Origin of the sequence: Natrialba taiwanensis DSM 12281, assembly GCF_000337595.1 — an archaeon.
Lineage (GTDB): Archaea > Halobacteriota > Halobacteria > Halobacteriales > Natrialbaceae > Natrialba > Natrialba taiwanensis.
Map to the genome: position 1 here is coordinate 1 of NZ_AOIL01000001.1, position 115,343 is coordinate 115,343.

At 61.2% G+C, this 115,343-nt stretch carries 87 protein-coding genes and 4 pseudogenes (1 of these 91 running past the window's edge); 41 read left to right on the forward strand and 50 right to left on the reverse strand.

Annotation, left to right across the window (positions count from 1 at the left end):
• The 3 genes and pseudogenes from C484_RS00005 to C484_RS00015 form a co-directional block, all read left to right on the forward strand.
• Window positions 1–255, forward strand: a pseudogene (locus C484_RS00005) (IS1595 family transposase); the annotation flags it as partial.
• 118 nt (window positions 256–373) lie between these two features.
• The gene (locus C484_RS00010; RefSeq protein WP_006823923.1) at window positions 374–1,933 is read left to right on the forward strand and encodes a DEAD/DEAH box helicase; all 1,560 of its coding nucleotides are present in this window, start codon (window positions 374–376) and stop codon (window positions 1,931–1,933) included.
• Between the two features lie 20 nt (window positions 1,934–1,953).
• Window positions 1,954–2,736 carry a hypothetical protein gene (locus C484_RS00015; RefSeq protein WP_006823924.1) on the forward strand — a complete coding sequence of 261 codons (783 nt, stop codon included), beginning with the start codon at window positions 1,954–1,956 and terminating at the stop codon, window positions 2,734–2,736.
• Between the two features lie 107 nt (window positions 2,737–2,843).
• Here C484_RS00015 and C484_RS00020 read toward each other — a convergent pair whose 3' ends face one another.
• Window positions 2,844–3,281, reverse strand: a complete 438-nt coding sequence (locus C484_RS00020; protein WP_006823925.1) for a hypothetical protein — start codon at window positions 3,279–3,281, stop codon at window positions 2,844–2,846.
• A 339-nt stretch (window positions 3,282–3,620) separates the two neighbouring features.
• The gene (locus tag C484_RS00030; protein ID WP_006823927.1) at window positions 3,621–4,271 is read right to left on the reverse strand and encodes an SCO family protein; all 651 of its coding nucleotides are present in this window, start codon (window positions 4,269–4,271) and stop codon (window positions 3,621–3,623) included.
• A gap of 342 nt (window positions 4,272–4,613) precedes the next feature.
• Between C484_RS00030 and C484_RS24800 the strand changes: the two are divergent.
• Window positions 4,614–4,959: pseudogene (locus C484_RS24800) on the forward strand (transposase); the annotation flags it as partial.
• A gap of 1,029 nt (window positions 4,960–5,988) precedes the next feature.
• On the opposite strand, the gene C484_RS00045 reads toward C484_RS24800, so the two are convergent.
• Window positions 5,989–9,021, reverse strand: coding sequence for an MMPL family transporter (locus C484_RS00045; protein WP_006823928.1), 3,033 nt, complete (start codon window positions 9,019–9,021; stop codon window positions 5,989–5,991).
• Window positions 9,022–9,624: 603 nt separating this feature from the next.
• On the opposite strand from C484_RS00045, the gene C484_RS00050 reads away from it, so the two are divergent.
• A complete protein-coding gene (locus tag C484_RS00050; RefSeq protein ID WP_006823929.1) occupies window positions 9,625–10,236 on the forward strand; it encodes a TetR/AcrR family transcriptional regulator in 612 nt (203 codons plus the stop codon).
• Between the two features lie 79 nt (window positions 10,237–10,315).
• Here the strand turns inward: C484_RS00050 and C484_RS00055 are convergent, their stop codons facing one another.
• Entirely contained in the window at window positions 10,316–11,548 is a 1,233-nt protein-coding gene (locus tag C484_RS00055; RefSeq protein ID WP_006823930.1) for a cation:proton antiporter, read from the reverse strand.
• A gap of 276 nt (window positions 11,549–11,824) precedes the next feature.
• Here C484_RS00055 and C484_RS00060 point away from each other — a divergent pair, with 276 nt between their 5' ends.
• The gene (locus tag C484_RS00060) at window positions 11,825–12,094 is read left to right on the forward strand and encodes a hypothetical protein (protein ID WP_049914920.1); all 270 of its coding nucleotides are present in this window, start codon (window positions 11,825–11,827) and stop codon (window positions 12,092–12,094) included.
• A 131-nt stretch (window positions 12,095–12,225) separates the two neighbouring features.
• Here the strand turns inward: C484_RS00060 and C484_RS00065 are convergent, their stop codons facing one another.
• Together C484_RS00065 and C484_RS00070 are read right to left on the reverse strand one after the other, a co-directional pair.
• Complete coding sequence (locus C484_RS00065) at window positions 12,226–13,821, reverse strand: Coenzyme F420 hydrogenase/dehydrogenase, beta subunit C-terminal domain (RefSeq protein WP_049914930.1); 1,596 nt, start codon at window positions 13,819–13,821, stop codon at window positions 12,226–12,228.
• Complete coding sequence (locus C484_RS00070) at window positions 13,814–15,520, reverse strand: nitrite/sulfite reductase (protein ID WP_006823933.1); 1,707 nt, start codon at window positions 15,518–15,520, stop codon at window positions 13,814–13,816. Before C484_RS00070 ends, C484_RS00065 begins: the two co-directional genes overlap by 8 nt.
• 357 nt (window positions 15,521–15,877) lie before the next feature.
• Between C484_RS00070 and C484_RS00075 the strand changes: the two genes are divergently transcribed.
• Complete coding sequence (locus C484_RS00075; RefSeq protein ID WP_006823934.1) at window positions 15,878–17,035, forward strand: MFS transporter; 1,158 nt, start codon at window positions 15,878–15,880, stop codon at window positions 17,033–17,035.
• A 66-nt stretch (window positions 17,036–17,101) separates the two neighbouring features.
• Here the strand turns inward: C484_RS00075 and C484_RS00080 are convergent, their stop codons facing one another.
• On the reverse strand, window positions 17,102–19,837 hold the full coding sequence (locus C484_RS00080; protein ID WP_049914921.1) for a heavy metal translocating P-type ATPase: 2,736 nt from the start codon (window positions 19,835–19,837) through the stop codon (window positions 17,102–17,104).
• A gap of 87 nt (window positions 19,838–19,924) precedes the next feature.
• Window positions 19,925–20,512 carry an AsnC family transcriptional regulator gene (locus C484_RS00085; protein ID WP_006823936.1) on the reverse strand — a complete coding sequence of 196 codons (588 nt, stop codon included), beginning with the start codon at window positions 20,510–20,512 and terminating at the stop codon, window positions 19,925–19,927.
• Window positions 20,513–20,781: 269 nt separating this feature from the next.
• Between C484_RS00085 and C484_RS00090 the strand changes: the two genes are divergently transcribed.
• Window positions 20,782–21,579, forward strand: a complete 798-nt coding sequence (locus C484_RS00090; protein WP_006823937.1) for a ZIP family metal transporter — start codon at window positions 20,782–20,784, stop codon at window positions 21,577–21,579.
• On the opposite strand, the gene C484_RS24030 is transcribed toward C484_RS00090, so the two are convergent.
• Both C484_RS24030 and C484_RS24035 read right to left on the reverse strand, forming a co-directional pair.
• Window positions 21,572–21,922: a PDZ domain-containing protein gene (locus tag C484_RS24030; protein ID WP_275040101.1), complete on the reverse strand. Its 351-nt coding sequence runs from the start codon at window positions 21,920–21,922 to the stop codon at window positions 21,572–21,574. The genes C484_RS00090 and C484_RS24030 overlap by 8 nt on opposite strands.
• 87 nt (window positions 21,923–22,009) lie before the next feature.
• Window positions 22,010–22,678 (reverse strand): annotated as a pseudogene (locus C484_RS24035) (S1C family serine protease); the annotation flags it as partial.
• 1,351 nt (window positions 22,679–24,029) lie between these two features.
• Here C484_RS24035 and C484_RS00100 point away from each other — a divergent pair.
• Together C484_RS00100 and C484_RS00105 are read left to right on the forward strand one after the other, a co-directional pair.
• The gene (locus C484_RS00100; RefSeq protein ID WP_006823938.1) at window positions 24,030–26,654 is read left to right on the forward strand and encodes a glycosyl hydrolase; all 2,625 of its coding nucleotides are present in this window, start codon (window positions 24,030–24,032) and stop codon (window positions 26,652–26,654) included.
• Window positions 26,655–26,759: 105 nt separating this feature from the next.
• Window positions 26,760–27,896, forward strand: coding sequence for a TrmB family transcriptional regulator (locus C484_RS00105; protein WP_006823939.1), 1,137 nt, complete (start codon window positions 26,760–26,762; stop codon window positions 27,894–27,896).
• A 102-nt stretch (window positions 27,897–27,998) separates the two neighbouring features.
• Here the strand turns inward: C484_RS00105 and C484_RS00110 are convergent, their stop codons facing one another.
• On the reverse strand, window positions 27,999–28,358 hold the full coding sequence (locus C484_RS00110) for a carbohydrate-binding domain-containing protein (protein WP_006823940.1): 360 nt from the start codon (window positions 28,356–28,358) through the stop codon (window positions 27,999–28,001).
• A 231-nt stretch (window positions 28,359–28,589) separates the two neighbouring features.
• On the opposite strand from C484_RS00110, the gene C484_RS00115 reads away from it, so the two are divergent.
• Both C484_RS00115 and C484_RS00120 read left to right on the forward strand, forming a co-directional pair.
• Entirely contained in the window at window positions 28,590–28,829 is a 240-nt protein-coding gene (locus C484_RS00115; RefSeq protein ID WP_006823941.1) for a hypothetical protein, read from the forward strand.
• A gap of 278 nt (window positions 28,830–29,107) precedes the next feature.
• Window positions 29,108–30,961 (forward strand): malectin domain-containing carbohydrate-binding protein, encoded by a 1,854-nt coding sequence (locus C484_RS00120; protein ID WP_006823942.1) that lies wholly within the window; start codon window positions 29,108–29,110, stop codon window positions 30,959–30,961.
• Between the two features lie 165 nt (window positions 30,962–31,126).
• Here the strand turns inward: C484_RS00120 and C484_RS00125 are convergent, their stop codons facing one another.
• Window positions 31,127–31,888, reverse strand: a complete 762-nt coding sequence (locus C484_RS00125) for an ABC transporter ATP-binding protein (protein WP_338041822.1) — start codon at window positions 31,886–31,888, stop codon at window positions 31,127–31,129.
• A gap of 193 nt (window positions 31,889–32,081) precedes the next feature.
• Between C484_RS00125 and C484_RS00130 the strand changes: the two genes are divergently transcribed.
• Window positions 32,082–34,307, forward strand: coding sequence for a glycoside hydrolase family 3 N-terminal domain-containing protein (locus C484_RS00130; RefSeq protein WP_006823944.1), 2,226 nt, complete (start codon window positions 32,082–32,084; stop codon window positions 34,305–34,307).
• A 1,540-nt stretch (window positions 34,308–35,847) separates the two neighbouring features.
• Here C484_RS00130 and C484_RS00135 read toward each other — a convergent pair.
• From C484_RS00135 to C484_RS00145, 3 genes are all read right to left on the reverse strand, one after another.
• Window positions 35,848–36,387 carry a metal-dependent hydrolase gene (locus C484_RS00135; RefSeq protein WP_006823945.1) on the reverse strand — a complete coding sequence of 180 codons (540 nt, stop codon included), beginning with the start codon at window positions 36,385–36,387 and terminating at the stop codon, window positions 35,848–35,850.
• Window positions 36,388–36,465: 78 nt separating this feature from the next.
• A complete protein-coding gene (locus C484_RS00140; RefSeq protein WP_006823946.1) occupies window positions 36,466–37,884 on the reverse strand; it encodes an aryl-sulfate sulfotransferase in 1,419 nt (472 codons plus the stop codon).
• Between the two features lie 98 nt (window positions 37,885–37,982).
• Complete coding sequence (locus C484_RS00145) at window positions 37,983–39,101, reverse strand: CNNM domain-containing protein (protein WP_006823947.1); 1,119 nt, start codon at window positions 39,099–39,101, stop codon at window positions 37,983–37,985.
• 295 nt (window positions 39,102–39,396) lie between these two features.
• On the opposite strand from C484_RS00145, the gene C484_RS00150 reads away from it, so the two are divergent.
• The 6 genes from C484_RS00150 to C484_RS00175 all read left to right on the forward strand — a co-directional run bounded on the left by C484_RS00150 (window position 39,397) and on the right by C484_RS00175 (window position 48,581).
• A complete protein-coding gene (locus tag C484_RS00150; protein WP_006823948.1) occupies window positions 39,397–40,911 on the forward strand; it encodes a dihydrolipoyl dehydrogenase in 1,515 nt (504 codons plus the stop codon).
• Between the two features lie 188 nt (window positions 40,912–41,099).
• Window positions 41,100–42,278, forward strand: a complete 1,179-nt coding sequence (locus C484_RS00155; protein ID WP_006823949.1) for a M24 family metallopeptidase — start codon at window positions 41,100–41,102, stop codon at window positions 42,276–42,278.
• A gap of 380 nt (window positions 42,279–42,658) precedes the next feature.
• Window positions 42,659–44,899, forward strand: coding sequence for a hypothetical protein (locus C484_RS00160; protein ID WP_006823950.1), 2,241 nt, complete (start codon window positions 42,659–42,661; stop codon window positions 44,897–44,899).
• Window positions 44,900–45,530: 631 nt separating this feature from the next.
• The gene (locus tag C484_RS00165; RefSeq protein ID WP_006823951.1) at window positions 45,531–46,331 is read left to right on the forward strand and encodes a helix-turn-helix transcriptional regulator; all 801 of its coding nucleotides are present in this window, start codon (window positions 45,531–45,533) and stop codon (window positions 46,329–46,331) included.
• A 223-nt stretch (window positions 46,332–46,554) separates the two neighbouring features.
• Complete coding sequence (locus tag C484_RS00170; RefSeq protein ID WP_239640881.1) at window positions 46,555–47,304, forward strand: SDR family oxidoreductase; 750 nt, start codon at window positions 46,555–46,557, stop codon at window positions 47,302–47,304.
• A 131-nt stretch (window positions 47,305–47,435) separates the two neighbouring features.
• Window positions 47,436–48,581: a low temperature requirement protein A gene (locus C484_RS00175; RefSeq protein WP_204366362.1), complete on the forward strand. Its 1,146-nt coding sequence runs from the start codon at window positions 47,436–47,438 to the stop codon at window positions 48,579–48,581.
• Between the two features lie 117 nt (window positions 48,582–48,698).
• Here C484_RS00175 and C484_RS00180 read toward each other — a convergent pair whose 3' ends face one another.
• The gene (locus C484_RS00180; protein ID WP_049914931.1) at window positions 48,699–49,679 is read right to left on the reverse strand and encodes an NAD(P)-dependent oxidoreductase; all 981 of its coding nucleotides are present in this window, start codon (window positions 49,677–49,679) and stop codon (window positions 48,699–48,701) included.
• A 144-nt stretch (window positions 49,680–49,823) separates the two neighbouring features.
• Here C484_RS00180 and C484_RS00185 point away from each other — a divergent pair, with 144 nt between their 5' ends.
• On the forward strand, window positions 49,824–51,161 hold the full coding sequence (locus tag C484_RS00185; protein ID WP_006823955.1) for an amidohydrolase: 1,338 nt from the start codon (window positions 49,824–49,826) through the stop codon (window positions 51,159–51,161).
• Window positions 51,158–52,444, forward strand: coding sequence for a threonine ammonia-lyase (locus C484_RS00190; RefSeq protein WP_006823956.1), 1,287 nt, complete (start codon window positions 51,158–51,160; stop codon window positions 52,442–52,444). The genes C484_RS00185 and C484_RS00190 overlap by 4 nt, the downstream gene beginning before the upstream one ends.
• Window positions 52,445–52,467: 23 nt before the next feature.
• Here the strand turns inward: C484_RS00190 and C484_RS00195 are convergent, their stop codons facing one another.
• Complete coding sequence (locus C484_RS00195; RefSeq protein WP_006823957.1) at window positions 52,468–53,112, reverse strand: helix-turn-helix domain-containing protein; 645 nt, start codon at window positions 53,110–53,112, stop codon at window positions 52,468–52,470.
• Window positions 53,113–53,195: 83 nt separating this feature from the next.
• Here C484_RS00195 and hutU point away from each other — a divergent pair, with 83 nt between their 5' ends.
• The 5 genes from hutU (at window position 53,196) to arcD (ending at window position 60,331) form a co-directional block, all read left to right on the forward strand.
• Window positions 53,196–54,941 (forward strand): urocanate hydratase, encoded by a 1,746-nt coding sequence (gene hutU / locus C484_RS00200; RefSeq protein WP_006823958.1) that lies wholly within the window; start codon window positions 53,196–53,198, stop codon window positions 54,939–54,941.
• On the forward strand, window positions 54,938–55,852 hold the full coding sequence (gene hutG, locus C484_RS00205) for a formimidoylglutamase (RefSeq protein ID WP_006823959.1): 915 nt from the start codon (window positions 54,938–54,940) through the stop codon (window positions 55,850–55,852). The genes hutU and hutG overlap by 4 nt, the downstream gene beginning before the upstream one ends.
• A complete protein-coding gene (gene hutI, locus C484_RS00210) occupies window positions 55,849–57,090 on the forward strand; it encodes an imidazolonepropionase (protein WP_049914923.1) in 1,242 nt (413 codons plus the stop codon). Before hutG ends, hutI begins: the two co-directional genes overlap by 4 nt.
• A complete protein-coding gene (gene hutH, locus C484_RS00215) occupies window positions 57,083–58,657 on the forward strand; it encodes a histidine ammonia-lyase (RefSeq protein WP_006823961.1) in 1,575 nt (524 codons plus the stop codon). Before hutI ends, hutH begins: the two co-directional genes overlap by 8 nt.
• 198 nt (window positions 58,658–58,855) lie before the next feature.
• Window positions 58,856–60,331 (forward strand): arginine/ornithine antiporter ArcD, encoded by a 1,476-nt coding sequence (gene arcD, locus C484_RS00220; RefSeq protein WP_006823962.1) that lies wholly within the window; start codon window positions 58,856–58,858, stop codon window positions 60,329–60,331.
• Between the two features lie 108 nt (window positions 60,332–60,439).
• Here arcD and C484_RS00225 read toward each other — a convergent pair whose 3' ends face one another.
• The 4 genes from C484_RS00225 to C484_RS00240 form a co-directional block, all read right to left on the reverse strand.
• Window positions 60,440–61,816 carry an aminotransferase class III-fold pyridoxal phosphate-dependent enzyme gene (locus tag C484_RS00225; protein WP_049914924.1) on the reverse strand — a complete coding sequence of 459 codons (1,377 nt, stop codon included), beginning with the start codon at window positions 61,814–61,816 and terminating at the stop codon, window positions 60,440–60,442.
• Between the two features lie 153 nt (window positions 61,817–61,969).
• Window positions 61,970–63,613 carry a BCCT family transporter gene (locus C484_RS00230; RefSeq protein WP_006823964.1) on the reverse strand — a complete coding sequence of 548 codons (1,644 nt, stop codon included), beginning with the start codon at window positions 63,611–63,613 and terminating at the stop codon, window positions 61,970–61,972.
• Between the two features lie 457 nt (window positions 63,614–64,070).
• Window positions 64,071–64,718, reverse strand: coding sequence for a hypothetical protein (locus C484_RS00235; RefSeq protein WP_006823965.1), 648 nt, complete (start codon window positions 64,716–64,718; stop codon window positions 64,071–64,073).
• 319 nt (window positions 64,719–65,037) lie between these two features.
• Complete coding sequence (locus C484_RS00240; protein ID WP_006823966.1) at window positions 65,038–66,324, reverse strand: amidohydrolase; 1,287 nt, start codon at window positions 66,322–66,324, stop codon at window positions 65,038–65,040.
• A 235-nt stretch (window positions 66,325–66,559) separates the two neighbouring features.
• On the opposite strand from C484_RS00240, the gene C484_RS00245 reads away from it, so the two are divergent.
• Window positions 66,560–67,756, forward strand: coding sequence for an AI-2E family transporter (locus C484_RS00245; protein ID WP_006823967.1), 1,197 nt, complete (start codon window positions 66,560–66,562; stop codon window positions 67,754–67,756).
• 91 nt (window positions 67,757–67,847) lie between these two features.
• Here the strand turns inward: C484_RS00245 and C484_RS00250 are convergent, their stop codons facing one another.
• The 3 genes from C484_RS00250 to C484_RS00260 form a co-directional block, all read right to left on the reverse strand.
• Window positions 67,848–68,237, reverse strand: a complete 390-nt coding sequence (locus C484_RS00250) for a Rid family detoxifying hydrolase (RefSeq protein WP_006823968.1) — start codon at window positions 68,235–68,237, stop codon at window positions 67,848–67,850.
• A gap of 24 nt (window positions 68,238–68,261) precedes the next feature.
• Entirely contained in the window at window positions 68,262–69,644 is a 1,383-nt protein-coding gene (locus C484_RS00255; RefSeq protein ID WP_006823969.1) for an aspartate aminotransferase family protein, read from the reverse strand.
• 129 nt (window positions 69,645–69,773) lie between these two features.
• A complete protein-coding gene (locus C484_RS00260) occupies window positions 69,774–70,526 on the reverse strand; it encodes a helix-turn-helix domain-containing protein (protein ID WP_006823970.1) in 753 nt (250 codons plus the stop codon).
• A 203-nt stretch (window positions 70,527–70,729) separates the two neighbouring features.
• Between C484_RS00260 and C484_RS00265 the strand changes: the two genes are divergently transcribed.
• Window positions 70,730–71,191 carry a hypothetical protein gene (locus C484_RS00265; protein ID WP_239640882.1) on the forward strand — a complete coding sequence of 154 codons (462 nt, stop codon included), beginning with the start codon at window positions 70,730–70,732 and terminating at the stop codon, window positions 71,189–71,191.
• 411 nt (window positions 71,192–71,602) lie between these two features.
• Here C484_RS00265 and C484_RS00275 read toward each other — a convergent pair whose 3' ends face one another.
• From C484_RS00275 to C484_RS00290, 4 genes are all read right to left on the reverse strand, one after another.
• Entirely contained in the window at window positions 71,603–72,997 is a 1,395-nt protein-coding gene (locus C484_RS00275; RefSeq protein WP_006823973.1) for an SLC13 family permease, read from the reverse strand.
• Between the two features lie 147 nt (window positions 72,998–73,144).
• Window positions 73,145–74,482, reverse strand: a complete 1,338-nt coding sequence (locus C484_RS00280; protein WP_049914932.1) for a CoA-binding protein — start codon at window positions 74,480–74,482, stop codon at window positions 73,145–73,147.
• 112 nt (window positions 74,483–74,594) lie between these two features.
• Window positions 74,595–75,152: a hypothetical protein gene (locus tag C484_RS00285; RefSeq protein ID WP_049914933.1), complete on the reverse strand. Its 558-nt coding sequence runs from the start codon at window positions 75,150–75,152 to the stop codon at window positions 74,595–74,597.
• 156 nt (window positions 75,153–75,308) lie between these two features.
• Window positions 75,309–78,431 (reverse strand): FAD-binding and (Fe-S)-binding domain-containing protein, encoded by a 3,123-nt coding sequence (locus tag C484_RS00290; RefSeq protein WP_006823976.1) that lies wholly within the window; start codon window positions 78,429–78,431, stop codon window positions 75,309–75,311.
• 350 nt (window positions 78,432–78,781) lie between these two features.
• On the opposite strand from C484_RS00290, the pseudogene C484_RS24810 reads away from it, so the two are divergent.
• Window positions 78,782–79,259: pseudogene (locus C484_RS24810) on the forward strand (universal stress protein).
• A gap of 165 nt (window positions 79,260–79,424) precedes the next feature.
• On the opposite strand, the gene C484_RS00300 reads toward C484_RS24810, so the two are convergent.
• Complete coding sequence (locus C484_RS00300) at window positions 79,425–80,885, reverse strand: YjiH family protein (protein WP_006823978.1); 1,461 nt, start codon at window positions 80,883–80,885, stop codon at window positions 79,425–79,427.
• Between the two features lie 579 nt (window positions 80,886–81,464).
• Here C484_RS00300 and C484_RS00305 point away from each other — a divergent pair.
• Window positions 81,465–82,694: an FAD-dependent monooxygenase gene (locus C484_RS00305; RefSeq protein ID WP_083867252.1), complete on the forward strand. Its 1,230-nt coding sequence runs from the start codon at window positions 81,465–81,467 to the stop codon at window positions 82,692–82,694.
• Between the two features lie 96 nt (window positions 82,695–82,790).
• Here the strand turns inward: C484_RS00305 and C484_RS00310 are convergent, their stop codons facing one another.
• The 4 genes from C484_RS00310 to C484_RS00325 all read right to left on the reverse strand — a co-directional run bounded on the left by C484_RS00310 (window position 82,791) and on the right by C484_RS00325 (window position 86,378).
• Window positions 82,791–83,114: a hypothetical protein gene (locus tag C484_RS00310; protein ID WP_006823980.1), complete on the reverse strand. Its 324-nt coding sequence runs from the start codon at window positions 83,112–83,114 to the stop codon at window positions 82,791–82,793.
• 156 nt (window positions 83,115–83,270) lie between these two features.
• Window positions 83,271–84,770 (reverse strand): aldehyde dehydrogenase family protein, encoded by a 1,500-nt coding sequence (locus tag C484_RS00315; RefSeq protein WP_049914925.1) that lies wholly within the window; start codon window positions 84,768–84,770, stop codon window positions 83,271–83,273.
• 222 nt (window positions 84,771–84,992) lie between these two features.
• Window positions 84,993–85,178 (reverse strand): hypothetical protein, encoded by a 186-nt coding sequence (locus C484_RS00320; protein WP_006823982.1) that lies wholly within the window; start codon window positions 85,176–85,178, stop codon window positions 84,993–84,995.
• A gap of 120 nt (window positions 85,179–85,298) precedes the next feature.
• The gene (locus C484_RS00325; protein WP_006823983.1) at window positions 85,299–86,378 is read right to left on the reverse strand and encodes a cupin domain-containing protein; all 1,080 of its coding nucleotides are present in this window, start codon (window positions 86,376–86,378) and stop codon (window positions 85,299–85,301) included.
• 166 nt (window positions 86,379–86,544) lie between these two features.
• Between C484_RS00325 and C484_RS00330 the strand changes: the two genes are divergently transcribed.
• Window positions 86,545–87,420 carry a fumarylacetoacetate hydrolase family protein gene (locus tag C484_RS00330; protein ID WP_006823984.1) on the forward strand — a complete coding sequence of 292 codons (876 nt, stop codon included), beginning with the start codon at window positions 86,545–86,547 and terminating at the stop codon, window positions 87,418–87,420.
• A gap of 73 nt (window positions 87,421–87,493) precedes the next feature.
• On the opposite strand, the gene C484_RS00335 is transcribed toward C484_RS00330, so the two are convergent.
• From C484_RS00335 to C484_RS00350, 4 genes are all read right to left on the reverse strand, one after another.
• Window positions 87,494–88,249, reverse strand: a complete 756-nt coding sequence (locus tag C484_RS00335; RefSeq protein ID WP_006823985.1) for an acetate--CoA ligase family protein — start codon at window positions 88,247–88,249, stop codon at window positions 87,494–87,496.
• On the reverse strand, window positions 88,246–89,634 hold the full coding sequence (locus C484_RS00340) for a CoA-binding protein (RefSeq protein ID WP_006823986.1): 1,389 nt from the start codon (window positions 89,632–89,634) through the stop codon (window positions 88,246–88,248). Before C484_RS00340 ends, C484_RS00335 begins: the two co-directional genes overlap by 4 nt.
• Window positions 89,635–89,802: 168 nt before the next feature.
• Window positions 89,803–90,429, reverse strand: coding sequence for an MBL fold metallo-hydrolase (locus C484_RS00345; protein ID WP_006823987.1), 627 nt, complete (start codon window positions 90,427–90,429; stop codon window positions 89,803–89,805).
• Between the two features lie 94 nt (window positions 90,430–90,523).
• The gene (locus C484_RS00350) at window positions 90,524–92,074 is read right to left on the reverse strand and encodes a class I adenylate-forming enzyme family protein (RefSeq protein ID WP_006823988.1); all 1,551 of its coding nucleotides are present in this window, start codon (window positions 92,072–92,074) and stop codon (window positions 90,524–90,526) included.
• A 178-nt stretch (window positions 92,075–92,252) separates the two neighbouring features.
• Between C484_RS00350 and C484_RS00355 the strand changes: the two genes are divergently transcribed.
• Window positions 92,253–93,116, forward strand: a complete 864-nt coding sequence (locus tag C484_RS00355; RefSeq protein ID WP_239640884.1) for a UbiA family prenyltransferase — start codon at window positions 92,253–92,255, stop codon at window positions 93,114–93,116.
• A gap of 36 nt (window positions 93,117–93,152) precedes the next feature.
• On the opposite strand, the gene C484_RS00360 is transcribed toward C484_RS00355, so the two are convergent.
• Window positions 93,153–93,920, reverse strand: a complete 768-nt coding sequence (locus tag C484_RS00360; protein ID WP_006823990.1) for an IclR family transcriptional regulator — start codon at window positions 93,918–93,920, stop codon at window positions 93,153–93,155.
• Between the two features lie 438 nt (window positions 93,921–94,358).
• On the opposite strand from C484_RS00360, the gene C484_RS00365 reads away from it, so the two are divergent.
• Both C484_RS00365 and C484_RS00370 read left to right on the forward strand, forming a co-directional pair.
• Window positions 94,359–95,198 (forward strand): branched-chain amino acid ABC transporter permease, encoded by an 840-nt coding sequence (locus tag C484_RS00365; RefSeq protein WP_006823991.1) that lies wholly within the window; start codon window positions 94,359–94,361, stop codon window positions 95,196–95,198.
• Between the two features lie 33 nt (window positions 95,199–95,231).
• On the forward strand, window positions 95,232–96,260 hold the full coding sequence (locus C484_RS00370; protein ID WP_006823992.1) for a branched-chain amino acid ABC transporter permease: 1,029 nt from the start codon (window positions 95,232–95,234) through the stop codon (window positions 96,258–96,260).
• Window positions 96,261–96,454: 194 nt separating this feature from the next.
• On the opposite strand, the gene C484_RS00375 is transcribed toward C484_RS00370, so the two are convergent.
• From C484_RS00375 to C484_RS00390, 4 genes are all read right to left on the reverse strand, one after another.
• Entirely contained in the window at window positions 96,455–97,669 is a 1,215-nt protein-coding gene (locus C484_RS00375) for an ABC transporter substrate-binding protein (RefSeq protein WP_049914926.1), read from the reverse strand.
• Between the two features lie 128 nt (window positions 97,670–97,797).
• Entirely contained in the window at window positions 97,798–98,502 is a 705-nt protein-coding gene (locus C484_RS00380) for an ABC transporter ATP-binding protein (RefSeq protein ID WP_006823994.1), read from the reverse strand.
• Entirely contained in the window at window positions 98,499–99,218 is a 720-nt protein-coding gene (locus C484_RS00385) for an ABC transporter ATP-binding protein (protein WP_049914934.1), read from the reverse strand. The genes C484_RS00380 and C484_RS00385 overlap by 4 nt, the downstream gene beginning before the upstream one ends.
• Before the next feature lie 231 nt (window positions 99,219–99,449).
• Complete coding sequence (locus C484_RS00390; protein ID WP_006823996.1) at window positions 99,450–99,851, reverse strand: acyl-CoA thioesterase; 402 nt, start codon at window positions 99,849–99,851, stop codon at window positions 99,450–99,452.
• A 222-nt stretch (window positions 99,852–100,073) separates the two neighbouring features.
• On the opposite strand from C484_RS00390, the gene C484_RS00395 reads away from it, so the two are divergent.
• Window positions 100,074–100,274: a DUF3237 family protein gene (locus C484_RS00395; RefSeq protein WP_239640885.1), complete on the forward strand. Its 201-nt coding sequence runs from the start codon at window positions 100,074–100,076 to the stop codon at window positions 100,272–100,274.
• Window positions 100,275–100,481: 207 nt separating this feature from the next.
• Here C484_RS00395 and C484_RS00400 read toward each other — a convergent pair whose 3' ends face one another.
• The 4 genes from C484_RS00400 to C484_RS00415 are packed head-to-tail and all read right to left on the reverse strand — an operon-like array spanning window position 100,482 to window position 103,928.
• Window positions 100,482–101,261: an ABC transporter permease gene (locus C484_RS00400; RefSeq protein WP_006823999.1), complete on the reverse strand. Its 780-nt coding sequence runs from the start codon at window positions 101,259–101,261 to the stop codon at window positions 100,482–100,484.
• Window positions 101,252–102,052 (reverse strand): ABC transporter permease, encoded by an 801-nt coding sequence (locus C484_RS00405; protein WP_006824000.1) that lies wholly within the window; start codon window positions 102,050–102,052, stop codon window positions 101,252–101,254. The genes C484_RS00400 and C484_RS00405 overlap by 10 nt, the downstream gene beginning before the upstream one ends.
• A 4-nt stretch (window positions 102,053–102,056) precedes the next feature.
• Window positions 102,057–102,902 (reverse strand): ABC transporter ATP-binding protein, encoded by an 846-nt coding sequence (locus tag C484_RS00410; protein WP_006824001.1) that lies wholly within the window; start codon window positions 102,900–102,902, stop codon window positions 102,057–102,059.
• An 18-nt stretch (window positions 102,903–102,920) separates the two neighbouring features.
• Window positions 102,921–103,928 (reverse strand): ABC transporter substrate-binding protein, encoded by a 1,008-nt coding sequence (locus tag C484_RS00415; protein WP_006824002.1) that lies wholly within the window; start codon window positions 103,926–103,928, stop codon window positions 102,921–102,923.
• A gap of 241 nt (window positions 103,929–104,169) precedes the next feature.
• On the opposite strand from C484_RS00415, the gene C484_RS00420 reads away from it, so the two are divergent.
• Together C484_RS00420 and C484_RS00425 are read left to right on the forward strand one after the other, a co-directional pair.
• On the forward strand, window positions 104,170–105,327 hold the full coding sequence (locus tag C484_RS00420) for a thiamine pyrophosphate-dependent dehydrogenase E1 component subunit alpha (protein WP_006824003.1): 1,158 nt from the start codon (window positions 104,170–104,172) through the stop codon (window positions 105,325–105,327).
• Window positions 105,328–105,331: 4 nt separating this feature from the next.
• Window positions 105,332–106,300: an alpha-ketoacid dehydrogenase subunit beta gene (locus tag C484_RS00425; RefSeq protein ID WP_006824004.1), complete on the forward strand. Its 969-nt coding sequence runs from the start codon at window positions 105,332–105,334 to the stop codon at window positions 106,298–106,300.
• Here the strand turns inward: C484_RS00425 and C484_RS21830 are convergent.
• Window positions 106,278–106,490, reverse strand: coding sequence for a biotin/lipoyl-containing protein (locus C484_RS21830; RefSeq protein WP_394295287.1), 213 nt, complete (start codon window positions 106,488–106,490; stop codon window positions 106,278–106,280). The genes C484_RS00425 and C484_RS21830 overlap by 23 nt on opposite strands.
• Window positions 106,491–106,612: 122 nt before the next feature.
• Between C484_RS21830 and C484_RS00430 the strand changes: the two genes are divergently transcribed.
• The 4 genes from C484_RS00430 (at window position 106,613) to C484_RS00445 (ending at window position 111,922) form a co-directional block, all read left to right on the forward strand.
• Window positions 106,613–107,383: an IclR family transcriptional regulator gene (locus C484_RS00430; protein ID WP_006824005.1), complete on the forward strand. Its 771-nt coding sequence runs from the start codon at window positions 106,613–106,615 to the stop codon at window positions 107,381–107,383.
• A gap of 411 nt (window positions 107,384–107,794) precedes the next feature.
• Complete coding sequence (locus C484_RS00435) at window positions 107,795–109,129, forward strand: methyl-accepting chemotaxis protein (RefSeq protein ID WP_006824006.1); 1,335 nt, start codon at window positions 107,795–107,797, stop codon at window positions 109,127–109,129.
• A 303-nt stretch (window positions 109,130–109,432) separates the two neighbouring features.
• On the forward strand, window positions 109,433–111,073 hold the full coding sequence (locus C484_RS00440; protein WP_006824007.1) for a long-chain-fatty-acid--CoA ligase: 1,641 nt from the start codon (window positions 109,433–109,435) through the stop codon (window positions 111,071–111,073).
• A gap of 84 nt (window positions 111,074–111,157) precedes the next feature.
• Window positions 111,158–111,922, forward strand: a complete 765-nt coding sequence (locus C484_RS00445; protein ID WP_083867253.1) for an IclR family transcriptional regulator — start codon at window positions 111,158–111,160, stop codon at window positions 111,920–111,922.
• A 44-nt stretch (window positions 111,923–111,966) separates the two neighbouring features.
• Here the strand turns inward: C484_RS00445 and C484_RS00450 are convergent, their stop codons facing one another.
• The 3 genes from C484_RS00450 to C484_RS00460 form a co-directional block, all read right to left on the reverse strand.
• Window positions 111,967–113,157 carry an MFS transporter gene (locus C484_RS00450; protein ID WP_006824009.1) on the reverse strand — a complete coding sequence of 397 codons (1,191 nt, stop codon included), beginning with the start codon at window positions 113,155–113,157 and terminating at the stop codon, window positions 111,967–111,969.
• Window positions 113,158–113,359: 202 nt separating this feature from the next.
• A complete protein-coding gene (locus C484_RS00455) occupies window positions 113,360–115,009 on the reverse strand; it encodes a long-chain fatty acid--CoA ligase (RefSeq protein WP_006824010.1) in 1,650 nt (549 codons plus the stop codon).
• A gap of 85 nt (window positions 115,010–115,094) precedes the next feature.
• On the reverse strand, window positions 115,095–115,343 hold the 3' end of the coding sequence (locus C484_RS00460; RefSeq protein ID WP_006824011.1) for an acyl-CoA dehydrogenase family protein. Its footprint extends 948 nt past the window's final position; 249 of the gene's 1,197 nt are visible here — the last part of the coding sequence; its start codon lies beyond the right edge, outside the window — the gene reads right to left on this strand; it ends in the stop codon at window positions 115,095–115,097.

Sequence of the window (115,343 nt, forward strand, 5' to 3'; positions counted from 1 at the left end):
TCGCTCACTGTCTACACTGACGGCTTTCGAGCGTACGAACCACTGGAAGAGGACGACGCATTCGACCGCGAATACGTCGTCCACGGGGACGGCGAATACGTCGATGGTGACGTTCACGTCAACACCTGTGAGAGCCACCGAGGCATCTCCAAGGACAAACTCACACCGTATCTTCGTGCGTTTCAGCTACGTCGTCGTGTCTACCGAAAACCGGGGAAAGAAGCGCTGGAAACCATTCTCGAAACTGCACTCTGACTCACCAACAATCTACGCCACAAGAGCGTTCGGATAAACCCTCACTTGGGAACCACCTCCCTCCGGAGGTAGAAATGCAACTATTTAATAAACTAATACTTGTATTCGTTGAATAGTAATGCCGCCGGTTCCGGATAATATCGCGCAACCTGATCAAGACCTCATCCAAGAACTCCTCGACCAGAAATCACCCGAGTTCACTGACCTCACCGTCACTCAGTACGAAGCCTTCGAAGACGGTGTTCTCAACGATGGCAATCACTTACTGGTTGCAGAGACGGGGAACGGGAAGACGTTCGTTGCTGAAGCAGTCACCAAGAAAGCCTTACAAGACGGCGATAACGTCGCGTACCTCGTCCCGTCGGTAGCCCTCGTTGGCGAAAAACACGCTACTGTGTCCGCATGGACGCCGGAGAGCGTCACCGTGAACAAAGGCCACGGGTACACCGAAGCCGACGTCGTCGTAGCGACGTTTGAATCGTTCTTCGAAGCCGTGGTTCGTGGGTATGCCGATCGATTCGACACGGTCATCCTCGACGACTTCCACGAAATCTACAGTTCCCAACGCGGGCCCAATATCGAGAAAGGGATTAGTGCCGCCATCAACGGCGACATGGAAATTCTCGGCATCTCAGCCACCGTTGGGAACCCGCACACGATCGCTCGCTGGTTAGATGCCGACCTCACCATCAGCAGCGAAGATCGCGCAGTACCCATCGAGGAACGACCGATCGAAAAGACGGACGAGAAGTACGCACGGCAAATCGCGCAGCTCATCCAGGACCACCGCGAGAAAGGTCCGTTCTTAGTGTTCAACGACACGACCCGTAACGCAGAGGCCCGCGCACGCGGAGTAGCTGACGAACTCACCTTCGACATAGGCAACGACATCGACTTCCGCGCCAAAGTCAACGAGGCCATCAAGACCGAACTCACGGACACCCATGAAACCCTCATTGAACTTCTGAATAACGGCGTCGCGTACCATCACTCTCGGTTGGAGCGGGGCGTGAAAGACCTCATCGAGGAATACACCGAGAAGGGCGTCATCAAGTGTGTATTCTGCACGACCACCCTGAGTTACGGGTTCGACTCACCCGTCCAGTCAGTCATCGTGGCCGACCTGAAACGGAACTGGGAAGGCGGATTCATCGGGGTCTACGAATACGTTCAATGGATCGGACGAGCTGGCCGCGACGCTGACGAGTACGACCAAGCGTACGCCTTCCTGATGTACAATGACGAGGAAGCATTCGAGAAGTTCCAGTTCGACACGCGCGTCGAAGAGAAAGACATTGAAGATGTTACGTCGCACCTGTCTAGGCAGATCGCGCTTCGCTGGCTGGTTCTAGAGCTCGTCAACTACGGCTGGGAGACTGACACAGAAGTCATCCAGTTCATCCGGTCAACGCTATTCTGGTCGGAAAGCGTCGAACAGGTCCCGGATTACATCCGCGATGATGTCGGTGAACAGCCCGGTGAGGACATCAGGGACGAGATCAAAACGATGCTTAGTGGCTCACGAACCACGGGCTACTGCACAAGCCGATCGGGCAGCCGCAAACCGATGACACGCGGTACACGGCGACCGACCTCGGAAGCGCACTCGTTGAGTACGAACACAGCAATTGGTTCGACAACAGCGTCGAAGGCGTTCTGCAACTCACAGAGTGGTTGAACGAACAAGGGCAGGACCTCATGCCAGAAACGCTGGTGCAACGACTGGCGGAAGAATACTACCATTGTGACGAGGTCATGGTGATGGACGATGAGGGTGGACTCAATGAGAAAATGGATCTACACAACTTGGATGGGAGTGAAGGGACGACCGCGGTCCTCATTTGCTGGTTCTGGTGTGCAGGCATCTCCATCACCGATATCGAGGACGCCCTGGGTACTGATGACCTGTCGAGCCTCGCCAACACCGCGTCCAACATCAGCACGGCGCTTGAAAGCGTCCAGCTACTGTACGAGCCGTACGAGATGCCGGTGGAACCGGAATGGCTGGAACTGTTCGCCGCACAAGTCGCCGAAGGCGTTCCCGGACCGGATATGTACCTCATCGACAACGTGGAGTACTTCGGCCGGGCGCTGTACAACAACCTGAAGGACCAACTGAACCGTTCCGGTGGATCGGACGCGTCGTGGGATCCTGACAGCGAGCACTTTGCGGTGGAACGCCTGTCGAAACTGTTGGCGGATACCGAAGAGGAGCTCTTGTTCCGTGATACGGTCAAAGGAACGTCCGGGATCGGGGATATCATCAGTCGGAACCTACTGGAAAGCATGAGGGAATGGGACCCCGAAGAGAACGATCGGATTGAAGTGCCGTTTGCCGAGTCCGCACGGCAACGCCCTGACGGTGACAGTCTAATTCGATACCACGACCTCTCCGATGAGACCGATACTGGGAGTGACACCGGGACTGACGACGAAGACCGCGGACAGCCGGTCCAGTCAACGACGCTTGACGACTTCTAATACACTCACCTATCATAGTAACCCAGTGACGACTGGGCCGCCGGACAGAGTAGAGAAACTACGGCCGCCAAAGGACTACAGTCATGAAAATCACATCCCGCACCGTTCTACTCTGCTTCAGTTAGTGATATGTCCCACCCCTCGTGTTCTTCATCATTCATGAATTCAAAGTGGTTTTGTGCTTGCTCGTACGTGTCGAATCCCCTGAACTGGAAGAATGGGGCATCACATACTGGGCAAGTAGGAGCATCATCGTGACGAACGGTGGATGAGGCCCCATCGGACGACACTTCTTCACCTTTTGTAGCTTCGATCGCCCGAGAAACGTAATCAACATCTCCTGGCTCAAACTGCTTTGGAATTTGGTTTATCAACGCGATCGCCCAGTTGGCTGCTTCAGTTGCTGTGGTAACCTCACCAGGAGGATCGAGCAGGGCTTCAACACCACCACCGAACCTATCACCCCATTGTAGAACATGAGTGTAGATGTACTCAGCATCGATATCTTCACCCAGATCAGCAGGGTCAAATTTTGAGACTCGCATCTCTACATCAGGGTGCTTGTTTGGTAGGTTCCTGTGGGAGATTCCTCGTCAGAACCGTATCGGCACTCCCATTCGTCAGGCAGGTCAATGGTTACGCTTGTCATCGGTTTCCACGCCGCTAACCGACGCTTCTTCTGGGCTTCTCTCGATGGATCATCGACAGCGTCTGGGCGGAAGTCAGTCTGCCAGTCGATCGTATTGAAGCCCGTCGTCTCCATCTAATCGACCGACTCGACTGGAGTAATGAAGAAGTGGTCGATCGAACTCACACTGATCAGCTCAGATAAATCTCGGATCGATCTGCTCAATACCGTCATCGAGCGGCAGCTCAGATATAGATCAGGATTCGCGGTCGCGTAGTGTCGATAAATCGTCGTTAATATCCCGTCTGGACACTCGTGGCGACTCAGGATTCTGTTGTGCTTGGAGTTTATAGGCCCGTTCGACGACTCCTTTCTTGTTAGCGAGCAAGATCAAGCCCGTATGCGTGAACATATATGTATCCATGTTCTCTGGATTCGTCTTGCTAAAAGACACGCCGTACTGTTCCTGAACGACTTCTTTGGCACGATCCTCACCCTCAGGTCGCAAGAAATACCAGTTGCCGGTATCCATTTCGATGCGGTGCTTATCGGCCCACTGTCTGAAGGCGCCAGCGTCGTCTCTGGCGGGATCGAACGTCGTCTCGACAAACGACACCTGATCGCCGAATCCTTCTTCCCGTGCGAAATCTTGTGCCTGCGCCACGATACTGGTCAGACGTGGGCACATCGTGTTGCAGGTCGTGAAGGCGAACGTCAGCAGGAGGTCTGTCTCGAAGTCATCAGGAACTGAAACCTGTTGACCGTCCCGCAACGGTGCTGGCACCGTCACAGACGGGAGCGCATCGCCATGCGTCGGAAACGGAAGATTTGACGGATCATCGACTCTCTCCCACTCTTTTGCGTCCAGATGCGTATTTTCGCCTGATCTACCGTCACCGCCGAACATACTCGTGCAACCGCTCAATCCGACTGCGATGCCAGAACCGAACGACGTAAGCAGTGTCCGTCTGTCCATTGATACTGGTCATTGCAGTCTCAGACTAAAACACCATCTGGTACAGTCTTCGTACGGCATCGTCTGAATTGCTTTCGTCATCGCACGTAGATAGGGTTCATCCGCGCTAAGGACAATAGTGTTCAGTTCGCATATCTACTGAACAGTGGGTTCAATCCAATTTGGAGTGGAAGAAAGGCACGTATCAGAATCCAAACTTCGAGATCCTGGAAGACAGCAACGTCAGAGATAATCGCTTGGTTCCTAATGGTTCTTAACGTCCTGGGAGATTACTACTTCCAGTGGGCGACCATCCAGATCGTCGGCCTTGACGTCTCGCTCGTCCTCGACGCGATCCCCGTCCGCCGGGGGATGCCGCGTGACGAGATTGTCGACGAACTGCTCGGCGGCGCGCTCGATATCGTGCCGGACCTGGACCTCGTGATGATGGACCGCGAGTTCGACGTCGACGAAGTCCGCGAGTCCTGTGAGAAACACGGCATTCACTACCTCATGCCCGGTCAGAAGAACGCCAGCGAGCGCGCTACGTGTACGCGGCTCCGGCAGGCCGGGAAGCGCGTTCACGTCGAGACTCAGCAGACCATCACCGGTCCCGACCGGAAGCGTGTGTACCTGCCGGCGCGGAACACGGATGTCTTCGAGAAGACTGGCGACGACCCCGAAGACGACGAAGATGAGTTAGACTCGGCGCAGGACCTTGTTCACGTCGATCGTGTGTTGATGGATCGAGCGTTCGACAGTCAGCATATCCTCGAAGGAATCGATCAACGCGGCCTCGGATATGTTGTTCCAAAGCGGATGCACACGAGTGAACGAGCTCAAGCAAAGCGTCTACTTCAGTGGGATCAAGATCGCTACGTTACGGATCGAAAACTGCACTTAGGGCAGAACGAATGGCATGAGACAACCCTAATCTACAGAACGAGAAAACGCTGAGAGTAACGATTACACACAGTACAGTGTTTTCATAACGAACCGCCGCCCAGGAGCGGTTCACTTTTATGATTCGCGGTGGGGGATCGAGAGCGGCTACAAGAGCATTAAGCGGTTCATGGCAGCGACGACGTCGAAGAACTTCGGGCTGCGGTTCTTCTACTTCGCGTTCGCGTGTCTGTTGTATTCGATCTGGCGAGCAGTTGATTTGCTCGTGCAGGTANTGAATACGAGCACACACCGCTTGTGACGGCTGAGAACACGCTCACGCTGTTGAAGAATGAGACGGGAATCGGGTGAAAAGTCACTCTACCCGCACGAAAGAGCTGTTTCTGAGTGGTGACACTGGAGGAGGTCTCGGAAAATCGCCGAACCTACTCTTTGGTTAACAGGAATTAGCGGCTGAGGGGGAGTCTGAAAGATCGTTGATAGACTGATTTGTCCGAATTCACCCACAACAAGCCTGCTAAACGGTCTATAGTCTCATCTTCCAACTTGTCCTGTAGTTACGACTGACAGCATCTGTGCATGACCTGTGTTCTCTCCTCTCCGAAATGAAATATACTGGCTAACGTAGCTTCTCTTCGGAGATCGAATACCCATCGATTACGCTCAGAAGATCCATAAGCAACGACCGATCCTCCGGGAAAAGCTCGCTACCACCATCCAACCGACTGTTGGGGCTTAGCTAAAGACCAATGAGGCCCGAGTTCAGTTACTCTTCGGGACGGTCCTGGATCGCTTGCCCGCCGTCGCTGGCTGCGGGACCGCCTGACCGGCTCGGAGCGTCGAAGGAGACGTCCGGACCGAGGTACTTCGTCCAGACGACGAGCAGGCTCGGGAGCACGAGCACGCTCGCGAGGAACGCGTAGATGATCGTCAGTCCGGTGATAATCCCGAACTGCTGCAGCGGTGGCAGGATGGCGAACGCGAGGACGCCGAAGCCGCCGACGGTCGTCGCCGCGCTGCCAAGCAGTGCGCCACCTGTTCCGGTGACCGTCCGGGACATCGCTTCCCAGACGGAGCCGGTTCGTTTCAGTTCGAGGCTGTACCGCTCGCTCATGTGGATACTGTAGGCGACGCCGAGCCCGACGGTGAGACTCGTGATCATCCCCGTCATGACGTTGAACGGGATGCCCAGCAGGTACATCGTTCCGAGAATCCACGAGACGCTGAAAACGACCGGAAGCAGCGTTACTGCGCCGAGCGTCGCGCTTCCTTCCGTGATCCGGTAGGCGATCATCAGGAACGCGAAGACGGCGACGAGCGTGATCAGTAGGCTCTCGATGACCGTGTCCATCAACTGCCCCTGAACGATGTCGAACAGGATCGTCTGGCCGGTTGCCGTCGCCTCGATCCCGTTTGCGTTCCCGTCGATGCCGTCTGCGATGGATCGCATCTCGGTCGTGACGTCGCTCATGGCCGCGGTCCCGCTCGTCGAGATGACCATCCGAACGGCCTCGTAGTCGCCGTCATCGGTCTGGTGGATGACGCCGGCCGCTTCGTCGGGAGCGACCTCGAACAGTTCGTCGTACACCTGTTCGATGTTCCGGTCGGGAATCCCGTCATCGTCACTATCGGCTGCGGCAAACGTCGCGTTGAACGACTCGTTCTCGGCGGCGACCTGCTGCATCGTCCCGAGCGGGCTCTGGATGTTGGCCTCACCACTCGAGAGGGTGGCGGCGACCTCGCTGTCTGCAGTCTCGTTCTCGGCGTCCGAGAGCTGCTGTAACGTCTCCGGATCGGTTACGTTCCCCTCGACGAGGATCTGCGCTTGTGAGTCCTCCCGAACGAAGTTTTCGTTGACGAACTCGAGATTCTCCTTCATCGAGTACTCGCCAGGCTCGAGCGGTCCGGGAAGGTTGTTCGTCCACTCCGGTGGGTCCTCCGCGATGAAGTCCTCCTGATTGAAGCTGGTATCGACCTGCGTCGCGCCGTATGCACCGCCTGCACTCACGAGGACTGCGATCAGGATGATGACGATCGGTATCCGTCGTGCCGCCGTCGAACCGGTGGATAAGACCTGGCTAAACCGGCCGCCACCCGTCCCGAACGCGCGCTTTTTCCGATCGAATCCACGGTTTTCGAGAAATCCGTCGAGTTCAACTTTGAGTGCCGGAATCAAGACGCCGAAGACGAGCAGGGCGGCCGTGATACCGACCGCGCTCACGATCCCAAAGTCTTGAATCGGCGGGACCGGACTCGTGAGATTCGAGAGGAAGCCGATCGCTGTTGTCGCGGTCACCAACACGAGTGCAATGCCGACGCCGGCCAGTGCCACTCGCATCGAGCCGCGGGCGTCATCGTCGCCGTACGCACCACCGCTCTGACGCTGTTCGCGGTGGCGCATGAAGATGTGGATCGCGTAGTCTATCGAGAGCCCGATGAGCAGGACCGGAACGGCGATGAACATCTGGTTGAAGTCGATACCGGCCCAGCCCATGAAGCCGAACGTCCAGATGAGGACGGCGGCGATGCCGACTAGCCCGAGGAGGATATCCAAGAGATCGCGGTAGGCGACGATCAGCGCGACGACGACGAACAGCAAGGCGAGCGGCCCGACGATCGCGAGGCTATCGCCCATCGAATTGTTGATCTCTTCGCCCATGATTCCGCCGCCGAAGACGATAACGTCCGATGTGTCACCGTCGGCGCCGTCGTTCGCCAGGGATTGCATCGCGAGTTGTGCGTCGACGAGTTCATCGGATGCCATCCCGCCTTGACCGCCATCCCCGCCGTCGGTCTGGTGAGTAACCAACAGCATCGTCGCGTTCGCACTCGTCGAACCTGCGTCGTAGCTCGTCGGCATGAACGCCAACCCGTTCATCTGCTCGGATGAATTCTCGCTCAGTACGGTTTCGAGCGTCTGCTCGTACGCCGTGGCGTTCATCGCATCGATCGCGTCGATCTGTTCTTGCAGCGTGGGCGAGGTGGCGTTCTCCAGGGCTGCTTGTTGTGCCTCTAGTTGGCTGCCGAGTTCAGTCAGCCGCTCGCTCTGTGATTCGAGATCCGTGCTGCGCTGTTCGAGCGCCGTGTACTCGTCAGCGAGGACGCCCTGGGTGCCGCGTTGGTACGCCGTTTCGATCTGGGACTCGTTGTCGGCGGTCCGAAGGAGCTGTGCCGACTCATTGAACGTTGCGTACTGCGTCTCGTCGAGTTCAACCGACGAGTTTGCACGGACGGTTTCGAACTGCGCTCGCGGCGATGCCGACTGGTCTGTACGAAGCGTCTCGAGGGCCGCCCGGAGATCCCGTTGCGTCGCGTTCAGCTCGCCCCGTCGTTGTTCCAGCGCAGCGCGTTCCTCCTGAACGGTTCCGTTCAACTGCTCGAACTCCGCGGCCGTCGCCTCGAGTTCGCGCTGTTGGTCGCTGGTGAGAGACGAAATCGCGACGAGATTCGCCACGCCAACCGTGGGTTGCTCGTCGGCGAGGGTCCGGTTGATCGTCTCGTTCTCCCGGAACGACTGTTGCAGTCGGAGCGTCTCGAGCAGCGACTCTTGAGTGAGCGTGTTGTCCCCTTTGACGATCACTTGCGCTGTCGTCGTATTGTTCGCACCAGTCGAGAAGTTCTCCTCGATGTAGTTCAGCTTCTCCGATTCTGCAGTGTCACTCTGGAACTGATCGAGCGAGGACGACTGTTCGATCATTCCAGCACCGGCACCCGTGACCACCGTGAGCACGAGCATGAGGGCGATCACGGCCCGACTGTGGCTCGTGACCATCGCCGCGAAGCGATCGAGCCAGCTCATCTGCCGAATCGGCCTCCGTGCGCTCTTTCGCTCTCTCCCTTCCTCGGGCTATCTGTCGGGTGGTCGTGACACTGAGGGCACGAGACACCGCTCGCCCGTTGCCGGTTCTGCACCAGCATCATTCTCCATCACGCTGGCGAGGTGTGACCGCGTACCGGCGGTGCCTGAGACCGGTTCGTAACGGGTTCGACGCCGCTCTCTGCACCGAATCCGCAGCATCCACGACGCCCCCCGTCGGGTTGCTCGTTTCGATCGCTACTCGCTGTTTCTCGCTCATATACTGACTGAATATTCAATCAACTCCCATCAATCTTCTCACTTCGTCTTAGCATACTACCGGTTACCGTGTCGAACAGTTACTGTATCGTCCTCATTCATGATTGACCATTCAATCAATATTTATATGGAGGGCTACGAGACACTATCTAGAATGGGTGCTATTACAGGAGTAAACCGGAATCAGTACAACTCCGGTGTTCCGAACGAACGGCTCTATCGGGGCGGGTCTCTATCGTCTATTCGTTCAGAAGATGATTGTGCCGTGTTCCGACAGGATGACACCGGCGACGGGTCGGGTAACCGCGTCACTGCTATCCGCCACCGATGACGCAACTACCCTCGTTCCTCGACGAGCCTGATGACACTCGCGGGGCCATCATGAAGGCCACGTACGATGCCCTCTGTAAGCACGGCTACAGCGATCTCACAATCCAACGGATCGGAAACGAGTTCCCGAAGAGTAAATCGCTGTTGTACCACCACTACGATAGCAAAGACGACCTTCTCCTCGACTTTCTCGAGTTCATGCTGGCTGAACTCGAGGGACAGATGCCGGCGTACCGAGACCGGAGTGCTGACGAACATATTGCAGACATTATCGATCGAACGTTTGCGTTCGGGAGTACCGAAAATAATCCTCACTTCACGCAGGCGCTTCTCGAACTTCGCACACAGGCCGCTCACGACGAAGCCTATCGCGAGTATTTCACTCGAAGCGATCGATTCGTCCGAAAACACGTCGCACACACGATTCAGTCGGGTATCGAACAGGGTGTCTTTCAGGAGGTCGATCCGCAGGAAACAGCAGCACTCTTTCAGATCGTGTTCGTCGGCACAATGACACAGCGCGTCACCAGCGATGACGACGACGTGTTGAGAGCGGGTCGTGCCATGTTCGATCAGTGTCTTCGGGCGCGTCTTCTCCGTCCGGAGTGACGAGCGTGGTCGGATCGCCAGCGTCCGCTCAGGGCCTGTGCTCGTCGAACGCGTCTCGGGTGAGGTGAGAGGATAGCGGCTAACTCGGTTCTTCGGCGTCAACATAGACGAGTTCGTCAGCGCTCTCGAGCAGTCGTACTCCCCAGGTGACGGTAATCGGGACCAACGCGGTCGTGAAGATTGCGATGAAGACCAGGATCGAGAACAACTGCGAATCGATTACGCCGGCCGAAAGTGCGACCGACGCGATGATGATCTCGACGGTTCCGCGGCCGTTCATTCCGAACCCGACGACGAGCCCTTCTCGCGAGGTGAGCAGTGTTGGCAGTGCAAAGAGCCACGAACCGATTATTTTGCCGAGGAATGCGATGGCGACGAGGACGACGAGAATCCCGAACGAGTCGAAGAAGACGTCGAAGGTGATGTCGAAGCCGACGATCACGAAAAACACCGGGGCGAAAAACCCCATCGCGAGATCGTAGATGACCGTATGTATGTGCTCGTACAGAGACGGCTCGACGTCCGATTGACGGAGGAACATGCCGGCGACGAACCCGCCGATAATCATGTGGAGATCCGCGAGAGTCGCTAATTGAGCGAACAGGAGAGAAACGAGCAGTGCGAACATGAAGGCGGTCGTTTTATCGACGAATCCGTACCGTTCGCGGCGGTTCTCGATGTACGCCCAGGCGAGCGGGAGGAACCGATAGCCGAGGACGATCGTAACCACGAAAAAGCCCAGCGCTTTCGCCACGATCACACTGATTTCCAGCAGGTTGAGTGTGCCTGCCGTGACGTAGCTATCGACGGCGGCAAAGGCGATGAGGACGCCGACATCGGAGGCGAGTGCGCCCCCGAGGAGGACGTTCGCGATACGGGTATCGAGTAGCTCGAGATCGGCGAGAATTCGGGACTTCGTTGCGAGCGAGGTTGCAGCCATCGCAAGGCCCAGGAATAGTGCTGCTCCGGTCGATACTCCCAGCCAGATACCTGCGCCGTATCCGAATCCGAACGGAATCACGAACGCCCCGAACGCGATCAACAGTGATTGTGGCCCCAGCCTGAACAACTCCCGAAGATCGACCTCCATCCCGACGTACACCATCAGGAGAAACACGCCGAGTTCGGAGAGGACATCCAGAAGGTTCGATGGTTGTAACAGCCCGAGAAGCGGCGGGCCGAAGACGATTCCGGCGAACAACTCGCCCATCATCGTCGGGTAGCCGATTCGTTCGGCTATCCCACCAAATATCCAGGCGACTGTAAGCACGAGTAAGAGCCCGAGAACATCGATGCTAACGGTTTCGACCATTATCCGTCTCTCCGTTCGATCGACTGGGGAGCACGTAATCGACACCGTTCGGGAGCGCCAGTCATATCCAATCCATTACTTTCGAACACTTCAGGTATTTCTCCCGACACCACAGCGACTCTTGTTTCTGTCGGCGTTTCTACGGTGGACTCGAGTACGTTGTTGGGTAGTTGGGTCGGTACGGATCACTCCTCTCCGACGCTACGACTCTATTACTGTAGCCGCTGTGGCGCATTCAGGCCGTTCATTTAGGCACTCATCTCGGATAGAACGCCTATGGCATCCATACCAGATATCGAGATGGTGGACACGGAAGACGAATACATTCACGTCCGCTTTCGCGACCCCGATCGATACGACGAGATTCGAACACCTGACTGGGCGGATAATCCAGCAGAGTCCGTTTCCGAGGGAAGTGAGGTGCGAACCGGGAACGTCGAAGGAGAGGACGACTGGGAAGTCACGAGTGTCTTGATCAAGAAATCCGTTGGCGAGGAGAAAGCCAAAGAACAGGCCCGCGAAATTGTCGAGAAGATCGAGTCGTAAACGCTGCTGTTTGCCGTATCTAAGGAATCGTCACAGCAGACCGTCTGAGGCGGTGCAGGTCGGCCGGACAACGTCGGAGAGTGACTCCCAAAATATTCGGACGGCGCTGACGATGAGGGGATTCCGCTGCGTCAGTGGTCGGCTTCGTGAGGGTTGAGTTCCGTTCCGTAGTTCTCGACATGGTCGGTGTAGTCGATGAAGCGCGGCGCGTCCGGGTCGAACGGCCGTTCCAGCGCCTCAAACGCGTTCTTTTTATCCCACGACTGGAGTCCGCCGACTGCTGAGCGGTCTTCGAGGTCGTGATAGTCAAGGTCGGGCGCTGCGTGCTGCCACGCGTCGAGACCGTGCTCGGTGCGGACGATAACGCTCGAATACTCGTCCGAACTCCCGACCGAGCCGACCGTCACATCGGCGGCGTACCCGGTGAAATCCGCGCACTCGTCGCACCCCTTCAGCGCGGCCCCGTGGAAGTTCTCGATGTCCTCCGCGAGGAGCTGTTCCCCGTCCTCGTCGTAGACATACATGTTTCCGTCGAGCACGTCGAGTTTGCCGATTTCGTCGGGGCTGATGTCGCGTTTCGCTTCTAATTGCTCGCCGATGAGTCTCTGATAGTTGAAGTTCTTCGTACACATCAGGGCGATCGTGTACTCGACACCGCGCACGCCCGCGTTCTGGGACTGATACTCCCACTCGAAGTCCTGGAGGGCGCGCACACCCTCGATTTCACACGGCGTCCCGACGAGCGCGAGCGAGAGATCCTCGTGATCCTTGTCCGGAAGTTTGTGCTCCCACTGGGCGAGATCCAAGTTCCCGAGCGCCATCGTCTGGTTGTAGAAACTTCCCGCGTTGTCGATGACTTCCTCGGGAGTGGTGGCGAGGAAGCTCTCTGCCTTCCACGCCTCTTCGTCGCTCTCGGTGGCGATGAGCGCGCCGTCGATCTCGCCAGCTTCGAGCAGGTGGATCAGCAGCGAGGAAACTACGCCGCCGTCCTGTGCGCCCTCACGCCAGTTCGCTTCGACACGTGCGGAAAACTCCGTGATCGGGTCACCAGCGCCCGAGACGTTGTCCTCCCCGCCGGTGATCTTCCACTGGCGCTCGTAGCGCAGCCCGCCGCGTGGACAGAAGTCCCAGCAAAGCGAACAGCCGGTGCACATCTTGACGAGTTCCGGCAGGCCGTCGTCGCCGATACCGATGGAATCGGAGGGACACGCGGCGACGCAGGTGCCACACTGAATGCACCGGCCCTCGTCGATGACTGCCGTATCGAGTTCCATGAACCACGTCTTGTCGTCGGGCGTCTCGATGTCGTTCATCTCCGAACGGATCGAATACCCCGGTGTATCGACGGCCGCCCCATCGGGAACGTTGACGCGCTCGTCCGGCGACCCCCCGCGTTCCACGTCTTGACTCACGCCGTCGGCGGGCTGAGTGAACTCGATATCGCCGAGGCTGCCGTTCTCGTCGACGTTCGCCGCCGATGCACCACCGTCAGCGATGGCCCACCGGTCACTCGCCATGCCGTCCGACCCGCGTGCACCGCAGGTACACTGCCCGTCAGTGCAGCGGTCGTCACCATCTGTGGCATCGGCCTCGTTTGTGGTGTGCCCGGTCTGCCGACTCGCGTGGTGGTTATCGCTCCCGCTGACCGGCGGACCGCTCGTGCCATCGTCGCTCGTGTCGGGGACTCCCGGAAGCGGCCGGTCGCTCCCGTTCTCTCGCTCAGTCATCGGCGGCGACACCTCCGGAAACGTTCGCATCAGCCCGTTGCATGACCGTCTGAAGCCGGTCGTTGTCGACGCGTCGGCACCACTCATAGAAGCGCTCGCCGTCGTGGCGTTCGTCGGTGTAGGCCGCGAACAACCGCTCGAGAGCCGGAATGACGGCGTCGGCTGGGACGGCAGTCTCGACCCAGTCGATGAACTCGTTGTCGACGCCCAGCGAACCGCCGAGACCGACGTCCATGCCCTCGACGATGGTATCTCCTTCTTCGTTAGTGCTGTTCTCGTCGTCGCCGACCTGGACGGTCTCACCGCGGAACCCGATATCCGCGATCTGGGGCTGGGCGCACGAGGCCGAACAGCCCGACATGTGCATCCGCACCACGTCGAGGTCGTCGGGGATGTCGATACGGCCGTCGAGTTCACGTGCCCACCGCTTGACGCGCTTTTTCGTCTCGATGATGCCGTAGTTGCAGAACTCGCTGCCGGTGCAGCCCACCGCGCCGCGTGAGAACGGTCCGGGGTCGGGCTGGTACTCCGCGGCGAACGGTTCGGCGAGCAGGTCGTCGACGTTCTCTTCGGGAATGTGGGTGATGAGGAAGTTCTGGTCGGTCGCCAGCCGAATCGTGGTGTCGTCCGTGCCGTACTTTTTGGCTGCGCGGGCGACCTCGACCAACTCGTCGCCCCCCATTCGGCCCGCGACGACGTTGAATCCGACATAGCGGAGGCCGTCGTCGCGCTGCTCGTGGACACCGACGTGGTCGCCGGTGTACCCTTCGGTGAGGTCCTCGCCGCGCGACCGGAGGGGGACGGTAGCGCGGTCCCGAATCGCCCGCTCGAAGTTTTCGGGACCCATCTCCTCCACGAGGTAGCGCATCCGACAGACGCCGCGGTTGTGCCGGTCGCCGACCTCCTTGAACACCTGAGCGACGGCACGACAGAACTCGACTGCGTCTTCCGGGCGGACGAACACGTCGAGGGGTGAGGCCATCCGGGGGCCGTCCGAGAGCCCGCCGCCGATGCGGGCGTGGAAGCCGTAGTAGGGTTCGCCGTCGATTTCTTTTCTGGCGGGTGTGAGGCCCACGTCGTTGATCTGGGATTGGGCGCAATCCTCTCGACACCCCGTGATCGTTAGTTTGAATTTTCGTGGGAGGTTCGCGTACTCCCGATTTTCGGTGAAGAAATCGGATACCGCATCGATAACCGGTTGCGCGTCGAAGACCTCGTGGTGGTCGAGACCCGCCGCTGGACATCCCAAGACATTGCGTGCGGAATCGCCACACCCCTGAACCGTCGTCAGTCCGACTTCATCGTACATCTCCCAGATTTCGGGTACGTCCTCGAGTTCTATCCAGTGCATCTGGAAGTCCTGTCGCGTGGTGATGTCCACGAACGCGTCGCCCCAGAGGTCATTCTGCTGTGCGCCGCCGAACTCTTCGGGTGCGGTGGCGTATTCGTCAGCAACCTTGCCCACGACCGCAGCCTGCTCGGGTCGCAGCGCTCCGCCGGGGACCTTCGTGCGGACCATGAAGTAGCCGCGTTGCTTGCCGTGGCTGTACATCCCGGCCCATTTGAGGCGCTCCCACTCGCCGTCGCCGGCGCGGTCTTCGATCTCGTCGAACGAGAGACTCTCGTTCGCATACTCCTTGACGTCCTCGATAACGTCGAGCGGGTGTTTTTCTTGTTTCCAGCGTTCGACTGTATTCATTGGTGTCTCATCTCGTCGATAGTTATCGGTGAATTCCTGAGAACGACTTTCCCAGCGAACTAGCATGAGATATAGAGGCGTGAGTGTGATTGTCTCTCGGGTTACGGCGAGACCTGACGATACTCGGCGATTGCGGTTGAAATTGCTGCTGACTACGAGACAAGGACAGCCCTCACGTTCGCTACTGTGTGGTGCTTGCCGATTTCCCGGCCGAATATGGCCGTCTTCACCCCCGCAGGCATCACTCACATCGTTCGTCGTGTGTCCGATACTACCGTCCCTCTGTAGGTCTCTTCCGAACTGGCTGAGAAATTCCGGTTTCGGAACCCTTGAGAATCACCGTTAGAAATACACTCTATGGCTCGCTCTCGGCTCTTTGCCTCTCTCTGCGGACTTGTCTTTCTCGTCAATCTCGCCAGAATCATCTTCGCCCCACTTCTGGACGTTTTTATCACCGAGTTCCCGATCGGGGAGGCAACTGCTGGGCTCATCGTGACGCTCGCGTGGGTCGGCAGCGCGTCACTCCGCCTTCCGACGGGGTGGCTTCTCACGAAGGTGCCGAGACACTACGTCGTAATCGCGTCCGGTGCGATTCTTGCGGTCTCCGCCACGATCGCTGCGACGGCGACGACGCTTCCGCATCTCATGGTTGGTGCGTTCTTCATGGGGATGGCTTCCGGCGTGTATTTCGTCTCGGCGAATCCGCTTTTGAGCGAGTTGTATCCGGAGCGCATCGGCCGTGTCATGGGCGTCCACGGGGCCGCCAATCAGCTCGCCGCGGTGATCGCTGCGCCGTTCGTCGCGCTGACGCTGCTTGTCGACTGGCGGCTCTCGTTGTGGGCCATTGCCGTCGGCGCTGCGGTGATCACGGTCTACACGTGGATCGCCGCGAGTCGAACCGAGATGCCGGGCGCGGGACAGGCCGACCGCAATTTCGTCGCTGGCGCGCTTTCAGAGTGGCGGATCATCGTGACGGCACTGGCTATCGTCGGGCTGGCCGTCTTCGTCTGGCAGGGAGTGTTCAACTTCTACGAACTGTACATGCAGTCGAAGGGGCTTTCCGATCGAGCGGCGGGGGCAATGCTCACGATCGTCTTCGCCGCCGGCGTTCCGGCGTTTTACTTCGGCGGCGATCTGGCCGACCGCCTCCCACACGTCCCGTATCTGCTCGGTATCGTCGGGACGTTTTCCGCGACGCTGCTCGTATTGACGCGACTCGAGAGTCTCCCCGCGCTCGTCGTGGGTTCCGCGTTCATCGGCCTCGTCGTCCACATGTTGTACCCGGCCGTCGACACGTACCTTCTCGATACGCTCCCGGACTCGACGCGGGGGAGCGCCTACGCCGTGTTCAGTTCAATCTGGATGTTCTCGCAGGCGCTCGGCTCGTCGGCCCTGGGCATCCTCCTCGAACGAGGCTACGCCTACGATACGGTGTTCAGCGGCGCTGCGCTCTTTCTCGGCGCAACGATTCTCGTTCTCGTCCTCTTAGAGCGGACGGACCGACTCCCGAGTTAACGCGGCTTTCATTTCCTGCACTCGGCCCCTGTACCCGGCTCCTGCACTCGACTCTCGAGTTCGGAATCAGCGCCGAACTCTTCCGAGCAGTTCGTAGTCGTGATCGGGGGTATACCGCCGGAACAGCAGGCTGTTCGACAGCACGGACACACTGGAGAACGCCATCGCCGCCGCAGCCAGAACCGGTTGCAACAATCCAAGAGAGGCCAGCGGAATGAGCGTTGTGTTGTAGCCGAGCGCCCACACGAGGTTCTGTTTGATCTTCTGGATCGTTGCATCGGAGATGCGAATCGCCTTTACGACGTCGAGTGGGTCGTCGCGCATCAGCGTCACGTCGGCGGCCTCGATGGCGACATCAGTCCCGGAGCCGATAGCCGTCCCGACGTGGGCGACGGCCAAGGCTGGAGCGTCGTTGACCCCGTCGCCGACCATCATCGCCTGCCGGCCGTCGGCTTGAATCGCCGCGACCGCGTCGGACTTGTCCTCGGGGAGCACCTCGGCCCGAACGTTCTCCGGTTTGATCCCGACCCGTTCGGCGACCGACCGAGCGGTCCGCTCGTTGTCGCCGGTGATCATCATCACCTCGGTCCCGCGCTCGGAGAGTTCAGTGACTGCCGCTCTCGCACTGTCTTTGACGGTGTCGGCATCGGCGACGACGCCGACGAGTTCACCGTCGTTGTCGGTGTCGCTGCCATCGTTGTTCTCAGGTTTGCCATCGCCGGTTCCGGCCGGCATGCGAGCGACGAGCATCGCGGTCTTGCCCTCGTTCTCGAGCCGCTCCATCGTCTCGACGGCCGACGAGGGGTCGATGCCGTTGTTTCGCAGGAGGGTGCGGTTGCCGACGAGTACCTCGTCGGAACCGACGGTTGCGCGAACGCCCTGCCCCGGGACGTTCTCGAACGCGTCGGGTTCTGCGAGTTCGAGGCCGCGTTCGTTCGCCCCCTCGACGATAGCTTGGGCGAGCGGGTGTTCGCTGCCGCGTTCGGCTGTCGCCGCGAGCCGGAGCACGTCGTCTTCGGTGAGTCGGTCCTCGCCCGCTACCCGATCCGCCGACGGGGCGTTCGGGTCGCTCTCCTCGCTTGCTTCGTTTGCGTTACTCGTCTCGCTTGCGAGACCGCCGTCGACCGCCGCCTCGCCGCCGTCCGTCACAGAACGACTCTCCCCGTCGAGCGCGATGACATCGGTCAACTCCATCTCGCCCTCGGTGAGCGTTCCCGTCTTGTCGAAGACGACCGTATCGACGTCTTTCGTCCGTTCGAGGATATCACCGCCCGTGAACAGGACGCCGTTTTTCGCCCCGATAGTCGTCCCGACCATCGTCGCCGCGGGCGTCGCAAGCCCGAGCGCACAGGGGCAGGCGATGAGCACTGACGATGCGAACACGACGATCGCGAACTCGAAGACCGAGACGCTTCCACCAGCCGGTGCCGGTCCGCCGGCGACCTGGCTCCACAGCGGGAGCCAGTCGACGACCCCTGCCAGCATTTCGGGGAACAGGAACCAGACGAACCCCCAGAACAGGGCGTTCGCGATGACCGTCGGGACGAAGTACGCCGAGATCCTGTCGGCGAGATTCTGAATGTCCGGCTGGCGGGACTGGGCTTCCTTGACCGTCTGGACGATCTGCTGGAGCGCCGTCTCGTCGCCGACTTTCGTCGCCTCAACGACGAGCACCCCGTTCTCGTTGATCGTCGAGCCGACAACCTCGTCGCCGGCTTCCTTCTCGACGGGGACCGACTCGCCGGTCACCATCGACTCGTCGACCGCCGACTGCCCGTCGACGACCACGCCGTCAGTCGGAACCTTCTCGCCCGGACGGATCTTCATCCGGTCGCCGACCGTCACCGCGTCGAGCGGCACCTCGGACTCCTCGCCGTTCTCGTCGACGACCGTCGCCGTCTCGGCTTCCAGTTCCAGCAGCGCCCGGAGCGCGTCGCTGGCCTGGCCCTTCGAACGAGCCTCGAGATAGTTCCCGAGCGTGATGAACACCAGGATCAACGCCGCGGTGTCGAAGTACAGACTCCCGGCTAACAGCCCGAGCAGGACGACGACGCTGTACACGTACGCCGTCGACGACCCCAGCGCGATCAGCACGTCCATGTTCGCCCGTCGATTCTTCACGAGCGCCGTGTACGAGTTCTCGTAGAACTCCCGCCCGAGCACGATCTGTACCGGCGTCGCGAGCAGGAACTCGATCCACCCGAACTCGACGCCGAACACCTCGTTCGGGAGCACCCCGCCGCCGAGCAGGAACTTCTCGGCGATGAAAAAGAGCAGCGGTGCCGAGAGCACGGCTCCGAAGAGGGTCAACTGGAGTTGACGTTGTATCTCCGCCTGTCGCGCGTCGTCGCGGCGTTCCTGATCCGACTGCTCCCCGTCATCGTCGCGGACGGGCGTGTATCCAGCTTCGTCGATTGCATCGTAGAGCGCCCCTCTGGATACGTCCGCCGGATTGAACTCGACTTGCGCCTCGTCGGTTGCGTAATTCGCCTCCGCGCTGATCACGCCGGGAACGGCTTCAAGCGCGTCCTCGTTGGTGGCGGCGCAGTTCGCACACGTCATGTCCGAAATCCCGATCGAAGCGGTCGCACGCTCGGCGTGGTAGCCGGCGTCGTCGATCGCGTCGTATAGCGCGCCGAGCGATACCGCGTCGGGATTGTATTCGACGGTTCCTTCGTCGGTGGCGAAGTTGATGTTCGCCGCCGAGACCCCGTCGAGTTCTTCCAGGGCGTCGGTGATCGCCTGCGAGCAGTTCGCACAGCTCATGCCCTGGATTTCGAGGTGCATAGTTCGAGTGTCCATTATCAGACTAGACGGGTGCCGTACTTACCCGCTTTTCTGATAGCAATCCAAAGGTGATACCTAGAGATTCTTTGGAATCCTAAGCAGCTAGACGCCCTCCTCGAGCCGGTCATAGCGCTCTACGAACTGGCTTCGACAGGACGGACAACAGAAGTGATACACCTGCTCGTCGATTCGAGTCGATTCCCCCTCGCTATCGACGGTGTTGCCACACTCTGCGCACGTAAGCGCGAACTCGGTTCCACCGTGGGAGGGATGCCATTCGGCGGCGTCGATCAACGTCACTGTGTAGTCAACATCGTGGCCGTCGAACAGGTCATCGAGCCATCGTCGGACGTTTTGAACCTGTGCGCGGGCGTAAAACCAGAGTTCACCGTCGGCGGTGACGAACACGTGTTCGACCGCGTCGGCTTCGCCAACCCGAGCTTTGCAGTCCTCGACGTCACCGCTGGCAACCGTCGCCTGGACGAATACCGGAACGCCAGCTTGTAACTGAGAGCGGTCAACGTCGACGGTAAAGCGATTGATCACCCCTACCTCCTGGAGCCGCTGGACGCGATCCGACACCGCGGGCCCGGAGAGTCCGACTTCGGCGGCGATGTCGCTGAACGGACGTCTGGCGTCCTCACCGAGGAGTTGTAGGATCTCGATGTCGGTTTCGTCGAGCGTTCGCATAGCTCGAGTTCGGTCTCGAGACTCAATACGCCGTCGATTAGACTTTCGAAGGCAAACCCGATACGCCATCTCACTTTGGATTCTAACGTCTCCTGGTCCTCCGGTCGGACTGCAGTCCACTCGCCCGCCGGGGGATCGTGGGACTCGGTTCTCGAGAAAGAGAGTGGGAAAGAAGACCCCGAGAAAGAGGAGCCCTCAAGATGAGGAGATTGCAGGCCCGCGCTCACGACGGGCCGAAGTATATGGGTCACTCGGTAGCAGTGTGAGCAATGGGTCTGCCCGAGAACCTCGCGCTCGTCTTCGTCGCCGGGTTGATCACGGCGCTGGCAACGGGCATCGGTGCCCTTCCGTTTTTCTTCTTCGGGTCGGTCAGCGACCGCCAAAACATCATCCTCTGGGGACTCGCCTCGGGAATCATGCTCGCGGCCTCCGTGTTCGGTCTCGTCGATGAGGGACTCGCCGAGGGAAGCCCCGTCGAAACCCTCGTCGGCCTAGCCGCCGGCGTCGTACTCGTCGTCGTCGCTCACGAGTTCATCGTCGACGCCGATATCGACCCCCGGGAGTACGAGGAGGCGGATTTCAGACGTCTCGTTCTCATTCTGGGCGTGCTCACCGTCCACAGCTTTCCCGAGGGCGTCGCCATCGGCGTTTCGTTCGCCGACCTCGGTCTCGACGGCGGGTTCGAGATCCTCGGCATGACGATCCCGCTGCTGGCAGTGTTCATGACCGTTGCAATCTCCATCCATAACGTGCCCGAAGGAACGGCGATTTCGATTCCGCTCACGTCGCTGGGTGTCCCGAACTGGAAGCTGGTCTGGTGGGCAGTCTTTTCGAGTCTTCCCCAGCCGATCGGGGCCGTGCTGGCCTTCGCTTTCGTTCGCGTCGCCCGCGAGTTCCTCGCCGTCGGCTTCGGCTTTGCCGCCGGGGCGATGATCTACCTCGTGCTCTCGCAGTTCGTCCCCGAGGCACTGTCGATCGGCACCCGGCTCCCCAACGGCGGCAAACCTGAACTCGTCGGCGGGATCGTGCTCGGGGTCTTACTGATGATCCCGCTGGTACTTATCTGAGCGGCGACTGCGATCGTTCGGGCCGAGCGGTAAGCGTCAGGTCGACCGTCTGTTCGGCTCCGTCCCGGAGGACGGTCACCTGGATCGAATCCTCGGGACGCGTTTCCAGGGCGAGGTATCCCGCCAGGTCCTCGAACGTGTCCATCGCTGTTCCCTCGATTTCGAGGATAACGTCGCCGCCGACGGGGATGCGAGTTCCGTTGACGGATCGGATCGAACTCGGTCGCAACATGCCGTCCGCCGGCCCGCCTCGAATCGTCTGAACGACTAACTGCCCGCGAGAGTCGTGCATACCGTTCGCCTCGGCGATCGACGGCGTCACGTTTTCGAGCGAGACGCCCATGTAGGCGTGGTCGTACGTTCCCGTGTCGATAAGTTTCGGAACGACGCGTCGGGTGAGCGCGGCAGAGATGCCAAACGCGATGTTATCGCCTTGTTTCGAGTTCACGACGCCGAGAACGGCTCCGTCCAGCGACATCAACGGCCCGCCGCTGTTGCCGGGGTTCACCGCAGCATCCGTCTGAATCGAGTCGGGAATCCGGTAGCCGGAGGGGGATGGAATCAATCGATCGGTGCCGCTGATGATCCCCGTCGTCACCGTTTCGTCGAGGTTGTACGGGTTTCCGATGGAGACGGCTTCCTATCCGACTACCGGGGTGTCCGCTACAAAGGACAGCGGGCGTGCCGAATCTGGCATGGACTCGGCCCGGATAACGGCGAGGTCGCTGTGTGCGTCCGTTCCTCGGACGCTTCCGTCGCTCCAGGTTCCATCGGAATATCGTAGTTGGGCCGTCTCCGCATTTCCGACGACGTGGGCGTTCGTGACGACGTGATCTTCGTCGTACTGGAATCCCGTTCCCCGTCCGGTCTCCGTCTGAACCAGCACGACTGAGGAGATCGTCTCTCGGTAGACCGCCGTGTAATCGTTTTCAGCGGCCCGCGGTTGTGTCTCCGATTTGGTCGACTCTGTCGAGGGATCGGATCGTGACGGGTCGTCCTCGGCGCGAAAGAGCGACGAACTACAGCCCGAAAGTCCGGTTGCGAGCGACACGCTACTGAACGCGAGAAATCTCCGACGTGTGGATGTCTGCATGGACATCTCAATCTCGAACTACGGTCCCGCTCGTTGTATATATTAGGCTCTGTTGAACTCTCTTAATTCGACACGTTGCTGAAACAGTCGTTAGGTAGATGTGCGACGGGAGTGCCGGTCTTGTGATGTCCAAGTGTATCTCATAATATGTGCAATACTATGTCGACGTTTGACACCGATCTATGCGTCCTGGTGGGAACCCCCACTCTTTTCTGGATACTTTGGGTGTTTCCCGATGAGAGACATCCTCTCCGGCAGTAAATTGCTTCATATCTGCTAGAACACATCGTCTTAGTCCGATATTGCTGAAATCCCTCCCTGGAAAATCGTTAGTACTGTGCTTACTACTGCAGAATAACGGGAAATACGGTCATCCTCTCTCATTTGCCGACTGCCTTTCCTGGGTATTATTCCGCCATAGTATTGCAAATAATGATCTATACACTATTCGGCAGTCTTCGCTGAACGCTTCGTAATCGCGACTGTGGATAGTGAGCGTCTCTTCATGGACCGCCGAGTTCTCCGAAGCGACAAGAAGCGGGGCGTTTGTAATTTCGTGATCACCGGTAACGCTGCAACGCTCCAGCGATCGGGGCCTCGCTTTCGTTCCAATACCACGAGTTCAGCTCTAGCCTGAGTGAGGAACGCGCTAGACCTGCCAGTGACGGCGGACTACGGATCTTGAAGGTGTCCGATTCGATTTACAATAGTACATGGGTAAAGGCATGTGTAGCACTGTTTCAGTGTGTGGGTCGCCGGTTCGTGGTGCGGCAGTAACTCCCGACCTGGTTCCGTCGGTTCCCCGGCCGCTTCCGAGGTTGAACTCTCCCGCTGGCTACCGGCACGAAATGAGTGACCGTTCGTAAAGCCGCTTGAGACATGAACGACCAATTGTTGGAAATCTGTCTGTTCCTTCAGTACATGTCGATTTGCTGTTGTTTATACCCCGGCCCTCTCGGGTGTTTCCCAGAATAGAGTTGTGAAAAAATAATACATAAGATAGACTACCTCTGTGGCGGATGTCTTTGCTTGGACGTATCAATGGTACTCAGTTACCGTCGCTGGCTCGGCAGTCTGACAGCCATTAATCCCATTGCTCTCATCGCCCTTATCGCTCGAACGATCCACGGTGCGCTCCGCTCTCAATCATGGCGTTGTGTTTATAACTAGTAGAAAAATATAATAGATTCTGGATAAACCTATGGTAATAGCGCATAGTGGTGCGGCGGCTGTAGAACGACCGTCGAAGCGGCAGTGCCGGAACACCGGAACACGACGAGCGGAGTTCTGGACGGAGAGAGTCGGCCGACGTGTTCACCGCCGGAGGGCCGCGCCCGGGCGCTATCGGGAGACAGTTATGAACGATAAACAACCGTCGGATGGCGAGGGCATCGACAGCGAACTACACTCGAGCGACATCTCGCGCAGGGACTACTGCAAACTGATCAGCGCCGCTTCAGCGGCAGGAGCGGTCGGTGCAGTCGGCACAGTTGGCGCGAGTAGTCATGTTCCGGTCGGCAATGGCAGCTACACGACAGCGTTGCCGTCTGGAGCGGAGGCACCACAGGCAGCTATCTGGACGACATCGGAGTTTGGCGGCGAGCCGGTTCCGACCAACGACTGGTGGTCGAGTCTCGTCTGGAACTCGTTCTCCGAGAACATGTTCTCTCAGCCGCTGATGCTTCGGGCGGAAGAGGACGGTCTTCTCGTCAAGAATCCGACCGAGTGGATCGATGGGTCGACAACAGTAATGGACAATCGGGGGCGCGATCTGACGATCGGACATGCGGGTACCGATAGCTTCGGCGACGCGCGCCTCGACGATCACGGCGACTGGTCGGTCGATGCGGTCTGGGGCGATGGAACCGCCACCACACTGCGTGCAACGTTCGCGCAGGGATCACCGTTCGTGTTCTGCGAATACGGTGGCGGCGGCGCTGAGATCGGTTTTGACGATGTGCCGGCGGTTTGGGCCGACGAGGGCAACGTTCTCGGCGTCACGGTCTCCGGTCATCACTACGGGTTGTTCGCCCCCTCGGGAACGAGCTGGACGGGCGTCGGTACCGACACGCTCGCCAACGACCTCGGCGGCGCGGGATACTGCTCAATCGCGGCTCTCCCCGAGACCGGATCCCTCGAGACGTTCGAGGAGTACGCGTACAATTTCGTCACCGACACCCAGGTCGACTGGGAGTACGATCAGGCAAACGCTGCGGTCCACACGAACTACAGCTTCGAGACCGCCGATCGGCCCGAGAGTGCGGCGGCGGGAACGATCACAGCCCTGCATCCCCACCAGTGGAAATACAGCGACGACGAGACGTTGGGCACGACCTACACGTCCCCGCGCGGGGAGATGCACGTCGTTGCCGGACCGTCGTTCTCGACGACCTACGACTACGGCGGCATGCTCCCGTTCTTGCCCGACGAAGGAGAGTACGATACCGCGGAACTACGGGGATATATCGACGAGATCGATACCGCGATCGACGGGCCAGACACGTACAACGTCGGCAAGGACTACGGCCGACTGGTCGAGAGCAAGGCGCTTGCCGAACGGTTCGGTCCGAGCGACACGCGTGACGATATCGTCGGCTCACTTCGCGACCACCTCGAGCGGTGGCTTCAGGCCGAGAGCGGATCGGACGAACTGTTCTACTACGACGACAACTGGGGGACCCTGCTCGGGTATCCCGAGAGCCACGGCTCGGCGTCGTCGCTGTCCGATCACCACTTCCACTACGGGTACTACGTCCGTGCCGCCGCCGAGATTGCGCGTACGAACCCCGAATGGGCTGACGAATCCGAGTGGGGCGGCATGATCGAGCACCTGATTCGCGACTACGCAACCCCCGACCGCGAAGACGATATGTTTCCCTTTGCCCGGAACTTCAGCCCCTACTGCGGGCACTCCTGGGCGGAAGGAGGCGGCGCAGAGTTCGCCGACGGGAACAATCAGGAATCCTCCTCCGAAGCGCTCAACGCGTACGCGGCGATCATCGAGTGGGGCGAATACACCGACAACGCGGAACTGCGGGACTTCGGCGTCTACCTGTACACGACCGAACTCCACGCTGTCCACGAGTACTGGTTCGACGCCGACGACACGAATCACCCCGACTCGTGGGACTACGACACCGCCGGGATGGTGTGGGGCAACGGCTACGCCTACGCCACCTGGTGGACCGCGGACGAGGAGGCGATCCACGGTATCAACTGGCTCCCGCTCGCCGGCTACTCACTCCACCTGGGGTGGGACGATGCGGTTCCCGAAGCGAACTACGACGAACTCGTCGCGAACAAGGGGACCGACGAGTTCAGCTACTGGCCGGATCTCATGTGGATGTACCGGGCGTTCTCCGACGGGCAGGATGCCGTCGACAAGTTCGAGGCGCGAAAGGGCGAGTACGAGGTTGAGGGTGGCCACACCCGTGCCCAGACGTACCACTGGATCTACAACCTTCATGCGATGGGCGCACCGGATGGCGACATCACCGCTGATACACCGTTCTACCAGGTGTTTAGCGACGGGACCCAGCGGACCTACGTCGCCTACAATGCTGGCGACTCCGAGCAGACCGTCTCCTTCTCCGATGGGATGCAGTTGTCCGTCCCGGCGAACTCGATGGCGACGGCTACCGGTGATGATGGTGGTGATGGCGGCGACGGTGGTGATGGTGGCGACGGCGGCGACGGTGGCGGTGATGATGGAGAGACCTATTCCGGAGACGCCGGTGGTGGATGGACTGCTACCGTTTCGGACGGCGGTCACTGGGAGTTCGATCCGAACAACGCTGCCGACTGGGCGGACGTGCAGTTCGACGACGGCGGCTGGGTCGGGTATCGCATGGCGGCCGACGGGGGAACCCACGTCCACACTCGTGACGCCGCCGATGATGGCGACTCGATCGATGTCCGGTTCGTCTGGGACGACGGGGCTGGTGGGCAGTACGTCTCTGCTGCGTTCACACACCAGTACTGACCGGTTCCGATCGGCTGGATAGAGACCGGCTGCATCGGTGGCGAAGACATCGATTCGGCCCGATTTTGCAAAAGACTGATTAGCGGGTGCTCCAGTGGTGGGGGCATGGACAGGGATCCACTCCGGGACGCGCTACAGGACGCGGGGTTGACCTCGTACCAGGCCGACGCATACATCACGCTACTTGAGCAAGGAATGATGCCGGCGGTGGCGGTCGCCAAGCGCTGTTCCGTCCCGGTGTCCCAGATCTACGATGTCCTTCGTGCTCTCGAGCGGATGGACTACATCGAGACGTTCGACCAGGACAAACTCCACGCCCGCCCGCGGGAGCCGATCACCGTCCTCCGCGAACTCCGGTCCCGGAGCGAGCTGATGAACTCGGCGGCGGATGCGATCGAGGATCGGTGGGAGCAACCGGCAGTTAGCGACCACAAGGTAAGCGTCGTCAAACACGAGGAGACGGTCGTCGACCGGGCGCGCGACCTGATTCGAGACGCGGAGAGTTTCATCGAACTGTCGGCGACCGTCGACCAATTCCGGACCCTCACGAACGCCCTGGAGGACGCCCGCGATCGCGGCGTCATCACGAAGGTAGCGGTATACGGGGTCGATCTGGAAGCGCAACTCGCGACCGTCTCGTTCGAAGAAACGGTGACAGAACTCCGCGCGTGCCGAATCCCGGGGCCGTTCCTGCTCGTGGCAGACCGCACGCAGACGTGCTTTACGCCGAACGATTGGGCCAACAGACCGTTCGGCGTCCTGATCGACGACTACATTCTCTCGTTTATCTTCCACTGGTACTTCCAGACGGGCGTCTGGGCGCTCTGGGAGACGGTGTACGAGGACACCGACCCGCCTTACATCTACATGACTCTCGAAGAGTTCGTCCAGGACGTCGCGCCGCTCTGGCGGGACGGAGCGACCGTCGCAGTGACGGTCGAGGGGACGTGGGCCGACACGAACGACGCCTGCAAGATCACCGGGATCGTCACCGACATCGGATACCCAGGCGTCTATCGGTCCGAGGGCCGCCCGTCGTTCGAGGAGCTAGCCGGCTTTCTGCAACTGACGCTGGCCGTCGATGGCGACCTGTACAGCGTCGGCGGATGGGGGACCGTTTACGAGGATATCGAGGCGGTCCAAATTACGCTCGAGGCCATCGAGTTCGACGAACCGAACAGTGGGGAGAGCGTCGACGGCAACGACGTGTCGGCGGCCGCGCTCGAATCGGAAGACGATTGATCGACGACGCTTCTCGAACCCGATTGTGACCGCCCCAGTGAACTCGTCGGACTGGCGTTTGACTCGGATCCGCACGCGAGTGCCGACCCGGTCGCGAGTTCACTACAGCGTGATCGCGTTGAAGTTCCAGGAGCCGGTTTCGGCGGCGATCCGGACCGTGCTCTGGGTATCGACTGCGACGCCGGTGGCGACGGTAACGTCGGTCCAGTCGTGCCAGCCGCCGGTGGCCGGCACGTCCACCGTCCCGGAGACGTTCTGGCCGTCGTCGGCCTCGTAGGTGGCGTGGGCGAATTCCGCGACGTTAGGGCCGTCGGTTCCCGGCGCAACATTGTGTTCGACGGTCGGCTTATCGTCGGCGTAGTCCGCGGGCACGTTCGGGATGGTTCCGCGGTGACGACCGATATCCGCCTCGCTACTCGTTGGTCGATGCTGCTCGTCCGTTCCGCGATTGTTCTCCGTCATGGTGGGCACTCGTTCGTTGGCCTGGAGACAGCGATGCGCTGAGGAACTATCCTCTCGTTCACTGCTCCGCCCAACTACTGCAACAGTATACGACAGTCATATATAGTCTATTTTATCAGTCATGTGATGTTGAGCGCAATCATCGGGAACTCACGCTCGCCTCTCAATCCGCCATAGTACCTCCTTTCCCAATCGGTACATCCAAGTGCCGGCGATGGATCACCCCTGTTAATGGCTGGCACCTATTCGGATCGGTTCTGGAAGACGATCTGTGAGTACCGCTCCGCCGTCGTACTCCTCTTGGGTCTTGAAGCCGTCCTGCTCGCACTCTTGGTGATCGCGCTGTGGCTACAGCCGCCGGGATCCGAAACCAGGGCCGTACTCCTTGCCGATTTCGTCCTCGTCGGGACCGGCTTTTTTGCCGCGGCCTCCGTGCTCTACCGCTGTCGGCAGCGCCAGCACGGTCGCTGAACACCCCTCCGTGAGTGACGAGACCCGCGTTCTCGGTTGCCGCTACGACGAGGTGTCGAGTCAGAAGCAACCGTCGTCAGCACGAAAGACAAGCCGTACGAACTGCCCAAAAACATCAATTATAAAGAATTACCTTTATCACTGACGTAATTGTGACATCTATTGTGTCTTCCGGTGGCTCGTGTCGAGTCGGTGAGTCGATAGAGTGACACCACCGCAAGCGTGGTCGGAAGACGCCGATCCGCCGGGAGACAGCGGATACAATCCAATTGCAAACGATGACAGACCAACGACACACAGCACGGAGCGCAGAGGATTCGACAGACGCGACCATTCCGCGCAGGCGGTTTCTGGGTGCGGCTGCGGTCGCCGCGGCCGGTACCGGTCTTGCGAGTTCAGTCGCGAGTGCGGCTCCCGGTGACGTCGCGTTCGCGGTCAACGCCGGCGGGAGCGCCTACACGGCTGCGGACGGGACTGACTACCGGGCGGATACGAGTTATAGTGGCGGGAGCATTGCACAGTCGAGCGATTCGATCGCTGGTACCGCCGACGACGACCTCTACCGGAGCGAGCGATACGGCGAGTTCAGCTACGATATTGAACTCGCTGCCGGGACGTACGACGTGGAACTCCACTTCGCCGAGACGTACTGGGAGGCGAGCGGCGATCGCGTGTTCGACGTTTCGGTAGCGGGTACCGATGCGGTCGCCGATCTCGACATCTACGCCGAGGTCGGTCACGACGCGGCGCTGGTGCGGACAGTTTCTGGCGTCGGTGTTTCCGGCGGGACGCTCACGATATCGGCTACTGGCGATGTCGACAACGCCGTGATCAACGCGATCAGGGTGGTCGAAGCCACCGGTGACGGCTCGTCCGGCCAGCAGCCGTACGGCGGATCGGCGTGGACGATTCCCGGTCGCATCGAGGCCGAAGACTACGATACCGGTGGCGAAGGTGTCGCCTATCACGACACCACATCGGGGAACGCCGGCGGCGCGTACCGCGACGACGATGTCGATATCGAGTCCGCAACCGAAGGCGGGTACAACGTCGGCTGGATCGCGGCCGACGAGTGGCTCGAGTACACCGTTGACGTCGACGGTGACGATACCTACGACCTGGATCTTCGAGTCGCCTCGACCTCGGGCGGACGGGTTCGCGTCGAGGTCGACGGGACCGACGTCACCGGCTCGATCGAGTTCGATGCCACCGGCGGCTGGCAAGAGTGGACGACTATTGCCGCCGGTTCGGTCAATCTGGCCGCCGGTCAACACGTCGTTCGAGTCTACGCGGAGACCGGTGACTGGAACTTCAACTATCTCGAGTTGCGCCCCGCGGGCGATGACGCTGGGGCGACCTATCCCGACGATCCAGGGAACCTCGACGGCCGGTCCTGGGACCAGTTCTTCGCCGACCACTTCGACGGCGACTCGCTCGATACGAGCGTCTGGGTGGATCAGGAGGGGAATGGCCACGACTACGGCGCCCCCGGCTGGGGGAACAGCGAGGAGCAGTATTACAGCCAGGACAACAGGTGGGTTGAGAATAGTAATCTGGTCGTCGAGATTCGCGAGGAACAGGCGTCGGACGAACACGGAACGTACGACTATACGTCGGGGAAGCTGGTGACCCAGGGGAATCTGGACTTCCAGTACGGTCGCGTCGACTTCCGTTCGAAGCTCGTCGAGGACCAGGGACTGTGGCCGGCCCACTGGATGTTACCGGCCGGCGACACGGCCTGGCCGGACGACGGCGAGATCGACATCATGGAACTGGTCGGTAACGAACCCGCGGCGGTCCACGGAACCGTCCACGGACCCAGTTACTCGGGCGGCGGCTCCATCGGCGGGGACTATCACCTCGACAGTGGCGTCTTCGCCGACGACTTCCACGTCTTCTCCGTCGTGTGGGACCCCGGTGTGATCAAGTGGTACGTCGACGGCGAGCACTTTTTCACGGTCACCCGCGAGGACGTCGAGAGCGGCGGTAACGACTGGGTGTTCGACGACGGCCCCTTCTGGTTGATTCTCAATTGCGCCGTCGGCGGCGAGTGGCCCGGCTCGCCCGACGAAACGACGACCTTCCCGCAGCGGATGGAGATCGACTACGTTCGACTGTTCACCGAAGCGTAAGCACGAATCGAGACGATAATCGGTGGGGGGATCTCTTATTCAGTGGTGTGCCACCGGCGGAACGGGCATCCCATTGTGAGGGCAACAGCTGACCGAGACCGCTTCATTTATTCGAGAAGCCCACGCGAGAACCATGTCACTGAAACGGACGGCCGCGAACCGCCGTTACCGCTCGTCGGCGTCGAGGCTGGCTCCCTCGAGCGGCTCGCTGTGCCAGTATTCGCTGTCTTCCCCGCTACGAAAGCAGGACGCTCGGTGGGACGCCTTGCCGACCGAGCGCCTGTCAGGTGTCGTTTCACGGCAGTGTTCGGTCGCGTACGGACACCGCGTGTGGAACCGACAGCCGGCGGGCGGATCGACCGGATCGGGGATATCGAGCTCCCGAACCGGCGGCTCTGCCGGACCCTCCTCAATGCCGAGGGAAGGAGTCGTCCACTTCAACACCTTCGTATAGGGGTGCTGTGGGTTTCGGAGCACTTCTTCCGCATCACCGAGTTCAACGAGTTCACCGAGGTACATCACGCCGAGTCGACCGTCGGCGTGCTCGGCTAAGTAGCGAGCGTTCGAAAGGTCGTGTGAGATAAAGAGAAAGGACGTGTCGAACGCGTCCTGGAGCTCGAGCATCAGGTCCATCACTTCGACACGCAGTGAGACATCGAGCGCGCTCACGGCCTCGTCGGCCAAGATGAGGTCCGGATTCATCAACAGCGCTCGAACCAGTGCGACGCGCTGTTTCTCCCCGCCGCTCAGTTGATGGGGATACCGCCGGGCGTAGTCGTGGGGCGGCGTCATCCCGACGCGCTCTAACATCGCGAGGATTCGCGCCTCGCGGTCTTCGGGACCCAGCTCTGACTGGACCGTCTTCAGCGGTTCGGCAAGCGATGCCTCGACGGTTCGGTGTGGATTCAGCGACGATCCGGATTTCACTGCGTGTCCGTGCGCCCCGAATGGAAACGGCGGGAATCGGTGGCCGGATATGAAGTGTCGCTGACCAGCGTGTTCGACTGCGGGAAACAAGCGGCTGACCACGTGCGGTAATCGTTTCTCCTACTCGCCGATCCGTCGCATTCCGGATGGTGAGGGATACATTTATTTACTACCTCTCCAGATACCTACATCCATGACAAGCCTAGAGGACAGTGAGTCATACCTAGATCCATCGCTCCCGATCGAAGAGCGCGTCGTAGACCTCCTCGACCGGATGACGCTCGAAGAGAAGATCGGCCAGCTAGCTGGTTCCTACATCGGGGTGCTCGCTGATGGCCCCCGCGGGGTCGACAATGTTATCGACGAAATCGACGAGTATCACATCGGCGCAGCTGCCCCCTTCGGCTGGGGCGGCTCGCCCAACGAGTCGACTGAGGAGGCCACCGACGCGGCTCGCCGGCTGCAAAAGCACGCCCTTGAATCGACGCGACTCGGTGTCCCGCTGCTGTTCGCCGCCGACGCGATTCACGGTCACGCCTACATCAAGGAATCGACGGTTTTCCCGAACAACCTCGGTGCAGCGGCGACGTGGAGTCCCGATCTCGTCGAGCGTGCCGCCGAAATCACCGCGACGGAGATGCGAGCAACGGGGGCTGCCCAGAACTACAGCCCGACGTGCGATGTCGTTCGCGATCCGCGGTGGGGACGAACCGGAGAGACGTTCGGCGAGAGCCCGTTCCTCGTCGGGGCGCTGGCAAGCAGCGAGATCCGAGGCTATCAGGGTAGTGGCCCCGGAGACGCCGTGCTCGCGACGGCAAAACACTTCCCGGCCTACGGATCACCGACGCGCGGTGAGGACGCCGCACCGGTCGATGTCTCCCCGTCCACGCTCCGACAGATGCTCCTCCCGCCGTTCGAGGCAGTCCTCAACGAGGACGTTGGGGCAGTAATGCCGTGCTATAACTCGATTGACGGCGAACCGGCTCACGGGTCCCGCCGATATCTGACCGACCTCCTTCGGGAGGAACTGAACTTCAACGGAATCGTTGTCTCCGACTGGAACGGCATTACCCAGTTGTACGAGGACCACCGCACGGCGGGAACCCCGATCGAGGCAGCACGTCAAACGCGCCTTGCGGGCCTCGACATTGGCTCGGTTGCCGGTGGCGAACACGCACAGCACATCCGGGACCTCGTCGAGCAGGGCGCAGTGTCCGAACAAGTGATCGAGGACAGCGCCGAACGAGTGCTGCGGGCGAAGTTCGCTCTCGGTCTCTTCGAGGATCCGTATCCGGACCCCGATGCTGAAGACGTACTGGGCGCTCCCGCCCATCTCGACACCGCTCGCGAGGCCGTTCGGAAGTCGCTTACCCTGTTGCAAAACGAGGAGGACGTACTCCCCCTCGACGATAGCGTCGACGAGGTATTCGTGACCGGCCCGAACGCCGACGAGATTGTCCACCAGAACGGCGGCTGGAGTTGCAACGCGGACACCGGCGTTCCCGGGACGACGATTCTTGAGGGAATCTCCGATACCGTCGATACCGACACGGTCGTCACCCACGAACCCGGCAGCGGGATCTCCACTCCTGGCGATGTCGATGCCGCCGCAGAACGCGCCGCCGAAGCGGATATCGCCGTGGTCGCCCTCGGCGAGGACTGGTATCTCCACGAGTTCGGCCCGTCCGCGGAGACCGAGGGGGAGACCGGCGAGTTCCCGACGCGGAACGAACTCTCGCTTCCGGACGCACAGCGTGACCTCGTCGCGGCAGTATCCGCGACCGGCACACCGATCGTTGCAGTCCTCGTCACCGGTCGCCCGCTGGCGGTCGAGTGGTTGGCAGCGGAAGTTCCGGCGATTCTCATGGCGTACTATCCCGGTCGAGTCGGCGGCGAGGTGATCGCAGAGACCCTGTTCGGGAACGCCGAACCCGGCGGGCGGCTTCCGATTTCGATCCCGCGCTCGGCGGAGACGCTCCCGACGTACTTCAACCACCTCCCCCATCCACAACCGATCGGGGCAGACGAGCACCCGGCATCGTACGATCCGCTGTTCGAGTTCGGCCACGGACTCAGCTACACCACTATCGAGTACGAGTCGGTCGACGTCTCCCGTGACGCGGTCCGTCCGGACGAGGAGCTTACGGTTCGAGCCACCGTGGCCAACACCGGCGATCGGCACGGAAGCGAGGTCGTCCAGGTGTTTGGCCGAGACGAGTTCAGTTCGGTCGTAACGCCCGTCCGCGAACTGTGGGCGTTCGAGCGCGTTGAACTCGATCCCGGGGAGCGAGCGGAGGTGGAACTTCGGATTAGCGCGGACGAGATCGGACGCTTCGAGCGATCTCGCGGTGAGCGAATCCAGGAGGGACGTCTCCGGCTCTTCGTTGCGGATCGAACGTTCGACCTCGACGTTCGGTGATGCACTGACTGCCGGTCGTTTCTTGCGGAAGTGGTCCTTCTTTTTTCTTTTTTCTTTTCCGACAGTCGAGTTCGTTACGACCCTACTCTAGTGACTGTGTCGCTGACGAGGAGGAGCTATGGCGGCAGTCCTTGTTCAATAGATGTTTAAATTTTTACTTTGCGAGAAATATATGGAGAGTGTTACCTATTTATTGCAGAATCTAGATCGAGAACCGCACTACAGTAGGCGATTAAATTGATATAATACTCGTGATTGCAAGATAATGGGTGAAATATGATATGTATTTTGGAGAGTACTATCTATGAAAGAGGCGAGATCCTGCGCGCCATCGAGTACACCGGTTCTCGGCCTCCCTTTAGAATAGATGGTCTTCTAACTCTATACTGGAACAATCCAGTCGATTCGGTGAGCGGTCCCTCTCTTCGGTCCGCTCTGCTTGTGCTACTGGCCGAACGTGTAGGACTCACACCCAGTCCATTTACAGAGCGGCACGTGTAATGTAATCTCGGGATATGTTTACAGGCGTACTACTGTATATTCCTTTGGCTCTGTGGATCGCAGACGACCCGAAAGAAGGACGGCTGTGAGAGTGACATCTATTCGTGATTGATACACGCATCTACTACCTATTATTTTTTGACTGTGCTCCATCAGTTGGCACTGTCTAGTTGAGCCAGTTTGAGAAGCGAGTAGGGCATGAATTTGATTTGGATCGATGCTCGCAGACCGGTTCAGCAAGAGCGACGAGACGAATTGAGAAGAATCTTGAGAGAACGAGTGGACGGCCGTTGGAACGTTTGCCGTCCGCCTCAATCAGACTGATTGTTCACTCGAGAACCAACAACGATTCTTACGGAATGAGGCGTTGGATGTTCTCACGGAGTAATGTATGGTTGATATGTATGATAGTTTATGTAGAATGTGATCCGCCGATGGAAAGCCGCCGCAGGTCGCTGTCGACGAGACTGCTGTCAAGATTAATGAAGAGCTGTCTTGTCTATATACTACAATACATATCGCAACAACGTTGATCCTTGATGTCGCGTTGTGTGGTCTGTCTAGCACTGCTCCAGCGGCTGCATTTTGTATAAAACCTGCGAGAAATACGATCTCTTCGAGATTAAACTTCTTATCAATCAATTCAGTTACTGGTGTGTCTTCTCACGGTTAGGGTTGAGCTGCCGGTTAACTATATCGCCTGAGACGCATCGAAAAGTGGTTTTACACCCCCAAAATACGTATCGACTGCTTGCAGAAATCGTGGGTGTGCAGTCGGGCGAGCGTCTGCAAGTGTCTTGAATATTTTGGACATTTCTATAACCATCAAAGACCGCATCGATCGCTCGATGGAGGAACGCCATCTGACGAGGTGCTAAACTGGACAGTGTCTTCTCATTTCATCTCTTACTTTTCGACAGTATCACACCAACCGGGTGACTGCTGCTCGCAGCCGGTGATCCCTCTATCTCTGCCGGTTCAGTTCGATTGCCGTGTCGACAGTATCGGTATCGAACGGGACTGTACGGTCGAACTCGTGCTACTCGAGTTCAGTGGTGGCGTCGGGTGTGGGTGTTGGTTGTTCGGTTTCGTGTTTGTGTTTGCGGTCCGTGGCCGGTTCTCGGTCGTGGCTGGGTCGCTGGATCGCTCGGAACGCGAGAAGACCGAGTGCTGCCATCCAGAGGAGAGCTGTCGCGGTCGGACTGTGAACCGCGAGTCCGAGACTAGGATTCCACGTCGTCTTCAGCGGGAACAGCCACCGAATTCCCATCGGGGAGAGCGAATCGATCGCGAGGTGTGAGCCGATGGCCAACCCGCCGGCCAGTGTAACCGATCGGTTGCGATTGACGAGGTAGAGTCCTGCGAGGAGTCCAATCGCGAAAAGCGGTGTGTGCGTCAGCCCACGGTGCACGAACGGCCACCCCCAGTCAGCGGGGAACAGAAAGTCACTGTCCGGGAGGAGTCCGAGAACGAGTCCAAGCCGCGGGTCGACATCGGTACACCCGCGAACAAGCGCGTACCCAATGAAAGAGTGCGTGGCGAACGCACTTAGGAGAAATAGTACTCGTCCGAGTTCCATATCCGTTTATGCGCTCTTTCGGAGGACTCGCTCACATAGTTTGCGGTCGTAAGTTCCGGGTGGTGGCGCTATCTCCCGTCAGTTACCACCGTTCCGGTAAAACGGTCGTCGGAACCGGATGCCGGCGTCGTGGAGCTGCCACCGGATTTCCAGACCGACCCACACGATCCCGGTGAGGAGTGCGATTCCGACCGCGGCGAACTCGGACGATCCCATCCAGACGGGGCTCGCGAACAGGAGCCCGTTGTATATCCGGTGTGGAAGGGTCGATTCGATGAAATTACCGATGGAACCGAGCGGATCGAAACTGACGAGACTTCCACCATCACCACCGCCACCGCCGCTGCTCTCGGCTTCGGTCTGGGACTCGAGGCCGAGTTCGCTGGCACTCTGCCCGCCGTCGCTTTCGTCTCCGGTTTCGAGCCGTTCGGCCTCGTAGGGGAGTGTCGAGCCGACTTCCCAGACGATGTCGCCGGACTCGTTGAGTTCCATCACGCGGTTGCCGTGCGTGTCGGTGACGAGCGTGTTTCCGTTCGGAAGGCGGTCCGCGTCGCGAGGCCACTGCATCTGGTTGTCGGACCATTCCCAGGAGCGAGTCCACTCGCTGCCGTTGCGCTGGAACTCTTGAATGCGTCCGTTTTCGGAGTCGGCGACGACGACGGCCGGGCCGCCCTCGCTCTCGGGGATGTAGTCCGGATTGTGCTGTTCGTACTGGATGTCGTATTCGTTTTCGTCTCCGAGCGTCCAGTCTTCGACGAGTCCTTCCTGCGGATCGAGGAAGACGACCTGGTCCTGATTCCGCAGACTGGCCATGAGATTGCCCGCCATTTCGCCCTCCTCGATGTACTCCACGTCGTTGATGTGTGCCCAGTCACCCGGGTAGGGGCCTCCTTCTTCGACGGGGAAGTCGCTCTGGGCGTCCCAGAGCCAGTCGACGACTTCCGTCTCGGTGTTCACGATGAACACCTGGTCCGCGACGATGTCGGCGATCGCGATATGAGTCTCGTTGATGCGATCGGCGTCGTGCCACTCGCCGGCGGTTTCCTGGTGATCGTATCGTTCGTAGAGGACGTCGACCTCGCCGGTCGAGAGGTTGGCGCGCTCGACGACGTTCAGCGCACACGGCGGCGCGGAACACGTCGGCCCTTCGGTGTGGATCGTGTCGGTCGCCGTGTACTCGATCGTCATCGACTCGTTTTCGACGGGATCGACGTCGAAGTACTTCGTTCGCGTGTTGTTGTAATAGACCGGTTCGCCGTCGGGTGCGTACGCGGTGATCGTGCCGGCGCGTCCCGACTCGGTAATGACGGTGTGGTTCTCTGTCGGCGGTGCCTCGGGCAACTCGTCTTCGGACGCCGTTGAGAGCCCGCCCGAAGTCGCCGCGCTGGCGACGACGGCAGCCGAAACGAGGATGAGGACGGTAAACGCGATTCGAAGCCGATTTCGCGAAAGGGCAGCGCGAACGCGATCGAGCGACGGTAGTTGTCGGTCCGTCACGGCAGATCCACCTCCGGGAGTTCACGGCGCAGTCGGGGAGTCATCGAGTGTCATTTCACGAGGCGAGATACTAGTACTTTTGCTACTATCTTCCGGTATCAGCGTTCGGTGTCGCCGCTGCTCTCGGGAGTCGCGTTCGGTTCCGACTGCGACGGCCGTTTCCCAGCCGCTGCTATGTCCAATGGATCCTCAATATCGCCCATAACGGCCTCCAGAAGATCGGTTACGGTCACCAGTCCGACGACGTCGCCGTCTTCGATCACGAGCGCGAGTTCTTGTGATTCGGCCTGGAACTGGTCGATTGCGTCGCTGACATCCGTATCGGGTGAGAGCGTCATCGGCGGTGCAGCGACCGCCTCGAAGTCGATCTCGCCGGCGGCTAACTCCTCGCGGTGTCTGGCGAAGATCGGGAAGTAGACGATGCCGCGAAAGTCAGTCAGTTCCGAGCCGACAAGCGGATAGCGCGTTTGCGGGTTGGTTTCCATTCGGCGACGGTTTTCCTCGAAGTCCCCTTCCGTCGACAGTGCGACGATCTCCTCGGGGGGAATCATCACCTCGCGAACCGGCTGTTCGCCGATCTGCAGCGCGTTCATCACCTCTTCTCGGCGCTCCTCACTGAGGTCGCTCTGATCGAGAACCGTTCCGAGTTGGTTGCGGAGGTCGGCCCGGGATTGGATCACGTCTTCTTCGGTTTCGAGCCACGCGCCAGTCATCTCGATACCGAACAGGTTGAGCGTCCGCTTTGCGACCCAGTCGCCGAACCGGATCAGCGGCGAGATTACCCACGCGAACCAGTATAACGTCCCGGAGCCGTACTGACAGACCTGCTTTGAACGCTCCACACCGAGATACGTCGGCGTTTGCTCGCCGTGGGTGAGGTGGACCATGTTGATGAGAAAGAACGCGAAAAGCGATCCAGCACCGACCGACGCAAGGAACGTATTCTGGAAGAAGGGTTCGAAAACGGCTGCGAGCCCCGGTTCAGCGATGATACCGAGCGCAATACTGGTCCCGGAGATCCAGATCTGGCAGGTCGTCAGATAGAGTTCGAGATCGTCAGTCATCTCCCACGCTCGCCGCAAGCCCGGCGTATCGAACTCGGACTTGGGATATTGCCGAGCGCGCGTCAGTCCGAACTCGATCGCGACGAAGTACGCGTTTATCAGGATGAGCAGTACGCCTGCAAGTATTCGTCCGACGATCTCCAACGAGTTCATTATCGTATCATCGACCAGTGGGATCTAAATCAATGGGGATGAATTATCATCATTCCCTTCCAAAACCGTTCGCGATTGCGTCCAAAACGAACGATTTCGTTCGGCCTGAACTCGCTCTCGTCCGTCCGAGTCGCTTGGCTGTTCGATTTTCGAGCGGGGGACCGAATCCGCCTCTGCACCCACCGGCAACTCGTTCGGAGCGCTGTCACGCCATCCCTCTCTCTCTCGGAGATCCTCTCCGGTTCGCTGTCGTTGCCGGTGTAAGGGTAATAGGTCTCGCAGCCGTCGATCACGTATGGAGACGGATACCGCGGCGTTCGACTTCCTCGTCGTCGGATCGGGTTCCGGACTCGACGTAGCGAGTGCCGCAGCGAACCGTGGCCAGTCAGTCGCAGTCGTCGAAAAGGGACCCCTCGGCGGCACCTGTCTCAATCGCGGCTGCATTCCGTCGAAGAAACTGCTGTACCACGCGGAGGTTCGACAGACCATCGAGCGCGCCGACGAGTTCGGGATCGACGCCGAGGTGACCGGCGTCGACTTCACCGAGATCGTCCGCGAGGTCAACGAGGACGTGTCAGGGAGCTCGGACTCGATTTACCGCGGCGTGCAGGCCTCGGAGCAGCACACGCTGTTCGAGGGGGAGTGTCGCTTCGTCGACGACCGGACGGTCGAACTCGTCGACGGGCCCGACGCCGGTGCACGCGCCCGCGCTGACACGGTTCTCATCGCGGCCGGAACGCGACCGGCCATCCCGCCGATCGACGGCATCGACGCCGTCGACTCCCTCACCAGTCGGGACGCCCTCCAACTCGAGACGCCGCCCGATCACCTCGTCATCGTCGGCGGCGGGTTCATCGCGGCTGAACTCGCGCACTTCTTCGGGACGTTCGGCAGCGATGTATCGATCGTGGGTCGCCGCCAGTACCTGCTTCCGGAGAGCGACGAAGATAGTGCGGCCGCGCTCACCGAGCGTTACGACGAGCGCTTCGACGTGCACACGGGGTACGAGGCCGTCGCCGCCTCGCAATCCGGCGAGGAGGTAACTATCGAGGCGCGGCCGTACCCGCCGGCGTGGGACGATCCGTCGGCGCGCGATCCCGTCACCGTGACCGGCGACACCGTGCTCGTCGCGGCGGGCCGACAGCCGAACTCGGATACGCTGAACCTCGGTGCCACCGGCGTCGAAACCGACGAGTTCGGCTTTATCGAGACGGACGAGTACCTGCGCACGACGGCGGACGGAATCTGGGCACTCGGAGACATCGTCGGGGAGTACCTGCTGAAGCACAACGCGAACCACGAGGCTCGGGCCGTCGTTCGAAACCTGTTCGGCGACGAACTCGAGCCGGTCGATTACACGGCGATGCCCTTCGCCGTCTTCTCCTCGCCGGAAGTGGCCGGCGTGGGGGTCCGCGAACAGACGCTCCGCGAGGCGGATCGAGAGTACGCGACGCGGACGTATCGCTACGAGGATACCGCCCGCGGGCAGGCGATGCACGCCAAGGGGTTCGTCAAGGTCGTTGCCGAACCGGACGGGGGGCTACTCGGCTGTCACATCGTCGGGCCCGAGGCGTCGAATCTCATCGAGGAGGTCGTCGTCGCGATGACGGCGGGGACGGGGTCTGTCTGGGATATCCGCGAGTCGGTCCACATCCATCCGGCGCTGTCGGAGGTCGTCGACCGGGCGTTCGCCGGGCAGTTCACGCGTCACGGGGGAACACACGAGCACGATCACGAACAGCAGCACGGTCACGAGCACCATCCCCAGCACGATCAGCAGCAGTCTCACGACCACGATCACGAGCACTAGCGTTCTCACGACCGCCCCGACCACGAGCGCGAACACCGCAATCACCAGCGTGGGAGCAGTTACGAGATCCAGGACGACTACAGTCGTAACCGACGATCCGAATGGAGTTATGTTAACAGTATCTGTATTTACTATACACGAAAAGTTTTAGGTCCCGCTGATCAACTGTTCGCATAGGCCCTGGTATCATGTCACGAGCTATTTTCGACACTTCCGAATACGACCGTCGGCTCGATCGGACGAAAGCGCGCTTGCGCGAGGAGAACCTCGACGCGCTCGTCGTCGCCGACCCCGCCAACATGAACTACCTCACCGGCTACGACGGCTGGTCGTTCTACGTTCACCAGGCGGTCATCGTGACGGCCGACCGCGACGAACCGGTCTGGGTCGGCCGCGAGATGGACGCCGACGGCGCGCGAGCGACGACTATTCTCTCCGCAGATAGTATCCAGTCGTACAGCGACGACCACGTCCACTCGCCGTACGACCTCCACCCGATGGACTACGTCGCGGGCGTCCTCGACGAACTCGACGTCGACGACGGCCGCATCGGACTTGAGATGGACGCCTCCTACTTCACCGCGAAATCCTACACGCGTCTGCAGGAAAACCTCCCCGCGGCCGAGTTCAGCGACGCGACGCTGCTTGTCAACTGGGCCCGGGTCAAGAAATCCGAGCAGGAACTCGCGTACATGCGCGAGGCCGCCCGCATCTCGGAGAACGCCATGCAGGCCGGAATCGACGCCATTGAGGAGGGCGTCCCCGAGTACGAGGCCGCGGCCGCGATTTACGACGCGCTCATCACCGGCACCGACGAGTTCGGCGGCGACTACCCCTCGATCGTCCCCCTGATGCCCTCGGGCGACCACACCGGCACGCCGCACCTGACCTGGACCGACCGCCCGTTCGAGGACGGCGACCCGGTTATCATCGAACTCTCGGGCTGTCGTCACCGCTACCACTCGCCGCTCGCCCGAACGACGTTCGTCGGCGACCCGCCGGCTGAACTCGAGCGGACTGCGGATATCGTCATCGAGGGAATCGAGGCTGCGCTCGACGCCGCCGAACCGGGCGTCACCTGCGAGGCCGTCGAGAAGGCCTGGCGAGAGACCATCGCGCAGTACGACATCGAGAAGGAAGATCGCATCGGGTACTCGATGGGACTGGGTTACCCGCCGGACTGGGGCGAGCACACGGCGAGCATCCGACCCGGTGACGAGACCGTTCTCGAGGAGGACATGACCTTCCACATGATCCCGGGCATCTGGACCGAGGATATTGGAATGGAAATCAGCGAGACGTTCCACATGACGAGCTCCGGCGCGGAGACGCTGGCGGACTTCCCACGACAGCTGTTTACGGCGTAGTCGCGTTCACCCCTTTGAGACCCTCTTCTCGGGCGCTTGTTTCATCGGTACTCTCCAGGCGACTTCCAACTCCCCGGCTCACTGTGACGAATCGTCTCTCCGATCATGGATTCCTTGTAGCGTTGGAGCGAGTCGTTGAGTAGAGCTACCAGAGGGTAAAAATGTAAACACTACTACGGTATTCTGGTTACATGATGTACTATTTAAGCCATCTTGATTCATTCATATAGTATATGATGGAATTATACCCGCTGTTTATTTATTGGATGATTACTAATTGTCCATTGATGTCTCGAAAAGACATAGCTAGAAGTAATAGCGATAGCGACGAAGTTACGAACAACGATCGCACTCTCTTGGATCGGCGAGGATGGTTGAAGATGGGCAGTTCAGTCCTCGGAGCATCGATGATCGGCCTGACTCAGGGAGTAACACAGACCGCTGCGTCTTCCGGTTCGACAACGCAAAACTCGGGTGACTACTACAATCTAGTCGATGAGGTTCCGAATAGGGCCTACAACTTGTGGAAGGAGTCCTACGACGATATCCGTGAGGATGTCGATGCTACTGTCGTTTCTGCCGATGACTACGACGGCCGGAACGGGGATATCTCTGACTTAATTGAGAGCGCTTCTAACAATGGCGAAATCATCGATCTCGGATCCGGAACCTACGAGATGCATTCCTCTGTCGACTCCACCGGATCGATGGTTGCCATCGCGGGTGACGGTGCGACGATCTATGCTGTCGGTGACCAGAGTGAGTACTCCTCATCGATCATTTTCCCGCTCGGTGGCGAGGATCGGATCCTGATGCAGGGCTTCAACGTCGATATCTCGGAGGGGCCGGACCTCGCACTCATCACCACCTACGGAGCAATTCAAGAAGAAGGATTCTTCGAGGATATCTCGTTCTTCGGCCAGCGGACCCGGACGCAGGACGGTGGCTTCAACAACACCGTCGCAATCGATAGCGCTTCCGGTGTCGAGACGCTCATCCATCGCCTCGAGATGCCCGACGGTGGTCTCGAGGGCGACGGCGAAAAGGACGAGGCGATCGGTATTTCGGTCGAGGGCCACGAGGGGTATAACGTCTGGAAGGACTGTTATGCCGAACAGTGGGAATCAAACGGCTTCTACCTCGATGCTGGGGAAAACGTCGTTTGGAACTGTCACGCCAAGGATAACGCTCGTGGCAACATCCGCATCAGCGACGGCGATGTCGTCGTCGGCGGCACTGCCGAGGTAACGAGTGAGCGCGACTCTCAGCTTGCCCAGCCGTTTGTCCATCAAGACGGTGAGGCCAGTGTTACCGGCCTCGAAATCATCGTCGATGGCGATTCCTGGGGCAATGCTGCAGTCCAGTTGCGTAGCGATCAGATTCACTGCGAGTTCGAGAAGTTGGTCGTCCACATCCGTGGCGGCTCCGAACTCCCTGTCCGCATCGACAGTACCGTCAACGGCGAGGGGTCGGCTACCTTCAGGGACTGTTACATCTACGACGAGGGGAGTCAGGATCACACGTTCCACGTGCCGTGGAAAAACGACGGCTACTGCTATCTCGAGGAGGATGTTCGCGTTGACTCTACCATGGGCGACGAGTTCACCATCGGTTCCTCGGGTGAACTCCATTATGAGGGCGAGCAATATTCTAACACCACGCTGTCAGCCGATGATCTCGGCCTTGAGAGTCCCCTTGTTGATGACGGAAGCCTCCCGTCGTTCTACTTCGATTACGAGAACAATGAAGATGGAACTGAGGGGTGGCTAGATCTCGGGTCGGATGACGACTACAGCCAACCGACAAATGAAGCTGGTATTCTTTTCCAGGCGAAAGAAAACATCGAGAGGATCGAAGCACGTCTTTCTGAAAACACGGATCGGCATCAAACGGCCTATCTCCGAGATAGTGCTGCAGAGGTCGTTACCCAGACGGATATTTCCAACCTGAGTGCCGGCGACTCGTTCGTTCTTGCACCAGCTGACGGAATAAACGCTGACAACACGTATTCGGTTACAGTTGATGCCGATGGCGATTATTGGGATCGCGGCGAGGACAGTAACCCGGAGTACAAGTATGAGAATGAATCCTGGGAGGTAACTGCTGGAGTCTACTCTAGTGGCCAATCTACGACTCAAAACGTTCGCTATGCGGTTACTGAAATCCGAGCGGGAGATGGAAATCTCGGGACCTCAATCTCGCTACCCAGCCCTGAATCGAGGGATAGCAACTCGAGCTTCAATGGCCTCTATTTCAATGTTCAACGAGAGGTTTCCGGGGTTCGCTGTACGATCGCTGATGGGGAAAACGCACCAGAGGGCTACTCTGAAGCGTTCTGTATTGACGGCTGGGGTGAGATAATCTCTGACGTGGCCGACGTATCCGACGTGGGCCCGGGTGAGTCATTCGAGATCATACTGGACGAGCCGACTGATACTGACTTCGGCGTCGGTCTCAGAAATCCGGACGGCAACTACTACCGAAGTCGATACGAGTCACCGGAGTACCCGTACACGGGTGATGAAATCGACGTTGATGCGGGGGTATTCGATACCGGTCCATCGCTGACAGATACCGTCCTCTACAACATCGAGTACGTTGTGCCGATCCTGCCAGAGTAATCACTGTTCGGCGAGCCTTTACAATTTGAAAAATATTTACAAATATATTTAGCATCCCATGCACATGGGTGGGAAATATAGTAGTTTGCAGAAGTTTTTACTCACACTTCGTCAGCAGCCGGGAGGAAGCACCCGAAATCACTCTTCTTGAGATCTGCTGTGAGCAAAGACTTCCAGTCGTTACTATAGAACTCGCTTGATGATGGGTCTTCTCTCGCAGCTATTGATAATGTAGACTGGTAGGCTGCACTCGCGTGCTGCTCTACATCAGTTCACTGATTGCTTCATCGTTGCTCTCGAAGTCCTCAACGGATGCCGGCGTGGCGAGCGTAGCCATTCGCGTACAGTGCTGGAGCAGTTTGAGGTGGCGGTGGTCGCCGATTTCCGAGGGGACGAATCAGATGGTGTCGCCGAATTTCAGATACCGTCGGCGATCAGCATCGTATTGGGCGTACCAAGTGTCCTTCTGTTCGACCGGAGAGGTTCGCGAATGGGATCATCCTCATCTCCCTCTCTGCTCACCTAGTGATCCGGATCGGTGTTGTCCCGACCAGAGCCCGTGATTGAACGCTGGCGATACTGACTTGGCACGACCCCCAAGCCTAAAAGAGTCTCTCACCGATTCATCTGTATGAACGATTCCTTCGAAGATATCCAGTTTCTCGCGCGGGCACAGACGCGCATCCACGCGCTGCAGTTGCTGGCGGAGCAACCACGGGATCGAGATGAACTCATCGACCAGCTTGATATATCACGGGCTACGTTGAGCCGCTTACTTCGGCAGTTCGAAGACCGAAAATGGGTTTCACAAGACGGAGCACAGTATCGCACAACTCGGTTCGGCTCAGCTATGGCCGAAGATATCACGCAGTTACTCGATACCGCTACAACGATTCGTCACTTTCAGGGAATTGCTCAGTATCTGCCGTTCGATGAACTGGGCATCGAGTTTTATCAACTCCGGGGAGCACGGCTCACCGAAGCGACCACCTCCGACCCCGCTGCGCCCGCACGGCGTGTCGGTCAGTTGCTCGACTCTGCTGATCGGACACGTATCCTCAAACAGGCAATCGACCCAAACGCCTCACGCCCCCACTACGAGGCGGTTATTCAGGGGCAGCAACGAACAGCGGTCATACTCACTCACGAGGCAATTGATACCGTTAACGAGAGTCGTACCACGAGACAGTGGTTCCAAGAGATGATTGCAAACGAAGTGCCGGTCTATCGGTACGACGGAAATATGCCGATCAACCTGAAAATCATCGATGAGACAGTCGTACTCAGCGTTACTGATGCAAACGGATTATTCCCGGCACTCATCGAAACCGACGATGACGAGATCTTTTCGTGGGCGGTTGAAACATTCGAATCATACGGTGATCAAGCGACACTAGTAGACCAGGACGCGTTTCGGCCTCCAGCCGACTAGAGACGAACTCGACGAGATGCCGTTGAACTCACGTCGGAAAAACTGCCATAATCATATAATATCTGTCTTATTGTCGATGAGTATTTCAGACGGTGCAATATCGTCGGCTTATTGCAGTGAGAATCACTATTCCGTGTCCGTCCGATGAAAGCATATGGCTCAGAACCAATCCGGTCAACAAACCGGCGCATCGCTCGACGTTGCAGACGATGTTCAAGAACTGATGAGCAACCGTCCGCTTGAGGGTGATGTCGCGCTCGTTACTGGCGGTTCCGGCGCGATGGGGAGCAATATGGCTGTAGCACTCGGTGCTCTCGGCGCAGACGTCGCCGTCCACTACCATAGTAGCAAGGCTGATGCGACCGCCGTCGTGGATGCAGTCGAAGGATACGACAGCACGGCCGTACCCGTACAGGCTGACGTAACAGACGTCGCTGACGTAGAGGAGATGTATCAGCAGGTGATCGATGAGTTTGGCCGGCTGGACATTCTCATCAACACCGCTGGTGTGATGCTGAAGAAACCACTTGAAGAGGTGAGCGAGGACGAGTACGATCGGATGTTCGACATCCATACGAAGGGCACGTTCTTCAATTTCCGCGAGGCAGCCCGATGTATGAACGATGACGGCCGTATTCTCAACTTCTCGACGACGTTGACGGGAGTGATGACGGGACAGTACTCCGTCTATGCTGGCGCGAAGGCAGCGACCGAACAGTTCACAAAGATGCTTGCCAAGGAGGTCGGTAATCGAGGAATCACCGTCAACACGGTCGCTCCTGGTCCAGCGGATACCTCATTCTACTATCCCGACGAGACAGAAGAGTCCACCGAGAGATACAAATCGATGAGCATCGGCAATCGCCTCACGGAGGTGGGCGATGTGGTACCGCTACTGGCGTTTCTCTCCTCGGAAGAGGCGGGCTGGATCACGGGCCAAACAATCCGAATTAACGGCGGGTTGGCGGACTAACCGATACGGGAGTTCACTTTAAAGCACAGTATTTAACATAATGATGTCATGAGCGACCAAAGACAGAACTATACTAGCTATCAATGAGCACGACTGATTCAGGATCGGCATTCCAACCGGGTCCGACCGATGTGAGTGATCAAGGGAAAGCTGCGTCGACGTTAGAGCTATTCTTCGATTTGGTGTTCGTCTTCGCGTTCACGCAGGTCACAAGCTTTCTTGTCGACCATCTCACGTGGGTCGGCCTCGCGCGCGGTGTAGCGATACTCGCAGCGGTGTGGTGGGCATGGGTCGTCTATTCGTGGCTAACGGGTGCTGCATCCGCTGAAGAGACCATATCTGAGCGAGTGATACTCCTTGCTGCGATGACGTCGATGGTCGTCGTTGCACTCTCGATTCCTGGTGCGTTCGGCGAGACGGCGCTAGTGTTTGGAGTCGCGTACTTCCTCGTCCGATTCCTTCACGTTCTCCTGTACATCCTCACTGCCTCGTCCGAAACACGCGACGCAGTGGTCCGAGTTGCGCCCGGATTCCTCGGTGGTCCGGCACTGATCCTTGCTGCTAGTTTCTTCGCTGACCCGCTGGCGAGCGTTCTCTGGGCCGCAGCACTTGCCATCGACTACGGAATCGTATTCGTCCGTGGCGTCGAAGGATTCGAGTGCGATGTCGGGCATTTCGTCGAGCGTCACCAACTCATCATGATCATCGCGTTAGGTGAGTCGATCGTGGCGATCGGTATCGGTGTCGGGACAGAAGGACTTACCAGCGGCCCGGTGGTGCTTCTCTCCGTTCTTCTCGGATTCACGCTTATCGTCGCGCTGTGGTGGCTGTACTTCGATTATATTATCCTCGCCGCGGGGCAAAAGCTCGCCGAGACGAGCGGCTACGAGCGAACGCGACTGGCACGCGATTCATACAGTGTTCTCCATCTCCCGATAGTTGGGAGCATTATCTTCATCGCTCTCGGCATTGAACAGACACTCGCCCATCTTACCGAACCGCTCGGACTGATCGCTGCCGTCGGGCTGTGTGGCGGTAGCGCACTCTACCTCTTCGGGCACAACGCCTGGAGGTATCACGATCACGGGACTGTGAGCGTTGCCCGACTCATTGTGACAGTTATCACCGTGGGATTACTCTTCGTGGCAGTTCGGGTTCCAGCTTTTGTCGCTCTTACGGTACTCACGGCCCTCTTCGTCGGACTTGCAGCCTACGAGACTATCTTTTCTGCGGACCGGAACGCAATCCGGGGACGCCACCTTTCCAAGAGTGATTGATCCCTCCGCCGGATTCTGGTGGGTTTCCTCATTGTCCCATGATGATTCCCGCTAGATATCGTGGTCCGCGTTCACTCTAATTTCTGGAAGATATCCAACGAAATAATAATAATATCTTTACTGAGAGACGACGTTCTCGAGTTCAGAACCGCCGTTCTCGAGCGCGCCAACGTTGTGCGCGACGATGTCGGCCAGCCGATCCCAGTGTTTCGGCGTGTGCCCGCCCGTGTGGGGAGTCAGCAGACAGTTTTCGAGATCCCAGAGCTCGTGATCGTTCGGCAGCGGTTCGGGTTCGGTCACGTCGAGTGCGGCCCCCTGAATGCCGTTCGACTGCAGTGCCGAGACAAGCGCGTCGGTGTCGACGAGGCCGCCGCGCGCGGCGTTGACGACGACGGCGTTCGGGGGCAGCGTCGCCAGTTCGTCCGCGCCGACGAGTCCTCGCGTCAGGTCGTTCAGCGGACAGGCGAGCACGACGTACTCGCTGCGGGCGAACGCCTCGTGAACGTCTTCTTCCTCGAACCCGAGCACCTCGTCCGTCGGACCGCCTTTCGAGGGTGTGTAGCGGATACCGATCGTCTCGACCTCGAAGCCCGCGAGTCGCTGGACGATCTCCTGACCGATCGAGCCGAGTCCCACCACTGTGACGGTGCTCCCAGTGAACTCGTGGGACTGGAAGTGTCGCCACTCGCTGTTTTGCTTGCGCCGCCACCCCTCGTGGAGGTTGCGCGCGAAGACGAGCATATTGGCGATCGACTGTTCGGCGATTCCGGGGGCGTGGATGCCGCCCGCGTTCGTCACGGCGACGCCGTGCTCGGCGAGCGCCTCCATCGGCACGTGGTCGGTGCCGGCGAACGTACACGCGAAGAGTTCGAGTCGCTCGGCCCGGTCGAGGAGGTCTTCTTCGATCGTGATCCCCGTCACGACCCGCGCTTGCGGGACGAGTTCACGCTCCTCGGCGGGCGTCCGTGCGAGCGCGACGGTGTGGTTCGGCAGTCGCTCGCGCAGCGTTTCGGCGTACGATTCCATCGATAGCCCTTCCGTTCCCTCGCGGAGAACGACGACATCTGCGTTCGTGCTCGTACTCGTACTCGTGCTCATATGATCCTCCGTCGCAGTAGCGTGTTCTCGCCACTGAAACGACTCGTACCCAACGGTTGTCATCGCCTCTCTTATTCTTTTTGTGTACCTACCATCAACACTGATTGTGTATAATTAAGTTAGTGGAGTGAGTCAGTGTCTGGCATGAACGAACCGATACGAGATCGTCTCGTGACCCTCCGTCGGAACCTTCACCGCCACCCGGAGCCGGCGTGGCGCGAGTTCTACACGACCGCTCGCCTCGTCGAGGAAATTCGAGCGATCGGCGTCGACGAACTGGCCGTCGGGCCGGACGCCTACGATCCCGCGGATCGGATGGCCGTTCCCGATGCCGACCTCGATTCGTGGATCGATCGCGCTCGCGAGCGGGGCGCGGATCCGGCGCTGCTCGATCGGATGACCGGTGGCAACACGGGCGCGGTCGCCGTTCTCGACCGCGGCGAGGGGCCCTCGATCGGACTGCGGGTCGATATCGACGCGCTGTTCATCGAGGAGTCGACCGCCGAGGAACACGATCCGGCCGCGGAGGGGTTCCGATCGGAGATCGACGGCGCGATGCACGCCTGCGGGCACGACGTGCACATGACGTGGGGGTTGGCCGTTCTCGAAGCCATCGCAGAAAGCGACTTTGCGGGTCGGCTGATCGTCTTCTTTCAGCCCGCCGAGGAGACCAGCGGCGGCGGCTGTCCGATGGCGAAAAGCGAGTTCGCGGACGGGCTGGACTACCTGCTCGCCGTGCACGTCGGCCTCGATCATCCGACGGGCGAGGTCGTCGCCGGGATCGAGAAGCCACTGGCCATGTGCCACGTTGACGCGACGATCCACGGTGCCTCTGCGCACGCGGGGAAAGCGCCGAACGAGGGGGCAAACGCCATGCATGCGATGGGGACGGCGATCGAGAACGCCTACGGGATTCCCCGCCACAGCGACGGCATGACGCGGGTGAATATCGGGAAAGCCGAAGCGGGTACCGCGAGCAACGTTATCGCCGAGCGCGCCCACATGGCAGCCGAAGCGCGCGGCGAGACGACCGAGCTGATGGAGTTCATGAAGGACCGGCTGGAGCGAACCGTCAAATCGGCTGCGACGATGCACGACTGCCGGGCCGAGGTCGAAGTCGTTAGCGAATCGCCGCGTGCGGACAGCGATCCCGAGTTGCAGGCGCTCGTCAGCGAGGTCGCCGACGGCGCGTCGGGTATCGAGCGCGTGCTGCCGGCCGCCGACTTCGGCGCGAGCGAGGACGCGACGTTCCTGATGGAGCGCGTCCAGCGCGACGGCGGGCTCGCGACGTACCTCATCGTCGGGACCGATCACCCGACCAGCCACCACACGCCGACGTTCGACGTCGACGAGGCGAGTCTCGAACACGGGGTCGACGTGCTCGTCGAGACGATCCGTGAACTCGAGTCCCGGCACCCGGTCCCACACGTCGATCCCGCTGACGGAGACGCCCCCATCGCGGAGACGGAGGGGCGCGAATGAGCGGACACAACGACCTCGTCACGCTCGCGGATGTCGAGGACGCCCGTGCGCGGATCGACGATGTCGTCCATCGAACGCCGCTCGACACGTCGCGAACGTTCGCCAAACTGAGCGGCGCAGCGTCCGTCGGGCTCAAACTCGAGAACGTCCAGCGGACGGGCTCGTTCAAGATCCGCGGCGCGTACAACAAGCTGGCGCAGTTGGATGTCCAGGAACGGGAGGCGGGCGTCATCTCCGCGAGTGCGGGCAACCACGCCCAGGGCGTCGCGCTGGCGGGGCGATTGCTCGACATCGAGACAACCATCGTCGTCCCCGAAGTCACGCCCGCCGCGAAGATAGAGGCTACCCGTGGCTACGGTGCCGAGGTCGTTGTCGAGGGCGATATCTACGAACGAGCCTACGAGTTCGCACTCGACCGAGCCGACGAAACCGGAGAGACGTTCGTCCATCCCTTCGACGACGAGGCGATCATCGCCGGCCAGGGGACGATCGGACTCGAACTGTGCGACCAGTATCCCGAGATAGAGACGGTGCTCGTCGCGATCGGCGGCGGCGGCCTCATCTCGGGCGTCGGCACGGCACTCGAGGCCGCCGAGCACGACGTTCGCGTTATCGGCGTCCAGCCCGAGGGTGCCGCCCACGCGAAACGGACGCTCGAGACCGCAGCAGACGCTCGGGACGACGAGGGCGCGGGCATACACGAACTCGCGGACGTGGATACCGTTGCGGAGGGGATCGCGGACACCCGGATGCTCGAGACCACGGCCACGACCGCCCGCGCGGTCGTCGACGACGTGGTGACGGTCACGGACCGCGAAACCGCGACCGCCGTCACCCTGCTGGCGGAGCGAGCCAAGACCGTCGCCGAGGGTGCCGGTGCCGCCCCGCTCGCGGCCGCGCTGTCGGACGAGACCGGGCTCGCTCTCGAAGACGAACACGTCGGCGTTATCATCTCCGGCGGCAACGTGAACCTCACCGAGCACGCCGACCTGACCCGGACCGGTCTGCACGAACTCGGACGCTACGTCGAGGCGCGGCTGGCCCTCGACGGCTGGCCGACGACCGTCGGCAACGTAGTCGAAACGATCGAGGCCGAAGGGGCCGAACTCGACGCGTTAGAGCGTGCCCGCCGCGGCGCAGGGACGGGAACCGGGACGGTCGACCGTCCGAACCGCGTTCCAGTGACGATCGGACTCGAAGGGAGCAGCCCCGAGCATCTCGACGGCGTGCTCTCCGCGCTGGCTGAACTCGACGCGGTTTCGGTCGTCGAGCGCTCGACGTAGCCGTTTCCGTGTGGCGTCCCCCGCTATAGGTACGCGGCAAACGCGTCCGCGAGCTTTTCCTCGGCCCGTCTGAGGTGGTGCTCTGCCGTTCGGCGACCGACTCCGACCGTCTCCGCGATTTCGGCGGTCGTCGTCTCGCGCGGAATCTCATAGTATCCCTGGTCATGAGCGGCGAGGAAGACGGCGCGCTGGCGATCGGAGAGCGTTGGCAGGAACGAGCCCACCGACAGCACCGGCGTCTCCGAGGCGACGGTTTGGAGTTCCTTCTTCGATTCGACGGTTACGGTGTGATCGTCGGCAACATCGGCGTAGAACGCCGTCAGATTTGCGGAGTCGAGCGCGAGAACTCGAACGACCTTCGCGCCGTCCTCGTATCGCAACGGCGGTAACAGGAGACAGTCGTTTGCCGCGAGCGGGGCCTCGATGTAGCTCTCGCCGTGCTGTTTCAGGCACGCCTCGGTGATGACTGTTCGGTCGTTTCCGTTTCTGATCTGTTCTTGCACCCCGACTTCCGAGTTCACGTAGGCCACCACGTCGTCCTGGCGTTCGCCGGTGACGTGAAGCAGGTCGCAGTGGTCGTTACACCAGAGTTCGATACTCGTGTTGTTGTTCGCCGTCGAGTTCGAATAGGGGTCGTCGCTCTGGATGCGAAAGACGGCCTTGTACACGGGTGTCCGTCGCGCCGTCGCTTAAAAAACCTTTTCCAAATGGAGAACCGATCCTATCGGGTTCCCCGTTGTTAGACGTACGCATGGAACAGTCAACGGAGCGTTCCGATCACGAAATCGGCGAGCCATCGTCACAGTGGCTCGAGTATCAGGGTGCACCGACCGGGACGGACCTCGAATGCAACGGCTGGCGGCAGGAGGCGGCGCTTCGCCTGCTCAACAACAATCTCGATCCCGACGTCGGCGAGCGCCCGGAAGATCTCGTCGTCTACGGTGGGACCGGCCGGGCGGCTCGAAGCTGGGACGCCTACGATTCCATTCTCGACGCACTCCGAGATCTCGAGCGCGACGAAACGTTGCTCGTCCAATCGGGGAAACCGGTCGGTCGGTTCACGACCCACGAGCGAGCGCCGCGAGTGCTGATCGCGAACTCGAACCTCGTCGGCAAGTGGGACGACTGGGAGCACTTCCACGAACTCGAGTCGAAGGGGTTGATCATGTACGGGCAGATGACCGCCGGCTCCTGGGCCTATATCGGTACGCAGGGTATCATCCAGGGAACCTTCGAGACGCTGGCCGAGGTCGCGCGCCAGCACTTCCCCGAGAGCGAGGGCTTGCGCGGAACGATCACCGTCACCGGCGGCCTCGGCGGCATGGGCGGAGCCCAACCGCTCGCCGTGACGATGAACCACGGCGTCTGTATCGCCGCCGAGGTGGACGAACGCCGCATCGACAGGCGACTCGAGACCGACTACTGCATGGAAACGACCGACGATCTCGACGAGGCCATCGAAATGGCTCGGGAGGCCGCAGCCGACGGTGAGCCGCTCTCTATCGGCCTCCACATGAACGCCGCGGACATGTTCGACGGAATGCTCGAACGCGAGTTCGTGCCCGATATCGTCACCGATCAGACGAGCGCCCACGACGAACTCGAGGGCTACTATCCGGCGGGCTATACCGTCGACGAGGCCGACCGACTCCGCGAGACGGACCCCGAGACCTACGTCGCGGAGAGCCTCGACACCATGACGCGCCACGTCGAGGGAATCCTCGAAATGCAAGAACGTGGCGCGGTCGCGTTCGAGTACGGCAACAACATCCGCGGGCAGGTACAGGATCACCGGGACGTGGAGAACGCCTTCGACTTCCCCGGCTTCGTGCCGGCGTACATCCGACCGCTGTTTTGCCGCGGGAAGGGGCCGTTCCGCTGGGTCGCCCTCTCCGGCGACGAGGCGGACATTCACCGTACCGACGACGCCGTGCGCGATCTGTTTCCGGACAAGGAGAACCTCCACCGCTGGATCGATCTCGCACAGGAGCAGGTGTCCTTCCAGGGGCTCCCGAGTCGCGTCTGCTGGCTCGGATACCGCGCCGAGGACGACCCCGACGGGCTCACCGAGCGCGCACGGTTCGCACTTCAGATCAACGAACTCGTCGCCGACGGCGAGATCACGGCACCGATCGTCGTCACGCGCGATCATCTCGACGCGGGAAGCGTCGCCAGCCCGAACCGGGAGACCGAGGCGATGCGGGACGGCTCCGACGCCGTCGCGGACTGGCCGATCTTGAACGCCCTTCTCAACTGCGCCGCCGGGGCCGATATCGTGAGCGTCCACGACGGCGGCGGCGTCGGTATCGGCAACGCCGTCCACGCCAACAACCACGTCGTCCTCGACGGGTCGGATCTGGCCGCGGAAAAAGCGCGGCGCGTCTTTACGACCGATCCCGGCATGGGTGTGATTCGCCACGCCGACGCCGGTTACGAGGACGCGATCGACGAGGCTTCGGCATCGAACGTCCGCGTTCCAATGCACGATCACGAATGACTTCGTTTACCACGCCAGAGGACTGGTCGGGTCCGTCGCCGGACCCGGTCGACGAACAGATCGGTGATGTCGTTACCGGAACGACCGTCGACGACGCCGACGAGTTCAACGCGGTGATCGTCGGCGAACCGTACGACGGTGGTGTCATCTCCCGAGACGGTGCTGCCGAGGGACCGGACGCTATCAGGGAATCACTCGCGGCGGTGAAGAGCCATCACTTCGACGCCGGACCGCTGTGCGATATCGGCGATGTCGGCGACGTGGCGATTCCGGACGGCTCCGTCGCCACGGTACAGCACGCGGTCCGCGAGGCCGCAGCGTCGGTCCACGACAGCGATGCGTTCCCCGTCTTTCTCGGCGGCGACAACTCGCTGACCTTCGCGAACGTCGCGCCGCTGCTCGAGGACGCGAGCGTCGGCGTCGTCAACTTCGACGCCCACCTCGACGTGCGCGAGTTCGGGGAGCGACCGACCAGCGGGACGCCCTACCGCCAGTTGTACGACGCCGGACTGGACGGCTACGCCTGCGTCGGCGCGCGGCACTTCGAAACGAGTTCGGCGTATCACGATTTCGTGCGCGAACGCGACGGAGAGATCGTGACCGCCGAGGAGGTCGCAGACGACCTCCTGCAGGCCGTCGACCGGGCACTCTCAGCGCTCGACGGCGTCGACCGGCTCTACTGTAGCGTCGACATCGACGTTCTCGATGCACCCTACTGTGGGTCCAGCGCCCCGACGCCGGGCGGGTTGACGCCGCGGGAACTGTTCCGCCTCGTTCGGCTCGTCGCCAGCGACGACCGACTTGCCGGACTCGAGGTCGTCGAGTGTGCGCCGCCGCTGGATACCGATGGCCGAACGGTCGACGCCGCCGCGCGGACGATCGCACACTTCCTCGCGGGGTGGAACGCATGACCGATCTCGTCGTCCACGACGCCGCACAGATCGTGACCCCGACCGGCAGTGATGACGGTAGTGCTCCCAGTCATGGCGAACTCGAAGTCATCGAAAACGGTGCCGTCGCGATCGAAGACGGCGTCGTCGTCGCCGTCGGCCCCACGGCAGACGTAACGCGTGCACACCCGCCGGAGAACGCGGCGGAGTCCGTCGACGCTACCGGGCAGACGGTCCTGCCGGGCTTCGTCGATCCCCATACGCACGCCGTCTTCGCCGGCGACCGGGTCGACGAGTTCACCGCGAAGCTCGCGGGCGCGAGCTACCAGGACATCTTAGAGGAGGGTGGCGGAATCCTGCGGACGGTTCGGGCGACCTGCGACGCGGAGCGCGATGAACTCGTCGCGAACCTGCTCGACCAGTTCGATACCATGCTCGCCCACGGGACGACGACGGTTGAGGTGAAGTCAGGCTACGGACTCGACGTCGAGACGGAACTGAAGCTGCTCGAAGCGATCGACGAGGCGGCCGACCAGCACCCAATCGATGTCGTCCCGACGTTTATGGGCGCACACGCGGTTCCCGAAGGCGCGGACACCGAAGAGTACGTCGACCGCGTGATCGAGGAGCAACTGCCGGCGGTCGCAGACGCCGGCCTCGCCGAGTTCTGTGACGTGTTCTGCGAGGCGGGCGTCTTCTCGGTTCCACAGTCCCGGCGCGTTCTCGAGGCGGGCCAGGAACTGGGTCTGACGCCGAAGATCCACGCCGAGGAGTTCGAGCGACTCGGCGGGTCGCAACTGGCCGCTGACTGCGGTGCAGCCAGCGCCGACCACCTGTTACAGGCGACCGACGAGGATATCGAAGCGCTCGGTGAGGCGGGCGTGACGCCGGTACTCCTGCCGGGGACGGCGTTCTCGCTCGGCGCGCCATATGCGGACGCGGCGGCCTTCGAGGCAGCGGACGTGCCGGTCGCCCTCGCCACGGACTTCAACCCGAATTGCTTCTCACAGAGCATGGAATCCGTCATCGAACTCGCCTGTAACGGCATGCGAATGACACCGACCGCGGCTATCCGCGGTGCAACCGCCACTGCCGCCCGCGCCGTCGACCGCACCGACGGCACGGGCACCATTCGAGAGGGCGCACCCGGCGACCTCGCCATTGCAACCGTGACCAACTATCAACACATCCCGTACAACTTCGGCGTCTCGAACGTACAAACAGTCATCACGGACGGAACGGTGGTCCACCGTGACTGACGACCCAGTTATCGTCGACGGCGAAACGCTCACGCCGGCAGCCGTCGAACGCGTCGCCCGAGCGGACGCATCCGTCTCGGTCCCCGAGTCCGCCCGCGAGCGTGTTCGCGAATCGCGCGAACGCATCGTCGACATCGTCGACTCCGGGCAGGCCGTCTACGGCGTCAACACCGGTTTCGGTGAACTCGTCCAGGAACGCATCCCCGCGGACGACATCGAAACGCTCCAGCAGAATCTCATTCGGAGTCACGCCGCGGGCACCGGCGATGAACTCGATCGATCGGAAGTCCGAGCGATGCTCGTAACCCGACTCAACGCCCTTGTGAAAGGCTACAGTGGTGTCCGGGAACGCATCGTCGATCTGCTCGTCGGGATGCTAAACAACGGCGTTCACCCCGTCGTGAGAGCCAAGGGGAGCCTCGGTGCAAGCGGCGATCTCGCGCCGCTTGCCCACCTCGCGCTCGTCCTCATCGGCGAGGGTGAAGCCACCGTCGGCGACGACCGACTGCCCGGCGACGAAGCGCTGGCGCGAGCTGAACTCGAACCGGTGACGCTCCGGGCGAAGGAGGGGTTAGGGCTCATCAACGGTACGCAGCTAACCGTCGGCCTGGCCGCGCTCGTCGTCCGCGATGCCGAGCGAGCGATGCGCGCGGCGGATATCGCCGGTGCGATGACGACGGAGGCGACGATGAGTACCACTGCGAGTTCACATCCGAGTATCCAGAACGTTCGCCCACACCGAGGGCAAACTGAAAGCGCCGAGAATATCCGTCGGCTGACCCGCGATTCCGAAATCGTCGAGTCCCACCGCAACTGCGATCGGGTGCAGGACGCGTACTCGCTCCGGTGTCTCCCGCAGGTTCACGGCGCGGTTCGAGATTCGATCCAGCACCTTCGCGAGGCCGTCGAGACGGAACTCAACAGTGCGACGGACAACCCGCTTGTGTTCCCCGCCGACGAAGCGGACGACCGCGCCAGCGGGACCGATCGGGCGGCGGTTCTCTCGGGCGGCAACTTCCACGGCCAACCGCTGGCGCTGCGGCTGGATTACGCCACGAGCGCCCTGGCTGAACTCGCGTCGATTTCGGAACGGCGGATGGATCGGCTGCTCAATCCGAACGTTCAAGAAGCGCACTTGCCGCCGTTCCTGACAGAAGGGAGCGGCCTTCGATCGGGGTACATGATCGCCCAGTACACGGCGGCGGACCTCGTGAGTACGAATCGGTCCCAGGGTCGGCCGTCGACGGATAGTATCCCGGTTAGCGGGAACCAGGAAGACCACGTGAGTATGAGCGCCCAGAGCGGTCACATCGCCAGAGAAACGGTCTCGTCTACGCTCCGCGTCGTCGGTATCGAACTGCTCTGTGCGGCGCAGGCGCTCGATTTCGTCGCTGAACTCGATCCCGGAATCGGAACGCACGCGGCCTATCGGACCGTCCGCGAACACGTCTCTCATCTCGACGAGGACCGGCCGCTTCACGGGGACATCGATCGAATGCTGGCGCTTCTCCGGTCGGACCAACTGTTCGAGAACGTCGAGACGGCGATCGACGCCGGACTGGCGTAGCGACACTGTTTTTAGTGTGCTGCTGCGACCCACTACCAAAGCCGTGAGTCGATCGAGGGGATTTAAAGGCCTGCCCGAATGGAAACTGCTGCTATTTGCAGTAATCTTCGACTATTATTCATAGAGTATGATAACAGGGTACACAGTGTGCGACCGACCGACTCGTCTTCCGGATCGTCTTGCTAATACGGTGATCCAATGGTAGCGTTCGAGCCGCGACTGTTCGAGGATATCGATCCCGACGAACGTCCCTCGCTCGCGGCGGCGCTCGTTCCCATCGCGGGCATGATCGTCTTCCTCAGCGTCGGCATCGTCGCGTTCGGCCTGGACCCGCAATTCCCGCTCCTCTGGGGGATCGCCTTCACCGGGCTGTTCGCCCGGTATCACCTCGGTCTCTCTTGGGACGACCTGTACGACGGGATCACGGATAGTCTCCTCATGGGGATGAAGGTGATCATCATTATGTTCATCGTCTACGCGCTCATCTCCTCGTGGATTCAAGCCGGGACGATTCCGGGCCTGATGTACTACGGGTTGGAATTTCTCACGCCCGCGGTGTTTCTCCCGGTAACTGCCATCCTCGCCGCGATCATCTCCTTTGCGGTCGGCTCGTCGTGGACGACGGCGGGCGCCCTCGGCGTCGCGTTCATCGGTATCGGGTCCGGACTCGGCATTCCCGAGCCGATGACCGCCGGGGCGATCCTCAGCGGAGCCTACGCGGGCGACAAGCAGTCCCCGCTCTCGGATACGACGAACCTCGCCGCCGCGGTGACGAACACCGATCTGTACGACCACATTAACGCGATGCGGGCCGGAACCCTCGTCGCGTTCGGCCTCTCGGTTGTGCTGTACACCGCCATCGGACTGAACGCCGCCGGATCGATTCCTGCCGGCCGCCTCGCCTCGATCCAAACGGCTCTCCAGGGGAGTTACGTTATCTCGCCGCTCGTCTTCCTGCCGATCGTCGTCACCTTCGGGCTCGCGATCTACGGTATTCCGGCGCTCCCCGCGCTCGGAACCGGCGTCTTCGCGGGCGTGTTCACGTCGATGCTCGTCCAAGGTACCGGCTTCGCCGCCGCGTGGTCGGCCGCCCAGTCCGGGACCGGACCCGAAACGGGCATGGTACTCGTAGACAAACTCCTCGATACTTCGGGGATGATCGACGGTGCCTGGATCGTGACGATCGCCATCGCCGCGCTCTCGCTCGGCGGCATGCTCGAGCGGACCGGGATTCTCGCCGTCCTCGCCCACCACCTTGGCCGGCTCTGTCGCGGGGTCGCGAGTTTGACGGGCGTCACCGCCCTCTCCGCGGTCTCTATGAATATCCTCGCCGCCGAGCAGTACGTGAGCATCGTCGTTCCGGGAATGACCCTCCGGAACCTCTACGAGGAACAGGGGCTGAAAGCGAAGAACCTCTCGCGCGCTATCGAGGCGTCCGGGACGACGACGAGTGCGCTTATCCCCTGGGGCAGCGGCGGCCTGTTTATGGCCGGGACGCTCGGCGTTTCCACGCTGGAATATGCCCCCTACTACTTCTTTGGTTTCCTCTCCCCGCTTGTCCTTCTGATCATGGGTCTTACCGGGTGGCAGATCGTCTACAAGGAAGGGAGCGGTGCCGATGAGACCGCATCACCGGGTAGCGGCGTCGGCACCGGCGTCCCCGGCGAAGACTGAGCCATCCGGCCTCCACGCCACCGGCACCGGTACCAATACTGGGACCAGAACTGGAACCGACACGCAGAATCACGTTTTCCCCGAGTGACGCGATATCGCACAACGAGTTCAGCGGAGCGCTTTCGCGCTCGCATCAACCGCGGCGGCGTCGATCGCGTCGAGAAAGATCCCGATCCCGAGTTCGATTTCGCGTTCGCTCGAATCGAGCGGCGGGAGCAGACGGATCGTTTTCTCGCCGCAGCCGAGCGTCAGCAGTCCGCGTTCCAGTGACGCCGTCACGACGGCGTCCCGTCGGTCGGCCGTATCGAACTCGACGGCGAGCATCAGCCCCTTTCCGCGGACGTCCTCGACAGAGGCGGGCGAGTCGTCACGAAGCAGTTCGTTGGCCTGCTCGCCGCGCCGGGTCGCGTTCGCGAGCAGGTCGTGTTCCTGAATGGCCTCGAGCGTGAACGTCCCCATCATCGATCCGAGCAGATCGCCGCCGCCGAACGTCGACCCGAGTCGGTTTTTCTCCGCGGGGAAGATCTCGGACCGAGAGATCGTCGCACCGACTCGCAGGGCCTTCGCGCTGGCGATCACGTCGGGTTCGATCGGGTAGTGGTCCGCGGCCCAGATCTCGCCGGTGCGCCCGATACCCGACTGGATCTCGTCGACGACCAGCGGAATCTCGTAGTCGTCGGTTACGGCAGCGACCTCTTGCATGAATGCCTCGCTGGGGAAGCGGTAGCCGCCGACGCCCTGAATCGGCTCGAGGGTAAGAAACGCGATTTCGTCGGGATTGATGCGGCCGCCCTCCGGTGCGAGCATGGTCCGTAGCTGAGACCCCTCGCCGGCGAAAAAGCCACACTCACAGTTGCAGTCGCCGTCATCCTCGCCGGTGCAGTCACAGAACGGCACCGTCTCGATCCCGCTTAGCTGGGGATAGTGTCGCGTATAGACCTCCTTCGACTTCGTGATTGACAGCGTCCCGAACGTCCGCCCGTGGAAACTCCCGTCGAACGCGACGCCGTACTTCGAGGGGGCACGGTAGTTGTGAGTGATCTTCATCGCGTTCTCCATGGCCTCCGCACCCGAGTTCGAGAGGAAGACAGTGTCCATGCCGTACTGACTCGAGACCTCGGTCAGTTTGTCCATCAGATGGCTCGACCCCGGAACGGCCGATTCCTCTGGTGTGGGACCGGCACCGAAGTACATGTCCTGGCCGGCGATCTTCATCGGTTCGACGAGGTCGAATTCCCGTAATTTGGCGGTAACCTTCTCGTTGTTGTAGCCGAGCGGTGCCGCCCCGATATGGCAGGTGAAATCGAGCAACACGTTGCCGTCGACGTCGGTGACGAACGGCCCGTCAGCCTCGCGCGTCACGTCCCAGACGAACTCGTGGGAGTACTCGCTCGGAGCCGCGTTCTTGCCGTGGAACTCGACCCACTTGCGCGCGTTTGACCCGGGAAAGGCGTCCACGTCCGGTTTCGCTGTATCCCTATCCATACACAATTTATGTTTATGACGTACATTAAATCTTGTTACCACCGGTGTTTCGGATCGGAGCCGGAACGGCTAGCAGTCGGTTGACGAAAAAACCGGCGGGAAGACAGTTGAGTGAGTCAATCGGCGCGCTCTCGACTGATCGACGGGGTGGAATCAGTCGTCGTCCATTTCCGCGGGACCGCCGGGGCCGGCCGGGGATTCGGAGTCCGTTTTCCGGCTCGAGCCGATGAGGACGGTTTCGTCCTGCAGTAATACCCGGCCGTAGCTCGAACTGAAGTCCTTGATGAGTGAGAGCATCGCGGCGAAGCAGACGAACGCGAACGGCGCACCGGTGATGATGACCGCGTTCTGCAGGGCGCCCGTCCCGCTCTCGCCGCCGATGATCATGAGGATCGCGGCGGTCAGACCGAGGACGACGCCCCAGAAGACCCGGTTGATGCTCGAGGGCCTCGCTTTCCCGCCGGTGGTCATCATCGAGACGGCGAGTGTCGAGGAGTCCGCCGACGTGATGAAGAACGTCGTCACGAGGATCATGAACGCGATCATGAACACGGTCCCGAAGGGGAACGCCTCGAAGAGGATGAAGCCCGAAACCTCCGGCGTATTGTTGGCGACCACCGTACTGAAGTCGGCCGTTCCGGTGTGATGGTATCGCAGCGCGGTGCCGCCGACGAACGTGAACCACGGGATGGTCGCGGCCGAGGTCGCACCGATACCCGTAAACGCGACTTCGCGGACGGTGCGGCCCTTGGAGATCCGGGCGATGAACAGTCCGGCGAAGGGGGACCACGAGAGCGCCCACGCCCAGTAGAAGACCGTCCAGTCGTTCATCCACGTCGTTCCCCCGTCGGTACCGGTGCCGGTGTAGAGGCTCATGGACGTGAAATCGGCGATCATGCCGCCCATCGCCTGCGAGCCGAGCAAGAGCAAGAACAGCGTCGGCCCCAGGATGAACGTCGCGAGCATGAGCGCGACGAACAGGACCATGTTGAAGTTCGACAGCCGGCGGATCCCCCTGTCGACCCCGAGCACCATCGAAATCGTAAACAGGAGCGTCATCGTCGTCACCACGAGGAGGATGCCGACGTTCCCCAGATCGATTCCCCACTGGTAGTTGAGGCCGGCGATGAACTGGCTCCCGATGAAGCCGAGCGAGGTCGCTACACCCCCGATCGTCGCGAACACGGCGAGAATGTCGACGACCTTCGCAAACGGCCCGTCGAGGTTCTCCGCACCGATGATCGGCGTCAACGCCGAGGAGACCCGAAGCGGGACGTTCTCGTAGTTGTACGCGAAGTACGCGATGGCAAGCCCCATGATCGTGAACACGGCCAGTTGCGGCAGCGCCCAGTGGAACAACGTCTGCTGGATCGCGATCGGTACCGCCTCGCTCGTCCCTCCTTCGACGCCGAACAGTGGTGATGGGTTATCGTAGTAAAACAGCGCCTCCGTCGGTCCCCAGAACACGACTCCCGCTGCGAACCCCGCGGAGTACAACATCGCAAAAAACGACAGGAAGCTGTACTCGGGTTCCTCGTCTCCCATCTTGATCTTCCCCCACGGCCCGATGATCAGAAAGAGGAGAAACAGGACGATCAGAAAGACGATTACCAGCAGTGCCCAGTTCAAGTACTCGACAACCCAGCCGTACACGGTGTTGATCGTCTCTGTAACGGCACTCTGGTTGATGAAGAACGCCGCGATCACCCCGACCGTCAACAGCGCACCGAACGCGAAGACGACCGGATCGATCTCTTCGAAGAACTCGTCGACCACTCCCTCCTCGGCGTCGCTCATCGTCCCACCCCCTGTTCCGAGCGATAAGCAACCTCGTTGCTGTCTCTCGTCCACCCAGTTGCCATGCTGCGCGATAGCATACCGAATCAGTTGATACCATACACAATAAACGTTTCTCACTTTCGTCAGTCATATACGGATTGTGTTCATAAGTCCCGAGAAGAACCCATCTCGAGTTCTCGACTTGCTTGGATGGATGTTCGGCATACCCTCGATTTCCGCTATAGATCGAAACCATTGAGTACTCTCCGTGGACGAAACCCGAGAGACGCGACGTGATTCGATCGTCACATTCAGCTACGGCTGCGCTACAAACAGACGAGAGACGGTCTGAGAATCCTATCTACGAGACCAATTACAAATATTGACTACCGACCGGGTGTGTATATCCCGTGACGAACCGGGCGGAAGCGACTCTTTTGGGTGGCACCGAATCGAAGCGGGAATCGCGGGTCGCTCAGTTCGTCAATTCCTCGAGTTTTTGCGCGCGAGTCTCGGCACTCTCGTCTACGCGCGCCCCGAACTCGTCGACCCGATCCTTGATCTCCTCGCGCGTCGCCTCGGGCGAGAACCCGTCGGACATCGTCAACAGTCGCACGAACGCCCGGAGTTCTTCGTCGGTAAGCTGGGCAAACTCCTCGTTGTCGAGTTTCTCGATTACCTCGTCCACATCGATCTGCCCGACCGGGTCGACGTTGAACTCGACGTTGACCATCCGGTAGTTCGAGCCGGCCAGGCGCTGTTCGGCCTTGCCCACGCCCTCCGAAAGCATGTCCTTGAACGGCGTGTGATAGCCCATCGTTCCCAGGTGGAGGAACGCGAGCATATCGGTGATCCCCTGCGTATAGGCGTCTCGGTCCTCGTTGTCCGGGTCGAATACGGTTTCCCGGTCGCGTTCCTCCATGTATTCAAAGAGGATACTGAAGTCGAGAATCGCGTTTCGAACCCGACGCCGGATTCGGTTCCGCTTTTGTTTTTTCGAGTGATCGGTGTAATCCGTTTTCCGTCCGAGCAGGAAGTCGCGGTCGGAGGGTGTGAGTATGCCACGCGGCCGATCCGAGTCCGCTGCTGTTCGAAGGGACGCCGGCACATCGTCCTGGCTCATACCGGATACACAGAGAGCCCGCGAATTAATCCTTCTGATTCAGCCAACATGATATTCTAAAGACATTCTTGGCGGTCGGCGGCTCTCCTGGCAACCCAAGCCGTCACTGCGTGGTCGAGTTCAGTCGACCGATGGTTCTGTCTATTTATACGCTGTTGCACAAAGTCAGGCAGTATCGGAGATAAGGAACCGGGATGTGAGCGTCTACACCGAGTTCACGCAAGTGATGAGACGGCTGTGTTTCGCAGTACCGGAGCAGACGACAGCCTTCGGTTGCTGGCTGATGCTCACGAAACGGAGTTCACGATTATAGAACTCGTCACCGCAACGGGTGCCGGCGCGAACACTCGCGGATCGCATCCGACAGCACTCGTACGCCGAGCTCGAGACTCTCCTCGTCGATATCGAACGTCGGCGTGTGGTGGTTCGTCGGGTGATCAGTTCCGATGAGGACGTACGACGCGAGGCCGCCGGCCCGCTGAACCCGGTCCATGAGGTAGGTAACGTCTTCGCTGACGCCGAACTCCGTCGTTTCGATCACGTGGTCGACGCCGTCGACTGGTCGGGCGGCCGACCCGACGAGTTCACGTAGCGCGGGATCGCTGTCCGTTCGTGGTGACTCGCTGATAACCCGTGGCGTCACGTCGCAATCGTGCATCTCCGCGGCAGCGTAGAGGACGCGCTCGAGTTCGGTGCGCATGTACTCCATCAGCCCGGTGGTTTCACCGCGGACCTCGGCCTCGATCGTGAGTTCTTCGGCGATGACGTTGCTCGCGGTGCCGCCCTCGATGTAGCCGACGTTGACGCGGGTCATACCGTCGCTGTGGCGAGGGATCGCGTATGCGTTCTGGATGGCCGTTGCCGCCGCTTGCATCGTATTGCCACCTTCGTTGGGTGCCTTTCCGGCGTGGGCGCTCGCTCCTTCGAACGTGGCCGTCAGGTGGGCCATTGCCAGCGGTTTTTCGACGCCGGCGACGATTTCGCCGGTCGGGTGATCGAGGCCGATGTGCGTCGCAAACAGGTAGTCCACGTCGTCGGCGTAGCCGCCTTCGGCCATCGCCTTCCCGCCGCCGGAGATCTCCTCGGCCGGCTGGAAGAAGACCTTCAACGTCCCAGCAAAGTCGCTGTCTTTGATCGCTTCGATCGTCCCGAGTGCGATCGCAATATGGGCGTCGTGCCCGCAGGCGTGCATGTAGCCCTCGTTTGCCGATCGGAATCCCTCCACAGCAGGCCGGTGATCGTCTTCCGCCGACTCCGTCATCGAAATCGCGTCGAGATCAACTCGCAACCCGACGGTCGGTCCCGCTCCCCGTTCGAGAACGGCGACCGCACCGGTGTGGCCACTGGCGGTCCGCTCGAGAATATCCGACTGCACGCCCGCCTCGCGCGCCTGCTCGACCCAGGGCTCGAGTTCAGCGTCCGACGGGACGGCCATTCGCTCGTCGGTCGCAAGCGCCTCCCGTCCGACCGCGATTTCGTCCACGCCGATACGTTCGAGTTCGGACACGACGCGAGCCGTCGTCCTGAACTCGCGCCAGCCGGGTTCCGGATGCCGGTGGAACGCTCGCCGAAGGTCGGTTACGCTAGTGCGCACGTCGTAGGACATTCGTGACGCGTGTAAGCACACCGGATACTTAATAGTGGTCGGTAATCATAGACTGCTTACACACAATTAATGTATATCCGGCCAGAGTCATCGTCTCACTGCGTTAAAACAGCCGTTTCCGATCCGATTCTCGGCCGACACACGGGAGATCGATTCCTGAGAGTTTGCCGTCGACGCGGGTCGGTTGGCGTATCGTGGCCGTGGACTCATTTATCGGACTGTTGAATTACGTCTCATGCCAGATGAGCACAATCGTTCGGCGTGGATTCGTGAGCAGCCCGGCCTAACCGCACTTGCGCTGTTAAGCGCGCTTCTCGCACTGTTCGTTCTCCTGCCGTACCTCCAATTCGTCCTGTTCGGCGTGGTTCTCGCTTACATCCTCTTTCCGGTCCAGGAACGTCTCGAACAGTACATCAGGCCGACGATCGCGGCGATTACCATCGTCGTAGCCACACTACTCATCGTCCTGATTCCACTCATCTACGTCATCACGATCGCCGTCCGACAGGCACTGGATGTCGTCAACTCCATCAATCAAGGTGCACTCGATGTCGCGACGATCGAGGACGCCCTCGAGTTCAACGGCTACGCCGTCGACCTCGTCGAACTCTACCAATCGAATCAGGATCGGATCGCGACGGGACTCGAGCAACTCGCGATGGGAGTCCTCGATTTCGCCGGCAGCCTGCCGAGCCTGTTCATCGGGTTGACGATCACGCTGTTCATCCTCTTCGCGCTGTTACGGGACGGAAAGCGGCTTCTCGTATGGGTCCAGTGGGTACTCCCGGTCGACGACACGATTCTGGATGAACTCCGGACGGGGCTGGACCAGCTCATGTGGGCTTCGGTCGTCGGAAACGTCGCCGTCGCGGCCATTCAGGCGGTACTGCTCGGTGTCGGGCTTTTCGTCGCCGGTGTCCCAGCCGTTATCTTTCTTACCGTTGCAACGTTCGTTCTGACGTTGCTGCCGCTCGTCGGCGCGTTCGGGATTTGGATTCCGGCGGCGGCGTATCTCGCCGCAGTCGGGCGGGTGACCGCCGCCGCAGCAATGGTCGTCTACGGGCTGTTCGTCACCTTCTCGGATTCGTACTTCCGCCCTGCGCTGATCGGTCAGACCAGCGCTTACAACGCTGCTATCGTCATCGTCGGCATCTTCGGCGGGCTCGTCGTCTTCGGCGCTGTCGGGCTCTTTATCGGCCCCGTCGCCCTCGGCGGCGCAAAGCTCGTCCTCGATTGCTTCGCTCGAGAACGGACCGGTATGCCAACTCCCGACGCGCAACGGGAGCAGACAACACCCAGGGCCGAATCCGCGCCGGCGGCCGCCGAATCAGAGACGACACTCGACACCGCGGATGCAACAGCCGAAACCGAACTCGAAGAGTCGGAGAAAACGAACGCCGACACCGACACTGAGAATCGTTCCGAGGACTGAACTCGTCTCGAACCATTCCGCTTTCCTTCCGGAGTTCAGCCGTGTGGTATCGGTGTCGAAGGGGAGTCGACCGGTCGGTATTCGGCAGCGGTCAGCCGAGATACGCGGTCGCGTCCATCTCGACCCGAACATCCTCGGGAAGCCGCGAAACTTCGACGCAGACGCGTGCGGGCGGCTCCTCGCCGAACTGTTCGCCGTAGGCGGTGTTGACCTGTTCGTAGTCGTCGAGTTCGGTCAGGTAGACGGTCACCTTCACGACGTCGTCCAGTCCGTCGCCGCCGGCTTCGTCGACGACGGCGGCGATATTTTCGAGCACTCGGTTCGTCTGCGCCCGGATATCGCCGTCGACGGGGTCGCCGGTTTCCGGGTCGACGGGTCCGTAGCCGGAGACGTAGAGCGTGTCGCCGGCGTGGACACCCTGCGAGTAGGGATTATCGTTGCTCGGTGCACCGTCGGTTTCGATGGGGTCGGTGTCAGTCATGGGTTTCCTCCGAAGAAATCGAGTTCAGGCGGCCTGCATCGTGTCTTCGGTCGTGTGTTCGATCGCATCGACGACGATGTCGAGTGCCGTCGCCGCGAGGTCGTGTGTCAGGACGAGCGGCGGGAGGAGGCGGAGCACGTTCCCGTGGCGGCCGGCCGTCCAGACGAGGACGCCGTGTTCGAAGCAGTACTGCTGGATCGCATCGACGAGGTCGCCGTCCGGCTTGCCGTCGGCGTCGACGAACTCGGCTCCGATGAACAGCCCCTTGCCGCGGATATCGGCGAGCCGATCCGTTTCGTCGGCGGCTTCGCGGAGTCGTCCCTGGATGAACTCGCCGAGGTCGCGAGCGTGGGCCAGCAGGTCGTGGTCCTGCATGTACTCGATGGCGCGGGTACCGGCGCGCATGCCGACGACGTGGCCGCGATACGTGCCGGCGTGGTCGCCCGAGCCCCAGGTGTCGAGTTCTTCCTTGTACATCGTCGCCGAGAGCGGGAAGCCGACGCCGCCGAGTGCTTTCGCGGAGGTCATGACATCCGGTGTGACGTCCTCCCAGTCGCTGGCCCACCACTGGCCGGTGCGACCGAGGCCGCTCTGGATTTCGTCGAAAACGAGCGTGACATCGTTGTCGTCCGCGATATCACGCAGTCCTTGGAGGAATCCCGCCGGAGGGGTGACGATGCCGCCTTCGCCCTGGATCGGTTCGACGACGATGGCGGCCGGATTCGCCAGGCCGCCGTAGGGGTCTTCGACGATGGCCTGTACCTCCTCGAGTGCGTGATCGACCGCCGCCTCGGACGTCTTGTCCTGTCGGAAGGGGAAGGGATACGGCGCGTGGACGACGTCCGAGAGCAGTGGCGCGTAGTGTTTCTTGAGCTTCGTGTTCGACGTGACGCTCATCGCGCCGGTCGTTGCGCCGTGATAGGAACCGCGGAAGGCGATAAGCCCGTCCCCGTCGGAGTTGTACTTGGAGAGTTTGATCGACGCTTCGATGGCGTCGCTGCCCGTCGGGCCACCGAAGACGACGCGATTGTTCCCTTGAAGCCCGCTGGGTGCGATCTCATCGAGTTTCTCGATCAGTTCGAGTCGCGCCTCCGTCGGGAAGTCGACGGTGTGAACGAACTTGTCGGCCTGTTCGTGGACGGCCTCGAGCACGTACGGATTTGCGTGACCGACGTTGAGCACGCCGATTCCCGCAAAGAGGTCGATGTACGTGTTCCCGTCGGCGTCGCGAACCGTCGCGCCGTTTCCCTCCTCGAAAGCGATCGGGATATCGTTCGGGTAGGCGACCGCACTACTGTCGATATCCCGTTGTTTCTCGAGTAGCGACCGGGTTTTCGGCCCGGGGACGGAGTCAACGTTCGGTGCATCATCGAAGTGAAGCTCCTCGATCGGTGGTCCTGCCGTCATACGTCACCACAGGTGAAACAGATATTAATAACTTGTCCACAGTATCCATGTTTTGTGTATACAAATTCTGATCACGATATCTCTCGTCGACTCCTGTTTTGCGGCCGGACTACCGGCCGCCATGACCCGTCACTTGTGGGGCGGTTGCTGTTGACCGCGCTCAACGGGGTCGTTCGAAAGGAACGTCGTTGCAAGCCACGCTTCTGCACGCGTTAGTCGGTACTGGAGCGTCGAAACCGGGATTCCTTCAGCAGCAGCGATATCCTGAACTGAACTCTGGCGGGGTGTTTGATAGTAGCCGTATTCGACGCCTAACTCGAGTGCTTCCCGTTGCTTATGCGGCAGTTCGGACCCAGCAATCGCGTTTGTCTCCCAGTTCGGTGCCGACTCGAGTCGCTCGAACGTGAGTTCGAGTCCGTCACGGAGATGTTCGCTGAGCTCATCGTAAATCGGACTCATGGCTGTTTCGTCGTCTGCGAGAAGACGCCACTTGTACGTCGAACCGTGTTGCTCGGCGCGACACAATGCGCCGTCACCGAGATGTTTCGCTGCCAGATACGGAATCGATCGGCAGCCGTCTCCTTCGGATTGACGCGAATAAATCACTCGACGCGTCGGTTCCGTAGAGAGAACCTCGTGTGTCCAGTCGATCCGAGAACCGCCCATTCCACGGAGATTAGAACAGCGCGAGAGCCCCGTGAGCCGTTGGTCGTATGCCGATAGTGCGTCTCGTGACCCAGTCACATCATCCACGCGCCACATCGTCTCGGTAGTGGCATGACAGGCGACCGTTCGAGCATAGAGTTCAGAATGATCGATGAAGACATCCATCAGGTCATCCGCGCCGCTGTCGTACGTGACTGTAAAGGCGAACTCCTGCATAGGTGTCTATTCGAGTAGTATCGTCATGTATACTGTGTTTGGCTTCCCGAACGCCGCCCACAGCCAACGCTCCGATGTTTGCTCCGTCGACTCCACTCTCAAATCCTCTACTCGGTCTTATACTTAGATCCAACTAGTTACCCTGTGAGACAGTCACGCGACCGTGTGATGGGAATATAATCCCGCGCGAAATAGGGGAGTCCATGGCTCCATTCAGACGATTCTTGGTGATGCTCGGTGGAGCGATCGTCGCCGCCGCTGTCATGACGGTCCTTCTTGCGCCGCCGAACGCAACTTCCGGCGTACTGATATTTGGGATCATCTTGGTAGCGGGGGTTCTCCTCTCGTACGTCGTCGGCTATCTCGGTACACCGTGGAATAGTACCGCCTACCCGATGACGGAACCGACGAGCAACCCGGTCGAGGAGCCAACGGACGCCTCGCAGGCTGATGCCGAGGAGTTCAAATGGATGCTTCGAGAGGGCATCGGCGTTGCGATCGCGTCCCTCTTCGGGATGCTCTTTCTCATCTTGTTCTTGCTCGAGGAGACTGCACTCATCGAATCGCAGAATCTTACCGTCGGCGAGATCAGCGTTTGGACCGTTCTCCTCGTCCTCGCGCTGTTGCTCGTGGTGCTCGGTCTCTGGAGTTGGCGAGGCCGGTAATGTCTCACCTCTCTTCTGCTCGTTCAAAATAGTCTTGCCTGGCCACACGGTAACCTCACCTGGCCACACGAGGAGAGTTCAAAGAATCTAACAGACATATTCGATCACCTCTCCCATACATGATGTGTTTGACTCCCTTTCTCTCCGCTTATCCGACGGTCACTCGGACTGTGACGATCAGCCCTTGCTGTTCGTTTCGAGACTATCGATACAGCTTTTCGTTTCTCTCACGTCTTCCTCGTTACCTTCGTTCAACCCCTGTTTAGCATGTTTTCCCCCATCTCCCAAGTATCCGGTATCGTCCTTCTGTAGCCACTTTGCTATCAAGCTACTGAACTCGTGATCGCGACAACTATGTGAGATTCTGGTCATTTCTTCGTTGTGGGATCGATCCTCTATTCTGCAGCAACATTAATAAAGAATGTCAAATAGTCCGAACTGGATCGGGAGTAAGAGCACTATCGTTGCGGCTGAACAGGCGACCGTTGCGATGATGAGTTCCCGGGTCTCGATATCGCCCTCGTTCAGAATAACGATGAGTACCGCCGATTGATACGGGAAGAAGTACGAACTCAGTGCGGTAACTTCTGCGAGTAACACCGGTGTGACTGGGAGTCCTGCGGCCTCGATGTATGGAATCAGAATTGGTGTGAGGACGCTCGCGACTGCCAACCCTTCCATCAGAAACGTGAGCACGAACGTAATAAAGAAAACCGACATGAGAATTACTACGAGCGGTGCATCCGTCGGAATGAGCGCGAGGAGATACGTCGACGCTTCGTCGGTAAATCCCGTCTGGGTGAGCCCGTCGCCGATCGCAAACACCGCGGCGATGAAGAACAGGATCGAGAAATCCACCTCTCTGCCGATCGTCTCGAACTCGGCGATTCCGATCCGCGGAAGAAACGCCAGAATGACGACGACGATAGCGCCGATTACCGGATGAAATCCGTGAACGAAGTCCGTCGCCCAGATTCCCGCTCCGACGAGCAAGAAAACGAGCATCCGTCGTTCGTCTCTTCCATCGGAACCGGTCTCGTCGTCAGGGAGGGCAACGTTCGAACCTGCTGGCGGTCGAAAGAGGAGATAGACGATACCGATAACCAGCAGGACGCGCACGAATCCCAGTATCGGATACATGTGGAGCCACCACTCCGACCACGAAATCGTGTGATCGGCGATCGACTGGCTGAAACCCGAGATAATGATGTTTGGGAGGTCAGCAGTTAGAATCCCGGCTGAGCCGTAGAACGTGGCAAACAGCGGCCCGATGTAGAGCCCGACGCGCGCCTCTCGAGAATCGAACAGCGAACCGAGTTCTCGAAGGATCGGGGCGAGTGCGAGAATGCGGACGAGGGCTGACGGAACGAGGAAGGCGAGTGCGTGTGCGCCGAGTGAGAGTGCGAGCAGTAATCGTCGATAGGTGCGACGCGAGCCGACCTCGGTCGGGTTGCTGACACTTCTGGTCGCGACCCACCGCCCGACTCTCGTAGCAAGCCCGCTCTGGCGGGTTGCTTCCCCCATCAACAGTCCGAATCCGATAAGCCAGGTCGCGGGCTTTTGAAAGCCAACGAGCGCCAAATCCGTCGAAAAGGTCACGGCGATAAGGCCGAGTGCGATCAGGCCCGTGTACGACGGCGGAATCGGTGTGAGCACCCAGAGAACGATACAGAAAAGCGTAATCGAGAGCATCGTTGCCATCGCGGTCGAAGCCATAGAGAACCAGACCGCAAGACCGATACCAGCAGCGATGGGGAACGCTACCCTCGGTCTGCGGAGGATTTCGATCGCGTCTGACCGATCCATTGGTTTCTACTCGATAGTAGAACGGTAAAACTGTCGCGGTTTTGGAACCTCACTCCGAACCGGGGATTACTCGCTGACGATTACCGCCGTGGCCGACCGCTCGCCGGCACGACCGAACTGCTCGACAGCTACGATGTCCACCACGCGTCATTCGGCCCCCGAAATCGAGTCGAGCAGCGCGCCGACGGCCTGCGCACCGCGCTCAGGTGTGTCGAACGTCGGAATTCCGGCTGCCTCCATCTGTCGGCGCTCGTCGTCGAGTGCATGATCGGGGCCAGCGACCGTAAAGCAGATCGGTTTGTCGACCTCGGCGGAGAGCGTCTCGAGTTCAGCGACGGGATAGCCAAGCGAGTCCTCGTAGATTTCATAGACCAGCACGATGTCGACGTTGTCGTCGCGTGCAACGGCGTCGATGACTGCACCGAACTCGGGCATCGGTCGTCCCGTGTCGACCGGGTTTTCCGTGTACGTGATGCCCGGAAGGATGTCGTCGAGTCGCTTGCGGGTCTCGTCGGTCAGGCCCGGAAACGTCGCCGCGGTGCCTTTGAGGAAGTCAGTCATGATGATTCCTGGCCCGGCCTGGGCCGTGACGAGACCGACATTTGGACCATCGGGCGTCGGCGAGTCGGCAAGGGCTCTACCGGCATCGAGCAGTTCGGTCGTCGACGAAACGGTCACCAATCCGGGCTGGTCGAAGCCGGCCTCGTAGATGGCATTGTCCTGTGCCGGGGCCGCCGTGTGCGCTTTTGCGAGGTCCGCGATGTCGTGTTCGCCGACTTTGAACGCGACGACCGGCGTCTCGGCAGTTTGGCAAGCCTGCAGGAGTGCGTCGACATCGTCTGTCCCCTCGACGTGCATGACGATCGCATCGGTCCGCGGATCGTCGTCGAGCGCCGGAATCACGTCGGCAAAGCCCGTGTTCATCCGGTTGCCGAGGCCGAACATCGCCGAGATGCCGTACCCCTCGCGGGTCAGTTGAAACGACATGGTGATCCCGACGCCGGCACTCTGGGTGACGAGACCGACGTTTCCGGTCCCGACATCGCGGATTCGGGGAACGAACGAACCGTATAGGCCCTTGTGGGGAATCGCGTATCCGGCCGTGTTCGGCCCGAGAACCGTCATATCGTACGCCGCTGCGGTCTCCGCAATCGCGTGCTGCAATTCCGCACCGTCGCCGCCCATCTCAGCAAATCCGCCGGCGAAGATCACGGCCGCCTCGACGCCCGCCTCACCGCACTCCTCGATCACGTCCGGTTGCAGGTGCCGGGGCACGCAACACAGTGCCAGCTCCGCGTCGGTCTCCCGCACCGAGTCGACGAACTCGTAGCCGAAGACGGTCCCTGAACTCGAGGGATTTACGGGATAGATCTCGGTATCGGAGGCTTCGACGTTAGACATCGCATCGTTCCCGAGCTTTCCCGGCGTCGCCGACGCACCGATAACGGCGACGCCATCCGGATCGAAGAGAGCGGGTAGGCTCATACTGAACTGCAGCGAGTATTGGACCATAAATGGCGGGGATTTTGTGGTACCACCTAACGCGGTTCGCTCTATACAACCCCCTCTTCTCACTCGCCCTCCTCTCACTCCCCTCTCACTCTTCCTCCCATTCTTCGTAATCGAGATACTGCCGTCCCTCCGGCGTCTCCGCGAGAATGTCGTCGAAGATCGCCGCTTCCGTCTGGAACTTGTGGACGCTATGAAGCATCGTGTTGTGGAACTCCGAGAGCAAGTCTCCGTGCGTCTTGAAGAACTCGTGCACCCAGCGTTCCATCTCCTCGTTGGTTCGGAACTGCGCGATCGCGTGCCAGTGGTAGTTGCTGTCCGCAGTGAAGAACATCAGGATATGCGGGTCGTTTACGAGCGCATCGTAGCATGACCGCCAGTTGTCGTCGAAGTTCGGAAAGTCGAACGCGATACGGAACAGATAGTGCCGGAAGATCTCCCGGTTCGGCAAGATTGCTTCCCGGAAGATCTCCTCCTCGGACATCGTATGAAGGATTTCGTTAACCCGGTTGTGGGAGAGCGTGATCCCGTACTCCGATTCGAGGATCCGGCTGAGTTCCCGCGTCGACGCCGTCGGGTAATCGACTCGCGCTTTGAGAATGACGATATCGCGTGGGGATACGTCGAGCGAATCGGTTGTCGTCATCGTGATTTCTCCTGTGAGTGTTATCATAAAAAGTCTACCTACTCTCGAGGTTCCGCCGCGTAGTCGAGATCCGGAACCTGACGACGAGGGCTGCTGGCCGACAGCCGGCGACCGACGGGTGCTGATCGGAATCTGATCAGCCGCCGCCCCGCCCTCCTATCGCGCCACAGCGTGCGCGAGGAGTTCAACCGGCGTCGGGGGTTCCGTGCGGTCCAGCGTGCTGCCGGCGAACGAGCTGTCGGCGGGGACCGGTTCGATTCGCCCGTCGCCGAGTTGCGTTCGGCAGGACGTTCCCGGGGCAGTGACAACGTCGGCGCCGCTGTCTTCGATCTGCTCGAAGAGGATATCGCCGATCGAGCGGCTCAGCGAGTAGTGTTCTGACTCGTAGCCGAACGTGCCGGCCATGCCACAACACCCCGAGTCGAGCGGATCGACCGCGTACCCCGCCCGCCGAAGGACGCCGACGGCGTGGTGATCCTTCTTTTCGGCCTTCTGGTGGCAGTGACCGTGGTACGCGAGCGACTCGGCGGGGGACTTCCACTCGACGTTCTCGTCGAGTCGGAACGTATCGACGTACTCGCAGATGCCGTAGGAGTTCGCCACGAGCGATTCGACCGCTCGGCCCGAGCAGAGATCGAGGCTATCGGATTGGAACATCACGGCGTCGGAGGGTTCCGCGAGGACGACGTCCCAGCCGTCACGAACGCGCGGCTCCAGTTCCGCGATGTTCGTCTCCATCGCGTCGCGCGCGTTGTCGACGAATCCCTTCGACAGCGCCGGACGGCCGCTGTCGGTCCGGTCGGCCACGTCGACGCGGACGCCGGCGGCTTCGAGAACGCGCACCGCGGCCTTGCCGACTTCCGGGTGGCTGTAGTTCGTGTACGTGTCCGCGAAGAGAACGGCTTTTCGTTCGGCACCCGCCGTGTCCGCCCGAGAGGCTCGCTCCGCCCGCTTCTTCGAGGCGGCCTCGCCGCCTCGCTTCTCGAACCAATCCTGTAGCGTCTCGCGGCTGAACGCGGGAAGTGATCGATCGCTCGCGATTCCGATTGTCTTCTCTGCGATCGCGCCAGACCCCGGCAACGAGTTCAGCAGGTTCGAGACCGGTGCCATCGCGCTGCCGACGGCGGCGAGCGTATCGAAGTTGGCGAAGAGCCGGTCGCGAAGGCTCGCACCGTGTTTCCGGTGGCGCTCGTGCATGACCTCGGTTTTGAGCTTCGCGACGTCGACACCGCTCGGGCAGTCTCGCTTGCAGCCCTTGCAGCCGATACAGAGATCGAGTACCTCCTCGGCGAACTCGTCGTCGGTCGGGTCGTCGGGCAGGTCGCCGCTCATCGCCTGTCGAAGGAGGTTCGCTCGGCCCCGCGTGGCGGTAATCTCCTCGTCTGCGGCCCGGTAGGTCGGGCACATGACGCCGCCGGTGGTCTCCTGGGACCCGCGACAGCCGCCGCAGCCGTGACAGAGTTCGACCATGCCCTGCATGCCGTTCTCGTTGTTCCAGTTCATCGACGGTTCGAACCCGGCGTCGTACTCGTAGGCGTCGTCGTACCGGAGGTGCTCGGTCATGTCGTGGTCGCCACAGACGTTGCCCGGGTTGAGCAGCCAGTCGGGGTCGAACGCGGTCTTCAGGTCACGGAACGCCTGCCAGAGGTCGTTGCCGTAGAGCTTGCGGTTCCACTGGGTACGTGCGTGGCCGTCACCGTGTTCGCCCGAGACGCTGCCGCCGAACTCGACGACCATATCCGTTACTTCGTCCGCGATGGTTTCCATGTCCTCGCGGTCCGTCGCGGCCTTCGTGTTGACCAGCGGGCGGACGTGGAGGACGCCGGGGCCGGCGTGGGCGTAGAACGCGGCGTCGTCGTCGCGGTCTTTCTGGGTAAGCAGCGTTTGGAAACGCTCGACGAACTCCGGAAGATGCCCCGGCGGGATCGCACAGTCCTCGATGAAACTGATGTGCTTTTCGTCGGAGGTACGCGAGAGGAGGATCGGCAAGCCGGACTTCCGGAGCGTCCAGAACATGTCGCGTTCGGCTTCCTCGTGTGCTTCCAGTCCGGCAAACGCGAGCGTTTCGTCGATTTCCGGGCGCTCGGCGGGTGGTTCCGCCTCGGTATCCGTCCCCGGAACTCTATCCACGAGGAGCCCAGCCGTCTGCTCGCGCCCGTGTTCGTCGTCCTCGGCGTAGAACTCGATCAGCAGTCCCGCCTCGGCGTCGGCCGGAACGAGCGACGCCGCCTCCTCGAACTCGGTCGTCTTGCGGGCCAGCCCGAGGAGCACGTCGTCGATGAGTTCGACCGCAGCCGGCTCGTGTTCGAGGACGTGCTGCACGTCGGTCACGGCGTCGAGGACGCTCTCGTAGAACAGCAGCGAGACGGCCTTCGTCTCGGGGACGGGTTCGAGCGACACCTCGGCCTCGGTGACGACGGCGAGGGTCCCCTCGCTGCCCGCGAGTAGCCGCGCGAGGTTGACCGTTCCGCTCTCGGCTTCCTCGACGAGCACGTCCAGGTTGTACCCCGAGACGTTGCGCTTCAGGTCGGGGAACCGTTCTCGTACCTCGTCGCTCTCCTCGTCGATGATCCGGACGAGTTCAGCGTACACCCGCTCGAGGATGGTTCCTTCAGAATCGGCCGCCCCGCGAATCTCGTCGACGGCCGTCTCGCCGAGCGTCGCGACCGTTCCGTCGGCCAGCACGACCTCGCATTCTTCGATATAGGCGTCGGTCTTGCCGTAGACCAGCGAGTGTGCACCCGTCGAATTGTTGCCGATCGCACCGCCGATGACGCTGCGGTCCCCAGCGGCCGGATCGGGCGCGAATTTCAGCTCGTACGGCGCGAGTTCGTCGTTGAGTTCGCCGAGGACGGTTCCCGCCTGGACGAGCGCCGAGCGCGCGTCGGGATCGATCGCTTCGATGCCGTCCATGTAGCGGGTGAAATCGAGCACGACGGCTTCGTTGACGGCCTGTCCCGCGAGACTCGTCCCGCCGCCCCGCGGCAAGACGGGAATCTCTCGCCGTGCACAATAGGCGACGGTTTCCGCGACGTCGTCGGTCGACACTGGGAAGACGACGCCGATCGGCGTCATCTCGTAGGCGCTCGCGTCGGTCGCGTACAACTGACGCGTGTAGGAGTCGAACCGAACGTCGCCCTCGAGTCGCCCGCGAAGATCGGCGACGAGCGTGGGTCGATCCACCTCGCCCGCAACGAACTCGTCGGCGGCCCGTTGATCGGGTATTTCGTCGCTGGCATCGTCTCCCGCATCGAATACAGTATTTGAACTCGCAGTCATCCTCAACTGATCACTTCGATAGGCCATCACACGTTTCACAACGATAAAGCGTTCGACAGCGCGCCGACCAAGTCACTCGTTCCCCGGCACGCTGTCTCGGCGACTACCGCTCTCGAATCGGTCGAGTCTCTCCCGCAGTGGGGCTGAACGGTCGGGAATCTCTCGTTTCACCCCACCTCTCAGTTCGGTTCGATCGACATGACGGTACGCGAAACAAACAGCTATATGCCTGAGGCGTGCTAACTGCTATCGATACGACCAGTGGTCAGTGTCCTGCATCGACACACCGAACGAGTGCAGCCGAGCGCAGTCACTCGACTCACGGTCTCCGTTCCAGTCTCACCCGACCTATGCAAACGATACTCCTCTGTGCCGATACGGACGGCGAACGAATCACCGAACAGGTCGACTCAATTACGAGCCTGCCGCTTGAGCAGGATCGCGTGCGGGTACTCGTCTCTCACGTCTTCCGGACCGACGACGACGAGGCCGACGCCGCGAACCTCAAGGCGGTCCAGTACGCTACCGCTGAACTCGAGGCGACGGGCTTCGAGGTCGAGGTGCGTCATACGGTCTGCTGTAACGATTTAGCGGCGCAACCGCGCCCGTCCTGCAGTTGCGCCGGAAATGACTTACAGCAGTCCGTATCAGTCGAGCGGGGATGCCGTACAGAACATCCTCGAAACGGCTACGGCCATCGATGCCGACCTGCTCAGTATCGGCGGCAGAAAACGATCCCCGACCGGAAAAGCGCTGTTCGGCAGCGTCGCACAGCAGGTGATGCTTCGATCGGATCGTCCGGTCCTGTTCTCCACCGCCGGCGAGTAAGCGGGTTCGGTCGCCGGATTCTGAACTCGACGGTAGTTGTCTAGCGGTTACTCGTCCGAGTTCAGACAGCCGTCGTCGTTTTTCGGTTCTTCGTTTCTTCGGTTCTGAACTGCGTGGGTTCGTCTTGTGCGTCCTCGAACGCAGATTGCCGTGTCGTGTTCGTCATCACAGGAGGCCGACAAACGCTGCAGCGTGAACCAGGGCTGCGGTGATCGGAATGAGGAGGGCCGTTCGCATGACGAACAGCACGAAGAGGTCCCGGAACCGGATCGGAATGTCGTCGAACATGTCAACCATCATCGGGGCCGACGCGGCGAAGAAGATCGCCTGCGAACTCACGACGATCACGACGAACGCTTTCGTGATCACGTCGGTGCCGACGACGAGCGTCGCGGCGATGAACATCTCCGCGCCGCCGATGATGATCGCCGAGGCGGCTATCTGCGGGTCCGGAATACTCAGGGCCGCCAGGACGGGGACCAGCGGCTGCGAGATCACTTCGAAGACGGACGTGTACTCGTTGAGCGTCACGACGGTGATCCCGATCGAGAGGATTGTTCCAAGCATCATCGCCGTCAGCTTCATCCCGTCGATGAGTCCTTCAACCGCGGACCGCGGAATCGAGGCCCCCTGTTCGGCGGTTCTGACCGCCTCGTTGAACGCGAACCGGATGTAATCGCCGACCGAGCCGCGGAACTCCGGTTCGGGATCTGGGGTCGCGACGTACTCGTTTGGAACGGTCGACAGCGGCGGCACGCGAACGAGGATGACCGCCGTTGCGATGACGCTGATCAGGTAGAGGAAGACGACGATCGGGAAGATGTGCAGGATGTCGAGCACGGCCGCGATCGCGCCGACCGTTCCCAGGTTTCCCGTCGCGAAACAGGTGCAGATCGCAAAGACCTCGCGTTTGTTGTAGCCGCCTCGGTCGAAGACGTTTCGCGTGAGGTAGTAGCCGATACTGAACGACCCGAGCCAGGACGCCGCGCTGTCCAAGGCCGCGCGGCCGGGGAGGTTGAACAGGGGCCGCATCACCGGCTGAGACAGCGTGCCGACGAACTGGAGGCCGCCGAGTTCGGCGAGCAGGTTGACGAACATCGCCCCGATCGGAATCACGAGCGCGATCGTCAACAGGAGGCCGCCCCAGACGACACCGGAGGTATTGTCGCTGAGAAGCCATTCCGGGCCGGTTCTGAGCAGGATCGGCGCGGCAACGACGATTCCGAGCAGCCGAAGCACCCAGAATACCGTCGAGGTCTGCCAGTAGTCAAGTTCCAATCGATCGACAAGTTGTTGATCGATCGTCACGAGTCCCTGATAGTGAAGCATCGAGACGCTCGTCAAGAGACCGCCGCCGAGAATCAAGCCGAACGTAAATACTTCCACGAGATACGGGTACGACTCCTGAATGAGACCGACGACGACATCGAGCGGGATCGTCGTCTGTCCGTCCCACTCGATCGGAAACAGAAAGAAGAACGATCCGATCCCGAAGGCGAGAATGAACCGTAATAACGGCTGCGGACGCTTCTCGATCAGCGTCACGTTGTCGATCGTTTTGTCCTCCGGCTCGGCGTTCTCTCCGGACATGTGTTCGTCACTCTCCCACGCGGTCCTCCCGAACATGGTCCGAGGGTATTTTTCATTAACAATAAAGTCACCGATCATGAGTGGTTGTTACTGACCAACTCACACCAATAGTGTCGTTTCGTCACACATTGTCTTCTCACGCCGAGCCGATAACCGGCGTCGAACTGGTCGCACGGACAACCGATGTACTCGATCCCGGTCGTGAGTAACGGCGAACGCGTCTCCGTCCGACCACGGATTACAATTCTCGTTAATAGGGACGGAATCTGTGAAATCGGTATCTAGGTAGAATTATTTTGAATTTTTGTAATACACGCGTCGTATGTGCGCGGATATCATCCGAGAGCAGTTACCATCGGACAAACGGTCAGATTTTACGCACATACCGCTGTAACGCACAGGGTGTGACTCGCTCGGGCCGCCGTGGTGGGACTCGGCCCGTTCTGACTGTAGAACGCCGTCACTGGTCTCGCCTTCCGGTTGGCCTGCGCTGGTCACTGCACGTACCCATGGTCGCGTGCGTGCTTCGAACCTCGTCGGCAGATGTCTCCACCCTTACTCGGACGCAGTGAGCGACCACAACAATTATCATGGTTTGCCCCAACCACTCGTAGTATGAGCGGTGATACGACGGCATCTCCCGTACTGATAGCCGGCGCTGGACCGGTCGGAATGAGCGCAGCACTCGCCTTACACGCGCGAGGAATCGATGCAACGATTCTCGAAGCCGAATCTGCGGACCGAGATCGTTCCGGCAGTCGCGCCATCTACGTCCACGGGTCCACGCTCCGGACGCTCGAACGAGTTCATCCGGGGCTCGGTACCGACCTCGTCGACGAGGGGCTCGTCTGGCCGACGCGACGCACGCTCTTCCGGGGTGCGGAAGTGTTCAGCCGAACGTACGACTCTCCCGGCGGTTCGGGTGACATTCCACACTTTACCAGCGTCCCGCAGGTCGTCACCGAGGACTACATGCACGACGCGCTTGCCGAGGCCGGCATCGACATTCACTGGGATGCCGAGGTCACTACCGTCGAGTCCTCACCCGACGGCGTCCGCGTCGAAACGGCCGACGGCCGCGAATGGCGCGGCGAGTTCCTGATCGGCGCGGACGGCGGCGGTTCGACCGTTCGCAAGGAGATCGGCGCGAACTTCGAGGGCGACCAGTCCGAGAACGCCTTCCTCATCGCCGACATCGAGGAGATCGAAGACGAACAACGCGAACTCGAGCGGGTGTTCCACTACGACGCGCCCGCGGCCGATGGCCGCAACGTGTTGCTCGTCCCCTTCACCGGCGGTTGGCGACTCGACATTCAGTGCATCGAGGGCGACGACCCCGAGGAACTCAGCAGCGAAGAGCGGATGCGCGAGTTCATCCGCGACATCATGGGCGAGCGCTACGAGGACAACCTGCAGTGGGTCTCGAGTTACTACTTCCTCCAGGTGATGGCTGACACCTTCATCGACGACGACCGCCGGGTGCTGCTCGCCGGCGAAGCGGCGCACCTGCTCGCGCCCTTCGGTGCTCGCGGGATGAACTCGGGCATTGCCGACGCGGACGAGGCAGCTTCGGCGATTGCGGCTGCTATCGATGCGAAGACCGACGCGGTCGTCCGCGACGAGGTTGAACTGTACGCGGCCCGGCGCGAGAAAGCCGCCGAGTTCAATCTCAACGCGGCGGGACAGGCGCTCGAATACCTCCAGGGCGAGGATCCGGTGACGGTGTTACAGAAGGAGGCAGCGGCTTCGCTCGCCGACCAGTTCGAGACTGCGGGCGAGTGGCTCGACGACGCCCCGTACGGTCCACACGGGACGCCGCCGATCGTGTCGACCGGGAACTACTGACTCCCGAGTCGTCATCGGTTCACCGAATACGCGGACCGTTACACGTTTTCACAAACTCGTCACCGTCACTCCAGAGACGCCGATACCTGGACCAACTCAGACGAGTTCAAGTTGCTTGCCGACCCAGTGATCGCGCGCAGCCAGCACCAACGCCTTCTCATCCGCGAAGTCGGTCGTCTCCGCGACGAACTCGTCCCACTCGCCCTCCGAAACGGTCTCGAGTTCGGCCGCGGCGTCGGCGGGACTGGGACTCGCCGCAACCAGGTCATTGAACGAACTGAACTCGGTGCGGGCCTGGACGAACTCCGCATCGAACAGGTCGGTGAGTGGAATCTCGGTATCGGGGTCGTGTACGTCCGCGGCGGTCGGAAGGTCGTCACGTCGTTCGGCGGCTGCTCTCACGTCGCTTTCGAGTGCCATGGACTCACTTGGCGGTCGGGTGTTGTAAATCCATTCCATTATCGCCCGCGTCGACCCGGCTCGGGTACCGCCTCGCGTGCCAGCCCGCTGCCCCGTGAGAAAGCGGGCCCGCCGACCGCCCGTTTTTCGTCGTCCGTTCTGTCTTGTGCTCGCCGATCAGAACGGGAACTCGCGGGGTTCGTGCTGGAGCGAAATCCACTTTTGCTCGGTGATCTCGTCCAGGAAGGCCTCGCTATTGTAGCCGCCGACACCGGAGGCTCCGGTGCCGCCGAACGGGACGTGCGCCTCGTCGTTGATCGGTTGGTCGTTGACGTGGACCATGCCGGTCTCCAGCTGGTCGGCGATTCGTTTGCCCGCGCCGACGTCGCCGGCGTGAACCGAACCGGACAGGCCGTACGCCGTGGCATTGGCGAGTTCAACTGCTTCGTCGACGGTCGAGAACGGGATGACCGGCGCGATGGGACCGAAGTGCTCGTTGCAGGCGGCCGGCATGTCGTTCGTCACGCCCGAGAGCACGGTCGGCGCGACGACCAGCGAGTCGTCGACGCCCTCCAGTTCGACCGTTTCGCCGCCGGTTTCGAGGGTCGCACCGGCGTCGATCGTCCGCTCGACGTACTCGAGCATTTCGTCGCGCTGGGACTCGTCGATGATCGGGCCGACGACCGTCTCCTCGTGCGCGCTGCCGACCGGTAGACGCTCGGCGCGGTCGGTCAGTTTCGTGACGTACTCGTCGTAGATATCCTCGTGGACGAGGTGGCGATTGATAGAGATACACACCTGCCCCTGGTGGACGAAGCTCCCGAACGCGGCGGCGTCGACGGCTGCGTCGACATCGGCCGCGTCGGTGACGATGTGGGCGTTGTTGCCGCCGAGTTCCATCGCGGGGACCGCGAGGTTCTCGCCGGCGGCCGCGGCGACGCGGCGACCGACCGCGGTGGAACCGGTGAAGGCGACGACGTCGCTCTCGGGGTGGCTCGCGACGCGATCGCCGATCTCGGAGCCGCGGCCGGTGACGACGTTTAACACGCCTTCGGGCAGTCCGGCGGCTTCGAACAGGCGTGCGAACAGGAGGCCGCCGACGATCGGCGTGTTCGTCGCGGGTTTGAGGACGACCGCGTTGCCCGCGGCGATCGCCGGCGCGACGGCGCGCATCGAGAGGTTCAACGGGAAGTTCCACGGCGAAATCACCGTGACGACGCCCTTGGGAACGCGCTGAACGATGTTCTCTTTGCCGGGAACGTTCGACGCGGCGTGCTCGCCTTTCATTCGGCGGGGCAGCGTCGCCGCTTCGGCGGCTTGGTCCGACGCTAGCTGGAGGGACGTTTCGCCCATTCCCCGCGTCCCGCCAGCCTCGTGGGCCAGCAGGTCGATGATCTGCTCGCGATGGTCATCGAGCAGCCCCAGCATCTCCTGGACGACTTCTTGCCGTCGGGCCGGCGGCGTTTGTGCCCACTCGTCCTGCGCCTCGGCGGCCGTCTCGTAGGCCGCATCGACGTCGGCCTCGGTTCCGGCCGGCACCGTCGCGACGGTCTCTCGCGTCGACGGATCCGCCACGTCGATCGTCGTCCCACTCGCCGCTTCTCGCCACTCTCCGTCGATGTACAACTGATCCCAGTCCGCATCGATGCCGTACGGAGACTCCATCTGTTGCCCCATACCATTCCATTCGGCGGCAAGCAGATCAATGTTTGCAGAGTGGACACCGGTGTTACCGGCTCAACGGCGGCTCTATCTGGATATTGAGATTTCGAATCTCGCGTCGCGGCGGCTGGCTGGAGACGACATATCCCGACACTGAACTCGGAACTCGAGCTCCCAGTCGAATGCGACGGTGAACTCGAAATGTTGGCCCGTGCAGACACGCGACCGGAGTCGGTCTCAGTCCGCAGTCCGTTCGACGGTGGCGTCGAACACCTGCTCCGACGGGAAGACGCCGTAACACTCCTCGCAGACCATCTGTCCCTGGACCGCGTATTCCCAGAGCTTTCCCCCGCAGTCCAGACAGTCGAAGTGCGCTCGGACGAACGGATCTTCCTCGACGTACGGATTCTCGAACTCGGCCATACGAAGACGCTAGGGGCGACAATCTATAAGAGTACTGCCTCGTTTGCCGCCAGCCACTGCGGACCCATACGCGAGGTGGGGAGCGGAACTTGCACGGACGAGTTCCGAGTCCGGATCAAATTAGTCGTCAATGCCGGCTTCGGCGTAGAAGTTCATCGCCTCCAGAATCGGGCGATCGGTCATGCCGAGGAGGATCGCTTCATCGTCCGGTTCGTGGTGATGGGGAGCGTCCGGCGGCACGACGAAAATGTCCCATTGCCCCCATTCGAGGGTCTCGCCGTCGACGTGAGTCGCGCCCTCCCCCTCGATGACGAAGTAGACTTCCGTCGCGTTGTGGAAGTGTGCGTCCGTCGGCCCGTCGTTTAGCAGCTGCGCCCGGAACGACATGGTCGGGAACAGCGGCTCCTCCCCCGTGGCCGGATTGACGTACGCGAGGCTGTAGCCGTCGTAGGGGTCCGGCTCGTCATTGTCCGCGCGCTGACGGAGCGACGCTTCCATCTCGTCCCACCCGAAGCGATACGGCGGCGTCGGCTCCTGATTCCCTTCGAACGGGCCGGGAATGGAGCCGTCTTTTTGCTCGGCGGCGGGACGCCCGCGCCCGTACTGGGAGGCCCAGTATCCCTGCGACTTCGTCACCGGCTGGCGTTCGAGTTCGTGATTCTCGAAGACGTGCGTGTTGTTCAGCGTATCCAGGAACAGCGGCAGGTCGAGCACGTCGAGCCAGGCGGCCGTCTCGTCGGAGTCGTTGATGTGGTCGTGCCACTCCCACTGCGGCGTGGTGACGAGGTCGTTGTCCTTCATCGGGAACTCCTCGCCGGCGACGACCGTCTTCATGTCCTCGTGGCCGTCGATGGTGAACCGAAGGGCGCTTGCTGCGTGGCGGTGGGAGGGAGCGGTTTCGCCGGGCGAGACCGTCTGCACGCCGACGTAGATCGTGTTCGAAATCGCGTGTTCGGCGTTGATCGGCACCGCAACCCGTCGCTGGAAGCCCGGGGGAAGGTCGGCGATCGGCACGTCCGCCTCGATGCCGTCGATAGCAGCCTGGATGTCCTCCCACTTCCAGATGTCCGCTTCGAGGTCGTCGAGGAGATGCCCCATGTCGTCTTCTACTTCCCAGAGCGGGCGGAGGTTGTGTTGCTCGAGGGTGCTCCGCGTGTCGGAACTCAACTCCAGGAGTTCCTCTGGCTCTTGTTCTGCCATAGTCGCATGTTTGATGAACGATACCATAAGTGTGTTGGAGGCACCATCGCTGTCGTAGATGGCTGTAACTGCGGCCGTTCGCTCCCCGGTCTGTGTCTCACAGACCGCCGAACGGGTAGTAGACGAGAAAGGATGATTTATGTGGGCGTATCGCAGTGCATGTACTATGCGACTTGTCCGATTCAACGACGACAGGCTCGGCCTGTTGACCGACGACGGCATCGTAGACGTCACCGACCGCCTCGGACTCGAGACGAACGACCCGCTCCGGGAGTACGCGACCCGCGATCTCGACGCGAGCGAGTTCAGCGACGCCGACGCGGACTACGACCGCGGCGAGGTACGCATCGAATCGCCCGTCCGCCGCCCCGGAAAGGTCATCGCCGCGCCGCTGAACTACGAGAACCACGTCGAGGAGGCCCTCGCGGACAAAGACATCGTCACCCAGGAGTGGTTCACCATCGAGGACAAGGGCTACTTCCTCAAGGCTCCCTCGAGCGTCGCTGGCCCGGACGACGGCATCGAAGTACCGTTCAGCGACCGCCGCGTCGACCACGAGATCGAACTCGCGTTCGTCATGGGCGAGGATGTCAAAGATATCGACAGCGACGATGTCTGGGACGCCATTCTGGGGTACACGATCCTGCTCGACGTCTCGGTTCGTGGCGATCAGGACCGCTCGAACCGCAAGTCCTACGACACCTTCACGATCATCGGCCCCTGCGTCGCGACGCCGGACGAAATCGGCGACCCGCACGACCTCGAGATGGAACTGCAGCTCAACGGCGAGACCCGCCAGCAGGAGAACACGGGCGAAATGATCTACAGCTGTGCTGACATCGTCGAGTACGCCTCGATCGGTGCGACGATCGAAGCCGGCGACGTCATCACTACCGGTACGCCGGAAGGCGTCAGCGCGATTACCGGTGGGGATACGATCGACGCCGAAATCGAGAGCGTCGGATCGATGGTCGTCGACGTGACCGAGCGCGACCGTTCCTTCGAGGACGTCGACGTGGAGAAGAGCCAGCTAAACGAGTAGTCGACCGCGTTCGACCGCCGACGCGTGCGATCCAGCCGTTTCGTTCGTTCTCTGTCTCGCAACGCCGCCAGAGTCACGACCGGTTTTGTCTCCGCCCACTGCGATGGTCTCCGTCGCCGTGCACTTCGCTGTCGAGCGAGACGAGCGCGTCGAGGGCGACCGCTCCGTCCGGTCTCGCGAGCAGCGGATTGATCTCGACTTCGCGGATCGCCTCGCGTTCGGCCACTAGATCGCCGACGGCGACGATCGCCTCGGCGACCGCTTCCCGGTCGACTGCCGGAGATCCGCGGTAGCCGTCGAACAGCGGCGAGGCCTCGAGTTCACGCGTCATCTCGAGTGCCGTCGCCGTCGAGACCGGGGCGATTCTGTGGCTCGTGTCCTGAAGGATTTCGACGGCGATTCCGCCGAGACCGACGAGGACGGTCGGGCCGAACGACGGGTCTCGCGTGGCACCGACGATTACTTCGAGGCCGGCCTCGATGTCGATCCCTTCTTCGATGAGGACTGCTGCATCGAGATCCCGGTCGGACGCGGCATCGAAGATTTGCGTTGCGGCCGTTCGAACGGCATCGGCATCGCCGAGGTTCACGTTCACGCCGACGCCGCCGGCCCACTCGCTCTTGTGCTGGACCGACGGCGCGGCGACCTTCGCGACGACGGGGAAACCGAGTCGCTCGGCCGCTTCGACGGCCGCATCGGGAGCGCGCACGAGTTCACCCGTCGGGGTTACAAGCCCCCGATCGGCGATTACGGTTTTCGCTTCGGATTCGGTCAGCGCGGTCCGGCCATCCGTCAACGCCGCGTCGACGGGTGTGAGGGGGTTGGTCATCGACTCACCTCTGCGCCGGGGCTCACGGCATCAGGGGCCCGGGTTCGTTTCGCGGCCCGGACGAGCGCGGCGACGGCGTCCGCGCCGGCCTCCGGCGTTCGGTAGGTCGGCACGCCGAGCGCCTCGAGTTCAGGAAGGGTCTCGCGCAGAGTGTCGTCGGGGCCGCCGGTGGCGAAGACGATCGGTTTGTCGACCGCGCTGACGAGTTCCTCGAGCGTCTCGGTCGGGTAGCCGATGCCGCCCTCGTACAGTTCGTAGACGAGGACGATGTCGATGGTATCGTCGCGTGCGACGGCGGCGACGACGTCGCCGAAGGCGGGCATCGGTCGCCCAGTGTCGACCGGATTCGCGGAGAAGGTGATTCCGGGGAGGATGTCCTCGATGACGGCTTGCGTCTCCGGGTCGAGCGAGGGCAGCGTCGCACCGGCGGCCTTCAGTCGGTCCGCGATGGCGATGCCCGGTCCCGCCTGCGCGGTCACGACGCCGACGTTCGGCCCGTCGGGTCGGGGACAGGTCGCGAGCGCGCGTCCGCCGTCGAGTAGTTCGGCCGTCGACCGGACGGTCGGCACGCCGTACTGGGCGAACCCGGCCTCGTAAAGTTCGTATCGACCGGTCAGCGCTCCCGTGTGGGATTCGGCGAAGTCGCCGACGTCCTCCTCGCCGACGTTGTATGCGAGAACCGGCGTTTCCACGGCCCGGCAGGTTTCGAGGAGGTCGCGCGCATCGTCCGCCCCTTCGACGTGCAGCAGTATTGCATCGGTTCGGTCATCGCCGTCGAAGTACGCGATTGCCTCGCCGAAGCCGACCGTCGCCCGATTGCCGAGGCCGACCATCGCAGAGACGCCGATTCCGCGGTTTTCCGCCTGAAACGCGAGCGAGTAGGCCAGCCCGCCGCTCTGTGCGACGATCGCCAGGTTCCCCGCCGGAACCGTCTCGATGCCCGTCGCAAACGTCGCGTACAGGCTCTCGTCGGGAACCAGAAAGCCGCTCGTGTTCGGTCCGAGGAGGTCGACTTCGTTCTCGCCCTCGGTCGCCGCCGCGACGAGTTCGTCCTGCAACTGCTCGCCGTCCGCTCCCGCTTCGGCGAACCCGCCGGCGAAGATGACCGCCCCGCCGATTCCCGCTTCGCCGCACTCCGCGATAACGCTCGGCACGACCGGTGCCGGAACGCAGACGAGCGCGAGGTCGACGGGACCGTCGATGGCTCCCACCGAGTCGAGGAACTCCCGGCCGAACACCGACCCCGAGGCGGAGGGGTTGACCGGATAGACCGGTCCGTCGAATTCGATCGCATTCTGTACGGCTTCGTACCCCATCTTTCCCGGCGTGTCGGACGCCCCGACGACGGCGATCCCGCTGGGGTCGAATACGTCTTGTACAGCCATGGCAACCGTGTTGTTTCAACGGCGTGAAAACGTTTTCCCCGCGTGTAGTCTCGGACGATAACGATGCGCCGCTCGCCGACCGCAGCCGAACGCGGAGAGGGGGCAAACCGGACGTCCCGCCGTCTCCGAACCGACCAGGTTCGGGTCGACCGACCGGCTGTCGCCTGCTCACTCCGGTTTGCCGTCGAACTCGACGAACGCCTCGAGTTTCTCCCTGGCGTCCGAGCGAACAGACGACCCGTGGAAGACGAGTCCCGCGCTGAACTCGTAGTCGAGGAGCCGTTCCAGGTTCTCGTCGGCTGCGAGCAGGTCCTCGGTGAAGACGGCCGGCGGGAGGACGAAGTGTCCGTCCGGCAGGCCGCGCGCGTCGGCACCGAAGACGGCGTCGCCCAGGACCGCGCGGTCGTTGGCCTCGTCGATCAGGGCGTGGTGGTCGGGCGTGTGACCCGGCACGTGGACGGCCGTGAACGGGCCGATTTCGGCCCCGTCGGCGTAGCGTTCGTCGACGAGTTCAGTGTCGACATCGGTCACCTCGGGCACGTAGGTCCGAACGGGGTAGCTGTCGACGACGGCTTCGAGGCCGCCGACGTGGTCGCCGTCCCCGTGGGTAATAATCACGCGTTCCGGCTCGATTCCGACCGCGTCGACCGCCTCGAAGAGCGCGTCGGTCGTCCCCGGTAGCCCCGTATCGACGAGCGTTGGGGTCTCCGAATCGAAGAGGAACGCGCGATACCGCGCCGCCCCGTCGTCCTGCAGGGTCAGATCGTACACGTCGGGGAGTAGTTCGGTGTGCATCGGTTTCCAATTCGTTCGAGATCGACGATAAATCTACTGTCGGGACCGGTATTCGGGGGTTCCGATCCGAACACCCGACCGGACGAGAGTTCCCTTAGCCATCGAAGAACTCGGCTGAAACCGTCTCGCGTTCGACCGTTCCGGTGTCCGTTCGGGGAAGCGGTTCGGTCGCCACTGCGTACTCGCGCGGGCGCTTGAAGTTCGCGAGCTGGTCGTGGTCCTTACAGAATTGATCGAGGTCGTCGACGTCGACGTCTGCACTTTCGGTGTAGATGACGCAACCGACGCGGTGGCCCCAGCGTTCGTCTTCGACGCCGACGACGACGGCTTCGTCGATCGAGTCGTGCGTTTCGACGACGCCCTCGACGTCCTCCGGATAGACGTTCTCGCCGCCGCTGACGATCATATTATCGACGCGGCCGACGATGTACAGGTAGCCGTCCTCGTCGACCGTCGCGCAGTCGCCGGTTCGAAGCCAGCCGTCGATCAACAGGCGGTCGGTCTCCTCGGGACGATCCAGGTACCCGTCGCACATTCCCGGATTCCGTATGAGTATCTCGCCCGTCTCGCCCGGGTCGACGGTCGCGGTCGGATCAGGGTCTTCGTCGGGTTCGGTGGCTTCCACGACCCGGAGTTCACACGTGAACGACTCGGTGCCGATCGTTCCCGGGTGGTCCTCCTGGGCGGAGGGGTGTGCGAACGTCAGGTTGGGCCCGCCTTCGGTCAGCCCGTAGGTGTTGTACACGCCCTCGGTCAAGTATTCGGCAGCCTTCTCGATGAGACCGTCCGTGACGATCGAGCCGCCGGTGCGGATGTACGAGAGCGTCTCGATGTCGTACCCCGCGTCGGCCTGCGTGTCCGCAAGCGCGTGTAACTGCGTCGGAACCGCGAGCATTCCCGTCACGTCGTGTTCCTCGATGAGTTGGAGCGCCTCGTCCGGATCGAAATCGGACTGGACGACCATCGTCGCTCCGGCCTGGATATGCGGAAGGATCCAGGCGTCGGAGGTGACCATGTGATACCACGGCGTCGTCACCAGCGCCGTGTCCGTCTGTTCGATTCCCATCTCCATGACGACCTGCGCGCTGCCGTACCACAGCTGTTCCTGGTCGAACAGCACGGCCTTCGGCGTGCTCGTCGTCCCGCTCGTGTAGAAGACGCCGTGTTCGCCCTCCGGTTGCGGTTCGACCGGCTCGGTCGAGGCGTCGGAGAGGAGTACGTCGTAGTCGAGAACGCCGTCGCGATCGATCGATTTCTCGCCGGCGTGTATCGCTCGCTCGAACGGGACGCGGTCGAGTACCGATAGCGCTTTCTCGGCGTTCGCATCGTCGAAGAGGAGAACGCCCGCATCGGTCGGCTCAAGCATCGACGCCAGTGCGCCGGGGCTCTCCCGAAACGGGAGTTGGACGTTTCCAACCCCGCGTTTCTGGCTCGCGAGCATCGCTTCGATCGCCGCCGGCCCGTTGACCGCAAGCGTTGCGAGCCGCCGGCCCGGAGCGCGCTCGGCCAACGCGTTCGCCAGCCGCGTCGTGCGGTCGTCCAGCTCCCCGTACGTCTGCGACTGCCCATCCTCGGTGACGATCGCCGTCGTCGACGAGTGACACCGAACCGTTCTCTCGAACGCGTCTCTGAGATTCTGGTTCATCCGCCTACGTATGGGAGGGGATACCGAGGATATTAATGATTATGGTGACGGGATTCGTTGCCGATCGGTTCTCGCCTCCGGACAGCGTTTCGAGATCCAAACGCGGTCCGATCCGTGCGATCCGGCCGCGCCCGCTCCAAACCACGATTGCTATTACGCCCGCCCGGCAACTGCGACCGTGCACGACCGATCGCTCCTCGGCCGCCACACCGCGACAGTTCGCGGCCTCTGGAAGCACGTCCAGCCGATATTCCTGCTCCCGGGCGCAGCGATGTCGGTTTTCGGTGCCCTCCTCGCCGCCGAGTTCAGCGTTGGTCCGGCGATTGGCCACGTGCTCGCGGTGTCGCTTGCCGTCTACGTCGCCCACCTCAAGGACGGGTACGTCGACTACTACGTCCGCGGTGAGGACGAGACGAATCCGCTCTCGCCGCGCGCACTCCGGCTCGCAATCGGCCTCGCGACTGCGGGTGCAACCGCGTGCATTGGATTCCTCTGGCTGCGTGCTGCGGCTGAACTCGTGGCCGTCGTCCTCACGGTTCCGCTGGTCGTTCTGGGTCACCTTCACGCGCCGTCTCTCGATACCGGACCGGTCACCGGAACCGCTGACTATCCGCTGGGGATCGTCCTCGCAATGCTGGGCGGATATGCCGCCCAGACCGGTACCGTTTCGGCCGCTGTTATCGCCGTTTGTCTCGCGCTGTTCCCCCTCCTCGTCGGGACCAACGTGCTGTTAGATATCGTGGACTACCGACACGACCGCCGTCTTTCGAAACGGACGATCCCCGTCGCTCTCGGTCCGAGTCGGGCACGATTCGTTGCAATCGGTTTCATCTTCGCCAGCGTCGGACTGTTGGGTGTCGCGATCGCGCTCGGCGCACTCTCACAGCGGGTTGCAGTCGCCGGAATCGTTCCCGCGTGTGCCGGGACCTGGTGTCTCACCGGCCGGTACAGTGCGGATCGTGCCGTACGCGTTCTCATCGGGGCGACGTACGCGTTCGCCGGAGTCCTGTTTCTCGCGATTCAGCCTGATTTCTTCATCTGACACCATTGACTGCGCGATCGGGCGATCCCCGCGACGTCATCCATACACCAGTCGCAGTTCGATGTCGTCGACCGCTTCGAGCAGGCGCTCGGACAGGTCGTCTTCGATCCGCTCCTCCGTAACCCGGTTTGCGGCACCCGCGATGGTGACGGCCGCGACCGGCCGGCCATCGGTGATGACCGGAGATGCGATCGCGTGCAGTCCCCGGAGATCCTCCTGTGCGTTCATCGCATAGCCGCGGTCTCTAACCTCCACGAGTTCATTGAGCAGGGTCTCGTAATCGGTGATCGTGTTCTCAGTTTGTGCCGGCAGTCCGTGGCGGTCGATGATCGACGAGACCTCGTCGTCGGGGAGGTGAGCCAGGATCGCCTTGCCGGCCGAGTTCGCGTGTAAGTAGACCCACGTGCCGATCGTCGAGTCGAAGGTGAACGCCTCGTTGTGGGCAACGCCGTAGATGAACATCCCCATCCCGTTTTCGTGAACGATGAGCCAGGCCGCCTCGTTCGTCTCGGCTGCGAGCCTGTCGACTCGATTCTTGGCGGCGTGATAGACCTCGTACTGGTTCCGAACGTGGATGCCGGCGGTGAAAAACTGGAGTCCGAGACGATACTGACCGTCCTCTTTGACGACGTACCGGTGGCGTTCGAGCGCCACGAGGTGTTTGTGAACGGTGCTCTTTGCGAGATCGAGCCGATTGGCGAGTTCAGTGACACCTGCACCGTTCGTGCGCTTTAAGCATTCGATGATGGCGAACAGCGTCTCGTCCGATTTGACGGATCGTCCATCGATATCACGATTTTCCATAGGAATTCTTTCTGTTGCGTCTATATAAGAGATGTTCAAGACTTCTAGTAGATCATGCGGGGAAACAAATCCCTCTTGTTCGCTGTGACGAAACGTAGTAGTTGGCCCGTCAACAGTATTTTGCCGTGCCGCCATTACATGGGTACTACTGTAAACCAATCTGCGTAAGTCGCCCCATCTGCTCACGGAATCGATGTGAACTCGTCTCACAGGATTCTCATCGGATCAGCCGGTCCTAAATTATAGACCGTTCGGGACATGGTCTCGTTTCCTGAGAGCGAACGGCATGTGTGATCTGAACGCATGGTACAATCCAGCGTGTCACCACACAAGTGCTCAGTGAAACAGTAGGGTGTGGCCGCCTAGCCGACCACAATGTATAAGATATGGTGATGTGATAGCACATCTGTAATGGTGTCAGCGTCGGTAACACAGCTAGTGGAATTTGCGATCGACGGGATCACACAGGGGCTCGTCCTGGCCCTGCTCGGACTCGGAATCACGATCGTGTTCGGGCTCGGTGGCGTGCTCAACCTGTCGATCGGGGTCTTTTCGGCGATCGCGGTCGTCATCGCGATCGAACTCCTCGGGATCACGTCGAGTCTCCCGCTCTCGGTCGTCCTTGCCGTCGTCGCCGTCACTGGACTCGGCCTGGTCGTCGACAAGTCGCTGCTCTCGTTCGTCTACCGATCCGAGGGTGAAGAGCGGGTGTTGCTCGGAATTTTCGTTACGCTCGGGTTGGCGACGCTTCTCGACGGACTGCTCGTTATCGCTCGTCCATCGTCGTACTCGCTCTCCGTCGGGGTTCCGTCGACGACGGTCCTCGGTGCACAGATACGCGGTTCCTCGATCGCGATTATTGCAATCAGTCTCGCCGTGTTCGCGGGGCTGTATTACTTCTTCCGCCGAACGTATCTCGGACGGGCGATGAGGACGGTTCTACAGGACGAGACCGGAGCGGTTCTCTGCGGAATCAGCCCACGAAAGATGCGAACGCTCGTGTTCGTGCTTAGCGCGTCCATCGCGGCGGTTGCGGGGATTCTCTACAGCTTCACCCAGCAGGTCGGTGCAGCGGAGGGATTCGAGCTGACGATCCTGGCGTTGATCGTGTCCATCGTCGGCGGCGTGACGAGCATCGTCGGCGCGGTCGCAGCGGGACTCGTCCTCGGCCTCATTGCCACGTTCACGAGCGCGTACGTCGGCGCGTACGTCGCCGAAATCGCACTGTTCGCGGCCGCGATCGTCGCACTGCTGCTCCAGCCGGAGCAGGTCGCATAACGAACTCGGTACACACGGACACTATCAATACCAATGATTCACGCACTACTCACGCGCGTCGGTGGCACTGATTGGGAGACAATTCGGTTACCGCTCGTCCTGGGACTACTCGCACTCGTTCCTCCGGTCGTCTTCCGCGAGGGTGCGACGTACGTTTCCCGACTGATCATCCTCGCAGCGATTTTCGCGACGCTCGCGATGGCGCTCAACATCGTCTTCGGACACACGGACCAACTGTTCCTGTTCGTTGGTGCACTGACTGGAATCGGCGCGTATACTACCGCTATTTCGGCCGAGGCGCTCGGCGTCTCGCCGTGGGTGACGCTCTTCATCGGTGCCCTCCTAACCGGCGCGATCGGTTCCCTCGTCTGTTACGTCGCGGCGCGGCTCCAGTTTACCGTCATCCTGATCGCCATCTTGACCCTCGCGCTGCAGTTTGCGGTCATCGAGTTCTTCGTCGGTGCCCGCGACATCACCGGCGGGAGCACCGGGCTCATCTTCTCGGGCCTAGGATTCGAGTCGCTCCAGGAGGGGTTCGGCATCCACGAGCACGTGATCCTCTATTACCTCGTGCTCGCACTCCTCGGCGCGACGTTCGCCTTCTACGAGTGGCTTCGCAACTCGACGTACGGATTGGCCTTCGACGCGATCCGACAGGACGAGGTCGCCGCCGAATCGATCGGCGTCGACGTGGTCCGGTACAAGGTTCTCGCGGGGTTCACCAGCGCCTTCATCATCGGGCTCGTCGGTCCGTTGTACGCGCAACTGGAGGGATTCGTTATCCCCGGCCTGTTCGAGTTCCAGGTGATCGACGTGCTCGTCCTGATCATCCTCATCGTCGGTGGGATGCGGACACTCCTCGGGCCACTCGTTGGGGCCGGACTCGTCATCTGGATAGACGAAGGACTGGCATCCACGGGAGAGTGGCGAACAGTGATCTTCGGCGCACTCCTGATCTTCCTCTTCCTCTACTTCCGACAGGGCGTCGTCCCGTTCGCGGACCGCATCCTGAACGATCGATTTCGAACTCGCGAGCGGATCGCGACGTGGCGCGAAAGCTAGCGAGAAGGGGCACAAACCCCGTCATCTCTCCTGCGCACGTTTCCCGACCACCGCAGGGCACGCACGTGACCGCGACTCCGTCTCAAAAAGAGACCAGTATGCGACAGTCCCCACTGAAAGTCACTGCACACCCGATCGCACGAGGGCTGTACGATCGGTGTGAAGCGTTTCAGTTGCACTATAGCCGTCCCGGGCTACCATTCCCTCGGATCGATCGCCGAGAGGGTATCCGTCCGGTAGACCTCGTGCAGATCGAAGTCGCCGTCCGGATAATACGCCGGTGCCTGCGTCTCGAACCCGCTCCAGATTAGCGAGTAGTTGTCCAGCTCACCCCACTCCGTATACTGGACCGGTTCGGCGTAGATCGTGTCGAACTCGAGTTGGCGTGTTCCCGCTGCAACGTCCTGTGGATCGGCCGACTCCTGTTGGCGCATCGCCTCCGCGATCAACTGCACCGTGACGTATCCGGCCGCCTGTGTCGGGCCGAAATAACCGCCCGTCTCCTCGTAGAACCGGTCGGCGATCTCCTGGTACTCCTCGGAGTACACGTCCGGAAGGTGACCGAACGTGAACCCGTTCGCGACGGCGTCCCCGATCCCGTTGTAATTCGTCTCCGGCGGGTCGACGGCCCCGGTCATCAGTTCGGGTTCGAGTCCGACCTCCATCATCTGACTGAACATGTCGTTCAGTCCCGGCGGATGTCCCGAGCCGACCAGCACGTCCAGATCGCTCGGCATATCGCGGAGGTACGGCGCGAAATCGCTCTCCCCCTGCGGTGCCGTTCGCATCGTGAGATCGATATTGTCTGGGAAGGTTCGCTCGATGGCATCCTCGGCTGCGATCCCCCACGCGTAGTCGGCGTTGATCGCCCCGATCGTCTCGTACCCGTTGTCTTCGATGATGTCCGCGACGGCCTGGATGAACGCCGGCGCGGGCGGCAGCGCCGTCCGGAACGTGTAGCTCGAGTTCCGCGAGAGAATCTCGATGTCGCCCGACGTGTGCAAGAACAGCGGCACCTCGAGTTCTTCCGCGTTCTCCGAGGTCAGGACTCCTACGTCGCTCGAGACCGGGCCGACGGCGGCGACGGCGTCCTCAGTTTCGACGAGCCGGTTGAGGATCGTCACCGCCTCGCTCGGTTCCGATCCGGTGTCCTCCGCGATGTGTTCGAGTTCCTGATCGAGGACGCCGCCGTCGGCGTTGATCTCCTCAATCGCGAACTCGATCCCCGCCGTGTGGGCGTCTCCGTACAGGGCAAAGGGTCCCGAGTGAGGCTGTAGTCCCGCAATAGTGTGCGTATCGCCGCCCCCGCTCCCGCCCATGCACCCGGCCATAAGTCCGATCCCCACGCCGGCCCCAGTCGATTTCAGCACCGTTCGACGCTGTATTCGGTGTAATCCCGTCTCTGGCATTTGTACCACGGTATCAACTCACACTTACCATCCTTCAATCTTTTTGTCGCCGGTCCGCTCGCGAGTGAGTTCGAGCCTGCTCGCGGCACTCATGGGACGCCGTCGGCCCGGTTCGGGGACCGTCATGTTTAGCCGTGGAGATACGCCTCCACGACGTGGTCGCTCTCGAGCAACTCCGTCCCCGTTCCCTCGGCGGCGATGCGCCCGTTCTCTAGCAGGTAGGCCCGGTCCGCGAGTTCGAGCGCCCGATCGACGTGTTGCTCGACGAGCAAGACGGTCACGTCCGTACTGATCTCCTCGATCTTCTCGAACACCCGCTCGGCGAGTTGCGGGGCGAGCGCACCGGACGGTTCGTCCAGCGCGAGGATGTCGGGTTGTGCCATCAACCCGCGGCCGATCGCGAGCATCTGCTGTTCGCCGCCGCTTAACGTCCCCGCCTTCTGCTCCCGGCGCTCCTCGAGAACGGGGAACATCTCGACGACCTCCGCGTGCGTCTCCTCGAACTCGTCGCGGTGTCTGTACGATCCCATCCGCAGGTTTTCGGCGACCGTCATCTCGTCGAAGAGGTTCCGCTCCTCGGGCACGTGGACCAAGCCGAGGTCGACGATCTCCTCGGCGCGACGGGTCGAGATATCCGAACCGAGGATCTCGATCGTCCCGGCGGACGGCTCGAGCAGGCCCGAGAGCGTTCTGAGCAGCGTCGTCTTGCCCGCGCCGTTCGGCCCGACCAACGTCACGACCGAATCCTCCTCCGCAATCGCCATCGATACGTCCCACAGGACCTGTAGATCGCCGTAAGAGACGTCTACCCTGTCGACCTTGAGCAACGTCATACCTCCACCCCACCGAGGTAGGCCTCGGCAACTTGCTGATCGGACTGGACCTCTGCAGGCGTTCCGTCCGCGATCTTCGCACCCTGATTGAGAACGATGATCCGATCCGTCGCACCCATGATCGCATCGACGATGTGCTCGATCCAGAAGACGGAGATCCCGCGCTCGGAACGGATGCGCTCTAACGTCTCCGTCAGTGTCTCGAGTTCAGTCGGCGTGAGACCGCTGCCGATCTCGTCGACGAGGACGAACGCCGGCTCGGTCGCAAGCGCCCGGGCGAGTTCGAGCAGTTTCCGGTCCGCGATGTTGAGTTCGCCGACCGGATCGTGGGACTGCTCGTCGAGGCCGATGAACTCGAGCAGTTCGTAGGCCCGCGTTTCGGCGTGGGCTTTCGAATCGCCGTTGCCGAAGACGGCACCGATGGCGACGTTCTCGATGACAGTCGCCTCGTCGAACGTCCGTGCCGTCTGGAAGGTCCTGGCAACGCCGGCTCTCGCGATTTCGTGTGGCTTGCTGCCGGTAAGCTCCGTATTGTCCAGGACGATCGTTCCCTCGGTGGGCGGATGGACGCCCGTAATCGCGTTGAACAGCGTCGTCTTGCCGGCTCCGTTCGGCCCGATCAATCCGACGATCTCCTCGTCTCCGATCTCGAAAGTTACGTCGTCGACGGCGACCAGGCCGCCGAACGATTTGCTAACACTCGTCGCCCGAAGCATGCTCTGCGCTTTCGACGCATTCGTCATAAATGATGTGGTAACGAAACGCACGGCCGTGGCGACGGAACGGTGACGACCGCTCGCTGAAACGCACCGCTTCCGACGAATCCGTTCCGGGGTTCGCCTACACCGGTCTGGGACACGGTTTCGTCGTGCTACGAACGCACTCACCATCGGACCACGGTCTCATCGTCCAAATCCGCTCGTCCACGGTCGTCTCAGTGGGACGACTCAGTCGGCAACGCCGTCGAGAGCCGTTCTGAGCTCGTCGGGGACGGGAACGCCGCCGTCGCCGTCGACGGGAACGCAGACGCGGTGTTCCGTCCCGCTGAAGACGACGGTCTCGTCGTGCGTTGCTCGGTATTCCAGTTGCACGCTCGATTCGCCGACCGTCGGCGTCAGTTCGATCTCGACGTCGTCGCCGGCTTCCACCTGGCCCGTAAAGTCGAAATCCATCGAGACGAGCGGGAGACCGATCCCGTGTTCGTCGGTCAGTTCCCAGAAGGGCCAGCCGATCGATTCCATGAACATATCCGAGGTCTCGTGAATCGCATCGATCATCCGCGGGTAGTGTGCGATTCCGAACGGATCCGTATCCGAGAATCGAACCGTCCACGTTCGTGTGAAACTCATGTGGTGTCTCGTACTGAGAGGGTCGAGTCCTATAAGAATTCTCGAACGCTGCCGCCGGATCGGTCCGTTCTCGGACACTGGTACCGACTCACCTCGCTCGGTTCGTCTTGGCTACGGCGACCGCCACCCCCCCAAACTCGAGCGTGTTCTCGAGTTGACCGTCGAAGTCGAAGCACCGATCGAGATCGGCGAGACAGGCGCATCCCGATTAGCGGCGGTACAGTGACGGGGCGGTATAACGGACGAGTGCTGTCGGCCGGCATGGATTATCAACTCTTTCGGGCCGAACGGCCGACGAAGTTGGTGGCGAAGTACGCGTTCGAAACCGCCGATCCGGAACTGGACTGGCTCACGCGGCACGTCTTCGTCGCCGGAACACGCCAGCCGACAGGCGTCAGGCTGGTTGTATCTCGCGTCGGATAGCCGCTTTCTCTCGTCCGCTCGAGGCTTGTTTTCCCGTGATAGCGCCCGCAGCGGGGAGATTTTCACCGGCAACACGGTGTCCACTGATGAACCGGATAGTGTGATCCACCCCAGGCCGAAACGAGTTCAGGGAGCCGACCAGTGACGACAGTTCGAGGTCGGCAGTAACCCGTTCGTGAGCGGCTGCCAATCTGTGGTCTCCGTCGGTCAGGTCCACACGAGGAGTCGGCCGCGAAGGTATCGCAGCCCGCGGTCGAGGGTGAATCCCACGATCATAATTGCGATGAGCGATGCGTACACCTGCGCCGACTCGAACGACCGGACGCCTTGGATTTCGAGGTGGCCCAGCCCGCCGCCGCCGGCGACCATCTCGAAGACGAACGTGACGATCAGCGCGATCGGTAGCGCGATTTGGACGCCCGAGATGATCCCTGGTGCTGCCGCCGGAACGACGACCCGTCGGAGCAGTCGGCGGTCCGAGGTGCCCATCATTCGCGCCGACCAGACGAGGTTCTCGTCGACCTCGCGGGTCGCGTTGCGGGCGTTGATCGCGACTGGCCAGAAGCAGCCGACGGCGACCAGCATGATCTTCGACAGGTCGCCGGTGCCGAACCAGAACATGAAGACGGGAACGAGCGCGATCACCGGCACCGGGTAGCCGACCTCGATGATCGGGTCCCAGAACCAGCCCATGATGCGGTTCCGGGCGGCGAGCACGCCGACGACGATACCGAGGAGACACGCAAGCAGGAGACCGGCCATCGCCCGGCGGAACGTCAGGTACGCGTGTTCGAGCATCGTGCCGTCGGCAGTCAACTCGTAGAACGTAGCCAGCACGTCCGATAACGGCGGCAGGAAGTAGGAGTGGACCATGTCGTACTGCGCGACGAACTCCCACAGGAGCAACAGCAGTACGAGCGAGTAGATCGATTTGGCGGCGGCGATCACGTCGTTGCGATCGAGGCCGACCGTTCTGGTCACGTCCATGTGACCACCCGCCGTTCGAGCCACTCGTAGCCGCGGACGGCGACGAACGCCGTCCCCGAGATAACGACGAGAACGGCGAACATCGACGTGTAGTTCCCGATCTGTCCGTGCCGCAGGATTTCGAATCCGACGCCGCGATTCGAGGCGATGAGTTCGGCGCTGACCAGCGCGATGAACGCGATCGGGATCGCCTGTCGAATCCCGGTGAGGATACTCGGTATCGTCGCCGGGACGACGACCTTGATCGGGAGTTTCCACGCGGGCATTCCCATCATCCGCGCCGACCAGATCAGGTTTCGATCGACGTTTCGCGCGGCGTTGTAGCTGTTCAGGACGATCGGAAGCAAACAGGCGAGGAAGACGATCAGGATCGCCGTCTCCGTACCGACGCCGAGCCAGAGGATCGCAAGCGGCACGAGTGCGGCCTTCGGGACGGGGTAGATCAGCGCCAGGAACACCTCGAAGAAGTTCTCGATCGGCTTCACGCGGGCCATTCCGACGCCGAGTGCGACGCCGACGACGATGCTCAGGCCGAGTCCGACGCCGATCCGGTAGAGCGACACCTGCAAGTGCGGGAGGAGCCGTCCGGAAACGAGCAACTCCCACGAGACCGCGAAGACGGCGGACGGCGGCGGGAGTATCTCGCTCGAAACGATGGTGCCGCTCGCCAGTTCCCACAGTCCCGCGACGATCGCGATCGGAATCCACTCGAAGACGAACCGGACGACCCGTCTGAACGGGTTCGGGATCGTTTCTGCAACCGTCTCCAGTCGGAAGTCGGCGTAGGACATGCGCTCAGTGTTCTCCTCCGGGCGTCGTTTCTTCCCGAAGCGATTGCCACACGTCGTTTTTCGTGGTGGTATACTCGTCGGACAGAACGAGTTCTTCTCGGGGCTGCGTGCGGTCCAGTTCGATATTGACGGTGGTCTTTTTGGTCCCCGGGTGGCGGGTCATGATCAGCACGCGTTCGGAGAGATACACCGCCTCCTCGACGTCGTGGGTGATGAAGATGACCGTCTTTTCGAGTTCGCGCCAGATGTCGATGAGGTGGTCCTGGAGTGATTCGCGCAGCGGTTGGTCGAGCGCGCCGAAGGGTTCGTCCATCAGGAGGATCTTCGGATCGTACGCGAGCGTTCTGGCGAGCGCGACGCGCTGTTTCATCCCGCCGGACAGCTCTTTCGGGTACTTGTCCTCGAAGCCGTCGAGGTCCATCATGTCGATGAACCGCTGGGCGGTCGCCTGGCGCTTCTCTTTGCCGACGCCTTTCTCTTCGAGTCCGTACGTGACGTTTCCCATGACCGTTCGCCACGGAAAGAGAGCGTAGTCCTGGAAGACGACGCCGCGATCCGTCCCGGGACCGTCGATCGGATCGCTGTCGACGGCGATCGTCCCTGTCGTCTGTTCGAGGAAGCCGGCGACGAGATAGAGCAGCGTACTCTTGCCACAGCCGCTCGGGCCGACGACGCCGAGGAACTCGCCGCTCGGAACCGTCACCGAGAAGTCCTCGATCGCCGTCGTTCGTTCGTCTCCCGATTCGTACACCTTTTCGAGTTCGGTGATCGTCACGTGTCCGTCAACCATCGTCTCGTGTGCCGATTCTGCGTTCGAGGGGTGCTGTCGGTGGGTCTGCGTTCGGTTCATGGTCGGATCTCGTGTTCCTCACGGGAGGTATTCGTTGGTCGCGTACTCCTCGACGTCGAACGTGTCGTCGGTGAACCCCATGTCGTGCATCTCGTCCATCGCGTACTGGAGGCGGTCGGTATCGATCTCGATATCGTCCCGGTAGTAATCCGCCTCGGTCAGGAAGAACGAATCGACTAACGGTTCGGGAAGTTCGAAGTGGTCGCTGGCCAGGGAGACGACCTCGTCCCGGTTCTCGAACATGTAGTCGACGACGGTGACGTAGTCTTCCATCCACGACCGCACGGCCGACTCTTTCTCTTCGAGAGCGGTATTCGAGGCGACGATGTACGCGAACGGATACGCCTCGTCCCAGACGTCCTGGCTGGAAAACACCTCGTTGAAGCCGTTTTCTCGGGCCTGAGGTGCGAACAGCGCGGGATAGATCGCGACATCGAAGATACCGTCTTCGAGACCGGCCGTAAACGTCGGAAAATCCTGCTCGACGAACTCAACGTCTTCGTCGGGATCGAGCCCGAGATCGAGGAGTTGGCGCTGGTACACCGAGTGGATGCCGGTTCCCAGAGCGTTGACGCCCAGCGTCGCTCCCTCCATATCCGCCGGTTCGGTGATATCCGAGTCGCCGTGCGAGAAGATCGTGAATCCGTAGTGGTCCGCGTGTGCGTCCCAGAAGTCCGTCGCGAGCATCGTGATGTTTCCGGGGACGGCTTCCTGCATCACCGCGGAGGCGTAACTCACCGTCGTCACGAGACAGAGATCGGACTCCCCGGCTGCCAGCGCGTTCAACGAATCCGGAGTGCTCGAGTTCTGCGAGACGTCGAGTTCGTACTCCGCACCGATGTTGTCGAGTTGGTCCTGGATGTCGGGGATATCCAGCAAGGAACCCAGATTCTCGACCGGGACGGTGAAGTTGAATCCGAGCGTCCCATCACCGCTTCCCCCGCCGAGACAGCCAGCCAGTCCGGTCAGGCCGACGGTGGCTGTGGCCCCACTCTTGAGGAATGCTCTCCTGTCACGTGGTAGCATACACCTTCCAATTCTCGTAAGGTGGTAAAAAGATTGTGATCAACCGGCACTCACGATGCCGGGCACGGGCCGCCGATTCGATCGGTGAAAGAGGCGATAACCATGCGGCGGGCTTTCGTCGCTCGGCGGTCCATCGCGCCGCGTCTTGTCTTCATGAAACCGCGTCTTGCACTCGTGTAACTGCCGTTGAGAATCAGTCGCAAAGATTTATACGGCTGATGGAGCCATGTTGAGGCGTACTATGGACGACAGCCCACGAACAGTGCCTCCAGCAGCGGCCGACATCGGCGTCGATCCGCTCTCGCAGGGGGATCTAGAGATCGAAACGTACCGCGTGGTACGTTCCGACGGTTCGTTCGCCGCCGAACGAGTTCCGGATCTCGACAACGAGGCCTTCCGCGATTTCTACCGCTGGATGCTTCTGCAACGCATCTACGACGAGCGAGCGACGAAACTCCAGCGACGCGGCCGCCTCGGGACGATCGCGTCAGGCCACGGCCAGGAGGCCAGCATCATCGGCAGCGGCTACGCACTCTCGCGCGACGACTGGATCTTTCCGTACGGACGCGAGGCCGGCGCGTTGTTGTTACACGGTCTCTCGATGCGCGACCTGCTGTTGTACTGGCGGGGCATCGAAGACGCCTCGCGAATGGAGGGGGCGAACGTCTTCGGCATGGCCATCTCGATCGGGTCGCACATCCCGCTTGCGACCGGCAAGGCCTGGGGACTCGAACTCGACGGCGAGGACGCCATCGCGTTCGCGAATCTGGGCGACGGGGCGACCTCGACCGGCGCGTTCCACGAAGGGCTGAACTTCGCCGGCGTCCTCGGTGTCCCGGCCGTGTTCTTCTGTCAGAACAACCAGTACGCGATTTCGCTGCCGTTCGACGAACAGACGAACGCCGAGACGGTCGCCCAGAAGGCCCTGGCGTACGGCGTCGACGGCATCCGCGTTGACGGGAACGACGTGCTCGCGGTCTACAACGCGGTCTCGACGGCTCGCGAACGTGCCCTCGAGGGAGCGCCGGTTCTGGTCGAAGCCGTCACCTACCGGCGCAGCGCGCACACGACGAGCGACGACCCGACGCGGTATCGCTCCGGCGACGAGGTCGACGAGTGGGAGGAACGCGATCCGTTAGCGCGATACCGGTCGTTCTTGGAGCAGACTGGACGCTGGGACGCGATCGACGAGGACGCGATCCGCGAGGAGGTCGAGGCGGAGTTCGACGAGGCTGTCGACGCCGCCGACGCCGTCGAAGAACGCGGCGTCGAGGAACTCTTCGCGTACCTCCATGAGGAGATGCCGCCCGAGTTGGAGCGCCAACTCGAGGAATTGCGCGACCTGCTGGAGGAGCGACCGGACACGTACGAGTTCATCGAACAGCGGCCGAAGGGGTGATGTCATGAACGCAACAATCATCGATGCGATCAACGACGCACTGCACGCGGAGATGCGAAACGACGACCGGACGTTGGTCTTCGGGCAGGACGTTGCCGAGTCCGGCGGCGTCTTCCGGGCGACGGACGGGCTTTTAGCGGCGTTCGGGTCGGACCGGGTCCTCGATACGCCACTCTCGGAGATCGCGATCGTCGGTAGCGCGGTCGGCCTGGCGACCCACGGGTTCCGTCCGATCGCGGAGATACAGTTCTCCGGCTTTCTGCCGCCGGCGTTCGACCAGTTGGTCACGAACGCCAGTCGGATTCGCTGGCGAACGCGCGGCGAACTCACCGCGCCGATGGTCGTTCGGACGCCCTACGGGGCCGGCGTCAGGGCGCTCGAACACCACTCCGAGAGTCTGGAGGGAGCGTACGGCCACGTTCCGGGGCTTACGGTCGCGATCCCGTCGACGCCGCACGACGCCAAGGGGATGCTCATCAGCGCCATTCGCGATCCCGATCCGGTTCTGTTCATGGAGCCGAAACACGTCTACCGTTCGCTGCGCGAGGACATCCCCGAGGGAGCCTACACCGAGCCGCTCGGCGAAGCGGCGATCCGGCGGGAAGGCGAAGACGTGACCGTCGTCTCGTGGGGTGCGATGATGCACAAGACGCTCGAGGCCGTTGACAACCTCGACGGCGTCGACGCCGAGGTGATCGACCTGCGGACGATCTCCCCGCTCGACCGGGAGACGGTCACCGAGTCGGTTCGAAAGACCGGCCGCTGCGTCGTGGTCCACGAGGCGGCCAAGACGGGCGGGTTCGCCGGCGAACTCGTCGCGACGATCAACGACGAGGTCTTGCTGTATCTGGAAGCGCCGATCGAGCGCGTGACCGGCTTCGACATCCCCGTTCCGCTGCTCTCGATGGAGGACTATTACGTTCCGCACCCGCCGCGGATCGAGGAAGCGATCACGAAAACCGTCTCCTACTGACGCGACTCGAGCAAGAGCAGTGCCGCGACGACGCCGTCGTACGCCGACGGAATCTCGACGAGCGTTTGTCGGTCTCGACTTCCGCGACCAGTTGCCCTTTCTCGACGGAATCGCCCGGTTCGACGAGCCAGGCGACGAGTTCACCCGCCGCGATCCCTGCTGTGTCGATGGGTAGGAGGATCGCTGGCAGTCAGTTCCGGCCAGCCGCGGGTCGGTTTGCGGTTTCGTCGGTCAATTGTTACAGCAGGCCGTCTGAAACAGTTGCCACGGACGAATAGCTATTAGTACATTGCGAACAGTCTATCGTGTACAATGACAACGAGCGACACGAAACCGGAAACACCCGTGAAAACGGCACAGACGACGTTTCGAATCGTCGAAGCGCTCAAAGAACTCGACGGGGCGACGGTAACGGCAATCGCCGACCGACTCGAGCTGCCAAAGAGCAGCGCCTACAACTATCTCAAAACGCTGGAACACGAGGGCTACGTCGTCAGTGACGGCCGGACGTACGAACTCGGCCTTCGGTTCCTCGATCTCGGGGCGTACGCGCGAACGCAAAAAAAACTGTACGACGTCGGCAAACCCGAACTCAGAACCGTCGCCGACGAGACCGGCGAACTGGCCAATCTCCTCGTCGAAGAGAACGGGTACGGTGTGTTCATCGTCCGAGAGCGAGGCTCAGATGCCGTCAATATCGATTCCTACACCGGCCAATGCGTGCATTTGCACACGACAGCGCTCGGCAAGACCGTACTCGCCTATCTCCCGCCGGAGCGACGAGCACAAATCATCGACAGTCACGGTCTCCCGGCGAAAACGGACCGGACGATCACCGACCGGGAGCCGCTGCTCGACGAACTCGAAACGATCAGACAGCAGGAGGTCGCGTACGACCGGGAAGAGCGTATCAACGGGTTACACTGCGTCGCAGTGCCCGTCTTTAGAGGCGACCGGATCTCCGGTGCCATCAGCGTTTCTGGCCCGAGAAGCCGACTGGACGAGGATCGAATCCAGGAATCGATCCTGCCGAAACTCCGCCATGCGGCGACGATCATCGAACTCAACCAGACGTACTCGTAGTCGATACGGCGATCCGCCGCCGGACCGGTCGCGTCCTCTCGACCCGCCACGTCACGAGCCGCTGAACCGGCTGCTGTTCGATTCGGAACTCGCTGATCCTCGTTCGTGAAATACGAATCTCTGTTCGGCTACGAGTTCACGATCGTCGCTCGAGTGCCTCCCGCGGAAATGCGTTCACTTGCTGTGTTCCGTCTCTCACAGCCAATACGACGCTGATACGGTGTATTACAACCATACCTATGTAAAAATATCCGTACCGAAACCGGAATCCTTTCCGATGATGCTTCGGTCGTCCAGAAGGAGTATTCGCTTCTGACGAATGCGTCGCTACCGCGATAGCTGTGACGCCCGGCCCGCCTCCGGCCGCAACTGCCAGTAGATATTTAGTACTTGTTCAGCAAACAGGTCGTAATGGCTAGTACGAGTCTGCGCCCGCGCTCGGATCTCACACGCTCCGAGAGCGAGGATACGCGAACTGAAGCGGATCGGCTGCGAGAGGAACGGAACTTCTGGCGACACCTTTTCGACCAGTTAGTCGCAGAGTTCCCCGAACCGGTGTTGGTCGTTAACGACGACGGCGTCATCACCCACTGGAACGAGGAACACGCGGCGCTCACCGGGATCGGCCACGAGGGGGCGATCGGAGAGAAGGCGATCGACGTTATCGGGACCGATGGGGTCGACGAAACGCTGGCAGAAGAAATCGCCAGAACGGGCGAATCGGTCAGGGAGGACGACGTTCGATCCGGTCAGAACGATGGCGACGAGTGGCACATTCGCGCCGCTGGGACACCCCTCGAAGCTCCCGACGGCGACGTTATCGGCGCGTTCGAGTACGTGAGCATCGTTACCGATCTGGTCGAACAGCGCGAGGACGTAAAACGCGTGCAGGAATCGATCAGCGATACCGTCAACGGTGCGGTCGAAGAGTTGCTCGCCGCGAGCGAGACCACCGCCGAGACCAACGCCGAACTCGAAGCGTTCGCCGACGACCAGGTCGCGAACCTCGAATCGGTCCGCGACGAGATGGAATCGCTCTCGGCGACCGTCGAGGAAATCGCCGCCAGCGCCACCGAGGTCAGCGACCAGAGCGCGACCGCGGCCGAACTGGCCGACGAATCCAGGGCGGCGACCACGGAAATCGTCTCCTCGATCGACGAGGTTCGCGACGCGACGACGACGCTCGCCGAGAACAGTCGCCTCCTGGAAGACCGGGTCGAAGAAATCGATACGGTCGTCGATGTCATCGACAATATCGCGGACGAGACCAACCTACTGGCGCTGAACGCCAACATTCAGGCGGCACAGGCAGACACCAACGTCGCGGGCTTTCGCGTCGTCGCAAGCGAAGTCAAAGAACTCGCCGATCAATCGAAATCGGAAGTCGACACCATCGAAGACATCGTCGGAGAGATCCGAACCAACACCGCCGAAACCATCGAAAGCGTCGAAACGACGCTCGATCGCGTCGACGACGCCATCGAACACGCACGGGTCGTCGACGACAAACAGTCCGAAATCGAGACCGCAGCCACCGAGGCAGCCACCGGCGTCGACCAGATCGCCGACGCAACCGACGACCAAGCCGCAAGCGCCGAAGAGATCGCGAGCATGCTCGACTCGTCCGTCGACCAGATTCGGGACATCGCAACCGAGATCGAAACGCTCTCCGAAACCAACGACAGCCAGGCCGAACGCGTTCGCAACGTCCGCGATACCGTTCGTGAACTCGAAGCGGAACTGTAGCCACCGATCGCACCGTCGCGCAACCGTTCCACAAAAGCTATATATGGTATCTCACCACATGATTTCGTAATGGTGTCTGTGGGTAGACGATACGCCACCGTCCACGCCGGTACCACCGCGAGTCAACAACTCGCTGCAATCGCCTCGCCCAACGGCTCCACGGTCAGACGCGGCCTTGCGAACATCGCCCCGGGCCGAAGGAACGACGTTCTCGACAGTACCCACCACACCCCGATCCCCGCGATCGCACGGACAGATCGCCCGCGTCAGCTTCGATCCGATCCACCCACCCGGTGACCCCCGATGAACGATTACGAACTCACACTACAGGTCATGCTCGAACGGGCCACTGACCTCTTTTCCCACAAAGAAATCGTCTCCGAAGAACTCGACGGACGGACCCACCGCTACACGTACGCCGATGCGTCCGACCGAATGGGACAACTCGCACACGCACTCGACGAACTCGGCGTCTCCCCCGAAACGCGACTGTCGGTGATGGCGCTCAACCACCACCGCCACTACGAACTCTACTTCGCGCTCCCCTGTAGCGGTCGGAGTATCCACATGACGAACCACATGCTGCCGGACGAGCACATCGTCGAGATCATCACCGAAGCCGAAGACGAAGTCGTCTTCGTCGATCCCCATCTCGTCGATACCGTCGAGGCCGTCGCCGACCGGCTCGAGACGGTCGAGCAGTACGTCGTCCTCGCTGACGAAGTCCCCGAGACCAGTCTCGAGCCGATCCACGCCTACGAGGACCTCCTCGAAGGGCAAGACGCCGACTACGATTGGCCCGCCATCGACGAGAACCAGGAGGCGGGAATCTGCTACACCTCCGGAACGACCGGGCTTCCGAAGGGCGCAGCCTACTCCCACCGCGATCTGTACCTCCACACGGTGACCCACAGCCACGTCGACGTCTTCGCCATTAGCGAGCGCGATGTCGTGATGCCGGTCGTGCCGATGTACCACGTCAACGGCTGGGGACTCCCCTACACAGCGACGATGTGCGGTTCGAAGCTCGTGCTCCCCGGTTCAAAGACCGGGACCAAACAGATTGCCGGCCTCATCGACCGCGAGAACGTGACCGTCACCGCGGCGGTCACGACGGTGTGGCTAGAAATGGCCGACTACTACGATACAGCCGGTGGGACCGATGCGGACGACGAGTTCAACCTCGAGAGTCTCGATCGCGTGCTCATCGGCGGCACGTCTCCGCCCGAGTGGCTCATGGAGACGTTCGATAAAGAGATCGATGCGCCGATCAAGCAGGGGTACGGGATGACCGAAGCCGCGCCCCATCTCGTCAATACCATGACGACGACCGAAGTGCAGGACCTCTCCGAACGCGAGCAGTACCAACAGCAACTGAAACCCGGACTTCCCGCTCCCGGCTGTCGCATTCGACTCCGCGATCTAAACGGCGATCCGGTTCCACACGACGGCGAGTCGACGGGCGAAATCCAGGCTCGTGCACCGTGGCTCATCGACGAGTACTACAATCGCCCAGCGGAAACCGACGACTCGTTTACCGACGACGGCTGGTTTAAGACCGGTGACGTCGGCGTCATCGACGAGTTCGGCTATCTCGAGGTCGTCGACCGCCTCGACGATGTCATCAAAAGCGGCGGCGAGTGGATCTCCTCGCTCGAACTCGAAAACGAACTGACGGCCCACGACGGCGTCGACGAGGCGACGGTGCTCGGTGTCGACCACAAAAAGTGGGATGAACGCCCCATTGCGTACGTCGTACTCGGGGAATCAATCGGCGAGGATGCGCTTCGGGAGCACCTCCGCGATCGATTTCCAAAGTGGTGGCTGCCGGACGAGTTCTTCGTCGTCGAATCGATCCCGAAGACCTCGACCGGCAAACTCGACAAGAAGGTGCTTCGCGAGGAGTTCGCCGCGGAATACGGCTCGCTACCGATCGACGGCTAGCCGAGGCGTCCGTTTCGGCGATTGCTGGTCCCGTCGTCCACTATAATCGAACGACTTAACTCGCCATTCGTGTTTGGTGGTACCATGACAACAGACGGAACATCGACGATGACATCGGTGCTGCGGGCGTTCGATATCATCACCGTTCTCTGGGAGGTAAAGCGCGCAGGGCCGTCTGAAATCGCAACCCGCATGTCGATTCCGAAGAGCACCGCCCACGTCTATCTGCGCACCCTGGCGGAAACCGGCTACGTCGTGAACGACGGCGGCGAATACTCTCTAAGCTACCGCTTTCTGATGACCGGCTCGCGGATTAAACACCGAAACAGTCTCTTTCGCGTCTCCGAGCAACTACTCAGTGAACTCGCCGCGGAGACCGACGAACTGGTGACGCTCGTCGTCGAACAGCACGACGAGACGGTAATACTCCACACGGAACGCGGCGATCGGTCGCTCGAATTGGGACTGTATTCGGGGATGACGACCCCGCTTCATACGAACGCGACGGGGAAAGCGATCCTTGCACAGCTTCCGGACGAGCGGGTCGACGAGATCATCGAAACGCAGGGGCTGGAGCCGGTGACGGAGCAGACGATCACGGACGAGAGCGTTCTTCGGTCGGAGCTGGCGGATATTCGCGATGCCGGGTACGCCGTCGATTGGAACCAGCAGGTCGTCGGGATGGGGCTTGTCGGAATCCCGATCAGCATCGACGAGCAGGTTGCGGGCGCCGTCGGAATCGTGACGCCGACGGAGCGGGTCAAAAACGAAGAGTACCGGCGAACGCTCATACAGAAACTTCAGGAGACGGTCGATTCAATCACGATCAAATACCGGTACGGTCACTGATCGACTCGCCGTGCCGATCAGTACAATAGCGGGACCAGCAAGCGCTATCGGCTCCGACGAAGCGCGAGAACGAGAACTGCCGCAGCCACAAACAGCAGTGCGATCGCCCTGAAGGCCGCGAGTTCGCCGTTGTAATCGATGATCCATCCCAGCAACACCGGCGCGAGTGCACCGCCGATCGGGAGGCCAGTATAGACGATTCCGAAGCTCTTCCCGGTGTCGGTGCCCTCGGCGAGAGCGTTCGTAATCCGATCACGAGCCGGCAGCGTGAGTCCGAATCCGGCCCCGGCCAGACTCCAGACGAGAACGAACACGTGCGAGTTCAGGGACATGGTGAGGCCGATCCAGAGCACGAGCGCCGACCAGAGCGCGCTGACGATGATGATGGTCCCGCTATCGTACCGGTCGGCGAGCACGCCGCCGACGAGGACGAAACAGGCGGCTGCGGCGAGGAAGGCCGTGAGGGCGGTGTTTCCAAGCGCGGTTGAGTAGTCGAAACCGGTGGCCAGCGCCGTCGTATACGTCTGGAAGCCGGTATCGGCGAGCGTCACCAGGAGGAAAAAGACGAACATGCCGGCGACCAGCGGCCGACGGAGCATTCGGACGCTCTCGAACCGGCCGCCGTCGGTCGCTATCGCGGCTGAACTCGCGGTCGCTGCGAGTAGCTGTCTGTGGACGGGAGCGATCGAAAGGGCGAAGATCACCGCGTAGACGAGTCCACCTGCGCCGACACTGATAAACGCGACGTGCCAGTTTGCGATCGCCGTCAGTCCGGTCATGAGTCCGGGAGCGACGGCGAATCCGACGAATCCGCTGAAGGTGTGAACGCTGAACCGTCGACCTTCAGCATCCGTCCCGCCGACAGCATCGAGGAGGGCGTAGTCGCCCGGATGAAACGCTGCTTGGCCGATTCCGGAGAGAAACGCGAGGCCGAGAACTTCCGTCCCGGTGGTCGCGAACCCGATAAGACCGATACTGATCGCAGAGAGGGCAATCCCGCCGACGACGGCGCGTTTTCCACCGACTCGGTCGACGAACTCACCGACCGGGATCTGGAAGAGAAATTGGGCAGCGTATATCAGCGTAATACCGATTGCGAGATCGGTGACCGTGGTATCAAGGGCGGGAGCAAGGATCGGAAAGAGCGGTGGGAGTACGAGGAGGTAGACGTGTGAAATAAAGTGGCCGCCGCTTACGAGCGCAGTCACACCGACAGGGTCAGAAACGCGTCGCATTACGCGATCACCGTGTCGTTCATACCGGAGAGTAACGGTGTGGATCTTTAAAAAATCTCGTCTTGTGTATAGGGTATCCGCCTCCTACGCCGGGGTTTTGTCTATCTTTCGATCTCGTCGAGGGACCGAATCGCCTCACTGAAATGGAATTATTCGTCGCAATCGCCACCGGTCATAGTCTGCGTCGGCGTAGACGGACCAATCAGTCCTTGTGTGACCGTGGTGGCTCGCCGCTTGACTCGATCGGTAGTGACCCGTGTTCGTGCTGGAACGCCGTCCGAAGGGACTGCTTGTCGTACTTTCCCGTCGACGTGCGCGGGATCTCGTCGGTGAAGACGAATAGATCCGGGAGCCACCACTTTGGGAACCGATCGAGGAGATGATTTCGGAGGGCGTCTTCGGTCACGCCGTCGCCGCCGACGACGTACGCGACCGGCCGTTCCTGCCACCGTTCGTGGTCGACGCTGACGACGGACGCTTCGACGACATCGCCATGGGCCATCAGTTCGTTTTCGAGTTCGACCGACGAGATCCACTCGCCGCCGCTCTTGATGATGTCGTCGACTCGATCGACGACGTCGAGGTAGCCGTACTCGTCGATCGTCCCGATGTCGCCCGTCTTGAACCAGCCGTCGTCGGTAAACGACTCCTGGGTCGCCTCCGGGCGGGCGTAATATTCGTCGATGACCCACGGGCTGCGGGCCTGAATCTCGCCCGTCGACTCGCCGTCGTGCGGGACGGGATCGCCGTCCTCGTCGCGGAGTCTGAGTTCGGCACCGGGCGTCGGCTGTCCCGGTTTCGTGCGGAGATCGTACTGCTCCTCCTCCGGGAGGTCCTGCACTTCCGTCGTTACGAGCGTGTTGACCAGGTGCGGGGAGGCTTCGGTCATCCCGTAGCCCTGGATGATCGGTGCGTCGAACTCCTCGTCGAAGCGGCGCATAATTGCCGGTGGCGGCGAACTCCCACCGGTAAGGATGCGGTCGAGCGTGCTGATGTCCGCCGTCGGGTTGTCGTCGATGTACGACGCCATCTCGGTCCAGATGGTGGGAACGGCCGCGGCGATCGTGACCGACTCCTCGCGGATCAGTTCCTCGATGCTCTCGAGGTCGGTGTGCGTGCCTGGAAGGACGAACGACGACCCGTAAAGCGTCCCGCTGTAGGGGAGCGACCAGCCGTTGACGTGGAACATCGGCACCACGGGGAGGATCACGTCCTCCTCGCAGATCCCGAAACTATCCCGTGCTCCGTACGACAGACTGAGCAGGTACAGCCCCCGATGGGAGTAACTCGCGCCCTTCGGCAAGCCCGTCGTGCCGGAGGTATAACAGATGCCACACTCCGTTTCCTCGTCGAGGTCCGGCCACTCGTACTCGGTCGGATGTCCGTCGATGAACGACTCGTAGTCCGTAACCGGCGAGAGCGTCGTGTCGGGCACAGTATCGTCGAGCACCACGTACTGCTCAACGGTCTCGAGTTCAGCCTCGATGGATTCGATCGTCTCGATGAACGCGGGATCGACGAACAGCAGCCGGTCCTCGGCTTCGTTGATGATCGTGACCAGGTGCTCTTCGGGAAGCCGGTGATTCGTCATGTGGATGCTCCGGCCGCTGCAGGAGGGCCCGTAGTACAACTCGTAATGACGGTAGTGATTCACTGCCATAACGGAGACGCGATCCCCCCGTTCGAGTCCGTACTCGTCGAGTGCGTGTGCTAACTGGCAGATTCGTTCGTAGGCGTCGGCGTAGGTGTAGCGGTGATACCCGCCGTCGTCGAGTTTGGTGACGATTTCCTTGTGGCCGAACTGATCGGTCGCTCGGGTGAGCGTTTTCGTCAGTGTCAGGTCGTAATCCATCATCGTTGATTATGTAGTCGGTTGAGTTCTGGTGAACGTACGTTGGTTATGGCGGTCTGTTTTGCCGGAGTCGGACTACCTGTCATTACGAGAGGAGTTCACGCGCGATCACGTTCTTTTGCACCTCGGTCGTCCCCTCGTAGAGCTGGGTGATCTTTGCGTCCCGGTAGAAGCGTTCGACATCGAAGTCGTCCACGTAGCCGGCCCCTCCGTGTATCTGGACGGCCTCGGTCGCGACATCGACGGCGACACGCGAACTGAACTCTTTGGCTATCGACGCAAAGCGGGTGGCGTCGACATCGTCAGTATCCGCAGCCCACGCCGCCTTGTACGT

Bases quoted from the DNA above. Each gene is read 5' to 3' on its own strand.
- C484_RS00100 (WP_006823938.1), top strand. From the start codon at position 24,030: ATGAACGATAAACAACCGTCGGATGGCGAGGGCATCGACAGCGAACTA.
- C484_RS00285 (WP_049914933.1), bottom strand. From the start codon at position 75,152: ATGACGACAACCGATTCGCTCGACGTATCCCCACGCGATATCGTCATT.
- C484_RS00400 (WP_006823999.1), bottom strand. From the start codon at position 101,261: ATGGACGTGACCAGAACGGTCGGCCTCGATCGCAACGACGTGATCGCC.
- C484_RS00235 (WP_006823965.1), bottom strand. From the start codon at position 64,718: ATGAGCCAGGACGATGTGCCGGCGTCCCTTCGAACAGCAGCGGACTCG.
- C484_RS00190 (WP_006823956.1), top strand. From the start codon at position 51,158: ATGAGCGGACACAACGACCTCGTCACGCTCGCGGATGTCGAGGACGCC.
- C484_RS00015 (WP_006823924.1), top strand. From the start codon at position 1,954: ATGCCAGAAACGCTGGTGCAACGACTGGCGGAAGAATACTACCATTGT.
- C484_RS00165 (WP_006823951.1), top strand. From the start codon at position 45,531: ATGAACGATTCCTTCGAAGATATCCAGTTTCTCGCGCGGGCACAGACG.
- C484_RS00120 (WP_006823942.1), top strand. From the start codon at position 29,108: ATGACAGACCAACGACACACAGCACGGAGCGCAGAGGATTCGACAGAC.
- C484_RS00030 (WP_006823927.1), bottom strand. From the start codon at position 4,271: ATGTTCGGCGGTGACGGTAGATCAGGCGAAAATACGCATCTGGACGCA.
- C484_RS00135 (WP_006823945.1), bottom strand. From the start codon at position 36,387: ATGGAACTCGGACGAGTACTATTTCTCCTAAGTGCGTTCGCCACGCAC.
- C484_RS00450 (WP_006824009.1), bottom strand. From the start codon at position 113,157: ATGCGACGCGTTTCTGACCCTGTCGGTGTGACTGCGCTCGTAAGCGGC.
- C484_RS00420 (WP_006824003.1), top strand. From the start codon at position 104,170: ATGGACGACAGCCCACGAACAGTGCCTCCAGCAGCGGCCGACATCGGC.
- C484_RS00445 (WP_083867253.1), top strand. From the start codon at position 111,158: ATGACAACAGACGGAACATCGACGATGACATCGGTGCTGCGGGCGTTC.
- C484_RS00310 (WP_006823980.1), bottom strand. From the start codon at position 83,114: ATGGCACTCGAAAGCGACGTGAGAGCAGCCGCCGAACGACGTGACGAC.
- C484_RS00430 (WP_006824005.1), top strand. From the start codon at position 106,613: ATGACAACGAGCGACACGAAACCGGAAACACCCGTGAAAACGGCACAG.
- C484_RS00245 (WP_006823967.1), top strand. From the start codon at position 66,560: ATGCCAGATGAGCACAATCGTTCGGCGTGGATTCGTGAGCAGCCCGGC.
- C484_RS00315 (WP_049914925.1), bottom strand. From the start codon at position 84,770: ATGGGGCAACAGATGGAGTCTCCGTACGGCATCGATGCGGACTGGGAT.
- hutI (WP_049914923.1), top strand. From the start codon at position 55,849: ATGACCGATCTCGTCGTCCACGACGCCGCACAGATCGTGACCCCGACC.
- C484_RS00150 (WP_006823948.1), top strand. From the start codon at position 39,397: ATGGAGACGGATACCGCGGCGTTCGACTTCCTCGTCGTCGGATCGGGT.
- C484_RS00240 (WP_006823966.1), bottom strand. From the start codon at position 66,324: ATGTCCTACGACGTGCGCACTAGCGTAACCGACCTTCGGCGAGCGTTC.
- arcD (WP_006823962.1), top strand. From the start codon at position 58,856: ATGGTAGCGTTCGAGCCGCGACTGTTCGAGGATATCGATCCCGACGAA.
- C484_RS00250 (WP_006823968.1), bottom strand. From the start codon at position 68,237: ATGACTGACACCGACCCCATCGAAACCGACGGTGCACCGAGCAACGAT.
- C484_RS00265 (WP_239640882.1), top strand. From the start codon at position 70,730: ATGGCTCCATTCAGACGATTCTTGGTGATGCTCGGTGGAGCGATCGTC.
- hutU (WP_006823958.1), top strand. From the start codon at position 53,196: ATGGAACAGTCAACGGAGCGTTCCGATCACGAAATCGGCGAGCCATCG.
- C484_RS00320 (WP_006823982.1), bottom strand. From the start codon at position 85,178: ATGGCCGAGTTCGAGAATCCGTACGTCGAGGAAGATCCGTTCGTCCGA.
- C484_RS00130 (WP_006823944.1), top strand. From the start codon at position 32,082: ATGACAAGCCTAGAGGACAGTGAGTCATACCTAGATCCATCGCTCCCG.
- C484_RS00070 (WP_006823933.1), bottom strand. From the start codon at position 15,520: ATGAATACAGTCGAACGCTGGAAACAAGAAAAACACCCGCTCGACGTT.
- C484_RS00050 (WP_006823929.1), top strand. From the start codon at position 9,625: ATGACGCAACTACCCTCGTTCCTCGACGAGCCTGATGACACTCGCGGG.
- C484_RS00275 (WP_006823973.1), bottom strand. From the start codon at position 72,997: ATGGATCGGTCAGACGCGATCGAAATCCTCCGCAGACCGAGGGTAGCG.
- C484_RS00085 (WP_006823936.1), bottom strand. From the start codon at position 20,512: ATGCGAACGCTCGACGAAACCGACATCGAGATCCTACAACTCCTCGGT.
- C484_RS00375 (WP_049914926.1), bottom strand. From the start codon at position 97,669: ATGCCAGAGACGGGATTACACCGAATACAGCGTCGAACGGTGCTGAAA.
- C484_RS00230 (WP_006823964.1), bottom strand. From the start codon at position 63,613: ATGAGCGACGCCGAGGAGGGAGTGGTCGACGAGTTCTTCGAAGAGATC.
- C484_RS00065 (WP_049914930.1), bottom strand. From the start codon at position 13,821: ATGACTGAGCGAGAGAACGGGAGCGACCGGCCGCTTCCGGGAGTCCCC.
- C484_RS00280 (WP_049914932.1), bottom strand. From the start codon at position 74,482: ATGAGCCTACCCGCTCTCTTCGATCCGGATGGCGTCGCCGTTATCGGT.
- C484_RS00340 (WP_006823986.1), bottom strand. From the start codon at position 89,634: ATGGCTGTACAAGACGTATTCGACCCCAGCGGGATCGCCGTCGTCGGG.
- C484_RS00170 (WP_239640881.1), top strand. From the start codon at position 46,555: ATGAGCAACCGTCCGCTTGAGGGTGATGTCGCGCTCGTTACTGGCGGT.
- C484_RS00020 (WP_006823925.1), bottom strand. From the start codon at position 3,281: ATGCGAGTCTCAAAATTTGACCCTGCTGATCTGGGTGAAGATATCGAT.
- C484_RS00390 (WP_006823996.1), bottom strand. From the start codon at position 99,851: ATGAGTTTCACACGAACGTGGACGGTTCGATTCTCGGATACGGATCCG.
- C484_RS00180 (WP_049914931.1), bottom strand. From the start codon at position 49,679: ATGAGCACGAGTACGAGTACGAGCACGAACGCAGATGTCGTCGTTCTC.
- C484_RS00385 (WP_049914934.1), bottom strand. From the start codon at position 99,218: ATGCTTCGGGCGACGAGTGTTAGCAAATCGTTCGGCGGCCTGGTCGCC.
- C484_RS00075 (WP_006823934.1), top strand. From the start codon at position 15,878: ATGGCTCGCTCTCGGCTCTTTGCCTCTCTCTGCGGACTTGTCTTTCTC.
- C484_RS00060 (WP_049914920.1), top strand. From the start codon at position 11,825: ATGGCATCCATACCAGATATCGAGATGGTGGACACGGAAGACGAATAC.
- C484_RS00370 (WP_006823992.1), top strand. From the start codon at position 95,232: ATGATTCACGCACTACTCACGCGCGTCGGTGGCACTGATTGGGAGACA.
- C484_RS00045 (WP_006823928.1), bottom strand. From the start codon at position 9,021: ATGAGCTGGCTCGATCGCTTCGCGGCGATGGTCACGAGCCACAGTCGG.
- C484_RS00345 (WP_006823987.1), bottom strand. From the start codon at position 90,429: ATGCACACCGAACTACTCCCCGACGTGTACGATCTGACCCTGCAGGAC.
- C484_RS00145 (WP_006823947.1), bottom strand. From the start codon at position 39,101: ATGAACTCGTTGGAGATCGTCGGACGAATACTTGCAGGCGTACTGCTC.
- C484_RS00335 (WP_006823985.1), bottom strand. From the start codon at position 88,249: ATGACCAACCCCCTCACACCCGTCGACGCGGCGTTGACGGATGGCCGG.
- C484_RS00115 (WP_006823941.1), top strand. From the start codon at position 28,590: ATGGCTGGCACCTATTCGGATCGGTTCTGGAAGACGATCTGTGAGTAC.
- C484_RS00255 (WP_006823969.1), bottom strand. From the start codon at position 69,644: ATGACGGCAGGACCACCGATCGAGGAGCTTCACTTCGATGATGCACCG.
- C484_RS00380 (WP_006823994.1), bottom strand. From the start codon at position 98,502: ATGACGTTGCTCAAGGTCGACAGGGTAGACGTCTCTTACGGCGATCTA.
- C484_RS00300 (WP_006823978.1), bottom strand. From the start codon at position 80,885: ATGTTCGGGAGGACCGCGTGGGAGAGTGACGAACACATGTCCGGAGAG.
- C484_RS00435 (WP_006824006.1), top strand. From the start codon at position 107,795: ATGGCTAGTACGAGTCTGCGCCCGCGCTCGGATCTCACACGCTCCGAG.
- C484_RS00350 (WP_006823988.1), bottom strand. From the start codon at position 92,074: ATGAACCAGAATCTCAGAGACGCGTTCGAGAGAACGGTTCGGTGTCAC.
- C484_RS00055 (WP_006823930.1), bottom strand. From the start codon at position 11,548: ATGGTCGAAACCGTTAGCATCGATGTTCTCGGGCTCTTACTCGTGCTT.
- C484_RS00405 (WP_006824000.1), bottom strand. From the start codon at position 102,052: ATGTCCTACGCCGACTTCCGACTGGAGACGGTTGCAGAAACGATCCCG.
- C484_RS00440 (WP_006824007.1), top strand. From the start codon at position 109,433: ATGAACGATTACGAACTCACACTACAGGTCATGCTCGAACGGGCCACT.
- C484_RS00010 (WP_006823923.1), top strand. From the start codon at position 374: ATGCCGCCGGTTCCGGATAATATCGCGCAACCTGATCAAGACCTCATC.
- hutG (WP_006823959.1), top strand. From the start codon at position 54,938: ATGACTTCGTTTACCACGCCAGAGGACTGGTCGGGTCCGTCGCCGGAC.
- C484_RS00105 (WP_006823939.1), top strand. From the start codon at position 26,760: ATGGACAGGGATCCACTCCGGGACGCGCTACAGGACGCGGGGTTGACC.
- C484_RS24030 (WP_275040101.1), bottom strand. From the start codon at position 21,922: ATGGGCGTCTCGCTCGAAAACGTGACGCCGTCGATCGCCGAGGCGAAC.
- C484_RS00260 (WP_006823970.1), bottom strand. From the start codon at position 70,526: ATGCAGGAGTTCGCCTTTACAGTCACGTACGACAGCGGCGCGGATGAC.
- C484_RS00090 (WP_006823937.1), top strand. From the start codon at position 20,782: ATGGGTCTGCCCGAGAACCTCGCGCTCGTCTTCGTCGCCGGGTTGATC.
- C484_RS00160 (WP_006823950.1), top strand. From the start codon at position 42,659: ATGGGCAGTTCAGTCCTCGGAGCATCGATGATCGGCCTGACTCAGGGA.
- C484_RS00360 (WP_006823990.1), bottom strand. From the start codon at position 93,920: ATGGAAAATCGTGATATCGATGGACGATCCGTCAAATCGGACGAGACG.
- C484_RS00155 (WP_006823949.1), top strand. From the start codon at position 41,100: ATGTCACGAGCTATTTTCGACACTTCCGAATACGACCGTCGGCTCGAT.
- C484_RS00455 (WP_006824010.1), bottom strand. From the start codon at position 115,009: ATGGATTACGACCTGACACTGACGAAAACGCTCACCCGAGCGACCGAT.
- C484_RS00225 (WP_049914924.1), bottom strand. From the start codon at position 61,816: ATGGATAGGGATACAGCGAAACCGGACGTGGACGCCTTTCCCGGGTCA.
- C484_RS00185 (WP_006823955.1), top strand. From the start codon at position 49,824: ATGAACGAACCGATACGAGATCGTCTCGTGACCCTCCGTCGGAACCTT.
- C484_RS00110 (WP_006823940.1), bottom strand. From the start codon at position 28,358: ATGACGGAGAACAATCGCGGAACGGACGAGCAGCATCGACCAACGAGT.
- C484_RS00080 (WP_049914921.1), bottom strand. From the start codon at position 19,837: ATGGACACTCGAACTATGCACCTCGAAATCCAGGGCATGAGCTGTGCG.
- C484_RS00305 (WP_083867252.1), top strand. From the start codon at position 81,465: ATGAGCGGTGATACGACGGCATCTCCCGTACTGATAGCCGGCGCTGGA.
- C484_RS00415 (WP_006824002.1), bottom strand. From the start codon at position 103,928: ATGCTACCACGTGACAGGAGAGCATTCCTCAAGAGTGGGGCCACAGCC.
- C484_RS00290 (WP_006823976.1), bottom strand. From the start codon at position 78,431: ATGACTGCGAGTTCAAATACTGTATTCGATGCGGGAGACGATGCCAGC.
- C484_RS00410 (WP_006824001.1), bottom strand. From the start codon at position 102,902: ATGAACCGAACGCAGACCCACCGACAGCACCCCTCGAACGCAGAATCG.
- C484_RS00425 (WP_006824004.1), top strand. From the start codon at position 105,332: ATGAACGCAACAATCATCGATGCGATCAACGACGCACTGCACGCGGAG.
- C484_RS00330 (WP_006823984.1), top strand. From the start codon at position 86,545: ATGCGACTTGTCCGATTCAACGACGACAGGCTCGGCCTGTTGACCGAC.
- C484_RS00325 (WP_006823983.1), bottom strand. From the start codon at position 86,378: ATGGCAGAACAAGAGCCAGAGGAACTCCTGGAGTTGAGTTCCGACACG.